Consider the following 114,993-nt stretch of genomic DNA (forward strand, 5'->3'; position numbering starts at 1 on the left):
AGGGATAGTCCACCTTTTCGACCCCGCTGCGCCGCCTCAGATAGGGGTGCACCATATCCCCCTCGATCGGTCCGGGGCGGACGATGGCGACCTGAATGGTGAGATCGTAGAGCGTGCGCGGTTTCAGGCGCGGCAGCATGTTGATCTGTGCCCGGCTTTCCACCTGAAACACGCCGATGCTGTCGCCCTTGCACAGCATGTCGTAAACGGCCGCGTCCTCGGTGGTGCCGTCCAGTTCGAGGTCATGATCGCCCAGATCATGCGCGCGCATCAGCTCGAAGGATTTGCGGATGCAGGTGAGCATGCCGAGCGCCAGCACATCCACCTTCATCAGGTTCAGCGCGTCGATATCGTCCTTGTCCCACTCGATAAAGGTGCGCTCCTCCATGGCGGCATTGTGGATCGGCACCGTCTCGTCCAGCCGGTCCTCCGTCAGCACGAAGCCGCCGACATGCTGGGAGAGGTGGCGCGGGAAGTGGATCAGCCGGTTCACCAGCTTCGCCAGCCGGGCGATTTCGGGATTTGCGGGGTCCACGCCTGCTTCGGCATAGCGTTTTTCCTCCATGCTCCCGGCAAAACTGCCCCACACCGTGGAGGACAGGCGGCTGGTTACATCCTCGGAAAAGCCCAGCACCTTGCCGACATCGCGGAGCGCACTGCGCGGGCGGTAATGGATGACGGTGGCGGCGATCCCGGCGCGTTCCCGGCCATAGCGGCGATAGACATATTGCATCACCTCCTCGCGCCGTTCGTGCTCGAAATCGACATCGATGTCGGGCGGCTCGGCGCGGTCTTCTGAGACGAAGCGCGAGAACAGCAGGTCGTATTTCTCGGGGTCAACCGAGGTGACGCCCAGCAGAAAGCAGACGATGGAATTGGCGGCGGAGCCTCGCCCCTGACAGAGAATGGGCGGCTCCTGCGCGCGGGCATAGCGCACCAGATCATGCACGGTGAGGAAGTAACAGGCATAGTTGCGGCGCTCGATCAGGTCGAACTCCTCAGCCAGCCGGGCCTGCACGCCTTTGGGCAGCACCGCGCCATAACGATCCCGCGCGGCATCCAGCACGAGATGTTTCAGCCAGCCGAGCGGCTCCCACCCCTGCGGTACCGGCTCGTGCGGATATTCATAGCTCAGCTGATCCAGTGAGAAGCGGATACGGGCGAAGAGGTTCAGGCTTTCCGCCACCGCTTCGGGGCAGGCGTGAAACAGCCGCGCCATTTCGACGGGAGATTTCAGATGCCGCTCGGCATTGGCCTCCAGCCGCCGCCCGGCGGTGTGGATCGTCACCTTTTCGCGGATGCAGGTGAGGACATCGTGCAGCGGCCGATCCTGTGGCACGGCATAGAGCGCGTCGTTGCTGGCGATCAGCGGGATCAACAACTCGCGCCCCAATTGCCGCAGCCGCTCCAGTCGGCGCAGATCGTCGCCCCGGCGGGGCATGGTGGCGGCCAGCCACAGGCGGCGGGGAAACACCTCCCGCAACCGCCGAAGCGCCGCGGCATCCGCTTCAGAGGCGAAGGCGATCAGCAGCAGCCCTTCGCCATGCGCCAGCAGGTCGTCAAGATAGAGGTCGCAGTCGCCCTTCGTTGCGCGGCGGTTGCCGGTGGAGAGCAACCGCGTCAGCTGCCCCCAGCCGTGCCGGTCCTGCGGGTAGGCGATAATGTCCGGCGTGCCATCGGTGAACACCAGTCGCGCCCCCACCACCAGCCGGAAGGGCGGCAATTCCAGCCCGTCCTCCACCGCTTTGTTGGTCGCCTCCCGCAGCGCCACATGCGCGCGCACCACGCCTGCCACCGTGTTGCGATCAGCAATGCCGATGCCCGCCATGCCCAGCGCCATCGCCTTCGCCACCATCTCGTGCGGATGGCTGGCCCCCCGCAGAAAGCTGTAGTTGGTTGCGGCGGCGAGTTCGGCGAAGCCGGTCATGCGAACAGGGCTGATCTTGTTTGGCCGTTCATGCGAACTGGCCGTGTATGAACCAGCTCGGATGCCCCGCCTCGCGTTCATGCAAACCCCGACGGAACAGCCAGAAGCGGCGCCCGGCCTCGTCCTCCACCCGGTAATAATCGCGCGTCGGTCGCCCCTCGCTCGCCTTCTGCCACCATGGCGCGGCGATCCGTTCCGGCCCCTCGGCACGGGTAACGATGTGCGACACGCCCCGCCAGCGGAACCGGCGCGGCGGCGCATCCGGCACTTCGGCCAGCACCTCGATCGGCTCTGGCGGATCGAGCAGGCAGATCGGGCGCAGCGGCGGTTCGCCGGGCGGGGGCAGCGGCCATGCCGCAGCCTGCCCATCGTCCAGCGCGGGGACCGAGCGAACCGCGCGCTCCGGCACATGGCTGTCCACCGGCAGCAGGCGGCGGATGCGCTCGCGCCCGTGCCGCACGCTCAGCCTGTCGATCAGCGCGGACAGCGCTTCCCCTTGCTTGCCCCGCGCTTGCAGATCGGCCTGCACACTTTCCAGCGGCTCCGTCGCCGCCACAGCAAAGCGGATCAGATCGAAGCCAAAGCCCGGGTCCAGCGGGTCGGACAGCGCCTCCACCCGCTCCCTCAGCAGGCGCTGGAGCAGGGCAGGGTCGCGCGTCGGCTGGCCGGTTTCGAGGGCCAGTTCGCGCATCTCGCCATCGCTGCGGCAGAGGCTGATGGCAAAGCTGCGCCCGCCCTGATGGCGCTGCTCCAGCACCCGCGCTGCCTTCATCGCCAGCCCGTCCACCGCGCCCAGCACGCTGTCGACATGCGCGATCGGCTCAGCAAAGCGCCGCGCGAATTGCAGCGCGGGCAAGGGCCGCCGGGGCGAAAGCCGATGGTCGGCGCGGCCCAGCAGCCTGTCGAGCGCAAGCGCTGCCTGCTTGCCGAAACGGGCCGACAAGGGGGCAGTCGGCCGGTCCGCCAGATCGCCTACAAGCTTCAGCCCCGCCCGGCGCAGGGCTGTTTCAGCCTCCGGGGGAAGGCCCAGCGCCGCCACCGGCAAGCAGCGGATGGCCTGTTCCTCGCTGGCAGCGGAAACCGGAAAGCGCGCCAGCGCATGGGCGGCCGAGGGCGTGGAGGCGATAGTGTGGCGCACCGACAGATGTCGGCCCAGCAGCGCCGTCGCATCGGCGGCAAGGGCATCCTCTCCGCCAAACAAATGCGTGCAACCGCTGATGTCGATCAGCAGCCCATCGGGCGGATCGGGCTGCACGATGGGGGACCAGCGCAGCGCCATATCGGAAAGCCGCAGCAACAGCCGCGTGTCTGCCGCCGGGTCGGCCTCATCCACGCAAAGCCCCGGCACGCGGGCCAGCGCATCGGCCGGCGTCATGCCAGGGGCGAGCCCCTGCTCGCGCGCCTGCGGGCAGGCCGCCGTCAGCCGCCGGGCGTTGCGCTCGGTTGCCACCAGCACCAGTGGCTCATCCGGCTTTGCGGATGGGCAGCACATCCGCCAGCGGTCGGTCGGCAGGAACGGAAACCACAACGCCAGAAAGCGCCGCGCGCTCGAGATCGCGGAAACTGGCGGACTCACGATCCCACTCCAGCCGCCAGCGTCCACGCCCGCCGCCCCGATGCTTCAGCAGCTCCAGTTCGAATGCCGGACGCCCCGGCGCATTGCCCTCCAGCGCACGCGAAGCAACGGATCGCACGGCCCAGCGCGTGGCGGCCGCACTGGCGGAAGGCTCGGCCTCCATCCGCAGCAGCAGCGCCGTCACGCCGGAGGCTTCCGTCGCCAGCTGGAAGCGGCGCGTGGCCGTCAGCCCAAGGTTGCGGGGATTGCGCCACAGCTCGATCACCGCCACGCCCACGTCAGGGCAGCGCAGCACATCGGCCCCTGCGCGCAGCACCGCATCGGCATCCGGCAGAACGCCCAGAAACAGCTTCGCCGGGTCCAGCCCGATGGCGGAAAGCCCCGGCCCGAACAGCTGCAACCGCCGCTCCGCCCGCGCCTCCCGCAGCCAGACGCAGGTGCCGCCCAGCCGCTGGCAGAGCATGGCCGCAAAACCCGCAGCTCCCGCCGGATCGTCGGCGCTTGCGGCGAACAGCTCGTGCAGCTGGCCCCGGCCAAGTCCGCCCCCCAGCGCCGCGTCCACATCCGCATGCCCGAACGCGACATGCCCGCCCGGAACGCGCGCGTCCGACCGCCCGGCAAGCCGGGCCAGCTGGCGAATCCGTTCGCATCTGTCATCAGTCTGGGGATGCATATGTTCACTATATGTTCTTATCCGAATTCGACTCATCAGCTGTCAACCCAGTTGCGCTTACCCGTGTTGGCTGTGACCAAGCGGGAACCTCTGTCTAGACGTAAGCGTCCGGTTTTCAGCGAGGCGTTTCTGCCTTCGAACGCGGCTCTGTTGGCGGAAACAGCTTAACGCATCTGTTCATATCGGAGCGATTGCTCGTCAGCGCACGGTCATCATAGCTGCAGAATAGGGTCTGATTAGTTGGCGTGCTCTGGGCCAGTCGCCGTGAAGCCAGAGGTCCCGTGCTTCGGGGTTGGCTGGAAGTATCGCCGGCATTGCGTCACGGCCCGCCATCTGCAGCACGTCATTTGGCGGGCAGGTCAACAGCGCAAAACTCGGAACCTCGCTGTCCTTCCACACACCTGCCAGGGCGAACAGAGGCTGGTCAGCGCAGCCGACCCAATGCCGCAGGCGACGACCATCCCGGTCTTTCCCCTTTCCCGGAACCAGGAACGCTGTGGCCGGTACCAGGCAGCGGAACTCGGCGTTGCGCAGGTTGCCAATCCAGAACGGGCTGTCGGCATTGCGCACGCTCAACACGCCGTAACCAGCTTCGGTCGAGAGTGGTCCCGGAGGGGGCACGCCCCACACACGCGGCACGATCCGCGCCGTCAGCAGCTTGCCGGCGGGGCGTGGGCCGGCAATGAAATCGCGCCCGGCGGTGACGACAGGCGCAAAACCGCCCGGCGCAATCTGGCCGCCCGCCCACGGATCCTCTCCGGCCCTGGCGTTGAAGGCTCGGGCAATATCGGCGGAGGTTGAATCGAGGCGATAGAGCGCGGTCATGAGTGGCATCGCCTATGTGCCGTCACCCGCTGACTGTCGAACATCGACTTTGCCTTGGCAAGCGGATGGCAGAACGGACGTGCTTCATTGTCGCCCGCAACCGTTCGTCACCTGTTCGTCTGGAGGAGAAGATAGCCGACACTGCAACGCGGCGTGAACGTAGAACTGCTTTCACGGGAGCCGTTGCAGGTTCGAACGACTGCTATGTCGGCGGCCACTGACGATAGAGCATCTCGTTTACACCGAGATGCCCTGTTTCTCATGGCTGGCCGGGCGGACCGGGCCTGATGCCCCGTTTGCCCCGCGCGATCTGCAAAGCCAAAATCCCAATTCGCTGCGGCTATCGGATAGCGGACCATTGCCCTCCTGTTTATCCCGGATGCGAGGGAAGTCGATGGTTGCGGGGGCGGTTTCCAGTCCAGAACCTGCTGACCGACACTCCATCGACTGTCAGAAACCGGGGGCAGAATTCATGCGTTCCATCAGACGACACACGCGGCTTTTTCTTGCAGTTGCCGCCCCGTTTGCCCTGTTTCCCTGCAGCGCTGCACTCGCGGCACCTTCTGCGGCAGTGGTTGCCGAGGCTGACAAGCGCATAACGGCCGACATCGCGCGGTTGACGGCGATGTACAAGGATATCCACCAGAACCCCGAACTCGCCTTTCATGAAACGCGCACCGCCGCGATCGTCGCCAAAGAGCTGAAGGCGCTGGGGTTCGACGTGAAAACCGGGATCGGCGGCACCGGTGTCGTCGGCATCCTGAAGAACGGCCCCGGCCCCGTGGTAATGTACCGCGCCGACATGGATGCGAACGCCGTCGCCGAGGAGAATGATCTTCCCTATCGCAGCAAGGTGAAGGCCATACGCGAAGACGGCTCGGAATCGCCGGTTGCGCATATGTGCGGGCATGACGCGCATGTGACGTGGATGCTGGGCATGGCGAAGGCGCTGGCCGGGATGAAGGGCCAGTGGGGCGGCACCGTGGTGCTGGTGGGCCAGCCCGCCGAAGAACCGATCACCGGTGCGAAGGCGATGGTGGACGCGGGCCTTTATGAGAAGTTCGGCGTGCCGAAGCCCGATTATTTCATCGGCATCCACACCGCGCCGCTGCCCACGGGCACGGTCGTGGCCGCGCCGGGGCCGCTGATGGCTGGCACCGATCAGGTGGATATCCTGATGAAGGGCGTGGGCGGCCATGGCTCCATGCCGCAGATGACGAAAGACCCGGTGGTGATGGCGGCGCTGGCCGTGGTGCAATATCAGGCCATCGTCAGCCGCACCGTCACACCGCAGGAAACCGCCGTGCTGACGGTGGGCTCCATTCAGGCCGGGGCTGACAACAATGTGATCCCGGCCACCGCGCTGCTGAAGGCCAATCTGCGCTGGTACAGCGAGGCGACGCGGCAGCAGATGCTGAAGGGCATCAAGGCCGTCAGCGAAGGCATCGCCCGCACCTATGGCATGCCCGAGGATCAAATGCCTGTCATCACGATGAAGGGCAGTTCGACGCCACTGGTGAACGACAAGGAATTGTCGGCCCGGCTGGGCAAGACGTTGCAGGGCGTGCTGGGGGAAAAGGCGGTGATCAGCGCCTTCCCGCCCGCCACCGGATCGGAGGATGTGCACCTGCTGCTGGGGCCTTACACCGACGTGCCCTTCAGCTTCCTTGTGGTGGGCGTGGCCGATCCGGACCTGTTCGCCAAGGCGCAGAAAGAGGGGAAACAATTCCCCTATGCGGCGCATAATCCGGGGTTCCTTGTCGATCTGAAGGCCATTCCAGAGGGCACGAAGGTGGCGACGGTCGCCATGCTTGATCTGCTGGGCAAGCCTGAGTAACGATTCCGCAACCGGCGGGGGCGGCGGTGGTGGCGTCTCCGCATTCAAAGGATGACGCATGACGCGCAAATTTCTGCTCGCACTGGCCGGGCTTTCGGCGTTGCAGTCTCCGGTTCTGGCGGCCGAAGACAATCTTCTCGACGTCACCTGCGGCCAATATCTGACGGCATTGTCGGTTGCCGCGCCAAAGGCTGGCGCAAGCAAGGCCGAGCAGCAACTGGCCGCTCAGGCACAGGATGATATTGCGCAAGGGCTGATGTGGATTCACGGCTATTTGTCCGGCCGGGACGCGGCGGCCGGCAAGCCGGCACCGATGTTGACGCGAAGCTGGCTGACGGCGCAGATCACGCCACTGGCGAAGGCTTGCCGGGAACGCAGCCCCGATGGCTCGATGCAACTGCTCGATATCGTGAAGGCCGGCCTGTGATCGGCTCCGGCGGCCGACAGCCCTTGTCGCGCGGGGCTTTGTTCGCAATCGCCACCGTTCTGGCTGCCTTGCCTCCGGTCACGGCGCATGCAGATGCGAAATCGAAGGACGAGAAGAACTGGGTGGAGCGAGTGGAAAATCGCCGCGATGCCCGACGCGCGGGGATCGTGGCGGGCGCAGTGACGGCACAGGTGGCAGGTGCCGCGAACCGCAGCCGGGCCGATCGCGACTATCAGCAGTGTCAGGACAATGTCGCCACCGCGCAAAGCGTGGCGCAGCAGGCAAATGGGCAGCCGGCCGATCCCAATGCGGATTATGCCGCGCAAAGGGCCGGCTATGATTGCGAGGTGCAGCGCTATGAGGATCGGGCCGATGGCCGCAGGGCCGCGAATCGCACCGCCGTCGTCGCCGGGATCGTCACGCGCGAAGTCGTGAAGGACTGACCCGCCCCGCCTCTGCCGGTGGCAATCCGCGCCGGGTTATGAGACACTCGGGCATCCGGGGGGGTGTTGCATGATGATCAGCGACGGCAGATCCCAGCCATTTCTGGCCCGCTCCGTTCGTTCCAACGATCTGGACGAATTCTCCGCCGTGATCCCCGGCGGCACCTTCGGGGCTGTGGCGTTGACGGACCAGCAGGCTTTTTCGGCAACCGTGCGGATCGTCGATTTCGGTCGCGGGCTTTACCTGCGCAGCGTGCAGACGCTGGGCGCGCTGGGCATCCGTTCCAGCTTCGAGAATGACGACGAGGAGACGATCACCTATCTGTTCCCGGCCTTCGGCAGCCCCGGCCTGACGGTGGACGGGCGGGAGGTCGGCCCGGGGCAGGTCATCACCCGCCAGCGCGGCGACACGCCCTATTTCCGCACCGCCGGGCCACAGGAATTGTCCGTGCTGATCGTCCGGCCGGACATTCTGCTCAAGACCCTCTCCGCCTTTGGCGGCAAGGATCGGCTGCGGCTGTTGCAGGCGCCTGCACGCTCAGGCGCGATCGAGCCCGGTCGGCTGGCCCGGCTGAAAAGCCGCCATCGGGAGCTCACTCGCCTGCAACAGGATTGGGGGCTGGCCGATATGCCCGCAACGGCAAGGGCGGTGGAGATCGTCCGGGGTGAGATCACCGCGCTCGTCGCCGACGCCTTGCTCAGCGGCGAGACGCGGGTGGACCATAAGGCGCGGCAGTTGCAGACCCGCTCCATGGCTCGGATCGAGCGCTTCATCGACGGGGCGCGCGGCAGCGCCGCCGGGCTGCAGGAAATGTGCGAGGCCACCGGACTTGCGCTGCGCACGGTGGAGGCGATCGCGCGGGATCGCACGGGCATGTCGGCACAGGCCTATTTCCGCTGCCGCCGTCTTGGCTTCGCACGTGAGGATTTGCTGAGGCCCACGCGGGCCACCAGTGTGACCGACGTCGCCCTGCACAACGGCTTCGCCCATTTCGGCCGCTTCGCCGCTTACTATCGCGAGGCCTATGGCGAAACGCCTTCGGAAACGCTGCGCCGCGCCAGCCGCTGAGGCCCGCCCTTGTGAGGCCTGCGGATCAGAGTTTCGCCAATTGCTGTTTCAGCGTGTCCAGCCCCAGCGGCCCCATCGCCAGCGCGTCTGCATGCCATTTGCGCCGGTTGAAGGCGGCCCCGGCCTTCGCCATCGCATCGGCCCGGCAATTCAGCCAGACCCGTTCGCCCAGCTTGTAGGCGCAGGCCTGCGCGGGCCAGCCATAATAGCGCTCCACCTCCATTGCGGCGGCGTCCCGCCCCAGCCCGGAGGCCCGGTCGATCAGAGGGATGGCGGTGGCGGCGGTCCATGGCTGGCCCGCGCCTTCCATGCCCGACGGGATCTTGCGGCCGGTGTGCAGGCCGATGTCCACGAACACGCGCGCCGCACGGAACGACTGCATGGAAAGAAACCCCAGCCGCTTTTGTGGCGTGTCGAACCAGCCCAGTTCGTCCATCAGCCGTTCGGCATAGAGCGCCCAGCCCTCCGCATGCCCGGCAGCACCCGCGACCCGCTGCAATCGCACCAGATCCAGCAGGCGGGAGCCGCCGATCTGGATATGATGGCCGGGCACGCTTTCATGATAGATGGTGCTGTTGGCGCTCCAAGTGGGAAGTTCAGTTTTGCCCAGCGTCGGCCAGACGACCGTCCCTGGCGTCGAAAAATCCTCTGACGGCGCGACATAGAAGGGCATTGCACCCGAACCGGCCTCCGTCATCTGCACTTTGCAGGTGCGCAGCTGCGGCGGGATGTCGAATTCGCTTTCGCCAAGCTTCGCGATGGCGCGATCCACTTCCGCCTGCGCCCAGTCCCGGAAGGGGGCGACCGCCAGCGACTGTTTCGGATCGCCGTCCAGTTGCGTGCGGATATCCTCGAAACTGGCGCCTGCGCGGATGCGGCCGCTTTCCTTTGTTTTCTCGGCCTCCAGCCGGTGGAACTCCTCCACCGCCCAACCATAGGCTTCATCCAGATCGAGCGTGCGCAGGCCCAGCCACAGATCGGTGTAGAGCAGGTAGCGCTCGCTGCCGATCCCGTCTTCCGGGCTGGCCTTGGGCGCATAGCTTTGCGCCAGCCACTGCCCCAGTTCGCCATAGGTGCGATCCGCTTTTGCGGCAGCGGCGGCCAGCGGCCCGGCCAGCGCGCCGCCCGGATAGCGCGCCGCGAACTTCGCGAACCAGCCTTGCGAGGCCCAGCCGCTGCACTGTTTCGCGACAGCCAGCGTCATTGAACGCGGCGCTGGAAGGTTGCGCACCAGCCCCAGTTCAAGGCTCTGCCGATAGCCGGCCATCGCCGTCGGCACGGCCTCGAGCCGATGCAGGATGTTCGCCCAGTCCCGGTCGCGTGCATCCGCCGAGACCGGCACATCCCCACTTTGCCCCTGCGACATCTGTTCGAACGAGGTGAGCAGCAGCGCCGGCGGGCCGATAAAGATATGGGTGCTCATTTTCCGGTAAGGCTCACCCGCCTCGATCCCGGCGAGAATGGCGCGGGCGGTATCCTCCAGAAACGCCGCACCCAGTTCCTCCTTGCGGTTCAGCGGCGGTGTGTCCGCCAGCTCCGCAAGCGTCGCGCGCATCAGCGCGGCGGCCTTCTCCGCCCCGGCGGGCGACCAGTCGCTGATGGCGCTACTGTTGCGCTCCAGTCCGAACACCTTGCCCACCAGTGTCGGGTTGATGCGAACATAGGCGTCCAGAAAATCGTCGCATATCTGCGTAACCGTGCGGCCCGCGCGAGCGAATGCCGGATTGAAGCCCGTCAACCCTGCCATAGTGCCGAACCCGGCAGCGTAGAGAAAATGCCGCCGCTTCATCCTGCCCCCCTCGCAATCCGTAAACCGCCCGGCAGTGGACAGCCGGCACGATCCTATCTCACCCCGCGATTGCGGCTATCCGATATCCGCCGCGAAGTTCATTTTGCTGTTGTCCGGAAGGCTCTCTGCCACACCACTGCGCTGGAATTGGGATAGACTACCGGCAACGCCAATGTGAGCGAATGGCTGATACTGAAGGGGCGGGTTAAGGCCACCGACTTACGAGCCATATTTCGTCACCGCGCAGACCTATTGCGTGGCGGCATAAGCAGCTGTTTTTATTTGGAAAATATGGTGGACGCACTAGGGCTCGAACCTAGGACCCGCTGATTAAGAGTCAGCTGCTCTACCAACTGAGCTATGCGTCCGGAACCATTTGCCGGGGGCTTGCCCCGTGGCCCGCTTCGGGGTTGTGCACCCCGTGGGAGGCGGGCGTTTACAAAGCGAAGGCCAGCTTGTCCAGCCGATTCTCGCATCCTTGCTCAGATATGTTCCAGCTCCCGCTGCCGGTACACGCCCATCAGGATGCCCAGTGCGATCATCACTGTCAGCGCTGCGCTGCCGCCATAGCTGACCAGCGGGAAGGGAATGCCCACCACCGGGGCCAGCCCCATCACCATCATGCTGTTGATCAGCACATAGAAGAAAATCGTCATCGAAAGCCCGGCGGCCAGCATCCGCGCGAAGCGGGTTCGCGCCGACATCCCTGTGCGGATGCCCCAGTTCAGCACCAGCCCATAGGCGATCAGCAGCAGCGCGCCGCCCATCAGCCCCCATTCCTCGGCCATGGTGGCGAACACGAAATCGGTGTGCTGTTCCGGCAGATATTGCAGATGGCTTTGCGAGCCTTCCATGAAGCCCTTGCCGAAAATCCCGCCGGATCCGATGGCGATCTTCGATTGGGTGATGTGATAGCCCGCCCCCAGCGGATCGGCGGAGGGATCGAGGAAGATCAGCACGCGCCGCTTCTGGTAATCGTGCAGCATATTATAGAGCAAGGGCAGCGAAGCCAGCCCCGCCACGCCCGGAATGATGAACCATTTCAGCGGCAGCCCGCCCAGGAACATCATCGTCATGCCGCCCGCCACGATCATCAGCGCGGTGCCCAGATCGGGCTGCAGCATCACCAGCGCCGCCGGCACGCCGATCATTGCCAGCGGCGGCCAGATTCCCGCCAGCTTCGCCGGATAGCCGCGCGGCAGGAAATGATAGAAACGCGCCAGCGCCAGCACCACGGCGATCTTCATGAACTCCGAAGGCTGCAACCGGATAAAGCCCAGATCCAGCCAGCGCTGCGAGCCGCCGGCGATGCCACCCACCACCTCCACGCCGATCAGCGCCACCAATATCACGGCATACAGCGGATAGGCGATCTTCAGCCACAGCCCCAGCGGCACCTGCGCCAGCACGATCGCCAGCCCCATGAACAGGCTGAGCCGCACCGCATGGTTCAGCGCCCATGGCTGCATGCTGCCGCCCGCCGCCGAATAGAGCACGACAACCGCGAAGGTGCCAATCGCCCCCACAAGGAAGATGATCCGCCAGGGCAGTTGCAGCGCCCGTTGCGGCCAGCGCGAATTCAGCAGATTCTGGATCATCGCGCCGGCCCTCCCGCGGCTGGGGCAGGTATGGCTCCGGCCGGGTTGGCCGCCGCTATCCGCGCCGCGAGAGCGTCCGCTTCAGCCTTAGCGGCGGCTGCTTCCGCTGCCCGCCGCGCCCGATCGCGCGCCTCCAGCACACCCGCCAGCTGCTTCTCGGCGGCCTCCCGGTCATAGATGTAAGTCAGCACGTCGCGCGCGATGGGGGCCGCCGCCCGCGATCCGCCGATGCCATGTTCCACCACCACGCTGATGGCATAGCGCGGATTGTCCACCGGCGCGAAGCCGATGAACAGCGCATGGTCGCGGAACTTCCACGGCACATTCGCGCCGCCCCGCGAGCTGCCGGATATCCGCCGCACCTGCGCCGTCCCCGTCTTGCCGCCCATCGCCACGCCGGGCACGCGCAGCATCGATCCGCGCGCGGTGCCGCCGGGGCCGTTCACCACATCGTTCATGCCGCCGCGCACCACGTCCAGATACTCGGCTGGGATGGGCAGGGCCGCGAACGGCTTCGGCTCCGGTCCCACCAGCATGCGCGGCTCCACCATGCGTCCTGTGGCGATCCGCGCCGTCATCACCGCCAGTTGCAGCGGGTTCACCACCACATAGCCCTGGCCGATCGCCATGTTCAGCGTGTCGCCCACCGTCCATTCCTTGCCGAACCGCTCCTTCTTCCAAGCCGGATCGGGGATTTCGCCCGCACGCTGCACCGGCATCGGAATGTCGAACTTATGATCCAGCCCCAGCGTGCGTGCCATGTCTGCCACGGCCTGCGCTCCCACCCGCCGTGCCATGGTGTAGAAATAGACGTTGCAGCTTTTGGCGATGCCGGATCGCATCGCCACAGTGCCATGGCCGGATCGCTTGTGGCAGTGCCACACCGCCTTGCCATATCGATAACTGCCGCCGCAGAACACCGGGTCCGTCGGCAGCACGCCATGGGCCAGCGCCGCCAGCGCGGTGACGGGCTTGAAGGTGGAGCCGGGCACATAAAGGCCCTGCAACGTCTTGTTCAGCAGGGGCTTTTTCTCGTCCGCCTGCAAATCCTTCCACAGCTGCGCCGGGATGCGGTTGGAAAACACATTGGGATCGAACGCCGGCATGGAGAGCAGGCATTTGATGTCGCCCGTCACCACGTCGATCACCGTGACGGAGCAGCTTTCATTGCCCACCCGCGCGGCGGTGAAGGCCTGCAAGCCCCGGTCGATCGTCAGGTGCACGGTGCTGCCCGGCGTGTCGGGCCGTGTGTCCAGCTCGGCGACGATGCGCCCGCGCGCATTCACTTCCACCCGCCGCGCGCCGGGCTTGCCGCGCAGCTCGGCATCCTTCGAACGCTCCACCCCGTCCTTGCCGATGCGGAAGCCCGGCAGCATGTAGAGCGGGTCTTTGGTTTCCCGATATTGCTCCGCCGTGGGGCGGCCGACATAGCCGGTCACATGGGCGAAGGCCTCGCCATCCGGGTAATGGCGCACATAGGTGCGCAGCGGCTGCAACCCCGGCATATCCGCCAACTCAAGGTTCAGCGCGGCAAAGGCGTCCCAGCCGATGTCGTTGGCGATGATCAGCGCGGCAGACGGCGGCAGATCCTTCGCATCGTCGCGGATACGGGCCAGATCGGCGGGGGCCAGCGGCACGATGGTGGAAATCCGCGCCAGCGCCGCTTCGAAATCCCCGGCCAGAGAGGGGATCAGTTCCACCGCATAGGCGGGGCGGTTGGTGGCGATGGCCGCACCGGCCGCATCGACGATCCAGCCACGCCGGGGCGGGATCAGGTGCAGCGCCACCCGGTTTTCTTCGGCGGCGACCTTGTATTTGTCGGCCTGCGCGATGGAGAGCTGCGCCATCCGCCCGATCAGCAGGGCGCCTGCACCCACCTGCACCGATCCAAGGAAGAAGGCGCGGCGATCGAACTGGCGTCCGGCTTCCCCGTCGTCCGCCATCGGATCAGCCGCCCAGATCGGTCAGGCGGCGCTGGGTCCGCGCGCCCAGCGTCGCGGCAAGGGGATAGGCGATCAGCGTCACCGCGCCCTGCACAAGGAAGGGCAGCAGCGGCGCGGACGAGCCCAGAAAGCTGTTCAGCTGCCACGCCAGCAGCTGCGCCAGCATCACCAGCAGGGCGGCAAAGGCCCAGTCCACGGCAAGGCTGTGGCCCTCCACCCGTTCTTCCGCCACGCGCACTACGCCCACGGCCAGCGGGAAGATCAGCGCCCAGATGCCGATTCGGCCGCCGAACAGCAGGTCTGCGAACAGGCCCAGCAGGAAGCCCGCCCACACCGGCATCAGCCGCGGCTGGATGCTGGCCCACAGGATCACGAACAGCAGCGCCAGATTGGGCATCACGCCCCACGCCAGCGGCAGCGGCAGCGCCATCACCAGCAAAGACAGCAGAACGGTTCCGGCGGGCAGCAGGCGGCGGGCGATTTCCCCCGGCGTGATGCGTTCGCGGTTGAGGTTGCTCATCGCGCGGGCGCTGGCCGGGGCGGCTGTGCGGGGGGCGTCGAGGCGGCAGGCGGCGTTGTGGCCCCGGCCGCAGGCGGCGTTGAGGTTTGCGCCGCAGGCGGCTTGGCAGCGGGTGTTGCAGCGGCAGGCGCGGTTCCGGGCACCGCCGCAGGCACCACCTTGTCCGCCTCAGGCGCGGCGGGTGGCGCGGCCACGAAGCTCGGTGGCGGCAGCCAGGGCGCCTCGATCATCACCGTGCCAAGGCCGGTGGGGTTGGCCAGCGGCCGCGCGCGCGGCGGGTTCGCCTCCGCGTCGATGATCACGGCCACGGGAATGCCGGGCGGGAACAGCCCGCCGTCGCCCGATGTCACCAGCCGGTCGCCCACGCGAATCTTGTCAGAGCCCGACGCGATGTCGAACTGGAAATCCAGCAGCGTGCCGCCGGTGCCCACGGCCAGCCCGGTCCAGCCGGTGCGCAGCACCTTCACCGGAATGCGGCTGTCGGCATCCGTCAGCAACATCATCCGCGACGCGCCTTGCCCCACGTCGGTCACCCGGCCCGCCAGCCCGCCCGATGCGATCACCGGCATGCGCGGCTTCACCCCGTCAGACAGGCCTGCCGACAGGATCGCCTGCCGCTGCCCCGCCTCGGCAGATACGGCGGAGGCCACGGCGGATGCCACCAGCCGCCGCTCGGGCCGCCGCAGCGCCAGCAGCGCCTCCATCCGGTCCAGCTCGGCGGCCAGCCGCTCCGTTTCTGCCGCGCGGCGCTGCGCCGCCTTCAGATCGGCGGCCAGTTCGCGGTTCTTGTCCACCACATTCATATGGTCGCCGATCAGCGCGCCCAGCCGCCGCACCCCTTCCACAGGCGCCATGGCGACGGAAATGATCGGAGACAGCGCATCGGCCGTCGCGCCGCGCATGCGGGTGCCCAGATCGGGGTTCACCCGCTGCAGCAACAGCATCAGCAGCGCGAAGGCGATCACCACGCCCGCGAACAGCGCGCCCAGCAGGGCAAGGTTGCTGTCGCGCCGGGCGAAGCTGGTGCGGCGCGCGGGGCGCAGGCGGTTTGGGGGCGGAAGGCGGCTCATCGGGGACCGGTCAGGCCCCCATCAGCACGCCGCGATAGACCGGGTCTTCCAGCGCCCGGCCGGTTCCCAGCGCCACGCAGGACAGCGGGTCTTCGGCAACCGTCACCGGCAGGCCGGTCGCCTGCCGCAGCGCTTCGTCCAGCCCGCCCAGCAGCGCGCCGCCGCCCGTCAACACGATGCCCTGATCGACGATGTCGGCCGCCAGTTCCGGCTGGGTGTTTTCCAGCGCCAGCCGCACCGATTCCACGATCTGCGACACCGGTTCAGACAGGGCATCCGCCACCTGCCCCTGATTGATGGTGATTTCCTTCGGCACCCCGTTCACAAGATCGCGGCCCTTGATTTCCACCGTCTGGCCAATGCCGTCGGCCGGGGGCAGGGCGGTGCCGATTTCCTTCTTGATCCGCTCCGCCGTGGCGTCGCCGATCAGCAGATTGTGGTTCCGGCGAACATAGTTGACGATGGCTTCGTCCATCTTGTCCCCGCCGACGCGCACGCTGGTGGTGTAAGCAAGCCCCCGCAGCGAAAGCACCGCGACTTCCGTGGTGCCGCCACCGATATCCACCACCATGGAACCGATCGGCTCCGTCACCGGCATGCCCGCGCCGATCGCGGCGGCCATCGGCTCCAGAATCAGGTGCACCTGCGAGGCGCCCGCGTTGTTCGCGGCATCGCGGATGGCGCGCCGTTCCACCGGGGTGGAGCCGGAGGGGATGCAGACCACGATTTCCGGCCCGCGCGGCACCCAGCTGGATTTGCCGTGCACCTTGTCGATGAAATATTTGATCATGTCCTCGGCCACCTCGATGTCCGCGATCACGCCGTCGCGCATCGGCCGGATGGCCTGAACATTGTCGGGCGTCTTGCCCATCATCAGCTTGGCGTCATTGCCCACCGCCTTCACCTGGCGGCGGCCGTTCACCGTTTCCAGCGCCACGACGGACGGTTCGTTGAGGACGATTCCGCGTCCGCGGACATAGACGAGCGTGTTGGCGGTTCCAAGGTCGATGGCCATGTCCTGGCTCAGGAAACCGAAAATGCGGCTGAAGAAGTTCACGGGTCTTACAGGCCTTTTGTCAGGCGGCTTTGGTGCCGGGGATCGCGAATCGGGGAAGCTGGGCCGCTTCATGCGCCTGTCGCAGACACTGTTGCGGATTGTCACGTCGAATAGGCGGTCCTCCGCGCCCACGCAAGGCACTCTGTGGGGCGCTGAACGGCGGCAAGCGATCGCTTGGGCGCTGCAAGTCGGCACTTGAGCGCAGCCGCTTCGCACGGCAACAGCAGTATCGTGAGCATAGCCGCCCCCATCCGCCGCCTGCCCAGCCATCTGGTGGACCGCATCGCCGCCGGAGAGGTGGTGGAGCGCCCCGCCAGCGTGGTGAAGGAACTGGTGGAAAACAGCCTGGACGCAGGCGCCAGCCGAATCGAAGTGCAGGTCGGCGGAGACGGCACCCAGCGCTTGCTCGTCACGGATGACGGCCATGGCATGACACCAGACAGCATGCGCCTCGCCATCGAGCGTCACGCCACCTCCAAGCTGCCTGGCGAAGATCTGCTCACCATCCACAGCTTCGGCTTTCGCGGCGAAGCGCTTCCGGCCATCGCCTCGGTCGCCCGCTTCACGCTGGAAAGCCGCCCGCCCGGCACCGAGAGCGGCTGGCGGCTGCAACTGGACGGCGGAGAGCTGCTGTTCGACGGCCCCGCGGGCCTCGCACCCGGCACCCGCATCGCCGTGGAGGGGCTGTTCGCCCGCATCCCCGCCCGCGCCAAATTCCTGAAAAGCCCACGCACGGAAATCTCGGCCATCCACGACACGCTGCGCCGCCTCGCCATGGCGCACCCCAACACCGCCTTCCGGCTGCTGCACGAAGGCCGCCGCCTGCTGGATGTCGCCGCCGAAGCGGAACCGGGCGTTTCCGGCCTTGCGCGCAGGGTGCAGGCGCTGCTGGCAGACGGCGCGGATATGGTGCCGGTGGATTTCCTCCGCCCCGATTTACAGATCGGCGGCCTCGCCGGGCTGCCCGCCGCCTCCCGCGCGACATCCGAGCATCAATATCTGTTCGTGAACGGCCGCCCGGTGAAGGATCGGCTGCTGGTGGGCGCGCTGCGCGGGGCCTATGCCGAGCGCCTGCCCGCCGGCCGCCACGCCGCCGCGGCGCTGTTCATCACCCTGCCGACAGACGAAGTGGATGTGAACGTCCACCCGGCCAAAACCGAAGTGCGCTTCCGCGATCCGGCGCGCATCCGCGCCAGCCTGATCTCCGCCGTGCGCGCGGCGCTGGAAGCGGCGGGCATCCGCCCGGTGCAGGCGGCAGGGCAGGCGCTGGCGGCCGCCTTCGCCGCGCCGGTTCCGAACGAGGAGCAGTTCAGTCTGGAAGCCGTCGCCACGCAGCGCTTCCTCACCGACATCGGCTATCCTAAACAGGTTTCGGAGGCATCCCGCGACTGGGTTCGTCCGCAAGGCCGCTCGCCTGAAACCCTCGCCTCCGCGAACCTCGCCCAGCCATGGCCCGTCGCCGAATCCCCGCCCGCTTATCCGCTGGGCCTCGCGCGGGGGCAGGTGGCCAATGCCTATATCGTCGCCGAAAGCGCCGATTCGCTGGTGCTGGTGGATCAGCACGCCGCGCATGAACGGCTGGTGTTGGAAGCGATGCGCGGCCGGGCAGGCGGCGCGCCGCTCGCTCAGCCGCTGCTGGTGCCCGAAACCGTGCAGCTGGATGATCATGCCGCCGCCGCGCTGGAAGCCGCCGCGCCGCAATTGATGGAACTGGGCCTCGAACTGGAACGCTTCGGGCCGGAGACTATCCTCGTCCGCGCGCTGCCTGCCGCGCTGGGGCAGCCGCCGCTGAAGCCGCTCCTCACCGATCTGGCGGATGAACTGGCCGCGGGGGACGGCCCCGCCGCACTGACGGCCCGGCTGGATCATATCGCCGCCACCATCGCCTGCCACGGCAGCGTCCGCGCGGGTCGGGCGCTGTCTCTTGCGGAAATGAATGCGCTGCTGCGGCAGATGGAGGCGGTGCCCGCCAGCGGCACCTGCAACCATGGCCGCCCCACATTCCTTCGCCTGACGAAGAGCGACCTCGAAAAACTGTTCCACCGCAGATAATTGGTCAGATAATTGATGGGCCGCAATCCGTTCGTCGCAAAGTTCTGCCACTGGCTTGACGCAGATATCCAGCCGGGCAATTCCTGCGCCACTAGTTGAGAGTTCAGGTGGGAGTGGAAATGATGATGAAATTCATGTTGCCGTTGCTGGCAGGCGCGACTGTGCTTGCCGCCTGTTCCACCCCCTCCACGCCGTCCATGCGCCCGGCTCCGGTGTTCGCGGTGAACTATCGCTGCGCCAATGGCGAAGCCGTCACCATCCGCTATTTCGATGAACAGGGCACGGCCGTGCTGGTGCGCGGCGGGCAGACCACCGAACTGAACCGCGTCTCGTCCACGCCGCTCACCTATCAGGGCGGGCAGACGACTGTGATCGCCGACGCGGGCCGCATGGGCATCAATCTCACCGTCGGCGCGATGGCCACCACATCCTGCCAGGCCACCAGTGCCAGCGGCCGCCCGCCCGCGCCGCCGACAGCGCCCCCCATCTCACCCACGCCGCCGGTGGCCCCGCCGCCGCCGACTGCCCCCACCCCGCCCGCCGAAATGCGCGTCAGCTACAATTGCTCGAATGGTGAACAGATCAGCGTGCGCTACTTCCCGCAGCAGGGCGTCGCCTCGCTCAGCCGGGGCGGGCAGAACACCGAACTGCAACAGCAGGTCACGCCGCCCGGCTTCACCTACACCGGCCCCAGTACGGTGCTGCGCGTGGCGGATGATCGCATGCGGCTGACGATGACGGTGGGCATGATGTCCGGCACCAACTGTACGGCAGCTTAAGCTGGGGAGGGCCGTTATGAACCGCTTTCTGTTGCTCGCGCCCGTGCTGATTCTGGCAGCCTGCGCGCCCAAATCCGCCCCCAACTCTCTGGACGGACGGATGATGGGCACGTTCAACTGGATGTGCAGCGGCAATGTGCCAGCCACCGTGGTGTTCCACGAAGACCAGAAGCTGGCCGACCTCAGCATCAAGGGCGAAACCATCCAGTTGCACCGCCAGCCCACCACGCGGGGCTGGATCTACCAGTTCGGCTCCACCCAGATCAGCGGCAGCGAGAATCGCATGCAGATCAGCAGCCAGCAGTTCGGCAATCACGATTGCCGGGCCAATTGAGGAGAATGACGATGACGAAACCGATCCTGTTCGCGGGCCTTGCCGCCGCCGCCCTGCTGGCGGGCTGCAACAAGCCTGCCGCCGCGCCGGAAGCCCCCGCCCCCGAAGCCACCGCAGTTGCCCCCGAAGCGGTGCCCGCCCCGGAAGCGGCGGCCCCGGCAGCCCCCGCCGAACTGCCCACCGATCACACCACCCCCGCGCAGAAAGCGGAAGTGGAAAAGGCCGCTGCCGACGCAGGCGTACCCGCCACCAAGCAGAGCCGCACCACCTTCGTGTGCGACAATGAGGAAACCATCGAAGTCCGCTTCTTCCCGGATCAGGGCATCGCCGTTCTGGTGCGCGGCGGGCAGAATGTGGAGCTGAATCAGGAACCCACCGCGTCCGGCTTCAAATATTCGAACGGCCAGACGACGATTCAGGGCAAGGGCGACGAGCTGATGCTGAACGTCGGGATGATGGCGACTGCCAAGTGTAAGGCCAAAGGCGCCTGAAGCCTGGAGCCGGATTGCAAGGCAATCCGGCGAAGGCCTTCAGAGTCGCCGAAGGCCCGGCCAGCACGAAAAAGGGCGGGGATCACCCCGCCCTTTTTTTGCGTGACTGACGGCGCGGCTTTGCCGCGCTCTTTTCTTTCCTTTGTGTCTCTTCAGGCGGACTCGGCAGCTTGGCTGCCGACCGCACGCTCAGGCCCCTTTCCACCCGCTCAGGCTGAGCTTGTCGAAGCCCATGGGGCAGGCCCCCGGCCCTGCCGTTGTGCTTTCACGTCCGGGGCTTCGACAAGCTCAGCCTGAGCGGGTGGAAAGGAGATGCTTGTTTGGGGCCATTGCTCGTTTGCAGTGGCCGCCACCTGCCCTCAGGCCGCCAGAGCGCTGCGCCCCCGCTTCACCACCAGCTTGTTCAGCGCGTTCACATAAGCCCGTGCGCTGGCCACCAGCGTGTCGTTGTGCGCGCCCACGCCGCGCACGGTGCGGCCGTTTTCCGCCAGCACTACGCTCACTTCGGCTTGTGCGTCCGCGCCAGCCGTCACCGCCGACACTTCATACAGCTGCAGAGTCGCCTCATCATGCGGTACCAGCTTTTTCACGGCGTTGAACAGCGCGTCCACCGGGCCGTTGCCCTTGGTGGCCGCCGTCACTTCCTCGCCATCGATGGACAGCGTCAGGATCGCCCGTTGCGGACCCGTCGAGCCGCAATAGACTTCCACTTCCGTCACCTGAATGCGATCGTGCCCGCGCAGCACTTCATCGTCCACCAGCGCGACGATATCCTCGTCGAACACCTGCTTCTTGGCATCGGCCAGTGCCTTGAAGCGCTGGAAGGCATCCTGAAACTCATTGTCGGACAATTGATAGCCAAGGCTTTCCAGCTTGTCCTTGAAGGCGGCGCGGCCCGAATGCTTGCCCAGCACGAGGGAGGAGTGCGATTGCCCCACGCTTTCCGGCGTCATGATCTCGTAGGTGCTGCTGTCCTTCAGCATGCCGTCCTGATGGATGCCGCTTTCATGCGCGAAGGCATTGGCCCCCACGATCGCCTTGTTGGGCTGCACATGCATCCCCGTCACGGCGGAAATCAGCCGCGAGGCGCGGGTGATCTCGGTGGAAACGATGCCGGTGCGCCAGGGCAGAACATCGTGCCGCACCTTCAGCGCCATGGCGATTTCCTCCACCGCCGCGTTCCCGGCGCGCTCGCCGATGCCGTTGATGGTGGATTCCACCTGCCGCGCACCCGCTGCCACCGCCGCCAGCGTGTTGGCCACGCCCAGCCCCAGATCATTGTGGCAATGGGTGGAAAAGATGGCGAGATCGGCGTTGGACACGCGGGCGATCATGTCGCGGAACATCGCGCCATAGGTTTCCGGCGTCGCATAGCCCACGGTATCGGGCAGGTTGATGGTGCGTGCCCCCGCACGAATCGCGGTTTCGATGGCGCGTGCCAGAAACTCCGGCTCGGATCGGGTGGCGTCCTCGGCGGACCATTCCACATCGTCCACCAGATTGCGCGCGAGGCTCACGGATTCGCGGATCGATTCCAGCACCTGCTCGGGCGATTTGTTCAGCTTCACCTTCATGTGCAGCGGCGATGTCGCGATGAAGGTGTGGATGCGCGGCCGTTTCGCCACTTTCAGCGCGGCGGCGGCGCGTTCGATATCGGCCCGGGCTGCGCGCGCAAGGCTCGCCACCACGGCGCGCTGGCACTGCTGCGCCACGGCCTGCACCGCTTCGAAATCGCCGTCCGAGGCGATGGCGAATCCGGCTTCGATGATATCCACCCCCAGCGCTTCCAGCTGGGCGGCCACGCGCAGCTTTTCCTCCAGGTTCATGGAACAGCCGGGCGATTGCTCGCCGTCACGCAAAGTGGTGTCGAAAATCAGGATCTGGTCGGTCATGTCTGCCTCGAAAAAGCGAAATCTGGTCTGGGCCTGCTGGTCAACCCTTAGACGCATGCTCGCAGGGAGGCCGCCCACGGCCACCGGCACCGCGCCTAAGGGCGCGTAAGTCGAAGCAGGTTAAGGGCGGTGGCCGCTTTCATGACGAAGGGGCGCATAACATCGCCTGCTCCCCCCTGTAAAGCAGGGCTTTCACCGACACAAAGTTGTCAAGCCGCGCCCCCGCTCCTAAAGGCGCTGCAACGACAGAGAAGCCGAAGGCAGAAGCAGACCCCGACATGGCGACGATTGTGATGAAGTTCGGCGGCACCTCCATGGCCGGGATCGAGCGGATCCGTGGCGTGGCGGCCCGCGTCAAACGCGAGGTGGAGGCCGGCAATCAGGTCGCCATCGTCGTCTCCGCCATGGCAGGCGAAACGGACCGGCTCGTGAATTTTTGCCGCGAAGCCTCGCCGCTGGCCGATCCGGCCGAATATGATGTGGTGGTGGCGTCGGGCGAACAGATCACCTCCGGCCTGCTCGCCATCGTGCTGCAATCGCTGGGGCTGAAGGCCCGCAGCTGGCTCGGCTGGCAGTTGCCCGTCCACACGTCAGACGCGCACGGCAAGGCCCGCATCGCCGATGTGGGCACTGAAGCCCTGCGCGCGGCGATGGCGGCGGGCGAAGTCGCGGTGATTCCGGGCTTTCAGGGCCTGACAGACGACAACCGCATCACCACGCTGGGCCGTGGCGGCTCCGACACGTCGGCTGTCGCCGTCGCGGCCGCGCTGAAGGCGGACCGCTGCGACATCTATACCGATGTGGAAGGGGTGTTCACCACCGATCCGCGCATCGTCCCGCGTGCGCGCAAGCTGGCGAAGATCACGTACGAGGAAATGCTGGAACTGGCCTCCGTCGGCGCGAAAGTGCTGCAGACGCGCTCGGTCGAACTGGCGATGAAGGAAAAGGTCCGCGTGCAGGTGCTGTCCAGCTTTTCGGACGCGCCCGGCACGATGGTGGTGGATGAGGATGAAGTCGTGGAACAGGAACTGATCGCGGGCGTCGCTTATGACCGCAACGAAGCCAAGGTGACGATCGGCGCGGTGCCGGATCGCCCCGGCATCGTCGCGGCCATCTTCGGCCCGCTGGCGGATGCGAACATCAATGTCGACATGATAGTGCAGAACATCGCCAACGACGCGACGACAGACGTCACCTTCACCGTGCCGCGCACCGAACTGGCCCGCGCGCGCAGCGTGCTGGAAGCCAATGCGGACGCCATCGGCTATGCCCGCCTCATCACAGACGATACCGTGGTGAAAATCTCCGTGGTGGGCGTGGGCATGCGCAGCCATGCGGGCGTCGCCGTCACCATGTTCAAGGCGCTGGCCGATCGCGGCATCAACGTGCTCGCCATTACCACCTCGGAAATCAAGGTCTCTGTGCTGATCAAGGAAGAGTATCTGGAACTCGCCGTGCGCGTGTTGCACACGGCCTATGGGTTGGATGCGGCTGCGTGACGGATACACCGCATCTTGACGCATTGACGGCAAAGGGCCGCGCCTTCCTCGGCACCCGCCACGCGATCCTCGCGGGCGCAATGTCGTGGGTGTCGGAGCGCAACCTCGTCTCCGCCATCTCCAACGCAGGCGGCTTCGGCGTGATCGCCTGCGGGGCGATGACGCCTGCGCTGCTGGAAGCGGAGATCGCCGCCACGCAGGCGCTGACGGATAAGCCCTTCGGCGTGAACCTCATCACCATGCACCCGCAGCTGATGGACCTCATCGGCGTGTGCAAGGCGGCGGGTGTTAGTCATGTCGTGCTGGCAGGCGGCATCCCGCCCGGCCCGGCAGTGGCGGCCATCACCGATTTCGCCAGGCTGATCGCCTTCGCCCCCAATTACGCGTTGGCCCGCAAGCTGCTGCGTTCCGGCACGGACGCGCTGGTGATCGAAGGCTCAGAGGCGGGCGGCCATATCGGCCCGGTCAGCCTCGCCGTGCTGGCGCAGGAAATCCTGCCCGCGCTGCCGGAGGCCACCATCTTCGCAGCCGGCGGCATCGGCCGGGGCGCGGCGGTTGCGGCGCTGGTGGAAATGGGCGCGGCGGGCGTGCAACTGGGCACCCGCTTCGCGGCATCCGCCGAATCCATCGCCCACCCGAATTTCAAGAAGGCCTTCATTCGCGGGGCCGCGCGCGACGCGGTCGCCTCCGTGCAGTTCGATCCGCGCCTGCCCGTCATCCCGGTTCGGGCGCTGAAGAATGCGGGTACCGAGGCCTTCATGGACAAGCAGCGCGAAGTCTCCGTGCAACTGGCGCGCGGAGAGATCGAGCTGCCCGCTGCCCAGCTGGAAATCGAACATTATTGGGCCGGCGCGCTGCGCCGCGCGGTGATCGACGGCGACGTGGAAAATGGCTCGGTGATGGCGGGCCAGTCGGTCGGCATGGTCACCGCCGAAGAGCCCGTCGCCGCCATCATCGACAGCCTCGTGACAGAGGCGGAAGCGGCGCTGGCCGCCCGGAGCCTGAGGGCCTGATGGCTGCGACAGGCAGCGCCCGCGAATTGCTGCGCCGCCTGCACGATGTGATGGCGGCGCGGCAAAGCACGCAATCCAAGCTCGATCAGGTTTCCGTGCTGATCGCGGGCGCGCTCGAATCCGAAGTCGCCTCCATCTACCTGCTACGCGACGGCATGCTGGAACTGTTCGCCACGCGCGGGCTGAAGCAACAGGCCGTGCACGTCACCCGGCTGGCCTTCGGGCAGGGCCTTGTCGGCACGATCGCCGAAACCCGCGAGCCGCTGAACCTGGCGCAGGCCAGCCAGCACCCGCGCTTCGCCTACCGCCCGGAAACGGGGGAGGAACGCTTCCACAGCTTCGCGGGCGTGCCGATCATCCGCCGCGAACAATGTGTGGGCGTGCTGGCGGTGCAGCATGTGCAGCCGCGCGACTATGACGAGATCGAGATCGAGGCGCTGCAGACGGTCGCCATGGTGCTGGCCGAGCTGATCGCCGCCGCGGGCCTCGTCGATGCAGAAGCCAGCGCGCCGAAGCCGCCCAGAGACAACAGCCCGTTGCGCGTGGCCGGGCTGAAGCTGGTGGATGGCATGGCGCGCGGGCAGGCGGTGTTCCACCAGCCGCGCATCATCATCACCAACACCGTGGCGGACGATGCGGAGACCGAGCGCGAGCGGCTGAAAGACGCCTTCGCCCGCATGCGCGAGGAAATCGACCAGATGGTCTCTCGCGCGGATTTTGCCGGGCCGGGCGACCATGACGACATCCTTGAAACCTACAAGATGTTCGCGCTGGACGAAGGCTGGGCGCGCCGCATCAACGACGGCATCGATGGCGGCCTCACGGCGGAAGCGGCGGTGGAAGCCGTCGCACAGGCGCAGCGCATCCGCCTCGGCTCCGCGTCTGACCCCTATCTGCGGGAGCGGCTGCACGATCTGGAGGATCTCTCCAACCGGCTGATCCGCATCGTCTCCGGCCAGTCGGACACGGCGGCCAAGCGCGGGCTGCAGGAGGATTCGATCCTGATCGCCCGCAACCTCGGCCCGGCAGAGCTGCTGGAATATGATCGCCGCTTCCTGAAGGGCGTGGCGCTGGAGGAAGGGTCTCTCACGGCGCATGTCACCATATTGGCCCGCGCCATGGGGATTCCCGTGCTGGGCCGGGTGAAGGGCCTGCGCGAAGCTGTGGCCGAAGGCGATCCGCTGCTGCTGGACAGCAGCAGCGCCGCGCTGTTCGTGCGGCCCGCGCAAGCCGTGCTCGCCAGCTTCGAGGAGCGCACGGCGCTGCGCCTCGCCAAGCAGGCCGAGTTCGAGCAGCTGAAAGACCTGCCCGCCGAAAGCCTCGATGGCGTCCGCGTGCGGCTGATGATGAACGCGGGCCTGCGGTCAGACCTGCCCGCGCTGGATATCACCAACGCAGACGGCATCGGCCTGTTCCGCACCGAATTCCAGTTTCTCGTCTCCGCCACCTTGCCGCGCAAGGGCCGTCAGGTCGCGCTCTACAAGGATGTGCTGGAAGCCGCCGCAGACCGGCCGGTGATCTTCCGCACGGTGGACATCGGCGGCGACAAGGCGGTGCCCTATGTCGATTCCGAGGGCGACCGGGAGGAAAATCCGGCGATGGGCTGGCGCGCCATCCGCCTCGCGCTCGCCCGGTCCGGCCTGCTCGCGGCGCAGGCCAGCGCCCTGCTGGAAGCAGCGGCTGGCCGCACGCTCTACCTGATGTTCCCCATGGTGACGGAGCCTTGGGAGTATGAACAGGCGCGCGCCATCGTGGAAAAGCGCCGCCGCCGCCTTGCCGCCGCCGGGCTGCCGCATGCGGCGGAGGTGAAGTTCGGGGCGATGCTGGAAGTGCCCTCGCTGGCGATGGTGCTGGACGAACTGCTGCCGCGCCTCGATTTCCTGTCGATCGGCACCAACGATCTCACCCAGTTCCTGCTGGCCGCCGACCGCGGCAACCCGCGGCTGGCGGACCGGTATGACTGGCTGTCGCGCGGACTGCTGCGCTTCCTGAAGCTGGTGGTGGATCAGGCGCATCCGGCGGGCGTGCCCGTCAGCATCTGCGGCGAAATGGGCGGCCGCCCGCTGGAGGCACTGGCGCTGATGGCAATCGGCGTGGAGCGGCTGTCCATCACCCCCGCCGCCATCGGCCCGGTGAAGGCCATGATCCGCTCGGCCCGGCTGGAGCCGCTGAAGGCGAAAATGGCGGAGTGGCTGGCAACGCCCGGCGCGGATATCCGCGCGCTGCTGACGGCGGAGGCCGACGCGCAGGGGATTCGGCTGGACTGAGGGGGGGGGTAAGCCCCTCTCAACTTCCCCATCCGCTAACCTTTCCCCTTCCAACCTCTCCACCCGCTCAGCCTGAGCTTGTCGAAGGCCCCCGAGTAAACCCACCAACATCCCCACACCCACAACCGTCACCCCGGACTTGATCCGGGGGCCAGCTTCCCACTCCAGCGTCGCCGAAGAACAGCTCGACCCCGGATCAAGTTCGGAGTGACAGTTGCGTTTGGGAGGAGAGTTGGAGGGGACGTGGAGGCGCGCCACTCGCGTAGATTCTCCAACAAATCCAACAGCTCCTACCCGCAAGCCGTTGAGATCGCAGTGTTGGACGATGTTCCACGTGGAACAACCGATTTGGTTAGTTGGTGTATGGCGCGCTTGGGTTGCGGGCGTGGAGGGCGCGAGGCCGGGCGGAAGAGGCAGAGGCGCGGCCGCTGGCGAAGCCAGCGAGTCCGCTCACAGCGAATCCCGGTGCGCTGCGTGGCGTGTGTGAGCATGCCCAAGCCAAATTGCGGAAACTCAGGCGAAGCGTCCGGCGTTTGGGGGGCTAAGAAAAAGTCCGGCAAAGCCGGACTCGTCGGACTGGCCGGCGAGCGAGATCGCCGACTCAGCCGGCCGGGCGGGGACCGCGAGTCTGTGAGTTAAGGCTTCACCTTAATCACAGCCGCTCCGTCGCCTAGAAGGCGACGGCCCCGCCGAGCATCACCGCCCGATCATCCTTGTCCGGATCCAGCGGAGTCGGATGCTCCGGCGCCAGACGATAGCGCAGCGAACCGCCCACCGACACGCGCGGAGACAGCGCCAGCGCGCCCGAAGCTTCCACCGAGTAGCGCGGATCGGGTGTTGCCGTGCGCGGAATCAGCTGGTTCGAATCGCGTTCTGCGCTGGCCTGAATGGCCGCCTGCCAGTTGCGCGCGCCATAGCCCACGCCCACGTCCATGCCCTGCCGCGAACGGCCGCCGATGCCGCCATCCACCCGGCTCATCCCGCCGGAGAGCTGAACGCCGCGATAGCCGACAGACAGGTCGAAATTATACCCGGCCGGAGACAGGCCCGCATCGCCGCTGCGATCCGCCGCCGCCGTCTGCACGGAACGAACGCTGCCGCCCACGGACACGCCCTTGGGATTGCCGGACGGCGTGAAGCTGAAGCTGCGCTCCACCGTCTGTACCTTGGAAGAGGCCACCCGGCCCGGTGCAGTGAAAGCGAATTTGCTGACATCCAGATTGATCGGCTGCAGCACCAGCGCCTGCGACCGGGTGCGGAACCCGGCCGTGGAATTCTCCGTCGTCACTTCCGGCACCAGCCGCGTCTTGGCGGTGGCCGCCAGCGCGGAACTTGCAAGGCCGCCGAATCCAGCCGAAACGCACAGCAGAGCCGCCCCCGCGAAGGAGGCCACAAGCCGCTTCACCCCCCTTGCGGGAGACATTGACCCCCCTGCGGGAGCCACTTGCGCAGCAAAAGACTCGGCACCTTTGTGCATAACCGTAAAACGCTACCTCATCCGGCGGCGGAATCCCACGCCTTGTCGCAGATTTTAACCCCGTTTTTTCATTGGCCCCGGCAATTGCCGGTGGCTGTGGCTTTTGGCCCACAATTGGTTACAGCGGGATGAATATTCGCTCAACCGTTCAGCCTGTGTTTCGGCTTGCGGCCGCAGGGGCGAATCCCGGGGCTGCCTGTTGCGCGAACGGCGGTCGGCCCTGTATGGCCGCCATCGGCCCTTTCAAAGCGCCCAAAGCACACGGAGCCTTCATTGACCGACGGAACCACCCAGCCCGCAACCATTCGCCCCTTTGCGACGGCCGTTCTTCTGGCCTCGGCGCTCGCGCTTGCGGCGTGCGGCGGCAAGAAAGGCCCCGAAGCCGTCACCCAGCAGACGGCTGTCACCACCATCGGCGTGAACTCCTATCTGTGGCGCGCCAGCCTTGAAACGCTGCAATTCATGCCGCTGTCTCAGGTGGATTCCGCCGGCGGCGTGATCGTGGGCGAATGGTATCAGAACCCGAACATCCCGAACGAGCGGGTAAAGGTGACGGTTGCGATCCTCGATGGCGCGCTGCGCGCCGACGCGGTGCAGGTGTCTGCCCAGCGCGAAGTGATGCAGGATGGCCGCTGGGTCGCAGCGCCGGTGCGCGCGGGCACGGTGCAGAAGCTGGAGGAAATCATCCTCGAACGCGCCCGCACGCTCCGCCAGGCCTCGCTCGCCCGGTAACGGATCGGCCCCCCGCAATGAGCACCGACCAGACCGGCGACGCCGAATCCGTCCGTTTCGATCCGCGCGCAGCGGATTCGCGCTGGCAAAAACGCTGGGAGGCGGCGGACACCTTCCGCGCCGACAGCAGCAGCACCAAGCCGAAAACCATGGTGCTGGAAATGTTCCCCTATCCGTCGGGGCGCATCCACATGGGCCATGTGCGCAACTATGCCATGGGCGATGTGCTGGCGCGTGCGCGGCGGATGCAGGGCCATGCCGTTCTGCACCCGATGGGCTGGGATGCCTTTGGGATGCCTGCGGAAAATGCCGCGATGGAACGCGGCGTGCACCCCGGCAGCTGGACGCGGCAGAACATCGCGGCGATGCGCGCGCAGCTGAAGCGCCTCGGCCTCGCCATCGACTGGAGCCGGGAATTCGCCACCTGCGACCCCGAATATTACGGCCATGAACAGGCGCTGTTCCTCGATCTGCTGAAGGCGGGCCTTGTGGATCGGCGCGATGCGTGGGTGAACTGGGATCCGGTCGACAACACCGTGCTCGCCAATGAGCAGGTGATCGACGGGCGCGGCTGGCGCTCCGGCGCGGCGGTGGAACGGCGCAAGCTGACGCAATGGTTCCTGAAAATCACCGAATTCGCCGACGAACTGGCGGCGGACTTGGCCACGCTGGAGCAATGGCCGGAAAAGGTCCGGCTGATGCAGGAAAACTGGATCGGCAAATCCAAGGGCTTGCGCTTCCGCTTTGACGTGGAGGCGGCACCTGAGGGTGTGCCCGCCAGCTTCGACGTGTTCACCACCCGGCCCGATACGCTGTTCGGCGCGAGCTTCGCCGCCGTTGCCATTGATCATCCGATTGCGGCTGCTGTCGCGGCCGGCAGCGAGGCGGCGCAAGCCTTCATCGCCGACGCCCGCGCCACCGGGACTGCCGCCGAAGAGATTGAAACGGCAGAGAAAAAGGGCTTCGACACCGGGCTTTCCGTGGTGCATCCGCTGGATGCCACGCGTCGCCTGCCGCTGTTCATCGCCAACTTCGTGCTGATGGACTATGGCACCGGGGCCATCTTCGGCTGCCCTGCGCATGATCAGCGTGATCTGGATTTCGCCCGCAAATATATGCTCCCCGTGCCGCGCGTGGTGGCGCTGCCGGGCGAGGAAGATGTGCCCATTGGCGACGAGGCCTATACCGGCCCCGGCAAGCTCATCAATTCCGGTTTCCTGACCGGGCTGGACGTGGAAACCGCGAAGATGGCGGTGATCGCCCGCGCCGAGGCCGAGGGCTGGGGGCAGGGCACCACCGTGTTCCGTCTGCGCGATTGGGGGGTTTCCCGCCAGCGTTACTGGGGCACGCCGATCCCGATCATCCATTGCGAAGCCTGCGGCACCGTGCCCGTCCCCAAGGCGGACCTGCCCGTGGTGCTGCCGGACGATGTGACGTTCGACCGCCCCGGCAACCCGCTGGACCGCCACCCGACATGGCGCAACGTGCCTTGCCCGCAATGCGGCAAGCCCGCCCGGCGGGAGACGGACACGCTGGACACCTTCGTCGATTCCAGCTGGTATTTCATCCGCTTCGCCTCCCAACCGGCGGACAAGCCGTTTGACCGGGCGGAGGCGGAAAGCTGGCTGCCGGTGGCGCAATATATCGGCGGCATCGAGCATGCGATTCTGCACCTGCTCTACAGCCGTTTCTTCACCCGCGCGCTGGCCTCGATCGGCCAGATCGGCATCACCGAACCCTTCCGCGGCCTGTTCACGCAGGGGATGGTGACGCACGAGACTTACCGCGCGACCGCATGGGTGGGTGATGGAATTGCGCCTTCGTCGGAGTTCTACTGGGTAGCCCCAGACGAACTTGAAACCGTTGACGGCAAGCTGCGTGAGAAATCAACGGGACGTTCCATCGCTATCGGCCGCACCGAGAAGATGTCGAAATCCAAGAAGAATGTCGTCGATCCGGACGCCATATTGGATCGATACGGCGCGGATGCCGCGCGCTGGTTCATGCTGTCTGACAGCCCGCCGGAACGCGATCTCGCATGGTCTCTGGCCGGGATCGAAGGGGCGTCGCGCTTCGTGCAGCGGCTGTGGCGCATTGCCAATCTGGCGAAAGATGCGCCCGATGGCGGCAATGAGGAACTGACGCGGCTGACGCACAAGACCATCGACGGCATCACACACGATATCGACCGCTTGCAGTTCAACAAGGCCGTCGCCCGCGCCTATGAACTGGCCAACGCCATCGAAAAGGCGAAGCCCTCCATCGCCCGCACCGAAGCGGCGGTGACACTGCTGCGGCTGGTTGCGCCGATGGTGCCGCACGTCGCCGAGGAAGCCTGGGCGCTGCTGGGAGAGCAGGGGCTGATCGCCGATGCGCCATGGCCCGTCGCCGAACCGGCCCTGCTGGTGGAGACGCAGGCGACCTACGCCGTGCAGGTGAACGGCAAGCTGCGTGAGACGGTGGAACTGGCCAAGGGTCTGCCGCGCGCCGAGGTGGAAGCCGCCGTGCTGGCGCTGCCGAAGGTCGCGGCGCATGTGGCGGGCGCGACGCCGAAGAAGGTGATTGTCGTGCCCGACCGGCTGGTGAATATCGTCCTGTGAAGTGGCTGATCCCCCTTTTGCTGCCATTGGCTCTGGCGGGTTGCCAACTGGCCCCGGTCTATTCCGGCGGCAGTTCGGGGGAGGCGCAGACGCTGCTCTCCGGCGTGGAGATCATGCCCATCGCCGACAAGTCCGGCTTCATGGTGCGGGATCGGCTGGTAGAGCGGATGAACCCGTCGGGCAACGCAACGCTGCGGCTTGAGGTGGCGCTGGACGACGACATCATCGGCTTCGGGGTGCGCGGCGACAACTCGATCATCCGAGAGCGGCGGACGCTGCGCGCGCGCTATCGCCTGATCGAGATCGCGACGGGTGCGGTGTTGCTGGACACCACCGCCAGCGCCGACGCCGGGATCGACGTGGTGAGTTCCGAATATGCCGTGGTGGCAGCGGAAGCCACTGCGCTGGAACGGCTTTCCCGCGACATTGCGGACCAGATCGTCGCCCGGCTGGCACTGCTGGCGCGCACGCAGAAGACCGCACAGGCACCACAGTGAGGGGCGGATGACGGCGATCCGGCGCGCCGATCTCTTGCGCCGCTTCGGCAGTTGGGAGCCTTCGATCCGCCTGATCCTGCTGGCCGGGCCGGACGAATCCTCCAGCCGTGAACTGGCGCAACTGGCGGCGAAAGCGCTGGCCGATCCGGCCGATCCGATGGCCATCACGGATATTGCCGCTGACGAGCTGAAATCCGATCCGGGCAAGCTCGCCGACGAGGCGGCCTCCGTTTCGATGTTCGGCGGCGCGCGGCTGATCCGGGTGGCGGGCGCGGGCGAATCGACGCAGGAAGCCGTGCGGCTGTTGCTGGCTGCCCCCGTGGCGGGCGATCCGGTGGTGATGCTGGCGGGCGACCTCGCCAAATCCTCGGCCTTGCGCAAACTGGCGGAGGACAGCCCGCTGGCGCTGGCGCTGATATCCTATCCGCTGGAGGGGCGAGATCTGGCCAACTGGCTGCAATCCCATGCGAAAGAGCTGGGGCTGCGGCTGGAATCCGGCATTGCCGAGCGGCTGATGGCGAGTTCCGATGGCGACACCGGCGTGCTTGCCTCTGAACTGGCGAAATATGCGCTGTTCCTCGATTCCAGCCCCGAAACACCGAAAACGCTGGAGCGCGCGCATGTCGCCGCGTTGGGCGCGGACAGCGCGGAAGATGATATGAACCTGCTGGTGGCGGCCATCGTTTCGGGCAATGCCGCCGCCGCCGAGCGGCAATATCGGCTGCTGGCCGGGAGCAGCGCCATCCCCGCGCTGCGCGCCATCGCCCGCCGCCTGCTGCAACTGGCCGAAGCGCGCGCCGCCGTGGATGGCGGTGCGCAGCCGCTCGCCGCCGTGAAGGCGCTGCGGCCGCCGATCTTCTGGAAAGAGCAGGACTCGACCGCCGCTGCTCTCAGAGACTGGCCGCAGCCGCGCATCCGCCGCGCGCTGGCGGCGATGCTGGCGGGCGAGCAGGCGATCAAGCAGCCGAACGGCCCCGGCGACACGGCGGGGTGGCACGCCATCCTTGCCCTTGGAATGGGCCGGGAAAAACCCTAGGTTCCACAAGATGCCAGCGACCGCGCGCGCTCCCAAGGGCTTTTTCGCCGACAAGAATCGGGCTTTCTGGACGCTCCAGATCGCCGGATGGGCGGGCTATTTCCTGCTGCGCTCGCTCGGCGGGCTGGCGAACCGGATGGGCATCAGCTTCATCCTGCCCACCATCCTTGTGACCGTAACCGGCTTTTCCATCACCCTGTTGATGGCTTGGGCCTATCGCGCCGTCATTCGCATGAAGCCGGTGTGGGTGTGGAGCTTGTCGCTGCTGATCCTGATCGTGGCGGCCACGCTGTTTTCCGCCATTGAGGTGTGGGCGCACGCCACCTTCTATGAGCCGGGCTGGCGGCCGGAGGGGATCGAATTCTTCGGCGCGATCCTGCTGACGCTGGCGGTGCTGGGGGCGTGGACGGCGCTCTATTACGGCATCAATTACTTCCTGATGCTGGACGAGCAGGCCGAGCGGTTCGAGCGGATGGCGGCGCAGGCCAATTCGGCGCAGCTGGAAATGCTGCGCTACCAGATCAACCCGCACTTCCTGTTCAACACGCTGAATTCCATCAGCACGCTGGTGCTTCTGACCGAAACGGAAAAGGCCAACACCATGTTGTCGCGGCTGTCCTCGTTCCTGCGCTACAGCCTTGTGGGGGAGCGCGAGGGGCAGGCGACGGTGGCGCAGGAAATGCAGGCGCTGAAGCTGTATCTGGAGATCGAGCGCACCCGCTTCGAGAACCGGTTGCGCACCCGCTTCGATATCGCGCCCGAAGTGCTGACGGCGCGAATCCCCTCGCTGCTGCTGCAGCCGCTGGTGGAAAACGCCATCAAATATGCCGTGACCCCGCTGGAGGAAGGTGCCGACATCTGGGTGACGGCCCGGCGCGTGGGGGACAGGCTGGAGCTGACGGTGGCCGATACCGGGCCGGGAATCGGCGAGCATCGGCCCAACATCGTGGGCACCGGGGTCGGCCTCGGCAACATCCGCGACCGGCTGCAACAGGCCTATGGCGACGACCAGCGCTTCGAGATTTTGTCGAACAGCAGTTCACCGCTGGTTCAAACCGGAACGGCCAATGGCCCAGGCGTACTTGCTATGATTGAAATCCCCCTCCAGCTGGTTTCGCCCGCGGAAATCGCCCGCGCGGAACGGCTCTCGGGGCCCGCCCAAGAGGTTGCCCAATGACCATCCGTACCCTCCTCGTCGACGACGAACCGCTCGCCGTTCAGGGCCTGGAACTTCGCCTCCAGCCGTTTCAGGATATCGAAATTGTCGGCCGCGCGTTGAACGGCCGCGAAGCCATTCGCGCCATCCGCACGGAAAAGCCCGACCTCGTGTTCCTCGACGTGCAGATGCCGGGCTTTGACGGCTTCTCCGTCGTCTCTGCGCTGGCCGATATCACCCCGCCCTTGTTCGTGTTCGTGACAGCCTATTCCGATCACGCCATCCGCGCCTTCGAAGCGCAGGCAGTGGATTATCTGATGAAGCCGGTGGAAACCGAGCGGCTGGCGCAGACCATCGAACGCGTTCGCGTGCGGCTGCAGGAAAAGCGCATGTGCGACGAAGCCGAACGGCTCGCCGCCAAGCTGGCCGAGGTAGACCCGGATTCGGTTTCCACCCTGCAACCGGCCGCCGAACCCGCGTCTGATCGGTTCGAGCGAATCATCAACGTGAAGGATCAGGGCCAGATCTTCCGCGTGGACGTGGATTCCATCGAGAAAATCGACGCCGCCGGGGACTATATGTGCCTGACCACCGCCGACCAGACGCTGATCCTGCGCGAAACCATGAAGGATCTGGAACGCCGGCTGGACCCGCGCAAGTTCCAGCGCGTGCACCGCTCCACCATCGTGAACCTTGAAAATGTGCGGCAAGTGAAGCCGCACACCAACGGCGAATGCTTCCTGACACTGGCGTCGGGCGCGACCGTGAAGGTGAGCCGGTCTTACCGAGACGTGGTGGCACGGTTTTTGTAAACGGCTGGGGTTTGCCTCCGGCGGGCAGGGCTTTGCCCTGCACCCAGCAGGGACATGATGTCCCTGCACCCTCTAAATTGGCGTTGCGCCAACCTCCAGCGCCGTTCGTGTGATCCACTTTAACTGCCTGCGGCGCTACGGAGCGCTCTCCCCCTGTAAGGGGGAGAGATGGAGAGGGGGTGTCACCGCCGGGCCTGATCCACAACACCCCAACACCCACAACAAAAAGCGCCGCAGGACATAACCCCGGCCATCACCGCAGCCCAACCGAATAACCTACAAATGTGGGTGCAGGGAGCACAGCTCCCTGCCGGGTGGCGGGCAGAGCCCGCCGCGCCGGAGGCAAACTCCTTAATAGCCGGTATACCGCCCCGGCCGGTGCCACATCCACAGCACGCCTGCCATGAACACCACGCTGAGCAGGGACCAGGCGAATTGCACCGCGCTCATCTTCACCAGCGAGAGCAGCAGCACGAAGCCGTCCAGCGCCATCTGGGTGCGGCCTGCGTTCCAGCCGCGTTCGCGGTAGAGCCACAGGATGATGGCGCCGGTGCCGCCTGCGCCCGCGCCGTGGCGGGCCAGCGCCAATGCCCCCATGCCGACGATGCTGCCGCCGACGATGGCCGCGAAGGCCGGATCGATGCTGGTGATGCGGATGGCGCGAGGGGCCAGCAGCGTGAACAGCAGGATTCCCAGCACCACAAGACTGGTCTTGACGACGAAGCCGCGCCCCATGGCGCGCGCCGTCAAAGCCAGCATGGGCAATGTGAGGGCGACGAAGAACAGGCCAACCGGCCAGCCCGTGATATAGGCCGCGAGCAGCGCCAGCCCGGCCACGCCGCCGGTAACGATCCCGGCCCCTTGCAGCAGCACCAGCCCCAGCGAAACGAGGATCGTGCCCACGAACAGCGCGTAAAGATCCTCGATGCGGCCGTGGCGCAGCGGGTCTGTGCGGGCCATCGGTTCGGCGAGCGGGCCGTCGAGATTCAGCAGCTTTGTCGAGTCAGGGTCCATTGCGTTCATGATGCACTGCAGCATTGGCTGCGTCCACTGCTGCGATGCAGCGAGAGCGAATTTGGCTGCAGTTGCGCACTGCTCTCTGGCCAAGCCGCGTGGCTGGTGGCAATGCGCGCGCCATGACGGAAAAGCTTCACGCCGGGGTGCGCCACGCGCCCGACCCCGCCCTTCTCGCCAAGACCGAGGTGCTGGTGGAGGCGCTGCCCTATCTGCAGCGCTATGCCGGGCAGACCTTCGTGGTGAAATATGGCGGCCATGCCATGGGCGACCCGGAACTGGCGCGGGACTTTGCCGAGGATATCGTGCTGCTGAAGCAGGTGGGCATCCGCCCGGTGGTGGTGCATGGCGGCGGGCCGCAGATCGGCGCGATGCTGAAGCGGCTGGGGGTGGAAAGCCGCTTTGTGGATGGCCTGCGCGTGACGGATGCGCAGACGGCGGAAGTCGCCGAGATGGTGCTGGGCGCGATCAACAAGGAACTGGTCCGCTGGATCAGCGAGGCGGGCGGTAAGGCCGTGGGCATCAGCGGCAAGGACGCCGGGCTGATTACCGCGGAAAAGGTGAACCGCACCAGCCGCGATCCCGGCTCCGCCATCGAACAGGCGGTGGATCTGGGCTTCGTGGGCGAACCCGCGCATGTGGACCGCAAGGTGATCGACGTGCTGACGGCAGCCGATTTCGTGCCGATCGTCGCGCCGATCGGCATGGGGGCGGACGGCCACACCTATAACATCAACGCCGACACCTGCGCCGGGGCCATTGCCGCTGCGCTGGGGGCAGCGCGCTTCTTCCTGCTGACGGACGTGCCCGGCGTGCTGGCGAAGGACGGCACGCTGCTGTCTGACCTGACGCCCGAGGATGTGAAGCGGCTGGAGGCCGACGGCACCATTTCCGGCGGCATGATCCCCAAGGTTGAAACCTGCGTGGCTGCGGTGAACGGCGGCGTGGACGCTGCCGTGATCCTTGACGGACGGATTCCACATGCCATGCTGCTGGAAATATTCACCCGGCGCGGCGCCGGGACACTGGTTCGGAGGCTGGCATGAAAACATTGATCGCTCTGGTCGCACTCGTGGCGGCCATTCCTGCCGCTGCTGCTGTCAGCGGCAATCAGGGCCGTCTGGGCGAGACCTGGGTGTGGCCCGCCATGTTCGAGCAGACGCTGGCCCCGTTGGCGCCTATGGCGCAGAACGCGATCAGATCCGGGCAATGCCCCACGCTCGCCGGGAAGGCTGGCGTCGCCCACACCTTCGAATATGACGCGAAGATGAAAACGCGCGGCACCGGCGAAAACAAGCGTTGGGAAGTGGCCGAGTTGAAGCTGCTGACCCCCAGCGGCTGCGACGTGCTGGACGCGCAGGTGACGAGCTATATGCAGACCGCCATCCCGAAATTCGCCGAACCCTGGCGCGATCTGGACAAGAATGGCTGGACGCGGATTCCGCCGGTGCAGGTGAAGCTGGACTGACTGGGGCGTTTGCCGGCGTTTGTGGTGGCGTTGGCTGTTGAGGCCTCCGGCGGCCCGGGCTCTGCCCGGGACCCGGCAGGGGCGTGACGCCGCTCGCACCCCCTTCATTTTTAGTCGCTCCTCCTTTGGGGGGGGTGGGGTGGGGGCCATCCGCTTGGTGCGAGGTTGGGGGGTATAGCCTGCGGCGCTTTATGTTGGGGCGTATCCCACCCACGTCTCCCCACGTCACCCCGGACTTGATCCGGGGTCCAGTTTCCACCCACAACGTCGCCGAAGAACAGCTGGACCCCGGATCAAGTCCGGGGTGACGGTTGTGGTTGGTGGGGAGTTTGAGGGGGCAAAGCCCCCTCAACCCTGCCCTAAACGCCTTAACGCAGCGCCGCCTTCAGCGCCTCGGCAAGGTCCGTCTTTTCCCAGCTGAAGCCACCGTCTGCGTCGGGTGTGCGGCCGAAGTGGCCGTAGGCGGCGGTGCGTTGGTAGATCGGCCGGTTCAGGCCGAGGTGGGTGCGGATGCCTTTGGGCGTCAGCCGCACCAGCTTGGGCAGGGCGGCTTCGATACGGGCTTCGTCCACCGTGCCGGTGCCGTGCGTGTCCACCAGAATCGACAGCGGCTCGGCCACGCCGATGGCGTAGGAGAGCTGGATGGTGGCGCGGCGGGCGAGGCCTGCGGCGACGATGTTCTTGGCGAGGTAGCGCGAGATATAGGCGGCGGAGCGGTCCACCTTGGTGGGATCCTTGCCGCTGAAGGCGCCGCCGCCGTGCGGGGCAGCGCCGCCATAGGTGTCGACGATGATCTTGCGGCCGGTGAGGCCGGCGTCGCCATCCGGGCCGCCGATTTCGAACAGGCCGGTGGGGTTCACATAGATGGTGTCCTGCCCCGGCAGCCAGCCCTTGGGCAGCACTTCTTCGAACACCGTCATCACATAGTCGCGCAGGCGCTTCTGCCCGGCGTCGTTGGAGAGGGCGCGCGTGTGCTGGGTGGAGACGACGAGCGCGGTGGCCTTCACCGGCACTTCGTTTTCGTAGGCGAGCGTCACCTGGCTCTTGGCGTCCGGCTCGAGGAAATCCACCACTTTGTTGTGGCGATCCTGCGCGAGCCGTTCGAGGATGCGGTGGGAGTAATAGAGGGTAGCCGGCATGAGGTCCGGCGTTTCATCGGTGGCATAGCCGAACATGATGCCCTGATCGCCCGCGCCTTCGTCCTTGTTGCCGCTTTCATCCACGCCCATGGCGATGTGCTGCGACTGGCCGTGCAGGTGGTTTTCGAAGCTGGCCGTCTGCCAGTGGAAGCCGTCCTGTTCATAGCCGATGTTGCGGATGGTGCCGCGCACACGCTGCTCGATCTCGTCGCGCACGCCGGGGGCCCAGCCTTCGGTATCGGGGTGGGTTTCCAGATCGAACACGCCGCGGCAGCGGATTTCACCGGCCAGGAAGATGCGCTGAGTCGTCACCAGCGTTTCGCAGGCGATGCGCGCTTCCGGGTCTTTTGCGAGCATGAAATCGACGACGGTGTCGGAAATCTGATCCGCAACCTTGTCCGGATGACCTTCGGAGACGGATTCCGAGGTGAAGATGAAGCTGCTGCGCGGCATGAAAAACTCCTTTGGAACCTGCCTGCCGCTACCCTCTGGGGACAGTGATGGCAAGGGACATAAAGAGATATTTAAGTCTTTCTGCGATTCAGAAAAAACCCGCTTGCCAGCAAAAACAGGGCAAACAGCGCGGGGGACAACAGCCCCAGGCGCGCAAATGGGGTGGGCGGCAGCGGCGCTGGAACGGCCACCACCGCATGGGCGGCAACGCCGCGCGGCAGCGTTTCCACCAGCCCGCCGCGCGGGTCGATCAGGCCGGTGATGCCGGTGGGCGTTGCGCGCAGAACGGGCAGCCCTTCCTCGATGGCACGCAGCCGCGCCTGCGCGTGATGCTGCGGCGGGCCGGAGGGGCCGAACCATGCGTCGTTGGAAATGGTGACGATCATCTCCGGCCGGTCTGCCCGGTTCACGATCGCGGCCGGAAAGATGATTTCATAGCAGATGTTCGGGGCGATCGCGGGCAGCGGCGGGAAGCGCCACGTCACGGGGCCGTCGCCGGGCTTGAAATCGAGGCTGCCGGGCACCAGTCGCGCCAGCCCCAGCGGTTCGGCGATGGCGCGCAGCGGCAGATATTCGCCGCCCGGCACCAGATGCGATTTGTCATAACGGGCAAGGATTTCGCCTGTGCTATCCAGCAGATAGGCGCTGTTGGCCGCCGCCGTGATGGTGCCGCCGGCATCGCGCCAGATGGCGACCCCGCCCGTCAGCAGCTTCGCACCCGCCGGGAAGCCCGCCACCAGTTCGCGGCGCAGATCGGGCATCTCCTCCAGCGGGAACTCCACCGTGGCTTCCGGCCAGATCACCAGATCGGGCTTCAGCCCGGAGGCCAGCGCCAGCCGGGTGCGGGCGAGCGCCGCCTCCACATTGCGCGCCAGCCCGCCCTCCTGATGCTTGTCTGCAATGCCCACGCCTGTTTGCACCAGCAGCGCCTTGGTTTCGGTGGGCGAGGCCAGCGGCTTCTGGATCTTCGGCACGCCCAGCCCGATCAGCAGCAGCAACGGGAACAGCAGCACCAGCCCCAGCCGCCCGCGTTCCCCGCGCGCCGCCAGCAGCGCCGCCAGACTGCCGCCCGCCAGCACCGCCAGCGCCGAAAGTCCGTTCGCCCCCACCAGCGACGCCAGCTGCGCCACGCCCGGCAGTTGCAGCCAGCCCGCGCCGAGCGGATTCCACGCAAAACCGGAAAACAGCAGCCCGCGCGCGATTTCGCCCAAGGTGAACGCGCCCGCGAACAGCAAGGTCAGCGGCACCAGCCGATCCGCGAACCGCCGCGCCAGCCACGCCGCCAGCCCCGGGTAGAGCGCCAGAAACAGCGACAGCCCCGCCACCGCCACCCAGCCCATCCACACCGGCATCGCCGCCTGAAAGGTGAAGGCCGTGGCGATCCATGTAAGGCCCAGCAGGAACTGGCCGAAGCCGAACCCCAGCCCCAGCCCGAACGCCCGCCCGCGCGGCTGCGCCGCCAGTAGCACCAGCAACAACGCCGCGCCCGCCACCGGCCCGGCGATGCTGCCCACAGGCTCAAACCCCAAAGCCGCCACAGCCCCGGCAGCCACGGCCAGCAGAAACGCGGGAAGCCACGGCAAAGCGGCAAGGCGGACGACGAACGGATGCTGGGCTGACATGTGGGCGCGCATAGCGGTTGAAGGGGCGGGGAGCCAGATGGGGGCGTTGCTTTGGGTCTGCTGTTGGGCCCGGGTTTTGGGGTTTTTTGCCTCCGGCGGGCAGGGCTTTGCCCTGCACCCAGCAGGGAAATGATTTCCCTGCACCCTCAAAATTCACGTCACGCCCCAAATCCCACGTCGTGCGCGTGATCCGCATCGATTGCCTGCGGCGCGACGTGGCTCTCTCTCCCCGCCGGGGAGAGAGGGGAGCAACGCCGGGCCTGATCCACCAACCTCATCACCACCCACAACCGTCACCCCGGACTTGATCCGGGGTCCAGCTTGTTCTTCGGCAACGTTTGGGCAAGAAAGCTGGACCCCGGATCAAGTCCGGGGTGACGTGTGAAGAGGTGGGCGGGTAAGGCCCAAAGCGCCGCAGGCACTAAACACGCAACCTCGCGCCAAGCGGATGGCCCCCACCCCAACCCCTCCCCTAAAGAGGAGGGGCTAAAAACTCAGGGGGTGCAGGGGCGTCACGCCCCTGCCGGGTCCCGGGCAGAGCCCGGGCCGCCGGAGGCATCGACCGTTCCGCGCCAGCCACCGCATCTCCGAACCAGTCTCGACCGCGCCGCGCCAGCTTCTGCGGCTCTGCGCCCACCTTCGCTGCTCCACACCGGCCCCGCATCCGCGAAATCCCCGCTCGGGACTCGACGCGAAGGCCGGGCTGGTGCATCGGCCCCCGCCATGACGGCGCCTGCAATCATTCTCGTCCGCCCGCAGCTGGGTATGAACATCGGCATGGCGGCTCGGGCCATGGGCAATTTCGCGCTGGATCAGTTGCGGCTGGTGTCGCCGCGCGATGGCTGGCCCAATCCGGAGGCCGGGCCGCCGGCTGCCGGGGCGGATCATGTGCTGGAGGCGACGACCGTGCATGAGAGTGTGGCGGAGGCGCTGGCGGATTGCGCCTTGACCTTTGCGACGACGGTGCGGCCGCGCGATATGCCGAAGCCGGTGGTGACCCCGCGGGAGGCGGCGGCGATGATCCGGGCGGCGGCGGCGCGCGGGCAGAAGGCGGGGATATTGTTCGGGCCGGAGCGGTCCGGGCTGACGGCGGATGATCTGGCACCGATTTCCACCATCGTGACCTGCCCGATCAACCCGGGGCATGGGTCGCTGAATCTGGCGCAGGCGGTGTTGCTGCTGGGCTATGAATGGTTTCAAGCCGGGGATCCGGAGACTCCTCAGCCGTTGCAGCATGAGCCTGCGCCGCATGGCGAGGTGGCGGGGCTGATTGCGCATCTGGATTCCGCGCTGGAGGAGGCGGGCTATTATCATGTGCCGGATCGCACGCCTGCCACTCGGCGGACTCTGGCGCAGTTGCTGACGCGGCCGCAGTTTTCGGCAGAGGAAGTGCGCACGTTGCGTGGCATGATTCGTGCGCTGGCGGAGGGGCGGCGCAAAAAGCGGGCCTGACACGCGGACGCGCATCAGGCCCTTAAGGCTTCCAACCCGGTATGCCGGGATAACTGTCGAGCAAAGGGTGCCGGGCTGCCCGCACGGGCGGGCAGCCGGCCAGAGGGGGGTGTGATCAGGCCTCGTTGGCGATGGTGTAGCCGCGGCCCCACACTGTCTCCACCACCGGCGGCGCGCCGGCTTCGGAGAGTTTGCGGCGGAGCTTGCAGATGAAGACGTCGATGATCTTCATCTCCGGCTCGTCCTGCCCGCCATAAAGGTGGGCGAGGAACATTTCCTTCGTCACCGTCATGCCCCGGCGCGTGGCCAGAAATTCCAGGCAGGCATATTCCTTGCCCGTGAGCGGCACCTGAATGCCGCTGACAGCAGCGCGGTGAGCGACGAGATCCAGCGCCAGCGGGCCGAATACCACTTCCTGCGGCGCAGCCGCCCGCGCCCGGCGCAGCACCGCATGGATGCGGGCCAGCAGCTCGTCGCGGTGGAAGGGCTTGGTGATATAATCGTCCGCGCCTTCCAGGAAATTCTCGATCTTGCTTTCCAGCCCGCTTTCGCCGGACAGGATGATGACGGGCGTATCCGGGCGCATCTGGTGCAGCTGTTGCAGCACCTGCGTTCCGGCGACATCCGGCAGGGTGAGATCCAGCACCACCACATCGAAGCGGTAGGCGCGGGCGAGATCCAGCGCATCTTCGCCGAAGCCGGTGACATAGACGGTGAAGCCCGCCATCTCCAGCATGCGGGAAAGCGCGTCGGACAGCAGCCGGTCATCCTCCACCAGCAGCAGCCGGGTGGTGCCTTGCGGCGCCTGAAAGCGCGAGCGGGCGGGGCCTGCGGAGGGGTTCACCGCTGTGCCCATCTGCGGCTCCAGCGTGTCTGCCTCGCGGCGGCCCGTTACGCGGATGGCGTCGATGCCGCTGAGCGGATCGTGGCTGCCCTGCCCCGGACGGGATGGTTCGATCATGGACATGTCAGAAAATCCTTCTCAGATCAGATCGACCAGGGTCGGCTGAGATCGCGGTGCGCCGGTTCCGTCCGTTCCACCCTGGGGGCGGCGGGCTTCAGCGGATAATCGCGATAAAGCTGGATGCGGGTGACGCGCAGGCCGGGGACACCGGCGCGGTCGATCGATTCCTGCCACAGCTCCAGCTCTTCCGGGCTGAGGCGGTAACGGGCGCAGGCTTCGGCTGCCGTCAGCAGGCCGCCGCGGATCGCGGCGATCACTTCGGCCTTCCGCCGCACCACCCAGCGCCGCGTATCGGGCGGGGGAAGCGATTCCAGCGTGATCGGGCGGCCCAGCGGACCGGGCACCTCTGTGGGGCGTTCATCGTCGCCGCGCGCACCATTCGCATGGGCGGGCAGCCGACGGGTTTCGGGGGATCCAGCGACGGAGTGCGCGCCGGCCTTGTTTGGTTCGGCCTGTTTTTGTTCGTTCATTTTCAACCCTTTGCTCTTCCGACGAAGCAGTTGCACGCTTACTCGGTCGCGGTCGGGGCCAATCCCGCTGCCGGTCCTGCTTTCGGCACGCCCCGGACAGCCTCACCTGTCCGCGCCGCTGCCCGAGCGCTTCCGGCTTTCGAAGCCCGCTGCCTGCAAGGGCCAGTCATGCCCTTGTGCTTTCCACCCGCCCGGCCCATCTGGGCACCGCGCAGGCGAAAGCGCGACTTTGCGCTTCAGCCTCTGTCGTCGGCCTTCTGCTTGCCTTCTCCCAAGCAACGGCAGGTCTGCGCCCGCCTTGAGACCAACGATGATTGCAGGTAACCCGAAACGTGGCCGAAGTGGTGCAAAGCATTGTTACGGGTGATGTCCCGGGGGCCGCAGAGGCGATTCAGGAAGCACTTCGTCACATTTCGGCGCGTTTACCGGCCCCCGGCACCCGTGTGGTGGTTGCCATGTCGGGCGGCGTGGACTCGTCCGTGGTCGCGGCCATCGCCCATTGGCACGGCTGCGAGACCATCGGCGTCACCCTGCGCCTCTCTGATTCCGAAGCCGCGCCTGCCCGCGCCGGAGCCTGTTGCGCCGGGTCTGACATCGCAGACGCCCGTGCCGTCGCCGATGCGCAGGGCTTCGCCCATTATGTGCTGGATTACGCCTCTGCCTTCAAAAGCGAGGTGATGGAGGCCTTTGCCGACAGCTATCTGGAGGGCCGCACCCCCGTGCCCTGCATCAGCTGCAACCAGACGGTGAAGTTCCGCGACCTGCTGGGCGTGGCGCAGGATCTGGGCGCAGAGGCGCTGCTGACCGGCCATTATGTGCAGCGGCTGGACGGCCCCGCCGGCCCGGAACTGCACCGCGCGGCGGACCCTTCCAAAGACCAGAGCTATTTCCTGTTCGCCACTACCGCCCCGCAACTGGCGCGGCTGGGCTTCCCGCTGGGCGGGCTGGACAAGCCGACGGTGCGGCTGCTCGCCGAACATTTCGGCCTGCGCGTGGCCAACAAGCCGGACAGTCAGGACATCTGCTTCGTGCCGAACGGCGATTATCGCGCCGTGGTGCTGAAGCTGCGCCCCGGCGCGGACCGGCCCGGCGATATCGTGGACATGGACGGCCATGTGCTGGGCCGCCATGGGGGACTGATCGGCTTCACCGTGGGCCAGCGCCGGGGTATCGAGATCGGCGGGCAGGCCGAGCCGCTCTACGTGATCCGGCTGGAGTCTGAAGCGAACCGGCTGGTGGTTGGCCCGCGCGCGGCACTCGCCGTGCAGACGGTGGAGCTGGACCCGCTGAACTGGCTGGCTGGCCCTATCCCGCCCGAGGGGTTGGAGGTGGCGGTGAAACTGCGCTCCATGGCCCCGCTGGCCCGGGCGCTGCTGCTGGGCGGGGTGACGCCCCGGCTGATCTTCCCGGACCCGCAGTTTGGCGTTTCACCCGGGCAGGCGGCGGTGTGTTACGAAGGTGAGCGGGTGCTGGGCGGGGCGTTTATCCGGGCGGCGGTTTAGCGCGCGGGGCGCGGCTGCGCGCTCCGGTTCCTCTGCCGATCAGTTCTTCAGAAATTCCGCGATCCGGGCTGCCAGCGCGCGGGCCACGTCGTCTTTCGGGCCTTCCGGCAGGCTTTCCACCCCGGCGGCGGAGACCAGATGCACAAGGTTCCGCTCCCCGCCCATCACGTCGCCTGACACATCGTTGGCGACGATCAGGTCGCAGCCCTTTTTCGCCAGCTTGGCCTGTGCGTGGGCGATCACATCATTGGTTTCGGCGGCGAAGCCCACCACCAGCGCCGGGCGCTTCGCATGGCGGGACAGGGTGGCGAGGATGTCCGGATTTTCCCGCAGCGCCAGTTGCGGCGGGCCACCTTCGCCCTTTTTGATCTTTTGCCCGGTCGGCTCCACGCCCCAGTCCGCCACCGCCGCCACCATCACTGCCGCGTCGGCGGGCAAGGCGGCCTCCACCGCGTCGGCCATCTGCCGGGCCGTTTCCACATCCACGCGGGCAACACCCGGCGGAGTGGCAAGCGCCACCGGCCCGGAAATCAGCGTGACGCGCGCGCCCAGCGCCGCCAGCGCCCCGGCCAGCGCATAGCCCTGCTTGCCCGACGAGCGGTTGGCGATATAGCGCACCGGGTCAATCGGCTCGTGCGTCGGCCCCGCCGTCACCAGCAGATGCCGTCCATTCAGCGGGCCGTCGCCCAGCACGGCGGCAATCGCCGCCATGATCCGCGGCAGCTCCGGCAACCGACCGGGGCCGAATTCGCCGCAGGCCATCGGCCCCACATCCGGCTCCAGCACCGTCACCCCGCGTTCGCGCAGCGTGGCGACATTGCGCGCCGTGGCGGCATGGCCCCACATCCGCACATTCATTGCAGGGGCCACCAGCACCGGCGTGTCCGTCGCCAGCAACAAGGTGGTCGCCAGATCGTCCGCGTGGCCCCCCGCCATCTTCGCGATCAAATCCGCCGTGCCGGGGCAAACCAGCAGCAGATCCGCCGAGCGGGACAGCTGGATATGCCCCATCTCCGCCTCGTCCGTGAGATCGAACAAGTCCGTATAAGCCTTCGCCTCCGCCAGCGCGGCGGCCGACAACGGCGTCACAAACTGCTGCCCGCCCTTCGTCAGCACCGGAGTCACACTGCCCCCGGCGCGCCGAATCTCGCGGATCAGCTCCAGCGACTTGAACGCAGCAATGCCGCCGCCAATGATCAGAAGGATGCGCTTCCCTGCCAGCATGACGCGTGACTAGCCGTTCAGAGACGGTTTGGGAATTGCCCGCGCTTTGTCTGCCGGTCGGCGCGGGGTGTTTGCCTGCGGCGCGAAGGGCTCCGCCCTTCACCCGGCAGGGGTCTTTAGACCCCTGCACCCCGGTTGTTTGGGGTCGGGTTTGCGCGAAAGGTCATGAAAGTCATGCCCGCGCAGGCTTGCATGGGTTGCCGGGGCCGGCTGTTGGGGGGATGAAAGGTGCAAAGAACGTGGGGACGCTGGCACAATCGGGCTGTGTAGGACAGGTTGCCGATTGCGAGCAAAGTGGCACCATCGGATGCCTGCTCTCGACGTTCATATGGGCGAGGAGAAAGGGAAATGTGTACTGTGCCCCCTGATTTGGAAATATGCACACTTCCTGCAGAAATCAGAAATTCGATCACTGATGTCAGAAGTATGCGAATTTGCGAGATGGTGCATGAAAAGAATTATCAAAATCTCACTATTTAATATCGAAACTCACATAGAAGAATTTATTTTACCTAGAAAATTCGACGCAATATTAGAATCTATTAATATTACAGAATCTGAATCTGGAATGATGATTTCTACATTTAAGATGACTGATCTTCCAAATAACAGCACGTTCCATCTATGCAAATTTCTAACTTTCAGAAATAATTTTGATCCATTTTCTGGAGGGAAGTATTTTGGGGAGATTAGGTTAAATTTTCTAGATCATGTTGATAAAAAATACAAATTTGTGACAATAGCGCACTGTCGGTCAAGCAAGATCGAAGTTGCTATGATTGAATGACTTATTGTATTGTAAAACACAGAATTCGAGGTACACTATACCTAATCCCTAAATTCAGCACGACGCCATCGGCTGCAATGGCAATAGAGTTTTCGCGCGCACTCCCCCAATTAACGGGGTGAAGGGGTTAAAGACCCCTTCCCGCCGGAGGCCCCCTTACCCTTCCCCCTTAATCCTTCTTCCCACCATAACGGCTTTCCAGAAACCGCCCTTCGGTTTCCAGTGCGCGCAGGCGTTCGGTTGCCAGTTCCTTGGCCAGCCGGTCCATTTCGCCGCCCACTACGCGGAGGCCGTCGCGGAAATGGGCTTGGGCTTCCGGGGTGGCGCGGTGGCTGGCGGGGACTTCGGCGTAGCTTTTGACCAGCCTTGGGAGGTGGTCGCTGAGCAGTTTTCGGGCGTCGTCGGCTTGCGGGGTGGCTGGGTCCAGCTGCTTCAGTTCGGGGGCGAGGCGGTCCAGCTGGGCCATCACCATGTCGATTTCGCGGGCGGCCGGGGCCGGGAGGGCCGGGCGTTGGGCTTCCAGCCAGCCTTCCACTTGCGCGGGGAGGGTGCCGAGCGGCGCGGCGGGGAGTTTTTCCAGTTTGGGCGCGCGGGCGCGGGGCCAACTGGCGAACAGCAGCATGGCGCAGAGCACGGCGACCACTGTGACCATCACGCCGAGGAAGCCCAGCGGGGCCACCAGATTTCCGTAGAAGAAGGCGCCCAGCAGCACGGCGAGCACGGCGAAGGCCATGTTGCGCATGCGGCGGCCGACGTTGCGCGCGCCGCGTTCCACGCGTTTCGCCTGCCGCGCGACGCTGTCTGTCGCGCGGGTGGTGCGTTCCAGCCATGCGTCGTAGCGCGCCAGTGCGTCGCGCGTTTCGGGCTGCATGCTCATGCCGTTCAACCCGAGACGGGGAGCAGCGGATCAGCCGAGGCTGCGCCCTTCCCCTCGATCTGCGCCATGCCTTCAGCGCGGGCGATATAGCCCTTCGACTTTTCCACTTCGGACGACAGGGTGTTCACCGTCGTCTTCATCGATTCCAGCGCTTGCTGCTTGAAGACGTCGATGGAATCCATCGTTTGATAGATGTTTTCGAACGCGCGCTTCAGCGTTTCCACGGGGATGGTGGAGCTGGCGGCCTGCTTGTGGATTTCCGCCGTTTGCGTGCGCAGCATGGTGCCGGTGGCGTCGATCACATTGGCGGTGGTGGTGTTCAGCGCGGTGATCTGATCCAGCACCAGCTTCTGCCCCGTCAGCGCCTGCGCCACCGTGACGGCCGTGCGCAGTGCGGAGACGGTGGTGGTGGAGGCGCGATCCACGCCCTTCAGCAGCTCGATATTGTTTTTCTTCACAAGGTCTAGCGCGAGATAGCCCTGCACGCTGACGGCCATTTGCGTCAGCAGATCGGTGCTGCGCTGGCGGGTGTAGAACAGCGCGGTTTCGCGGATGGCCTTGGCCTTGGCGGGATCGCTGCTGTCCAGCTCGATTGCCGCCGTTTCCAGCTTGGTATCCAGCAGCTTGGACATGTGGATCATCTGTTCCAGCTTGCCCATGGCCTGCCACAGCGCCTTGCGCTCCGTATCGATGGCGGCATTGTCGCGCAGCAGCTCGTCCTTGCCGTTGGCGAGGCTTTTCAGGATCGTGCTGATGTGGCCCTGCGCGCTTTTGTAACTGTCAAAATAATCGCGCGCCTTGTCGCCGAAGGGGATGATTCCGAACAGTTTTTTGCGCGTCATCAGGTCTCCGCGCTTGGACGGGTCCAGATCCTCCACCGTGCGGCGAAGCTGGGACAGGTCCGCGCCGATGCCATTGTCCTTGTCCATCGCCCGCACCGGGCGATCGAGAAAGCGGTTGGATTGCCCGGCGGCCTCGGCGATCTGCGCCTGACCCAGATTGGCGAGGCGATCCACCTCCTTGCCGAATTCGGGGCTGTTGGCATCCTTCGCCACGAGGGTGGCGATGAAGCCGTCCACGCGCTTTTCCAGTTCGGTCGTCTCAGCGGTTGAGAGAGGGACGAGCCCTGCGGCGGCCTCGGGCTCCACGATGGCCACGGCCTCCGGGGCGTCCAGCTTCAGCTTCGTTTCGGTTGCCATTTGCACCTTCGCAACAATAGGGGTCACTCTCTCGCAACGGAAAATGGCCCTGCCTGCGCGGAATCGCAAGTGTTGCAACCCGCCTGATCCCGGTGCAAGCGAGCGGATATGGAATTCCACAGCTTCGACGGCACCCGCCTGCATGTCACGGAACTGGGCGAAGGCCCGCCCGTGCTGCTGTTGCACGGGCTGTTTTCCAGCGCGGAGACGAACTGGATCCGCTATGGCACGGCGAAGCGGCTGGCCGAGGGCGGATACCGGCTGATCATGCCGGATTTCCGTGGCCATGGGCAAAGCGACGCGCCGGAGGGGGCGGACTATTGGCCTGCGGATGTGCTGGCGCGGGATATCGAGGCGCTGGTGGCGCATCTGGGGCTTGGCGGCGATTTCGTTCTGGGCGGCTATTCGCTGGGCGCGCGCACGGTGGCGCGGCTGCTGGCGCGGGGGATGCAGCCGCGTGCTGCCATCTTCGCAGGTATGGGCCTGCGCGGGCTGGTGAAGGGCGGGGATCGTGCCGGTTTCTTCGTGCGGATGATCGAGGGGCGCGGCACATGGGCGCGCGGCACGCCGGAATTCACCGCCGAAGCCTTTATGAAAAGCAGCACGAAGAACCCGGATTGCATCGTCCACCTGCTGAACGGCCAGCAGAGCACGTCGGACGATGTGATCGCCGGCTTTGCGCTGCCCAGCCTTGTGGTGTGCGGGGCGCAGGATCAGGACAATGGCTCTGCCCCCGATCTCGCCGCGCTGTTGCCGGATGGGCGCTACGCCGAGATTCCGGGGACGCATATGGGCAGCGTCACCCGCCCCGAACTGGGCGCGGCGATGCTGGATTTCCTGAAAGGGCTTTGAGCGATGCTGAGGGGGCTTTTTCTTCTCAGCCTCCTGCTGCTTGCGGCGTGTCGCCCGTCTGAACCGGCGGCACCGCCGCGCGCCACCGGGGCCGCGGAGATTCCCGTCTCCACCTCCCGCGTGACGGTGCCGATCAGCGCCAGCCTGTCCGACCTGGAGGCGATGCTGAACGCCGAAGTGCCGGAAGTGCTGCAGCGGATCGACCAGCAGGAACAGGCCTGTATTCCGGCGCAGCATGTGAACCTGTGCCTGAAGCATGTCCGCCCGTGCAAAGGGGAGGAATGCCGCAACGTGCCCTGCAAGCTGGGCACGAAATCGGCGAAAATCTCCCCCAGCATCTCGTGCCGGATCGTCGGCGAAATCCGCAGGGGCCGCATCCACCTGTCCGGCGAGGGGGAGCGTATTCACCTGCGGATGCCCGTTTCCGCCGAGATCAGCGCCAACGACGTGGGGCATATCCTGTCTGAAACCGCCACCGCCAAGGCCGAGGCGCGCGCCAACATCAGGCTGGATATGACGCCCCAGTGGCGGCCGATTGCCAAGGTGGACATCGATTACAGCTGGACGGAAAAGCCCGGAATCGAACTGCTGGGCCAGCGTGTGACCTTCGCCAGCCGGGCGGACCCGCATCTGAAAAAGATCATCGCTGACCTTGAACGCTCGCTGCCCGCCAAGCTGGAGCGGTTGCAGCCTCGCGCCCGACTGGAAGATGTGTGGAAGGCGGGCTTCACCACGCTGGAACTGAACGCGCGCAACCCCGAAGTGTGGATGCGCGTGACGCCGAGGCGGCTGGATTTCGGCGGCTACCAGATTGTGAACGGTCGGCTGCTGCTGAAGGCGGAACTGGAAGCGGGGGCGGAAACCTTTGTGGGCAGCCGCCCCGAAGCGCCCCGGCCCACCCCGCTGCCCAATTCCGGCCGCGTCGCCGCCGCGCATGGCTTCCTGATCACCGCGCCGGTGATCGCGGATTATGCCGTGCTGGAGCCGGTGCTGTGGAAAGCCCTGAACAAGCTGGCGAAAAAGCCGATCGAGGTGCCGGGCATCGGCCCGGTAAACGCCAGCTTCGGCCCGCCCACCATCTATGCCATCGAGGGCGGGCAGATTGCGCTGGGCCTGACCATCAAGGCCGCGCGGCCGAACGGATCCATGGCCACAGACGGCAAGGTCTGGTTGACCGGCACGCCCTATAACGAGCCCAACTCCCCCATCGTAAAGGTGCGAAACCTGAAAATCGCCGGTGAGTCAGACAGGATTGCCGGAAACCTTGTGTTCCTGATCGCCCAGTCAGAAGCCGTCACCACCGCGCTCAGCGAAGCGCTGGCACAGAATTTCAGCAACGATATCGCCAAGCTGAAAGTGAAGATCGACAAGGCCCTGACAGAGAAGAAAGTCGGCGATTTCGTGCTGGACGTGCAGATGCAGCCCATGCGCTTCGGCGTGGTGCAGGCTTTGCCGCAGGGGGCTTATTTGCCGGTGGAGGTTTCCGGGACCGGGTCTGTGCATTGGTACCCGCACGTTTCGCGTTGAGGGAGGGCTGGTTTGAAATGAAGGGGCTCTGCCCCTTCACCCCGGCAGGGGCGTGACGCCCCTGCACCCCGGGACTTTCTGTAGCCCCTCCTCCTTTAGGGGAGGGGTTGGGCTATCGGCTGGGCGTGAGGTTCGGGATTTATAGCCTGCGGCGCTTTGTGGAAGTGGCCAGCCGGCTTCTCCACCCGTCACCCCGGACTTGATCCGGGGTCCAGCTTTCACCTCCAACGTTGCCGAAGAACAGCTGGACCCCGGATCAAGTCCGGGGTGACGGTTGTGGTTGTGGGGAGGTTGGTGGGTTTGATCGGGGGCCTTCGACAGGCTCAGGCTGAGCGGGTTGGGAGGTGTGGGGGGCGGGGAGGTTGGTGGATCAGGTCCAGCGTTGCTCCCCTCTCTCCAGTTCTCTCCCCGGCGGGGAGAGAGGGCCTTCGTAGCGCCGCAGGCAATCAAAGTGGATCACGCGCACAACGCTGGATCTGGGCCGCGACGCCAATGTTGAGGGTGCAGGGAAATCATTTCCCTGCTGGGTTCCAAGGGCAAAGCCCTTGGCCGCCGGAGGCAAGAAAGCGCCGCCCCAACGCAGCAAGCGCAACACCCCGCCCGCCTACAAATGCGTCCCGAACCATCCCAGCGTTTCGGCCCATGCGATCCGCGCCGAGGCGTCGTGGAAGCTGGGGCGGTAATCGGCGAGGAAGCCATGGTCTGCTTCGGCGAAGCGGATGATTTTGCTGCTGCTGTTCGCGGCTTTCAGCGCGGCCTGCATTTTCTCGACGTCGGCGATGGGGATGCCTTTATCGAGGTCACCATAGAGGCCCAGCACCGGGGCGTTCAGTTGCGCGGCGATATCGATAGGGTGTTTCGGCTGCAAATCCGTGGGCTGCCCCACCAGCCGCCCATACCATGCGACCCCGGCCCTCAGCCCCGGATTGTGCGCGGCATACAGCCATGTGATTCGCCCGCCCCAGCAGAAGCCCGTCACCCCCAGCCGCTTGGCATTGCCGCCATCCTTGCCCGCGAAGGCCGCTGCCGCGTCCAGATCGGCCATCACCTGCGCGTCCGGCACTTTGGAGACGATGGTTTTGAACAGCGTCTGGATATCGGGGGCCGTCGTCGGATCGCCCTCGCGTTGATACAGGTCTGGCGCGATGGCGTAATAACCTGCGGCGGCGAAGCGGCGGGTGATATCCTTGATCCATTCGTGCAGGCCGAAAATCTCCTGCACCACCAGCACCACGGGGGCGTTGGCCTTGCCCTTTGGCTTGGCGCGATAGGCGTTCATGGTGAAGCCGTTCGCGGCCTTGAACGTCAGCATCCCGGCGTCCAGCCCGTCTGTGGGCGTGACGATGGCGTCCGCGCGCACCGGCTGCGCCGCCAGCGCATAGCCCAGCGCCGCCGCGCCGCCGCCCAGCGCCGCGCGGCGGCTGACGCCGCTCATCCGCACCCAGTTCTCGGTTTCGGGCAGGCGATCCGTCATGGCTTTCTCCCTTTGGACTCTGTGGTTACCATGCAGCATGCTCCTGATCCTTGGACAAGGCTATTCCGGCACATTCATCGCGCGTGCGGCCCATGCCGCCGGGCAACAGGTGCTGGGCGTGCGGCGGCAAGGCGGCGAAGGGCTGATCGCCTTCGACGATCCGGCGCTGCCAGATGCCATTGCGTCGGCCAGCCACATCCTCTCCTCCATCCCGCCGGACAGCTCCGGCGCGGACCCGGTGCTGACCCGCTTTCACGGCCTGCTGGCGCATCATGGCGGCTGGCTCGCCTATCTGTCGTCCACCGGCGTTTATGGCGATGCGGGCGGGGCGTGGGTGGATGAAGCCACCCCCATCGGCAGCGGGCGGCGCGAGGCGCGCACCGAAGCAGACCTCGGCTGGCAGGCGCTGGGGGCCACCATCTTCCGCCTGCCCGGCATCTATGGCCCCGGCCGCAGCGCGCTGGATCAGGTGCGGGCGGGCACCGCCCGCCGGATCGACCGCCCCGGCCACCGCTTCAGCCGCATCCATGTCGCGGATATCGCAGGCGCAGTGCTGGCAGCAATGCAGCAACGCGCGCAGGGCATCTTCAACATCACAGACGATCTGCCCGCCGAACCGCGCCATGTCACCGAATTCGCCTGCCGTCTGCTGGGCGCGCCACTGCCGCCGCTGCTGCCGCTGGACGACGCCACGCTGCCGCCGATGGCCCGCGCCTTCTGGACAGAACGGCGCTGCGTTTCAGGCCGTAAACTGGCGCGCGAAACCGGCTATCGCCTGCGCCACCCGGACTATAAGGCAGGGCTGTTGGCGATCCTGAAGGGTATAGAATGACAAACCGCTGGCTGCTGAAATCCGAACCCGACGTCTACAGCTACGACGATCTGGTGAAAGATGGCGAAACCCTGTGGACCGGCGTCCGCAACAACACAGCCGCCCTCAACATGAAGAAAATGCAGGTCGGCGACGAAGGCTTCTTCTACCACTCCAACATCGGCAAGGAAGTGGTCGCCATCTGCCGAATCTCCAAACTCGCCGCCCCGGACCCAACCGACGAAACCGGCCGCTGGGTCGCCGTGACCATCGAACCCGTGCGCAAACTCCCCCGCCCCGTCACGCTGGCCGAAATGAAAGCCGAACCCAAGCTGGAAGGCTTCGAACTCATCCGCCAGTCCCGCCTGAGCGTGGTGCCAGTGCGCGATGCGGAATGGGCGCAGATTCTGGCGATGGCGGGCTGATCGGGGATCTTTCGTTCCAAGGTTCCTTTGCCTCCGGCGGGCAGGGCCTCGCCCTGCACCCAGCAGGGAAATGATTTCCCTGCACCCTCTATGTTGGAGAATTGCCGGTTAGCTTTGGGGAAGCAAGGCGGTTTGATTGCTTGCGGCGCTTGGCGCCAACATAGCGGCCGTTCCTTGTGACGACCAACGCCATCGAAACTTGCCGTTCATTCACAGGTAATTCGGCGGTCACGATCGACCATCTTTTGAGGACGATCTTCTACATGCAGGCAGGCCGTCCGAGCTCGACTATACCGACAATGCGGTAGCGAGTGCGGACGCAGCCCGGCTGATCCGCCGCATCGTCGAGAGTGCATCCAATGCGCGCGGCGAAGCTGCGGCGGAATTCCTGCTCGCTATGGCGATGCGCAGGTTGCGCCTCGCGCAGCGGGATATCCCGAATGTTTTGCACAACCTGCCGAAACAGACACCGATCGTCGATCAACTCGCTGAAATCTGTCGTGATCGCCTACTGACGTAGGAGGCTTCGCTCGACGGTCAGCCGCTCTCTTGGCAACCGACTGCGGAGCCTGCCGGAGGCGATGACACGCCTGATCATCATAATGGCCAACAGCCGCGGCTCAGCCCTGAAACAAGGATATGATATTATTCCTCCCAAAGGTGCAGAGAAGTTAGAGGAAAGACGCCGGTTTCAAGCTTCGTTTTCTCGAACCACTGACACCACGCCGCCGACTCAGGCCTGCCAGAACGAGTGCCAATTTGATCAATAGTCATGATTGGTCCGCCCGATTTGAGTTGGACAGTGTCCCCTGGTTTGAAATCAGTCATTTTTTCTCCTATTCTATTGATTAACGAGCCTTAGTTTATCGTGTATTCTTGCCACGCAATTGCGCGAAGTGGCACGGAAGACATGAACCGTGCTATATCATGACGGCCATAATAGGTCGGCCGACCCCACCGATCCTGCGCCATCAGAACGACTGGCACGCCGAACGCTGGTGCGAAATTGAGGATGGTATCTGCCGCCAGGCTGCTGTTCCGCACCACGTGCGGTTTGACGATTACGACCGCAAAGGTTTGGCCTTGCTCACGGATCACCGCTCCCTGAACACGCATAGTCTCTTCTCCTCGCCCGGTGGCAGAAGAGCGGGGCTCACCCGGCTCTTCGTTACTTCTTGCGATTGGGCCGTTGCGTCAGCGCAGAAGCTGCCGCCGTCTTGGCTGCCGGGCTCGACTTGGGGTTGCTGAGAACCTTCGCCGCTGCCGACGCCGCCTTTGCGCTAGTCACTTCCTTGTTGCCTGCCATTTCAATCGCCCTTTCCGGGACCAGCCGATCGGGAATCGATGGGCCGTGCGCGCATTATCCGCAACGCGCGCTTGATATGTCAAGCAATATCAAGCACGCTTGCGATACCAAGCAGAGAAATGCTAGAATTTCTCTATGATCACTTCCGTCTTGGATTGACCGTGCCTGACAGCAAAAAGCAGGCTTTGACGCTCGGCGGCTATTTAGCTGCAGTGCGATCCGATCGGGGACTCTCTCTGCGGCAGGTTGAGGAGATGACCCGAAAAGAGGTTTCCAACGCCTATCTTAGTCAGCTTGAGAATGACAAAGTAAAACAGCCCTCACCGAACGTACTACATTCATTGTCGTCGACGTATGAAATTGACTACATTGGCCTCATGGAACGCGCTGGGTATTTGACACCACAACAATCGGCGGCAGCGCCCAAACGTCATGGAAGAGTCGCGACCTTTGCTGAAATCGATTTGACTTCTGACGAGGAAGCTGAATTACTTCGGTTTCTTAAATTTATGAGAAGCGAAAAGAAATAAGAATTGCGTAGAGACGACAGCTCGTTGAGTCATGCCGAGCGGGCATTCGTCGAGAGTCGCGCAAAGATTCTACTTGAGCGCGCCGACGCTTGGGGCGTTGTACCCGTCCCAATTGACGATCTACTTGCCGCCGCTAAGCTCAGAGTTGCGCCCACCAGCATGTTCGACCCGCGCGCCATTGCAGCATATGCCGTGGCTCAGGGTAAAAAGGCGGCGGATGTCGTCAAGCGTGCGTTGGGGAAGGTACTTGGCATCCTCGATGCATATGAGGAGGTCATCCATATCGACGATTCCGTGCTGGAAACTCGTCAGCGCTTTCTGAAGTTGCACGAAACCGGCCATTTTGAACTGCCGCATCAACGCAAAATTTTCCGGTTTTTCGAGGACAGTGAGGAAGAACTGAACCCTTCGATCGTCGATAAGTTCGAACGAGAGGCAAACAATTTCGCAAGATATGCAATCTTCAACGGCAATGCATATGCCGAGCGCGCTGCCGATTTTCCCTTGGCCTTTTCTTCTGTCAAAAAGATGAAAAGCGTCTTTAATGTGTCTCTCTACGCTGGGTTGCGAGAATATGCGCGTACGCACCGGCACGTCTGCATTGCGATGGCAGTGGAGAAGCCTGCCCTATGCCCACAAAACGGCTGGAGCGCCGAAATCCGCCGGGTCGAAACGTCGCTCGAATTCGAGCGGCAATTTGGGCGACCGCAGCTTTCCGTTATCACGACCAATCACCCATTCTGGCGTCTAGTGCCGTTTGGAAAAGCAACCAAGCCCACGAAGGTGTGGCTCACCAACCTCAATGGCGAACAGCAAGAGTTTGTCGGAGAGGCGCTAGACACGACATACAATATCCTAATTTTCGCCTGTCCCACTGCTCTGTTCAAAAGCTAATTTCAGCGGAAATCTTTAGCTATGCTGAGATCGCCGCAATCCTAAATGAACGGCAGTTTGCCGCTAATGTCGATTATAGCCGGACATTCGGGACCGTCCAAAAGAAGCCAACCTTCGAGCATGACGGCCCACCCCAAATCCACCCAAAAACAGACAAGCGCCGCAGGCGATCATTCCCCCACCTGCCCGCAGCATGACGATAAAGCCCAAATTTCGAGGGTGCAGGGACATCATGTCCCTGCCGGGTCCGGGCAGAGCCCGGCCGCCGGAGGCAAACTTCACGAAGGTCGGCTCAAAATCCACGCCGCGCACAGGGTCATCGCCGCTGCCACCCCGGCTGCCAACGCAAACCCCGGTTTTGCGGAGAGCAGGAACAGCGCATAGCCCAGCGTGATTCCGCCTGCGGCGAACGCCTTGCCCCGGCGGGAGATTGCGCCGCGATCCCGCCAGTCTCGCACGGCGGGGCCGAAGCGGGGGTGCGCCAAAATCCGCGCCTCCAGCTTGGGGGAGGAGCGGGCGAAGCAGCCTGCTGCGAGGATCAGGAAGATGGTGGTGGGCATCAGCGGCAGGATTGCGCCGATGATGCCCAGCCCCACGAAGCCGAACCCTGCCGCCAGCCACAGCGGCCGCGCCGCGCCGGGGGCGCGAGGCTGGTCAACGCCGGGCTGGCGCGGCGGTTCCGGCTGAGCCGGATCGGGCAGGGGTGGCTCTGCCGTCAGTGGCTGTGCTGCCCGGCGTTGGTCCAGCCTGTTGCGCCGGATTCGCCATGGGCACCCACCCACCAATGGGCGGCGCGTTTCACCTTCTCGGGCGCGATTTCGTCCATCGTTGCCGCATCATAGAGCCTGCCGCCCAGCATCACCTGCGCGACCTTTTCCGAATTTCGGATGTCCGCGCTCGGGTCGGCGTCCAGCACGATCAGGTCGGCGAGTTTGCCCGGCTCCGAGAGCCGATGTCCTTCGCCATGCCCAGCGATTGCGCGGGGACGATGGTGCCGGCGCGCAGCGCCTCCACGGGGGTGAAGCCGCCCTTCACATAGCTCCAAAGCTCCCAATGGGCGGCGATGCCGGGTTGCTGCCCGTGCGCGCCGATGGAGACCAGCCGCCCCAGCGCCGCGACCCGTTTGGCCTCGCGCGCGGTGATGCCGTCAAAATATTGATCTTCCGGGGCGATGGGGCGGCGGATGCTTTCCGCCAGCACGCCGGGCGGGGTGTGCGCCTTCAGCAGCGGTTGTTCGAAGATGTTGGTGTGGGCGCGCCAATAGGGGTCTGCCCCCAGCCCGCCGAAGCTGACGACCAGCGTGGGGGTGTAGTTCACGTTCGTGCCCGCCCACAGCTGCAGCACATCGTCATAGAAATATTCCAGCGGCAGATTGTGCTCGAAGGTGGAATTGCCATCGACGATGTGGGTGATGCCCAGCCCGAACAGGGAGCCGCCTTCGGCCACCACCTGCATGCCTTCGCGCCGCCCGGCTTCGATCACCTGCTGGCGCTGCTCGCGCCGGGGCTGGTTGTAATTCTTGATCGAGAGCGCGCCGATCGCCTTCAGCCGCCGCACATGGTTCAGCGCGTCATCCAGACTGTTCACTTCCGCGAACACCCGCGCCGATTTCGCGCCATAGACGATTTCCCCGGTGGAAAAGACGCGCGGGGACAGGAATTTGCCGGTTTGCTGATATTCCTTGGCGGCGAAAATCTCGCTGCCCCGGTTGGAGGGATCGTGGATGGTGGTGGTGCCCAGCGCCAGCGCCTGCACCTGCACCCAATTCTGCTGCGGCACCAGATCGCCGGTGCCCATCGGCCCGTGCGCGTGGGCGTCGATCAGGCCGGGCATGATCGTCTTGCCTGCGGCGTCGATGCGCGTTGCGCCCGCCGGAATTTCGGTGGATGCGCGCGACCCCACGGCGACGATCCGGTCTCCGCGGATCACCACCACGCCGTCGTCCACCACGCCTGCGCCGTCGCCTGTCATCGTCAGCAGCTTCGCGCCGACCAGCGCGATGGTGCCGCCGGGTTTGTCGGCCGCCACCTCCATCGCCATCGAAACCCCGCTTGTGGGGGCCGCGAACTTCGGCGCGTCTTTCGCCAGCGGCGCGCTGGCGAACATGGCGGCGCGGTCCGCGCGGAAGAAGGTTGGCCCGTCGCTCCATGTGAGCGTGCGGCCATCGGCGGACCAGCCGATATAATCCGCCCCGCCGACGCTGGCGCGAACCACCGGCATCGCGGTGGCGCGCGCGTCCGCCGGGACTTCCTGCGGCCCCGGCAGCAACGGCATCACATGCGCTTCGTAATTCTGCCGGAAGGCCAGCGCCCGGCCATCGGGGGAGACGCGGAAATCGCTCGCCATCTCGCCGCTGGCGTGCGTGCGCCGGGCCTCGCCGTTCAGGTCCATCGACACCAGAGATTGTTTGCCGCCGCCCGATCCGTTGGCGAAAATCCGGTCATTGGCGGCCCCGAAGTGCGGCGCGCTGAAGCCGCCTGCCACCTTCACCGCGTCGCCGCCGCCAACGCCGACGCGCCACACCCCGGCGTCGCTGACGCCCCAGCCGGGCAGCAGCCCGCCGCCGTCGCGCACTTCGAACGCCAGCGTGCGCCCGTCCGGCGAGAAGGCCAGCCGCCCGTAATGGCCGGGTGCCGCCACCAGATCGCGGCCCGCGCCTCCCCCTGCCGCCGTCAGCCGGATGGTGCCCAGCCCCTCGTCCGTCCAGCGCACGAAGGCGATCTGCTTCCCGTCGCGAGACCACGCCGGGAACAGCTCCCTCGCGGCGTCATTGCCCGGTGTCAGCCGCCGCGCCGCGCCGCCCGCCGCTGGCTTCAGCCACAGCTTGCCAAGGCTTTCGAACAGCAAGGTCCGCCCATCCGGGGAGAGGCTGGCGAAGCGCACCATCTTCGTGGAAAAGCGATCCGGTGCCACCTCCACCACGGGATGCACCGCCGGGATCACCTGCCGGCTGTCCGTCACGCGGAAGGGGATGTTTTGCACCGCGCCGCCGTTCGCCGACACGCGGTTGATCCGCCCCTTCGCCCAGAAGATCAGCGAGCCGCTGTCCGGCGTCCAGGCGATGTTCGGATACACTCCCGTCACCGCCCAGGTTTCCTGCATGTCCTTGTCGAAGCCGGAGGCCAGCCGCGTTTCGCGCCCGGTTTTCAGATCGCGCACGAACAGGCTGGAGGCCGTGTTCTCGCGCCGGATGAAGGCGATGCGCGTGCCGTCGGGCGAGGGCGTCGGCCGCACCGCGCCGCCGGGCGCGGAGATCGCGTTGGACACCTCGCCCGTCGCCACGTTCAGCTTGTCGATCACGAACAGCTCTGTGTTGCTGTCCTGCGCATATTCGAAGATCGGCCCCGGCGAGGCGTTGCGGGTGAAATAGATGCTCTTGCCGTCGGGCGCGAAGATCGGCTCGCCGATCTCCTTCTGGAACTGCTCGCTCGGCCGCTTCACCAGCTGCTGCCCCGCGCCGCCGCTGATATGCCACAGCCAGATTTCACCGGTGCCCAGCGACCGCTGCGTGGAAAAATGCTTCTTCCCCACGATGAACTGCCCGTCCGGCGACCAGCCCGGTTGATAGACGAGGCGGAACTCCTCCTTCGTCACCTGCCGTTTGTCGCTGCCGTCGGCGTTCATCACCCAGATATTGTCACCGCCGCCGCGATCCGACGTGAAGGCAATCCGTTTCCCATCCGGCGAGAATCGCGGCTGCACTTCCCACGCCATCCCTTCGGCGATCCGGGACGCCGTGCCGCCGCCGATCGGCAGGGTGTAAATATCCCCCAAAAGGGAAAAGGCGATCGTCCGCCCATCCGGCGACACATCGACATCGAGCCAGCTGCCCTGCGTCACATCAATCCGCACATCCTTCAGCTGCGCGCCGCCGCCCGTGTTCACGTCCCACTTAGGCTTTTCCGCCGCCTGCGCCCACAACGGGCTGGAAATCCCCAGAAGCAGCGCGCCCAGCAATTTTTTCATCAACCACTCCCGAGTCCGGTTTCGTATACGAATCTGCAACAAACCCTAGAAGCAGGGGCGGCAAGGTGCAATCGGTTGGCATCATGACCGGTGCCGCCGGGCAGATATCGCAGGCGACCGGCCTGAACCGGAAGTGGATCAGGGCGTTTGCACGTTGCGGGCCGCCCACCTATCACAGTCCCGCCATTGTGGCCCGGACGGAGCAGCCATCAATCCATGACACAGCATTCACCCGAGATTGAGCTTCGGATTGTCGACGAGCGGCTGCGCCAGTGGGGCCTGCCGAAATATGAGACGGAGATGGCGGCGGGCGTCGATGTGAGGGCCTGTCTGGATGGGCCGTTGATTCTGCAGCCTCAGGCACCGCCGGTTCTGATCCCCACGGGGTTCGCGGTTCTGATGAACAATCCGAACATGGTGGCCTTTCTGCTGGCGCGTTCGGGGCTGGGGCATAAAAAGGGGCTTGTGCTGAGCCAGGCCGTCGGGACCATCGACGCCGATTACAGCGACCAGATTTTTGTGAGCGCATGGCTGCGGACGGCGGTGGGCAGCGAGCCTTATACCATCATGCCGGGCGACCGCATCGCGCAGCTGGTGTTTCTGCCCATCGTTCGGCCGAGCTTCGCCGTGGTCGACACATTTTCAGCGACCACGACGCGCGGAACCGGGGGTTTTGGTTCGACGGGAGTCTCTTAAGTGCGGCGCAGGGGTGAAGCCTTCCGCAAGCTCAATGGCTGCCACTGATGTTCGATGATGCGGAACTGGAGCGCTATCAGCGGCATATCGTTCTGAAAGAGGTGGGCGGCGAAGGGCAGCGGCGGTTCAGGGCGGCGTCTGTCGTGGTGGTGGGCGCGGGCGGGCTGGGCAACCCCTGCCTGCAATATCTGGCGGCGGCCGGGGTGGGGCGGATTCGCATTATCGACGATGATGTGGTGAGCCTATCCAACCTGCAGCGGCAGACCTTGTTTTCCACCGCCGACATTGGCCGCCCCAAGGTGGAGGCGGCGGCGGAGCGGTTGCTGGCGTTGAACCCGCATGTGGTGATCGAGCCGGTGCAGGCACGCTTGTCTGCCGAGGGGGCCGGAGCGTTGTTGGGCGGCTGTGACGTGATCGCCGATGGCTGCGACAATTTCCGCACCCGCAGCGAGGTGAACCGCGCCGCCGTGGCGCTGGGCCTGCCGCTGGTCTCGGCCGCACTCGGCCCGTTCGAGGGGCAGCTGGGGGTGTTTGCCGGGCATCTGCCCGATCAGCCCTGCTATGCCTGTTTCGCCGGGCTGCCGCAGGATGTGCCGGGCACCAGTTGCGCCGACATCGGCGTGCTGGGGGCCGTCGCCGGGCTGATGGGCGCGGCGCAGGCGCTGGAGGTGCTGCGGCTGATCGCCGGTTTCGGCGATAGCCGGATCGGCCAGCTGTGGCTGTATGAGGGGCTGAGCATGGAAAGCCGCAGCATCCGGGTGCGCAAGGATCACGCCTGCCCCGTGTGCGCCGAAGGGGCTTAGGTTTCCACCGCGCTTTTCCGCAGCAGCGGGTTTGTCCACGCATAGACCGCCAGCGCCAGCAGGCCCAGCGCGCTCAGCCAATAGGGCAGTTCCGGCTTCAGTTCATACAGGCCGATGCCGACGGCGGGCGCGAGGATGAAGCAGGCCCCGTTCACGGCGGTGACGGCACCCGCCACGCCCCCCTGTTCGTGGCGGGACACCGCCAGCGACGAGCCGGCGGTGAAGCCGGGCCGGGCGAAGCCGAAGCCTGCCGAGGCGACGGCGAAGGCCAGCACCAGCGCGTGGAAATCCGGCGCGAAGGCGATGCCCGCAACGCCCGCCGCGCCCAGCAGGCTACCCCAGCGCATCAGTTGCGAGGGGCTGAGGTTCAGCAGGCGGATGATGCCCCATTGCGCCAGCAGCGTCGCCCCGGCGCCCGCCATGAAAGCGATGGAGATCAGCTGTGTGGCGTGCAGGCCGGTGTTGCCGACACGGTCCATGATGAAAAAGCCGATGGCCTGCCCCGTGGCGGCCTGCAAAGAGCCTGCGGCGAAGCCGAAGATCATGAACGGCTTGATGCGCGGGTCCGTTACCTGCATCCGTTCCCGGCGGCCGGTGGAGGTAGTTTCCTCTGCCGCCATCGCCGTGGCCCCGGTGGGCATACCGCCGATGGAGGGCATGGTCGCCTCTGCGCCGCCGCCCTTCAGCGCCTGTTCGGGGCTGTCATCCGGCAGGCCCAGTTGCAGCCAGATCACCACGGCCAGCGCGATCAGCGCGAAGGCGAACATCGGGCCGGACAGATCGACATACGGCAGGATGAAGATCGGCGCGATGGCTGGCCCCAATATGGTGCCCAGCCCGAAGGCGGAGGCGAGAATGGCGAGCGACGCGGTGCGCTCTGCCGGAAGGGTGCGGCCGGCCACATAGGCCTGCGCCGCCGGGTTGGCGGCCGAGCCGAAGATGCCGAACAACCCGCGCGCCAGGGTGAACAGCGCGAAGGTGACGAGCGGGGCGAGGACGCCCTTGATCCCCAGCAGGATCACCGTGGCGCACAGCAGCATCGAAACGCCGAACCCGGTGACCCCCAGCTGCATCAGCCGCCGCCTGCCGCGTTTATCTGACTGGCGCGCCCAATAGGGGGCGCTGAAAGTCCAGAACAAAGCCGAGAGCGAGAAGATCACGGCGATCGCCATATCGGGGATCTGGATTTCCCGCCCGATCACCGGCAGCACCGATTGCAGCGCCGTATTGCCCGCCGCGGTGACGAGAAGCGCGGCGAACACCACGACGAAATGGGCGTTGGGCAGTTTCTGGGGCACGGCGGACACAGGCCATTGCTAGGCCGGTTCGCGCAGGATTACACCTGTTTGGGCAGATAGATTCCTGTGGTCAGGCCGTTGTGTTCAGGCTGAAGTCGATCAGCCGCTCCAGCGCGGGGCCGCCGCGCAGCGGGTCTGCGGCGGGCAGGCCGTAACGGTCTTCGGTGCGGGCGATTTCGGCGGCGGCTGCGTCCTCGTCCAGCGCGGCGGTGTTCAGGCTGATGCCGCCGCAGCGGATGGCGCTGTTGGTGAGGCGGCCTGCCGCCAGATAGGCTTCGATCGCGGTGCCGAGATCGGGGATCGGGTAATCCGGGCGGCCCAGAATGTGGGTGCGGCCGGGCTGGTGGCACAGCAGGATCACGTCCGGCTGGCTGCCGTGCAGCAGCCCCAGCGTAACGGCCGCATAGCTGGGGTGGAACAGGGAGCCTTGCCCTTCCACCACGTCCCAATGATCGGGCGCGGCGGCGGGGCTGAGCAGTTCGGCGGCACCTGCGAGGAAATCCGACACGACGGCATCCATGGGGATTCCGCCGCCCGCGATCAGGATTCCGGTTTGCCCGGTGGCGCGGAAATCGGCAGCGATGCCGCGCGCCTGCATCGCGCGGGCGACGGCCAACGCGGTGTATTTCTTGCCCAGCGCGCAATCGGTGCCCACCGTCAGCAGCCGCTTGCCGCTACGCTTCGCGCCGGTGCCGATTGGGATGCCCGCAGGCGGCACCCGCACGTCGAACAGGGTGCGGCCGTGGCGGCGGGCGGCGTCCGCCAGCGCGGGATTGTCGCCCAGACGGCCGTGCATGCCGCTGGTGATATCCAGCCCGGCTTCCAGCGCGCCGACCAGCGGCGCGATCCAGCTTTCAGCCAGCGCGCCGCCGGGGTGGGCGACGCCGATCACCACGGCGCGCGCGCCGCGCGCCTTGCCGTCCGCCGCGCTGAGCCGGGGCAGGCCGGTGCTGAGGACGGAGCCGGAAAAGGCCAGTTCGCCCACGCAGCGCTCCGGCACCCACTGGTGCAGGCCGAAGGCGGTTTTCGCGAAGCCCGGCTCCGTCATGTCGCCCATGAACAGCAGATAGGGGGTGGGCAGCTCCGTGCGCGTCACCGGCTTGTCCGTCGCGGCGTTCAAGAGGCGGACGCCAGCGCGGCGCAGGCGCCCTTCAGCACCATGCCGGGGCGGGCCGCAGTGACCTTGCCGCCATCCACCACCAGTTGGCCGTTCACCAGCACATAATCGATCCCCACCGGAGAGATGGTGGGTTCCGCGAACGAGGCGCGATCATCCAGCCGGTCATAATCGAAGATGGTGATATCCGCACGAAGCCCCTCGCGCAGCACGCCGCGATCATCCAGCCCCATGCGCGCGGCGGGCCAGCTCGTCATCTTGCGCACGGCATCTTCCAGCGTCAGCACCGGGCGGCGCTTCACATATTCGGCGATGGTGCGCGCGGCATTGCCATAGGCGCGCGGGTGCGGCAGGCCGAGGCCGTCGATCTTGCCATAGACGGGGGCGGCCCCGGCGTCGCTGCCGATGGAGACCCATGGCTGCTTCAGCGCGGTTTCGATGTCGCGCTCGTCCATCATGAAATAGAGAGCGACGGCGCGCTTGGGCAGCGCCTCCAGCATGATATCCCATGCGACGTCGGCGGGATCGCGGCCGACGTCCTTGGCAATGGCGGCGATGGACTGGAAGCGGTATTTCTCCCACTTCGGGTTGTGCGGATTGGCAAGCACGACCCTGTCCCAGCCGCCTGCGGAATAGACCATGTTCGTCCAGCCCGGCTGCGGGCCTGCGGCCAGATCCTTCTTCATCCGTTCGCGCGCGGCCGGATCCTTCAGCAGAGCGACGGCGGCATCTAAGCCATTTTCATAAACCCATGTGGGGGCGGTGATTTCCAGCCCGGTGCCCGCGAAGGGGTACATGTACATGTCGGCCGCGACGTCGACGCCGCGCGCGCGGGCTTCGGCGATCAGCTTCACCGCTTCGGGCATCATCTGGCCGAAACGCGGCGCATAGGCGGCCTTCAGGTGGAAGATTTCCACCTTCACGCCCGCGCGCTCGCCGATTGCGATCGCCTCTTTGATTCCGTCCAGAAGCCCCGCGCTTTCGTCGCGCATATGGGTGGCGTAAATGCCCTGGCAGGGGGCGGAAGCCTTCACGATTTCCACCAGTTCGTCCGTGGTCTGGAAGCTGCCCGGCGGGTAGATCAGCGCGGTGGCAAGGCCCAGCGTGCCCGCGTTCATGGCGGTGCGCACCTTGGCGCGGATCGCCTCCAGCTCGGCGGGTGTCGGGGGCGCGGCCTTGTCGCCGATCACTTCTTCCCGCGCCTGCGTGGCGGAATAATAGGTGCCGAAGTTGACGGCGATGCCCTTGGTTTCCAGTTCCTTGAAGTAGGCGGTGATGTCGGCCGCCGGAACCGGCGTGCCGCCTTCCCCGGCGATCACCGTCGTCACGCCCATCAGCAGCTTGTTTTCCGCCCCGCCATTCTGGCGCAGCACCGCGCCGGACTGGTCCATCATGTCGATCCAGCCGGGGGTGACGTAGCGGCCCGCCGCGTCGATCTCGCGCTTGCCCTTGCCGCTGACCTTGCCGATGCTGGCGATGCGGCCATCCTTGATGGCGACATCCGCATGCACCCACGGGTTGCCCGCGCCATCCATGACCCGGCCGTTGCGGATCACGATATCATAGGAAGGAGCCTGTGCGGAGGCGGGTGCGGAAACGGGTGAGACGGCGAGGCTGGCGGCGGCGAGCGCCGAGAGCAGGGCGGTGCGCATGGGTTCCCCTTTTCTGCGGCGCGCGAGCGGTGCCTGCGCGCCGATTCGAAGGGAAGCCTATCGCGTGATTCTCTTGTCGGAAAGTATTTTCATCATATGAAATCTCTGGGCCAATCGTCGGGGCGCGCTGCGGCGGGGCAATGAGGGGTGCGCAATGCTGCCGCGGATTGCTGATTCTCGCCGATTTTCCCTTTGAATATCAGGGCAGTGCAGGGGAATTTCGGAAGGGGAAACCGCTGACGCCGTGGGTGGAGTGTGACATTCCGGTCCCATCAAAATTGCAAAAACGGAAAAATTTTCCAAAAACACTTGATTCTATTCTCTGGACCGAGAATTCTGCGACCAATCGTGGCGAAGTCTGCGGATGCCTGAGGGAGGCACAGTCCAGAATCAAAAAGGGGATAGTCCATGCAGACTCGTGCGTTCCGGATTCATGCGGCCCGTCGGAAGGCGTCAGCCCTTCTCGCCACCACCATCCTGACGGCAGCCTTCGCCCCCCATGCCGCGCTGGCACAGAGTTCCAGCACCACCAGCACCACCGACAATGAGGACATCATCGTCACCGGCTCGCAGATCGCGCGCTCCGGCTTTGAGACGCCCACGCCCGTCACCGTTGTGGGGATTGAGGATTTCCAGCGCGTGGCGACGCCCAACATTGCCGACGCGCTGAATCAGATGCCCGCGCTGAAGGCCAGCGCCACGCCGCAATCCTCCACCAACCTCTCGAAGATCGCCGGGGCCAACTATCTCGATCTTCGCGGCCTCACCTATCTGCGCACGCTGACGCTGGTGGATGGCAAGCGCTACATGCCTGTCTCGCCGGAAGGCGTGATCAACGTGAACAACATCCCGCAGGCGGTGATCGGCTCGGTCGAAGTCGTCACCGGCGGGGCCTCCGCTGTCTATGGGTCTGACGCTGTCGCCGGGGTGGTGAACTTCAAGCTGGACGACAAGCTGGACGGCGTGCGCAGCAACGCCCAGTTCGGCATCAGCAAATATGGCGACCGCGAGAACTGGCTGGGTTCGGTCGCGATGGGCAAGAGCTTCGGCGGGGGGCGCGGCCATATCCTGTTCGGCGCTGATTACGCCAAGAGTGAGGGCATCCCGCGTGTGGGCAGCCGCCCGTGGGGCAACCAGACGCTGATCAACAACCCCGCCTACACCGCCACGAACAATGAACCCGCCTATATTCTGGTGACAGACGGGCGCACCTCCAACTCCACCTATGGCGGCGTGATCAACAGCGCCACGGGCACCAATGGCACGGCGCTGCTGCGCGGCATCACCTTCCTGGGCAACGGGCAGGTGGGCACGTTCGATTATGGCACGCTGACGACCTCCACCACCCAGCAGGGCGGCAGCGGCATCAACAACACCGAGGATCTGGTGCTGGAACAGCCGTTCGAGCGCTGGTCCGCACTTGGCAAGATCACCTATGAAATCTCGCCGTCGTTCAACTTTTATGCCCGGGTCAGCTATTCCGGCTCGAAGATGGTGGGCGACAGCATCATCGGCAACGACCAGATCACCATCCAGCGCGACAACGTCTTCATTCCCGCAGCGGTCCGCACCATCCTGAACGCCAACCCCAGCATCACCAGCTTCACCATGGGCCGTTCGCTGGAAGATTATGCCCGGGGCTATTTCAAGCAGGATGTCTGGGCCTGGCAGGCCATCGGCGGGCTGACGGGCGAAATCAAGAATTCATGGAATTATGATTTCTCGTTCAGCTACGGCAAGAGCCGCAACAAGACGGTGTTCATGGATGCCCGCATCACCGCCGGCTGGCGCGAGGCGGTGGACGCGATCGACAATCCCGCGACTCCGGGTGTCGTCGATCCCATCTGCCGCTCCACCCTGACGAATCCGGCCAATGGCTGCATTCCGCTGAACCTGTTCGGCGTGATCGGCGATGGCGAGCAGGAAGCCGCCATCGCCAACATCCTCGGCCCCTCCATCCGTGACTGGCACCAGACGCAAAAGACGCTGGACTTCCTCGTGCGCGGCAATGTGGTGGAGCTGCCCGCAGGCCCGGTGGGCTTCGCCGGCGGTATCCACTGGCGCAACTTCCGCTCGGAAACGACGTCTGACCCGATCTCTGCCTCGCGGCCGGGCGGGGCGACCGTGTACCGGGTGGGCAACACCATTCCCTTCCAGGGCACGCAGGATGTGTGGGAAGCCTATGGGGAATTGCTGGTTCCAGTGCTGGCGGACCTGCCCTTCGCCGAGGCGCTGGACCTCAACCTTGCGGGCCGGATCACCGACTACAAGACCTCAGGTCAGGTGAAGACCTGGAAGGTGGGCGTAAATTACAAGATCAACGACATGCTGCGGCTGCGCGCCACCCGGTCGCGCGACATCCGTGCGCCGAACATTCAGGAGCTGTTCGCCGCGGGGCAGACTCTGGTTTTCAGCATCAACGACACCATCCGCAACGAAACCTATCTGGTTTCCACCACGCAGGGCGGAAACCCCTATCTGGTGCCGGAAAAGGCCGACACCTTCACGGCGGGTGTGGTGCTGTCTCCGGCGTCGCGGCTTCGCTTCTCGGTGGATTATTACGACATCAAGATCGACGGGGCGATTGCGGCGCTGTCGGCCGCGCAGATCGTCTCCTCGTGCATCGGCGGGGATGCGGCGCTCTGCCAGCTCGTCACGCGGGAAGCCAGCACAGAGGGCACCAGCCCGGGGCGGATCACCGGCATCCGTCTGGCGCCCGCCAACTTCCAGAGCATCCGCACCCGCGGCATCGATTTCGAAGCGGCGTATGACTTCGACCTGTGGAACGGCCGGGCCGATGCGCGGGTGCTGGCCAACTACCAGCTGAAGCACGAGATGGTGGGCGTCGGCGGCGTGGTGACAAACCTTGTCGGCAGCGTGGCCCAGCCCTTCATCGACGGCCTGAATGGCACGCCGCGCTGGCGCGGGCAGGCCATCCTGGGCTTCCGCAACGACATGTTCCGCGCCAACGTGACAGGGCGCTATGTGGGCGGCGGCGTGGTGACGCGCGATTATATCGCCACCAAGCCGGACGTGCCGATCACCGATCCGATCAAGGTGAACGGCCGCTTCTATGTCGATCTCTCCGGCGAAGTGGGGCTGTTCGACGTGGGCAGCGAGGGCAAGGTTTCGCTCTATGGCACCATCCTGAATGCGCTGAACAACCAGCCGCCGATCACCGGCTATGACGGTTATGGTGCGCCGCGCCACCTGTTCGACGTGGTTGGGCGGCAATACACCATCGGTGTCCGCTTCAACTATTGATCGCGGGCATACACAGGCAGGAAAGGCGAAGGAATGCGGATCAAAAATCTGGCGGTTGCAGCAGCGGCGCTGCTGACGGTTTCGGTTGCGGCACCGCCACTTGCCGCCCCCGCATTCGCGCAAAAGGCATCGTCGAAGGCGGCCATCCCGTCTGCGGCGTTGCTGGAAGCGCAGTTCGCCTACCTCGCCAAACAGACGGACGGCACCGTTGGCGTCGCCGTGCAGAAGGTCGGCTCCACCGAGGTGATGACGCTGAACAAGGGCGTCACCTTCCCGATGGCCAGCACCTTCAAGGTGGCGGTGGCGGCGCGCATCTTCGAGCGGATCGACAAGGGCGAGCTGAAGCTGGACCAGATCATCCCGGTGGATCCGAAAATCCTTGTCGGTTCCTATGGGCTGGCGGTGATGACGCCGCATGACGGCATCTCTCTGTCCGTGCACAATCTGCTGGAGCTGATGATCACCATCAGCGACAACACCTCCACCGACGTGCTGACGGCGCAGGCGGGCGGCCCCGCCGCTGTGACGGATTGGCTGACGCGCCACGGCATCAAGGGCCAGCGGGTGGACGCCGACACCGCGCATCTGATCTACCGCGCGCTGGACATCACGCCCGGCCCGGGCACCTTCAAGCAAAATGTAGAGGCCGCCTTCAAGGCCGATCCGGGCAAGCGCGAGCGCGATCAGAAACGGATTCCGAACGCGCCATTCAACGCCGACCCGCGCGACACTTCCACCCCGGAAGCGATGGTGGAGCTGCTGATGCAGATTCAAAGCGGCAAGGTGCTGAGCGAGGCCAGCACCAAGGAGTTGCTGGCGATCATGGGGCGCACCTCCACCGGCGACAAGCGGCTGAAGGGGCTGCTGCCCATCGGCACCCCGGTCGCGCACAAGACCGGCACGCTGATGAGCATCGCCAACGATGTCGGCTTCATCACCCTGCCCGATGGCAGCCAGTTCGCCATCGCCGTGTTCGTGAAGGGCGACACCAAGGGATCGGAAACGCAGGAGCGGGTGATCGCCGAAATGGCGCGCACGGCCTATGATTATTATGTGCTCGGCGGGCGCTGATGCGCGGCCTCTGCGTTGCGTTGCTGCTGGGGGGGGGTGCCGCACCGGCGCTTGCCGGGGCTGAGCCTCCGGCGGCGGCCGTTGCACCGGCCGCGCTGGCGCAGGCGATAGCCTCCATCGATGCGGCGGCGCGCGCGGAGTTGCAGGACAAGCAGGTGCCTTCGATCGCGATCGCCATCGTCGATCGCAATGGCCCGTTGTGGGCGGGCGCTTGGGGTGCGGCGGATGCGGCGGGGAAGCTGCCCGCGAGCGCCGACACGCTGTATCGGGCCGGGTCCGTCAGCAAGCTGTTCACCGATCTCGCCGTGATGCGGCTGGTGGAGCAGGGCAAGCTGGATCTCGACGCGCCGGTGACGACCTATCTGCCGGACTTCCGCCCGGCCAATCCCTATGGCGTGCCGATCACGCTGCGCCATTTGATGACGCACCGCAGCGGGCTGGTGCGCGAAGCGCCGCGCGGCCATTATTTCGACGATGCCGCCAAGGGGCAGGCCGATGCCGTTGCCAGCCTGAACGAGACGGCGCTGGTGGCGAAGCCGGGCACGGTGACGAAATATTCCAACGCCGGGATCGCCGTGGTGGGCGAAGTCGTGGCGCGGGTGACGGGCAAGCCCTTCGAGCAGGCGGTGCAAACGCTGGTGCTGGAGCCGCTGGGGATGCGCGCCAGCGGTTTCAGCCGCGCCGCGCTGGCCGGGCCGGTTGCCTATTCGCAGATGGCCTCGTTCGATGGCGGGCGCTGGGAAGCGCCGCCGCTGGAACTGGGCACGCCCGCCGCCGGGAGCCTTTACACCAGCGCCAATGATCTGGCGCGGCTGGCGACGGCGCTGCTGAACAAGGGCGCGTTGCCGAAAGGCCGCCTGCTGAATGAAGCCACATTGCAGGAAATGTGGCGCGAGCAATATGAACCCGCCGGCGGGCGCCGCTTTGGCCTTGGGTTTGCACTGGGCGACATCGAAGGCCAGCGCACCCTCGGCCATGGCGGCGCCGTTTACGGGCATGTCACGGATTTCCGGGTGATGCCGGACTCCGGGCTGGGCGTGGTGGTGCTGGCGACGGTGGATTCCAGTCCGGTGGCGCGGCGGCTGGGCAATCATGCGCTGGCCACGCTGCTCGCCGCGCAGCAGGGCAAGCCGGTTCCCGCTTGGCAGCGCAGCGTGGCGATTGCGCCAGTGGAGGCGGCGCGGCTGGCCGGGCGCTATGTGGATGGCACAGACAGCGTGAACCTCCGGCCGTTCGAGGGCGGGCTGGTGCTGGATTCGCCCGAACGAGCGGCCGAAGTGCGGCGGCTGGGCGCGGCCTATGTGCTGGACGATGCGCAGCTCTATGCCGAAGCGCTGTCCTTCGCGCCCGACGGCACGTCTCTCTCGCTGAACGGGCGCACCTTCACCCGCGTTGCGAACCCGCCGCGCCCCGCGCCGCCCGCGCCGGAACTGGCTGCGCTGATCGGCGAATATGGCTGGGATTACAATGTGCTGCGCATCTACGAACGCGACGGCAAGCCCTATGTCCGCATCGAATGGACGGATTGGCTGCCGCTGACCCGGCTGGGCGCGGATCATTATGCCTTTCCCACGGATCGCGGGCTGTATCCGCTGGAATCGCTGCGTTTCGAACGTGGCGCGGACGGGCAGGTGACGGCGGCGATGCTGGGGGCGATCCGCTTCCCCCGGCGCGATTTCGGCGCGGAGGCAGAGGCAGTGATCCGTGCGGCGATGGAAACCGGGATCGATGCCGCCCGCGCCTCCGCGCTGAAGGGCACACCGCCGGTGGAGAAGCCCTCGGCCAAGCCGTCTCAGCTAACGGCGATCACCTCGATCGACCCGTCGATCCGGCTGGACGTGCGCTATGCCGGGACCAACAATTTCATGGGCCAGCAGATTTACGAGCAATCCGGCGCTTTCCTGCAGAAACCGGCGGCCGAGGCGCTGGGGCGGGTGCAGAAGAAGCTGAATGCGCAAGGCTTCGGGCTGCTGATCCACGACGCCTACCGGCCCTGGTATGTGACGAAAATGTTCTGGGATGCCACCCCGCCGGCGAACCGGATGTTCGTGGCCGATCCGTCCAAAGGCTCCCGCCACAATCGGGGCGCGGCGGTGGACCTGACCATGCTGGATCTGAAAACGGGCAAGCCGATGATCACCACCGGCCGCTATGACGAATTTTCCAGCCGCTCCTACTCAAACTTCGGCGGCGGTTCGGATGAGCAGCGCTGGCTGCGGGAAGTGCTGCGCACGGCGATGGAAAGCGAAGGCTACACCGTTTATCCGCAGGAATGGTGGCACTTCGATCTGGTCGGCTGGCAGGATTATCCGATCGGCAACATCCGTTTCAGCGAGATTCGCTGACGCGCCGGGAAGGGGCAGGGGTGGCAGGATTCGCACGGAATCTGGCGTTGGGCCTGCTGTTGCTGGCGTCCGCGCCCTTGTCCGCGCGGCCCGCGCCCGTCGAAGTCTCCGAAGCCTCCATTTCCGATCTGCAGGCGGCGATGGCGGCCGGGCGGGTGACGTCGGCGCAATTGGTGCAGGCCTATCTGGATCGCATCGCCGCCTATGACCGGCGCGGCCCGGCGCTGAACAGCGTGCTGACGCTGAACCCGGCGGCGCTGGCGGACGCCGCCCGGCTGGACAAGGAACGCGCGAAAACCGGCGCGCGTGGGCCGCTGCACGGCATCCCCGTGCTCATCAAAGACAATTTCGCCGTGGCGGGGCTACCGGTGTCAGACGGCACACTGGCGCTCGCCACCTATATCGCGCCGGTAGATGCGTTTCAGGTGCGCCGCCTGCGCGAGGCAGGGGCCGTCATCCTCGGCAAGACGACGATGCACGAACTGGCGATGAGCGTGACCACCGTCTCCTCGCTGAGCGGGGAAACGCGCAACCCCTATGATCCGCGCCGCTCGCCCGGCGGCTCCAGCGGCGGAACCGGGGCCAGCATCGGCGCCAGCTTCGCCGCCGCCGGAATGGGCAGTGATACCTGCGGCTCCATTCGCATCCCCGCCGCCTACCAGAGCCTGTTCGGCCTGCGCGGCACCGCCGGGCTTTCCAGCCGCGCGGGCGTGATCCCGCTCTCGTCCACGCAAGATGAGGCAGGGCCGCTGGCGCGCTCCGTCACCGATCTCGCCATCATGCTGGACGCGACGGTGGGCGCGGACCCGGACGATCCCGTGACCGCCGCGATGGCCGGGCGCGCGCCGCCCGCTTACTTGCAGGGCCTGCGCCCCGGCGGCCTGAAGGGCGCGCGCATCGGCGTCATCCGCGCGCTGATGACGCCGGAGCTGATGGACGCGGCCATGCGCGACCGCACCACCGCCGCGCTGGACCGGATGAAAGCGGAAGGGGCGGAGATCGTCGACGTGGAGCTGCCGGGGCTGGACCCGGTGCTGAAGGCCGCCAGCGTAATCGCGCACGAGTTCAAGCCGGATTTCGCTGCCTTTCTCTCCCGGCATCCGGGCGCGCCCATTTCCGGGGCCGAGGATATCGCGGGCAAGGGGCTGGTGCACGAAGCCATCGACGCGCGGCTGAAGCAGCGGGTGTCGGCCGGGCCGCGCGACGAAGAGGCCTATGCCGAGGCGCTGTCCAAACGCGCCGAAGCCCGGCGCATGTTGCTGGAGGTGATGGAGAAGGCCCGGGTCGATGCGCTGGCCTATCCCGTTTCCTTGCAGCCGCCGCCGATGTGGGGCGCGGAGATGATGGGCATCGGCACCTGCCAGATGAGCGCGGTGACGGGGCTTCCGGCGCTGGCGATTCCGCTGGGGCTAAGCGCCAATGCGCTGCCGGTGGGGATGGACCTGCTGGGCCGCCCGTTCGACGAACAAAAGCTGCTGAATATCGCCTATGGCTGGGAACAGGCGGCGAAGCCGCGCACCGCCCCGTTCAGCACCCCGCCGCTGGCCAACCGCAAGGCACCGCCGCCGGTGCCGTTCAGAACCCGCACGGCGCAGCATGGCCCCGCCGCCGACATTGCCTTTCGCTTCGATCCGCTGACCGCCCGGCTCAGCTATGACGCCCGGCTGACCGGCCTGACCAACGACACCCCGGTGGCGCTGACCCTGCAACGCACGGACGAGGGGAAGCCCGGCCCGATCATCGCCACCCTGCTGAAGCCGGGCGAAACAAAGGCCCGCGCAGACCTGCAGCTGGACACCCGCGCCCGTGCCGATCTGGCGGCCGGGCGGCTGTATGTGCGGCTGTACACCCACGCGCACCCGCTGGGGCTGGACGGCGCGCCGCTGCCGCAGTTGTGAGCCGCCCTGCATTGACAGCGCCACGCCCGCGCTCCTAGCGTCTGAGCACAGGCTGCCGACAGATGCAGCCGGGCGATACAGGGGCCTTGGGTGCCGCACCACAGCAGCCACTTCACAGGGAGAGTTGCAGCCATGACTGCCGCCGTTTCGCGTCGCACCTTGTTCGGCATCGGCGGGGGTGCCGCCACCCTCGCGCTGGCCTCCGCCCCCGTCCGCGCCGCGGCAGCGACAAGCACATCCGCCAATCCCTTTCCACCGCCCGCCGAACTGGCCTTTCTGGCACGCAACGAGAACCCCTATGGCCCGTCCCCCAAGGCGCTGAAGGCGCTGGCGGACATGGGCAGCGCGGGCTGCTATTATTCCGGGCGCGGCGAGGAAAAGCTGATCGCGATGATCGCCGAGGCGCATGGGCTGACGCCGGATCATGTGTTGATGGGCAGCGGATCGTCCGAAGTGCTGAACTGCGCCACCATGGCGCTGTCCGGCGGCGGGCATATCCTGACGGCGGACCTCACCTTCGATCCGCCGGTGCGTTACGCAGAGGCGAAGGGCGCGGCGGTGAAGCGCGTGCCGCTGGCGGCCGATATGCAGATCGATCTGCCCGCGATGCAGGCAGCCGTGGGGCCGGACACGAAACTGGTGCATGTGTGCAACCCCAACAACCCCACGGGCCTGCTGCTGCCGAACGCCGCACTGCGCAGCTTCGCGGCCGCCGTGTCGCCCAAGGCCGTCGTGCTGATCGACGAGGCCTATAACGAGCTGACGAGCGACCCGGCGGCCTTCAGCCTGATCGACCGGGTGCGCGCCGGGGACAATGTGATCGTCGCGCGGACCTTCTCCAAAATCTACGGCCTCGCCGGGATGCGGGTGGGCTATGCGCTGGCCCGCCCGGATATCATCGCGAAGATGCGGCCATGGTCCATGAACGTGGGCGGGAACACCGGCGGTCTGGCGGCGGCCATCGCCACCTACCCGGACACTGCCTTCCTCGCCTATTCCAAGGCGAAAGTGGTGGAAGCGCGGGAAATGATCGAGGCGGCAGCCAAATCAGCCGGGCTGCCCGCGCTGAAATCTGCAGGCAATTTCGTGTTCGTGAAGGTGCCGGACGCCGAAGCAGTCCGGCAGCGGATGGAAGCCAAGGGCATCATCATCCGCGAACCCTACGGCAAATGGACGGAGTGGAGCCGGGTGTCCTGCGGGAAAATCGAGGATGTGGCGCGCTATACGGCGGCATTGCCGGAGGTGGTGCGGGCCTGAGGTTTGAGGGGTGATTGAAGGAGGAGGCCTCCGGCGGCCCGGGCTCTGCCCGGGACCCGGCAGGGGCGTGACGCCCCTGCACCCCCGATGTTTTTATTGCCCCTCCTCCTTTAGGGGAGGGGTTGGGGTGGGGGCCAACCGCTTGGCGTGAGGTTGGTGTTTATTGCCTGCGGCGCGTTGGGGCGTGTCCCACCCACCTCTCCACCCGTCGCCCCGGACTTGATCCGGGGCCCCGCTGCCTACTCCGACGTTGCCGAAGAGCAGCTGGACCCCGGATCAAGTCCGGGGTGACGTTGTGGGTGGTGGGGAGGTTGGTGGGTTTGGCCCGGCGTTGCTCCCCTCTCTCCAACTCTCTCCCCAGCGGGGGGAGAGAGCCTTCGTAGCGCCGCAGGCAATCGAATCTGATCACACGCACGGCGCTGGAGTTGGGGCGCAACGCAAAGTTTGAGGGTGCAGGGAAATCATTTCCCTGCCCGCCGGAGGCAAAAAAGCCCTGACCCCGCCCGCTCAGCCGACCAATCCCAACCATCCCTCTAGCGCCCGCTTCGCCCGCGCGGCGATCTTCGCCTTGCGCTCGCGGCCGCGTTCGGCGCCTTCGATTGCGGGGAACAGGCCGAAGTTGATGTTCATGGGCTGGAAGCTGTCTGCCACCGCTTCGCCGGTGATGTGGGCCAGCAGGGAGCCGAGGGCGGTGTCGCGTGGGGGGCGCACCGGTTCGTCGCCTTTTGCGCGGGCGGCGAGGAACAGGCCGGCCATCAGGCCGACGGCGGCGGATTCGACATAGCCTTCGCAGCCGGTGATCTGCCCGGCGAAGCTGATTTCGGTTGCCACTTTCAGCCGCAGCGTTTCGTCGAGCAGGATGGGGGAGCGGATGAAGCTGTTGCGGTGCAGGCCGCCCAGCCGGGCGAATTCGGCGTTTTCAAGTCCGGGAATGGTGCGGAACAGGCGGGTCTGTTCGCCATGCTTCAGCTTGGTCTGGAAGCCGACGATGTTCATCAGCGTGCCCGAGGCATTGTCTTGCCTGAGCTGCACGACGGCCCATGCGCCGCGCCCGGTGCGCGGATCGCGTAGCCCTACGGGTTTCATCGGCCCGAAGCGCAGCGTGTTGGGGCCGCGTTCGGCCATCACCTCGATGGGCATGCAGCCTTCGAAATAGGGGGTGTCGCGCTCCCATTCCTTGAAATCGGCCTTTTCGGCGGCGTTCAGCGCGGCGACGAATTCCAGATATTGCGCCTTGGAGAGCGGGCAGTTGATATAATCGCCTTCGCCCTGTGGCAGGATTTCGCCGTCTGGCCCCTTGTCGTAACGGGATTGCCGCCAGGCGATGCCCATGTCGATGCTGTCGGCGTGGACGATGGGGGCGATGGCGTCGAAGAAGGCGAGATGCTCTTCGCCGGTGAGGCCCTGAATGAAGGCGGCGAGGCCGGGGGAGGTGAGCGGGCCGGTGGCGATCAGCATGCGCTTCCACGACGGGTCCGGCGTGCCGACTTCGCCGCGCTCGATGCGGATCAGCGGATGCTGGCTGAGCGCGGCCGTCACCGCGTCGGCGAACATGTCGCGATCCACCGCCAGCGCCGAGCCTGCGGGCACTTTCGCGCCATCGGCCGCGCGCATGATCAGGCTGTTCAGCGCGCGCATTTCCGCGTGCAGCAATCCGACCGCGTTGTAATCGGCGTCGTCGGAGCGGAAGCTGTTGGAGCAGACGAGTTCGGCCAGTTGCTCTGTCTGGTGCGCGGGCGTCGTGCCGCCGCCGCCGCGCATTTCGTGCAGCACCACCGGCACGCCGCGCGTTGCGAGCTGCCAGGCCGCCTCCGATCCGGCGAGGCCGCCGCCGATCACATGCACCGTTTCCACCATTTGCGGGCGTTTGCCGCGTCTCAGCCCGCCCCGCAAGGAGGCTTCGCTGCAACAGATGTGACAATAATTATAGTTTCAGGACGGCTTTCGCCCCCGTGCCCCTTGTATCAGCGGCCGATTCAGCAGATATCGGCCACGCCCGGCCAGTCCGGGCTGAAAGCGACCCGACTGGCCGGCGAGCATTGCTCGCCGGCCCTTTTATTGGCCGAATTGCAGGCTATGGGATGCTTTGTGGATCTCTATCTTCCCATCGCCGAAATGTCCGTGAACGCGCTCGTCATCATCGGGCTGGGTGCGCTTGTGGGGTTTTTGTCCGGCATGTTCGGCGTGGGCGGCGGGTTCCTGACCACGCCGCTGCTGATCTTTTATGGTATTCCGCCAGCCGTCGCCGTCGCCTCCTCTGCCACGCAAGTTACGGGCACCAGCGTGTCCGGCGCCTACAGCTATTTCCGGCGCGGCCAGATCGACCTGAAGATGGGCGCGGTGCTGGTGGCGGGGGGGATGCTGGGATCGGTGCTGGGCTCGTTCCTGTTCCGCTGGCTGAAATCGCTGGGGCAGATCGATGTGACGATCGCCATCATCTATGTGCTGTTTCTGGGCACGGTGGGCACGCTGATGCTGAAGGAAGTGCTGACGACGATGAAGGCGCAGCGCAGCGGGCAGGCCCCGGCGCGGCGCGGGCGGCGGCACCATCCGCTGGTGGCGGCGCTGCCGCTGAAGATGCGCTTTCCGCGTTCGGGCGTGTATATTTCCGTGCTGGCCCCCTTCCTTGTGGGGGCAGGTGTGGGCGTGCTGACCGTCATCATGGGGGTGGGCGGCGGCTTCATCATGGTGCCCGCGATGCTCTATCTGCTGGGGATGGCGGCGGGCGTGGTGGTGGGCACCAGCCTGTTCCAGATCCTGTTCGTGACCGCCGTCGCCACGCTGCTGCACGCGACCCAATCGCAGACGGTGGACATATTGCTGGCGATCCTGCTGCTGCTGGGCGGCGTGGCAGGCGCGCAGCTGGGCGCACGCGCGGCGCAGCGGCTGCCGGCGGAGAAGCTGCGGCTGTTCCTCGCGCTGCTGGTGCTGGCGGTTGCGATCCGGCTGGCGATCGGGCTCACATGGACCCCGCGCGAGCTGTTCTCCATTCAGACGGCGCTGGCATGAGGGTGCTGCTCGCCCTGCTGATGCTGCTGGCCGGCGCGGCCGCCGCCGCGCAGCAACCGCGGCTGGTGACGGACCTGTCGCAGAGCCGGATCGACATTTCCTACCGCTTTGCCGGGGCCGAGTTGTTGATCTTCGGCGCGATCCAGTATCCGGGCGGCGTGGTGCCAGAGGAACCGCCCGGCATCGCCGTGGTGCTGCGCGGCCCCGTCGAGCCCGTCACCGTGCGCAAGAAGGCGCGCATCGCCGGAATCTGGGTGAATACGCAGGCGCTGCGCTTCGAATCCGCGCCGGGCTTTTACGCGGTCGCCACCACCAAGCCGGTGACGGACCTGCTGGATGAGCGCAACGCCGCCATCTACGAAATCGGCCTCAACCACCTGCAACTCTCCCCGGCGACGGCCGCCGGGCCGGAAACCACCGGCCGCTTCCAGCAGGGCATGGTGAAGCTGCGGGTGAACGAAGGGCTGTTCGTGGAACAACCCTATGGCGTGCAGGTGACGGACCGCATCCTCTACCGCGCGCGAATCCCCATCCCGTCGGCCGTGCCGGTGGGCAATTATCAGGCGGAAATCTACCTGATCGATGGCGGCCGGGTGCGCGCCCGCTCCACCTCCCCCGTGATCATAGACAAGACCGGCTTCGAACGCAGCATCTTCGTGTTCGCGCAAGATCACAGCTTCTTCTACGGGCTGTTCGCCGTGACACTGGCCGTGGCCATGGGCCTGTTGGCCGGGCGGATCGGGCGGCGGGGGTAGCGGGGCGAATTCTGCCAGCTGCCCGGCCCGCGGGATCAAGCCCGGGGTGACGAAGAGGTGACGTCATCCGCAAAGGCGCGCGCCCAAGACTTTAGTCGCACAACCCCTCTGTTTCCCTGCGCGAACCTTGCTCGCCCCGCCCTCGGGACGCACAAGCCCCGCGCACCATCAAAAGCAGGGACGCACCACGTGAGCAGGATCGCCAGCCAGTCGTTGAAATCGAAGGTGATGAGCGCCGAGGACGCCGCCGCCCTGATCTCCAACGGCACCACTGTCGGCATGAGCGGTTTCACCGGATCAGGCTATCCGAAGGCCGTGCCGCTCGCGCTCGCCGCCCGGATCGAGGCGGAGCATGCGGCCGGCAACCCGTTCCGGGTCAGCGTCTGGACGGGTGCCTCCACCGGCCCGGAACTGGATGGCGCGCTGGCCAAGGCGGATGGCATCGAATTCCGCCTGCCCTACAACAGCGATCCGATCGCCCGGGACAAGATCAACCGCGGCGAAATGAACTATTTCGACATGCACCTCAGCCACGTCTCGCCAATGGCATGGCAGGGCTTCCTCGGCCCGCTGGATACGGCGCTGGTCGAAGTGACGGGCATCACCGAGGATGGCGACCTGATTCCCTCCTCGTCGGTCGGCAACAACAAGGTCTGGCTGGACCGCGCCACCCGCATCATCCTTGAAGTGAACCGCTGGCAGAACCCGCTGCTGGAAGGCATGCACGACATCTATTACGGCACCCGCCTGCCGCCGGATCGCGTGCCCATCCCGCTGGTCCGCGCCGATCAGCGCATCGGTCAGCCGCTGTTCCGCTGCGATCCGGATCGCATCGCCGCCATCGTCGAGACCGACGTGCCGGATCGCAACCTGCCGTTCAGCGCACCGGACGAGTCCGCCATGCGCATCGCCGGGCATCTGCTGGAATTTCTGGAGCATGAAGTGAAGGTGGGCCGCATGCCCGCCGATCTGCTGCCGATCCAGTCCGGCGTGGGCAACATCGCCAACGCCGTGCTGACGGGCCTTGTGGACAGCCGCTTCGAAAACCTCACCGCCTACACAGAGGTGATTCAGGACGGCATGCTGGACCTGATCGACGCCGGAAAACTCCGCGTCGCCTCGGCCACGTCCTTCTCCCTCTCCCCCGAAGCCGCCGCCCGCGTGAACGCGGACATGGGCCGTTACCGGGACCGCATGATCCTGCGCCCGCAGGAAATCTCCAACCACCCCGAACTGATCCGCCGTCTGGGCTGCGTCGCCATGAACGGCCTGATCGAGGCGGACATCTACGGCAATGTGAACTCGACGCATGTGATGGGCTCGCGCATCCAGAACGGCATCGGCGGCTCCGGCGATTTCGCCCGCAACGCCTATGTCTCGATCTTCATGACGCCCTCCACCGCCAAGGGCGGCAGCATCTCGGCCATCGTCCCCTTCGCAAGCCATGTGGATCATATCTCGCAGGATGTGCAGGTGATCGTGACGGAACAGGGCCTCGCCGATCTGCGCGGCCTCGCCCCGAAACAGCGCGCGGCGCTGATCATCGAGAAATGCGCCCACCCGGTCTACAAGCCGATGCTGCAGGATTATGTCCGCCGCGCCAATGAACAGGCCTATGGCAAGCACACGCCGACGCTGCTGAACGAAGCGCTGTCGTGGCACCAGCGCTATGTCGAGACCGGCTCGATGCTGCCGAAATGAGGGTCAGCGGGCGGGGGCAGGCCCCCGCCCGCCGGGCCGTCAGTCGGCCATGTCCAGCACGATCCGGCCCTCGATCTGGCCTTTCTTCATCCGCTCGAACACATCGTTGATCTCCGCCAGCTTCGCGATGGCGATGGTGGCCTTCACCTTGCCGTCTGCGGCGAAATCCAGCGATTCCTGCAAATCCAGCCGGGTGCCGACGATGGAGCCGCGCACGGTGATCCCGTTCAGCACCATGCCGAAAATGTTCAGCGGGAAGTCGCCCGGCGGCAGCCCGTTCAGCGACACCGTGCCGCCGCGCGCCACCACGCTGATGGCCTGCTCGAACGCCTTCTCGCTCACCGCCGTCACCAGCACGCCGTTCACGCCGCCGCCGGTCTCGCGCCTGATCACGGTCGCCGGATCTTCGTTGCGGGCGTTCACCGTGATGGTCGCGCCCAGCCTGCGGGCGAGATCCAGCTTGGCGTCATCGATGTCGATGGCGGCCACGTTCAGGCCCATGGCCTTCGCATATTGCACAGCCATATGTCCCAGCCCGCCGATGCCGCTGATGGCGACAAAATCGCCGGGCTTGGTGTCCGTCATCTTCAGGCCCTTGTACACGGTCACGCCCGCGCACAGCACCGGGGCGATTTCCGCGAAGCCGATGTTGGCGGGCAGGTGCCCGACATAATTCGGGTCTGCCACCACATAATCCGCAAAGCCGCCGTTGATGGAATAGCCGGTGTTCAGCTGCTCCTCGCACAGCGTTTCCCAGCCGCCCAGACAATGCACGCAATGGCCGCAGGCGGTGTAGAGCCAGGGCACGCCCACCCGGTCTCCCTCTTTCACATGCTTCACGCCCGCGCCCACCTGGCTTACGAAGCCCACGCCTTCATGGCCGGGGATGAACGGCGGGTTCGGCTTCACCGGCCAGTCGCCTTGCGCCGCGTGCAGATCGGTGTGGCACACGCCGGATGCCATGATCTTCACCTGAATCTGCCCCGGCCCGGCCTGAGGGATCGGCACTTCGTCGATCGTGAGGGCTTTTCCGAATTCACGGACGACTGCGGCTTTCATCGTGCTGGCCATGCGACATCTCCTGCAGGCACCAAGGATTGCGCGCCGCCGGGGGCCGGCGGTGCGCCGGGGGAGGGGACTCGGGACCGGGGGCCGAGCCTGACCCTCCTATAGCCCAACTCTCCATGACAGGACTGAGGCAAAAGGCCCCGAAATCGCCGGGCCGCCCCCTTCCATCTTCCGGCCGTTGCGTTACCCATGGCACATGCGCACATTCCTGATCGCCGCCGCCGCTCTGGCCGTCGCCAGCCCCGCCGCTGCCCAGCTCTCCACCCGCTGGCCCGTCAGCGAAGGCGACGCCCGCTTCGCCAACTTCCGCTTCCATGGCGGAGAGACGCTGCCCGAACTGAAGATGCACTATCGCACGCTGGGCAGCCCCAAACGCGATTCGCAAGGCCGTATCAGCAATGCGGTGATGATCCTGCACGGCACCGGCGGCACCGGCGCGCAATTCCTCCGCCCGCAATTCGCCGACGAACTTTACGGCCCCGGCCAGCCGCTCGACATCACGAAATACTTCATCATCCTGCCAGACAGCATCGGCCATGGCGGCAGCTCCAAACCGTCCGACGGGCTGCGCATGGCCTTCCCGGCCTATGACTATGCCGACATGGTGGAGGCGCAGCGCCGCCTGCTGGTGGATCATCTGAAGGTCACGCAGCTGCGGCTGCTGGCGGGCACCTCCATGGGCTGCATGCACAGCTTCGTCTGGGGCACCACCCATCCGGGCTTCGCCAGGGCGCTGTTCCCCACCGCCTGTTTGCCGGTGGAGATCGCGGGCCGCAACCGCATGTGGCGCAAGATGTCCATCGACGCGATCAAGGCCGATCCGCTGTGGAACGGCGGCAATTATGTGGAGCAGCCGAAATCCGGCCTGCGCACGGCGGCCGCGCTGGGGCTGATCGCCGGCTCTGCCCCGCTGCGCATGCAGGCCGAGGCCCCTACGCGCGAGGCAGCGGAAAAGGCGCTGGAAGGCCGGGTGGAAGCGGGCATGACGGACGATGCCAATGATGTGATCTACCGCATCGACAGCAGCCGCACCTACAACCCCGCGCCGCTGCTGTCGCGGATCACCGTGCCCGTCACATGGATCAATTCGGCGGACGATTTCATCAACCCGCCCAATCTGCGCATCGCCGAGGCGGAAGTGGCGAAGATGCCGAACGCGAAGTTCATCCTGATCCCGGAAACCGCCGAAACGCGCGGCCATTCCACCCACACATGGGCGGTCTTCTGGAAGCAGGATCTGATTGATCTGTTGAAGCGCTCAGAATAATCCAAATGGATAAACTCTCCCAAAGCGCAGGATGGCAGGGCTGCCAAAAACCGCGACGATCCCGCCGGGAGGATTGAAACGAATGACAGCATCGAACGGCGCGATCGCACCGTCCGTCACACCGGGCTACCGCCGCTATGCGCTGTGGGTGCTGCTCGTCATCTATATCCTCAATTTCCTCGACCGGCAGATCGTCACCATTCTGGCCGAGCCGATCCGGCAGGAACTGGGCCTGACGGACTTGCAGCTCGGCATGATGACGGGGCTGGCCTTCGCCCTGTTCTACACCGTGCTGGGCATCCCGATCGCCCGTTATGCCGAACGCGGCAACCGCCCCTTCATCATCTCCGCCGCCGTCGCGGCGTGGAGCTTCTTCACCATCATGTGCGGCTTCGCGCAGAGTTTCTGGCAGCTGGTGCTGGCGCGCGTGGGCGTGGGCATCGGCGAGGCAGGCTGCACCCCGCCCGCCCACTCGCTGATCTCCGATTATGTGTCGCGCGAAAAGCGGGCTTCTGCACTGGCCTTTTATTCGTTGGGCACGCCCATCGGTGCCTTGCTGGGCATGGCGCTGGGCGGGCTGATCGCGGATGCATGGGGCTGGCGCATGGCCTTCTTCGTGGCGGGCGCGCCGGGCGTGCTGATGGCGATCGTCGCGGCCACCACCCTTGTGGAGCCGCGCAAGCGCCTCGACGCGGACCTTGTCGCCCGGCAAAAGGCCGGCCCCAGCCTCAAAGAGGCGCTGACCGAAATCCGCAGCAAGCGCACCTTCTGGCTGATCGCCTTCGGCGTCTCCATCAAGGCGTTCGTCAGCTATGGATCGGGCGTGTTTCTTGCGCCCTTCTTCTTCCGCAACCATGGCGCGGAACTCACCGAAATCGCCGCGGGCTTCGGCCTTGGCCTCGCGGGCTTCCTCGGCCTCTCGCTGGGTCTCGCCATCGGCCTTACCGGGGCGCTGGGCATCTGGATCGGCGGCCAGCTGGCGGATCGCTATGGTTCGAAGGATCTGCGCCATTATATGGGCATCCCGGCTGTTTCCACCCTGTTGGGGATTCCGATCTACCTCACCGGCCTCGCGGTGGAATCCGCAGTGCTCGCGCTGATCATCATGGCCATCCCGCCCATCCTCAACGGGCTGTGGTATGGCCCCGCCTATGCGGCCGTTCAGGGGCTCGTCCGCCCGGAAACCCGCGCCACCGCCACCGCCATCCTGCTGTTCATCGTCAACCTGATCGGCCTTGGCATGGGGCCGCTGGTGGTGGGCGCCGTCAGCGATCTGTTCAGCGGCCCGTTCGGCCTCGGCCCGGCGCAGGGGGTGCGCTGGTCGCTGGCTCTGTTCAACCTGTTCGGCATCGTCGCCTCCATCCTGTTCTGGCTGGCGCGCGGCAGCATCCGCGAGGAAATGGTCAGCTGATGGCGGCCGCCATCGCGCTACCCCGGACCTTGTGTCTCGGCGGCGGCGCGTCGCGCCAGCTGCCGGAGATTCTCGCCAGCCTCGGCCTCTCCCGTCCCTTCCTCGTCTCAGACGAATTCCTTGCAGGCAGCGGCCTCATTGACCCGATTCTCGCCGATCTCGCCGCCGCCGGGCTGGAGGCGCGGCTGTTCACCGGCACCGTCCCCGATCCCACCATCGCTTCCGTCGAAGCCGGGCTGCAGGCGCTGCAACAGGGCGCCCATGATTGCGTGATCGGCATCGGCGGCGGCTCCCCGCTGGATAGCGCCAAGGCCATCGCCGTGCTGGCCGTGCACGGCGGCCGCATGGCCGATTACAAGGTGCCGCACGTGCAGGATGCGCCCGGCCTGCCCGTCATCGCCATCCCCACCACCGCTGGCACCGGCTCCGAAGCCACCCGCGTCTGCGTCATCTCAGACGAGGAAACCGACGAGAAGATGCTCTGCGCGGGGCTGGCCTATCTGCCCGTCGCGGCGCTTGTCGATTACGAACTCACCCTCACGAAACCCCGCCGCCTCACCGCCGACACCGGCATCGACAGCCTCACCCACGCCATCGAAGCCTATGTCTCCCGCCGCGCCAACCCGTTCAGCGACGGCGCGGCGCTCTCCGCCATGCGCCTCATCGCCCCGAACCTCCGCCGTGTCTGGGCAGACCCGTCAGACCGGCCCGCGCGCGAAGCGATGATGGCCGGCGCGCTGCAAGGCGGCATCACCTTCTCCAACAGCTCCGTCGCCCTCGTCCACGGCATGAGCCGCCCCATCGGCGCGCACTTCCACGTGCCGCACGGCCTGTCCAACGCCATGCTGCTCCCGGCCGTCACGGCATGGTCCGCCCCCTTCGCCACCGCCCGCTACGCCGCCTGCGCCCGCGCCATGGGCATCGCCTCGGACGCCGAAGGAGACCAGTCCGCCGTCGTCCGCCTCGTCGAGGAACTCGCCGCCCTCAACCGCGACCTCGAAGTCCCAACCCCCGCCACCCACGGCATCGACGGCGACCGCTGGCACGCACTGATCCCCACCATGTGCGAGCAGGCACTCGCCTCAGGCTCCCCCGCAAACAACCCTCGCGTGCCCACAGGCGAGGAGATGGCGCGGCTGTATCGGCAGGTGTGGGGCGGGTAGGCGGCGGCGCGCGGACGGGGTTTCGGGGGTGGTTTTTTGCGCGCCGCGCGGCCAAGGGCTCTGCCCTTGGAACCCGGCAGGGAAATGATTTCCCTGCACCCTCGAAATTGGTGTTGTGCCCAAGCTTCAGCTTCGCACGAGTGATCCGCTTCGATTGCCTGCGGCGCCACGGAGCGCTCTCCCCCTGCAAGGGGGAGAGTTGGAGAGGGGGTGTCACCGCCGGGCCTGATCCGCTGACATCACAACACGCGCAACGAAATGCGCCGCAGGCAACAAACCCCAACCTTGCGCCAAGCGGACAGCCCCCACCCCAACCCCTCCCCTAAAGGAGGAGGGGCTAAAAAGTCGGGGGGGGCGAGCGGCGTCACGCCCCTGCCGGGTGGTGGGCACAGCCCGCCCCGCCGGAGGCAAAACCACCAACCGCCCCCGTCAAAGCACCATCTGCGTCTGCGTCACCAGCGCCACTTGCCGCCCGTCTGCCGTCTCGATCTGTGTCTGCCACACGGACAGCGTCCGGCCGATCTTCACGGGTGTCGCCTCGCCGCGCACCACGGCACCTTGCGGGGCTGCGCCCAGAAAGTTCGTCTTGCTCTCGATGGTGGTGGTGCCCTTGGCGTCTTCGGGCAGGGTCAGGAAGGCGCCGATCGCGCCCAGTGCGTCGGCGAAGGCCATGATTGCGCCGCCGTGCAGGATGCCGCCTGCTGTGCAGAGGTCTGCGCGGACGTGCAATGTGCCGGCGACCCGTTCGGCGCTGGCTTCCTGCACCTCCACGCCCATCAGCTTCGAAAAGGGCATGGCGTCGGCCGGGTTTCCCATTGTTACTCCTTTTTAGTGGTGCCTCGGCACTTTCACCGTCAGCAGCAGGGCGAATCCTGCCAGCAGCAGCGCCAGCACGGTTGCGAAGCCGCCCTGCTGGCTGCCGCTGGCGATGGTGCCCCATGCCACCAGCATCGGCCCCAGCCACATCGTCGCCGTGCCGGACAGGGCATAGAGGCCGAAGAAGGTGCCCGCGCGTTCCGGGCGCACCAGCACCGTCAACAGCGTGCGGGACGAGGCATAGGCCGCCGTGATCGAAATGGCAGAGACGCCTGCGAAGCCGATGAAGGCCAGTTCCGCCGGGGTGCGGAACATCGGCCCGTCGTGCAGTGGCAGGGTGGAAACCGGAATCCAGCCCGCCATATCCGGCCGCGTGCCCAGCAGGCACAACAGCGCCACCGCGGTGACGGCGATTTCCAGCAGCACCGCATTGCGCGGCCCAAGCCGCGAATCCAGCCGCCCCGCCAGCAGCCCGCCCGCCACCGCAAGGATGGAGAGGATGATGCCATAGGCCAGCATCTCCAGCGTCTTCCAGCCCATGGTCCCGGCCGCCAGCACCCCGCTGAACAGCAGAATCGCCGTCTTGCCATCCACATAGAGCATCCGCGCGGCGAGGAATTTCGCCGCCTCCCGCTCAGTCTTCAGTTCGCGCAGCATGGCGGTCAGGTCGGCGAAGCCCTTCTTCAGTGCCGAACCCAGCCGCTCCCCGGTGGCGGGCGCATCGGGCACGCCCCACAGGATCAGCGCCAGCCCGATGGCAAGGCTGACGGCGACGATCGGCCCCGTCAGCCGCGCCGGTTCATAGGCGGCCTGATCCACCCCGAACAGCGGCTGCGCGGGCACGAACGGCCAATCCACCTGCCCCGGCAGCGAAAAGGCCAGCAGCACGAACAGCAGGAAGGCGACAGAGGTGGCATTGCCCAGCGCCAGCCCCAGCCCGGAGGTGCGGGAAACCTGCCCATGCGCGGCGGGAACCAGCAGGGCGTTGTGCAGCACCTCGCTCCACGCGAACAGGATGGATTTGCCCACTATGATGGCCATCACCATCGCCGGAGTAACCGGCCCGCCCGGCGTCACGAACCACAAGGCCCAGAACAGCGGGATCATGCCGGCCACCACCAGCGTCAGCCCCGGTTTGCGCGGGCCGAGCCTGTCCACCACCATGCCCATCAACGGGGCCGTCAGCGCCACCGCCCAACCGGCGATCTGCCCCGCGCGCGCCACCAGCGCCTGCCCCTCCACCGGAGTGGCGGCCACCGCCTGCACATAATAGGGCATGAACACATAGATGGTGATCAGCACCACGCCGGGGTTGCGGAACCCCTCGAACGCCGCCCAGCACCAGGCCGAACGCGGCAAGGGAGGCGGCGGCACCGCGCCACGCGCTGCGGGCGCGGCCTGCACAAGGCTGCTCAAATTCTCTCTCCTCCCACCCGTGCCAAGGCTCTGCCACTCCCGCTCGCCCGGCAACCCCTCCATTGCAACGGGTCTGCGCCGACTGGTTCCCGTTCCACCCGGTTCAGGCTATAAGAAGGCCGCCGCACGAGGAGAAGCCATGTTCCGCCGCCTGTTCATCGATCATCCGTCCTCCGTGAACGAAAGCTATTTCGAACATATGGCGATGGCCGGCAGCTTCGGATGGGCACTGTTGAAGGCCAGCGGCGCCTGCTTCCTGCACGCACTGATCCCGGGCCTGTGCGAGCGCACCGGCAGCGGCATCATCACCCGCCTGCACAGCCGCATGGTGACGAACCGCGTGCAAACCCCCGCCGCTGAGGGCGAGGCGTTTATCTGGATGGCGGCGAATATCTGAGGTGGGTTTGGGGGGAGGCGTGGAGGCCTCCCGCGGCCCCGGGCTCTGCCCGGGACCCGGCAGGGGCGTGACGCCCCTGCACCCCCTGAGTTTTTGCCCCTCCCCTGCAGGGGAGGGGTTGGGGTGGGGCTATCCGCTCGGCGCAAGGTTTGGGGTTGTAGCCTGCGGCTTCGTTGCGCTTGTTGTGATGTCAGCGGGTCAGGCCAAATGTTGACACCCCCTCTCCATCTCTCCCCCTTGCAGGGGGAGAGGGCCTCGTAGCGCCGCAGGCAATCGAAGCGGATCACACGTGCGAAGCTGAAGCTTGGGCACAACACCAATGTTGAGGGTGCAGGGAAATCATTTCCCTGCCGGGTGCAGGGCAGAGCCCTGCCCGCGCGGCGCGCAAAAAACCAACCAGCCAGCGCGCAAAACCCCGCCCCCTCAATCCTTCTTCGTATAGCGCGCCAGTTCGTCGCCCACCACGCGCACCACGTGTAGCACGTTGGTCGAACCGGGCACGCCAAAGGGCACGCCGGCCATCACCACCAGCCGGTCGCCGGGTTCGGCGACTTTGTGGCGCAGCGCCATGCGCTTGGATTTGGCAACCATTTCCTCGAAGCTGCCGATATCCCGCGTGTGGACGGCGTGGACGCCCCATGTGAGGCCGAGGCGGCGGGCGGTGGCGAGTTTCGGTGTCATGACGAGGATGTTGGCGGGGATGCGTTCGCGTGCGATCCGCCGCGCGGTGGAGCCTGAGGTGGTGAAGCCCACCACGGCTTTCGCCCCAACGGTGACGGTGATGGAGTGGGCGGCCTGGCACAGTGCGTCGGCCGTGGTGGGTTCGGGGGCGGTTTCCACGAAGCCGATCTGCCCTTCATAGGCAGCGTCGGTTTCCACTTCGCGGGCGATGGAATCCATCATCGCGACGGCTTCCACCGGCCATTTCCCCGCCGCGCTTTCGGCTGACAGCATCACCGCGTCCACGCCGTCATAGATGGCGTTCGCCACGTCGGAGACTTCGGCACGGGTGGGGCTGGGGGAGACGATCATCGATTCCAGCATCTGCGTCGCCACCACCACCGGCTTGCCCGCGCGGCGGGCGGCCGCGATCAGCTGCTTCTGCACGCCGGGCACCTGCTGCGGTGGCAGTTCCACGCCCAGATCGCCGCGTGCCACCATGATGGCGTCGGCCAGTTCGATGATGGCGTCGATATCTTCCAGCGCGGCGGGCTTTTCGATCTTGGCCATCAGGCTGGCCTTGCCGCCGATCAGCTTCTTCGCCTCGGCCACGTCATCGGCGCGCTGCACGAAGCTCAGCGCGATCCAGTCCACGCCGGATTCCAGCGCGAGGGCCAGATCGCGCCGGTCTTTGGTGGTCAGCGCGGGCAGCGGCACCACCACGTCCGGCACGTTCACGCCCTTGTTGTTGGAGAGCATGCCGGGCACCAGCACTTCGGTTTCCACCCCGTCGTCCAGCCGCTTCACCACGCGCAGCACGATCTTGCCGTCATCCAGCAGCAGCCGGTGGCCGGGCTTCAGCACGGCGAGGATTTCCGGATGCGGCAGCCGCACGCGCTTGGCGTTGCCGGGGGCATCCTGCCCGTCCAGCACGAAGCGCTGCCCCGCGGTCAGGTCCACCCGGTCTTGCTCGAAGCGACCCACGCGCAGTTTTGGCCCCTGCAAGTCGGCAAGTATGGTCATTGGCCGCCCGATGTCCGTCTCCAGCGATCGCACGGTGGCAATCAGCGCTTGCTTGGAGGCGTCGTCGCCATGGCTCATGTTCACGCGGAAGGCGTCCGCGCCGGCTTCATACAGGGCGCGAATCTGTTCAGCAGTGGAGGATGCCGGCCCAAGGGTGGCCAGCACGCGCACATGGCGGGGCCGGGGCGGGCGCAAAGAAGAAGTTTGGGCTGACACGTTATTCCTGTCTGCTTTGGGGCTGGCAAGGCATCTGGCCTGCCCTTACTTCAGCACCGTTGCGACCGCCAGACAAAGGGACAGCCAGTATGACCGATTCCCCGCATCCCCAGCTGGAACAACTGGAAGCAGCGGCCTTCCGCCGCCTTCTGGAGCATTTGCGGCTTCGGCAGGATGTTGCCAATATCGAACTGATGGCGACGGCGGGTTTCTGCCGCAACTGCCTTGCGGACTGGCTGGCCGAAGCCTCGGTGGACACGCCGGTTCCGCTGACCCGCGAAGAAGCGCGCAACATCGTGTACGCAGAGCCTTATGCCGCCTTCAAGGCGCGCCAACTGGACGCTTCCCCTGAGCAGGAAGCGCGGATGAAGGCCAGCCTTGAGGAGAATGAGCGCGTCCGCAAGCTGGCGCGCAGCCGCGAACTGGACGAGGAGTTGGACGACAGCTTCCCCGCCTCCGATCCGCCGCAGATCACCCGGCCGCGCTGAAGCCGCCGCGATCCCGAACCCCGAACTCGTTAAGGAGCCTGTCTTGGCCAGCACCGATATCCTGTTCCAGCCCTTCCATTCGAAAAATCTGGATCTTGCCAACCGCATCGTCATGGCCCCGATGACGCGCAGCTTCTCGCCCGGCGGCGTGCCGGGGGCGAATGTGGCGGATTATTACGCCCGCCGCGCCGAGGGGCAGGTGGGCCTGATTATCACCGAGGGCACGGTGGTGAACCGTGCGGGGGCGGCCAATGATCCGTCCGTTCCGCACTTCCATGGCGAAGCTGCGCTGGAAGGCTGGGCGCGAGTGGTGGAGGCGGTGCACGCCAAGGGCGGCAAGATCGCCCCGCAGCTGTGGCATGTGGGTGCGGCGATCAATCCGGCACGCCGCGATGAAACCCATGCGGAAAGCCCGTCCGGCCTGTTCAAGGATGGCCGGCCATGGGGGCATGAAATGTCCGTCGCCGATATCGACGCCACCATTGCCGCCTTCGCGCAGGCCGCGGCAGATGCGAAGCGGATCGGCTTCGACGCCATCGAGCTGCACGGCGCGCATGGTTACCTGATCGATCAGTTCCAGTGGCAGGGCACCAACCACCGCCCGGATGTGTGGGGCACGGATCGCAGCCGGTTCGCCCGCGAAGTGGTGGCGGCGGTGCGCGCGGCGATCGGCCCGGATACCCCGCTGATCCTGCGCCTGTCGCAATGGAAGCAGCAGGATTATGAAACCAAACTGGCCGCGACGCCGCAGGCGCTGGCGGATTGGCTGAACCCGCTGGCGGAGGCCGGGGTGGATATCTTCCACTGCTCGCAGCGCCGCTTCTGGGAGCCTGAGTTCGAAGGCTCGAACCTGAATTTCGCGGGCTGGGCGAAGAAGCAGACGGGCAAGCCCACGATCACCGTCGGCTCGGTGGGGCTGTCGGGTGAGTTCATCGCCGGATTCGGCGGCGAAGCGTCCGAGCCCACCTCAATCGACGGGCTGGTGGATCGTCTGGCGGCGGATGAGTTCGATCTGGTTGCAGTGGGCCGCGCGTTGATCGTCGATCCGGACTGGGCGGTGAAGGTGCGCGAGGGGCGGCATGATTTCGCGCCCTTCCAGCGCGAGGCGCTGGGCACGCTCTATTGATGAACCAGGCCTTCGGGGCGCGCGCAACGCCCCCCGAAGGCCCGGATTGCAGCCGGATCGGATGCGGTCCGGCTGTCCCCGCGCGCAAGCCTTGCGCCATCCTGCCGTAAGCAGCCGTTCAATGGGCTGGATAAGCCGTTCAATGGGCTGGATAAAGGGCAGGGCCGGTGGAACAGACTCACGACTTCGCGGCGGATGCCACCATCAATCCGGCTATCAATACCGCCACCGAATCGCGGCGCACGCATGTGCTGGCGCGGCAGGTGCGGTGGCGCGCGCGGCTGGATGCGGCGCTGGTTCTGGCCTTCACGGCTGGCGGGGCATGGCTGGGGCAGGGACCGGGCGAAGCGCTGATGGGGGCCACAGCGGCGCTGGGCCTTGGCATCCTGTTCTATGTGATTCGCCGGGATCGCGATCTCAACCGCCTCGCCGCGCATGCGCGCTGGCGCGATCGGGCGGTGGAAGGAAAGGGCATTACGCTCTCGGAATGGAAGGGCGGGGCCAGGATGGACCCATGGCCGCGCAGGCAATCCGCGCCATCCGGTCGGCCTGAATAGGACCTGCGGCTGAACGCCCTATTTACACGTCAGAATCCGACTCGCGCGGCGGCTGTGGATAAGCTAAGGTAAAGGAGGTGCAGACCGGCCAGCCGGGATGTGCGGCTTCCGGATGGCCGGGGGTCAGGACTGCGGCACGGGTCCGGGGACAGCCCCCGGTTTCGCTTCGCAAATGGACGTGGTGGCGAACAAGGCCAGGTGCATCGGGTGGCTTTCAGTGGATGGCCCGGGGTTCATGGTTTGGGCGGTACGAGATTTTGAAAGACGGTTTTTCGAGATGAGTTACGACGACAAGCGGCGCGGCGGCGGCCGTGGGCGGGGAGACGACAAGCGCTCCCGCGGGTTTGAAGAAGGCGGGTTCGACTTTGATTCCGGCTTCGGTCGCGGCGGCGGTGGCGGCGGTGGTTACGGTCGCGGCGGCTTCGGCGGCGGTTCGGGCGGCGGCGGCTTCGGCGGCGGCGGCTTCGGTGGCGGCGGACCTCGCGGCGGCGGCTTCGGCGGCGGTGGTGGCGGCGGCTTCGGCGGCGGCCCGCGCGGCGGACCGGGCATGGTCATCGGCCAGGGTCGTGGCAAGGTGAAGTTCTTCAACGCCCAGAAGGGTTTCGGCTTCGTCGTCCGTGATGACGGCGGCGAGGATGTGTTCCTGCACATCTCCGCGCTGGAGCGCGCCGGCCTCACCAATGTGGCGGAAAACCAGGAAATCGATTTCACCCTCACGGAACGCAACGGCCGCATTTCCGCGACCGACGTCTCCATCGTGGGCGATCTGATCGAGCCGCAGGAACGCGCTCCGCGTCCGCCCCGCGAAGGCGGCGGCAGCTTCGAACGCGGCCCGCGCCCGGCCGGTGGTGGCTTCGGCAACCGTCCGCCCCCGGTGACGGATGGCACGCGTTACGAAGGCACGGTGAAGTTCTTCAACGGCCAGAAGGGCTTCGGCTTCATCGCCCGTGATGATGGCGGCGCGGATGCGTTCGTCCATATCTCTGCGGTGGAACGTGCGGGCCTGTCGGACCTGCCGGAAAACCAGCGCATCAGCTTCGAGCTGGAGCTGGACCGGCGCGGCAAGCAAGCGGCGGTGAACATCGAACTCATCTGAGTTCGCTTCCCACCGTTTCGCGCCAGCGAATCAGGAAGGGCGGGGGGAAACCTCCGCCCTTTCTTTTTGCCGCGTGCATCCTGTGCAAACAGGCATCGCCTGCGCGCCCCTCTCCGCCCGCTCAGGCTGAGCTTGTCGAAGCCCATGGAGCAGCCCGCTCCCGGCTCAGCCATTGCGCTTTCACGTCCGGGGCTTCGACAAGCTCAGCCTGAGCGGGCGGCAAGGGCCGAAAGGTCTGAGGGATTTGCAGGGGACAGGTCGCCCTTTCAGTCCCGCTGCTTGTCCGGCCTCAGCCCTTCGTCAGTTGCCAGGCGATCACGCCCGCCACGGCGGCTGGCACCGCGAACACGATCAGCAGGATCGGCGCTTCCTGCGCGACGCTGTAGCCCGCCTTTGTCACCCCCACCCACATGTTCAGCAGCGCGACGATCAGCCAGACGGGGATGAAGGCGCGCAGGCCCATGGCGATCCCTGCGCTGTCCGCGCCCCACAGTTTCCCGAACAGCGCGAACACCGCCAGCAACAGCAATCCGCCGCCGATCACCGATGCCATGTGCATAAGGCCAATCCCCCCATCAAAGCCCGTCGTGGGCATGCGGGGCGGATGCTATCCGGCCTTCGGGGCCACGGAAAGGCTCAATAGCCCAGTTCGGCAGGCGCGATGTCCAGCAGCTTCAGCAGCGCGTCATGCGCGGCATGGCATTGTCGCCACAACTCCGGCCCGGCGAGATCGGCAGGCGCGATCGCTTCGGGCCACTGCGCCTCCACCAGCCGCTCCAGCCGGTCCAGCTTCGCGTCATCCAGCAGGAAGCGCGGGTCCACCGCCGCCAGCGCTCCGGCAGACAGCGGCAGGCGCAGGCGCAGGCAGGCGGGGCCGCCGCCGTTGCGCATGCTCTCGCGCAGGTCCAGCACATGCAGATGGTTGATCGGGTTGGCGGCGTCCTGCTTCACCCGTTGCAGCCAGCGCCAGACGCTCTCCGTTTCCTCCGCCTCTTTCGGCAGGATCAGCGCCATCTCGCCACCCTCCACGCTCACCAGCGCGGCGTTGAACACATAGGAGGAAATCACATCGGCCAGCGGCACATCGGCTGCCGGCGCTTCCACAAGGCAGAAGCCCGGCACCTGCGCCTGCAACGCCGCCAGCGTCTGCCCACGATCCTGAAACGCCTGCTCATGCGCGAACAGCACAGGGCCGTTGGACACCGCGACCACATCATTGTGGAACGCGCCCGCCTGAATGGCGATGTCGGCCTGCTCGATAAACAGCGCCTGCTTCACCCCATGGCTGCGGGCGACCGCCTGAGACGCGCGCACATGCTGCCGCGCCGGGAACGCCCCGCCCCGATTGCGGCCATAGACGAACGCCTCCACCCCGGCCTCCTCATGGGCGGCGGAAAAGCGCATATGGTTGGCCGCGCCTTCGTCGCCGAAGCCCGGCGCGACGGGCCAGTGCACGGCGAAATGATCGGCATCGGCAAAGGCCAGCTTCAGCTGCGCCATGGTTTCCGGCCATTCCATCGAACGGTGCGGCATGGAGACGAGGTTGGAAACGGTGATGTGGGTCAGCCCGTCCGCCGTGTCTGCGGCCGGGCTGACGGTGGCGGCATTCGCCGTCCACATGGCGCTGGCGGAAAAGGCGGCGGCCAGCAGTTGCGGGTCGTCAGCCGCGCAATCGGCCAGCACGCGGGCGTCGTCGCCTTCGAAGCCCAGCCCGCGCAGAAAGCGCGTGTTGGGCCGCCGGTGCGGCAGCAACAGCCCCTGTGGCACCCCCAGAGAGAGCAGCAGGCGCATCTTCGAAAGGCCCTGCAAGGCCGCCCGGCGCGGCGCGCTGATGGCCCCGGCGTTGCGTTCGGCTGCAAGATTGCCAAGGCTGAGCCCGGCATAATTGTGGCTCGGCCCCACAAGGCCGTCGAGATTCAGTTCCGGCATCAGCGCACACCAATTGTCTTTGGCGCAGCCGCGCCGGGTGGTCTGGCAATGAACGGCACATCCGCTTCCACGCTGGCCACCGGCCATGCGCAATAATCGGCGGCATAATAAGCGCTGGGCCGGTGGTTGCCCGAAAGCCCAACGCCCCCGAATGGCGCATTGGAAGCCGCGCCGTTGGTGGGCCGGTTCCAGTTCACCACGCCCGCGCGGCTGCCCATCCAGAAGCGCTCATACAGTGCCCGGTCCCCGCCCAGCAGCGCGGCGGACAGGCCGAAGCGGGTGGCGTTGGCGGCGGCAATGGCTTCGTCGAAACTGCTCACCCGCACCAGTTGCAGGAAGGGGCCGAACAGCTCCTCGTCCGGCACGGAGAGGCCCGTCACGTCGACGATGCCGGGCGTCAGGAAGGGCAGCCCCTCGCGCAGTCGCAGCAGCGGGCGGATGGTTTTGCCGTGAATCGCGCCCGCGCGCGCCAGCAGCCCGTCGGCGGCCTGATTGGAGACGACGCAGCCCATGAACGGCTGCGGATCGGCGAACGGCTGGTCTATCAGCAGCCCATCCGCCAGCGCCAGCACGGCGTCCAGCAGCTTGTCATGCGCGCCATCCTGCACGATCAGCCGCCGCGCGCAGGTGCAGCGCTGCCCGGCGGAGAGGAAGGCGGATTGCGCCACGATCAGCGCCGCGGCCTCAAGATGAGCCTCATCCAGATCCCACACCACCAGCGGGTTGTTGCCGCCCATTTCCAGCGCCAGCATGCGATGCGGCGTTTCCGCGAATTGCCGCGCCAAGGCCGCGCCAGTGGGCGCTGAACCGGTGAACAGCAACCCGTCGGTCTCGGCAGCGGCCAGCGCCCGGCCGGTGTGGCCCGCGCCCTGCACCAGTTCCAGCACGCCCTGCGGCAGGCCCGCCTTCGCCCACAATCCGGCCATGAACGCGCCCACGGCGGGCGTCAGTTCCGAAGGCTTGAACAGCAGCGCATTGCCCGCGATCAGCGCCGGGACGATATGGCCGTTGGGCAGATGCGCGGGGAAATTATACGGCCCCAGCACTGCCAGCACACCATGCGGCTTGTGCCGCAGCGCCTGCGTCGCCCCGGCCGGATCGGCCTTGAACGGGGCTTCGCGGCTGCCGGTGCGCTCGGCATGCGCCTGCACCGAAATCTCCACCTTGGCCGCGACGGAGCCGACCTCCGTCTTCGCTTCCCACAGCGGCTTGCCGGTCTCCTCGGCGATCAGTCGCGCGAAACTGTCTGCCTCGGCCTCCACCGCTGCCTTGAAGGCGCGCACCACCGCCAGCCGCGCCTCCAGCCCGGCGGAGAACCAGCCCGGCTGCGCGGCGCGGGCGCGGGCCACGGCGGCCGCCACCTCGGCCTCGCTCGCGGCGGCGCCCTGCCACAGCAGCGTGCCGTCATAGGGGCGGATGCTCCTCAAGCTGTCAGAACCCGGCATGCAATACCTCGTCTCCTGCCGAAAACGGCGCGTCTTTTCCCAGCAGCAGCCCGGCGTCACTCTCCCGCGCGGGGATCGCGGCGCAGCGGAAATCCTTCAGTTGTCCGCCCGCCACCAGCCTTGTCTCGCCATCCGCTGCAACCCCTGCCACCCGCGCGGGCACCGCCTCGCGCACGGTGCGGATGTCGGCCAGCCGCGTGTCCATCGTCGGCCCGCCGTCGAAGATGTCGACATAGCCGTGAAAGCCGAACCCTTCCGCCTCCAGCAGGCGTTTCGCCGCCTGCCCATGATCGTGCGGATGCCCCAGCGCCTCCTGCGCTTCGGCGGGCAGCATCGCCACGTAAACGGGGTATTTCGGCATCAGGTCGGCGATGAACTGGTTGCCCTGCACGGCGTTGAAGGCGTCTGCCTCCTGAAAGCCCATACCGAAGAATTTCCCGGCCAACCCGTCCCAGAAGGGGGAACTGCCATCGTCACGCATCCGCCCGCGCAGTTCGGCCAGAACCCGGTCTCCGAACCGGGCGCGGTGCAGCCCCAGAAACAGGTAACGGCTGCGGGCCAGCAGCCGCCCCAGCCCGCCAGTGCGCAAATCGGGGTGCAGGAACAGCCCGCCCACCTCGCTCGCGCCTTCGAAATCATTCACCAGATGCAGCACGCCGGTGCGGAAGGTCCGCCCCAGTTCCGCCGATTGCATGGAGAGCGTGGTGAGCTTGTAAGAATAAAAGGGCCAGCGCACCCCCACCCGGCTGAACAGGCAGCAGGTGCCGCCGATCCGCCCGCTGGGCGCATGTTCCAGCACCAATATGTAATTCTCGTCCTTCGGCTCCGTCAGCCGAGCGGCATAGCTCGCGTCCGATCGGGCGATGCGTTCGGACAGCGCGTCGCGATCGTTCGGCAGGTTGGTGAAGCCGCCGCCCGTCAGCTCGGCGAGCGCCTTCAACCCATCCAGATCGCGCAGACCCGCGGGCCGCACGCACCAGTCCGAAAGCCTGAGTTCCGCCGAAGTCGCCATGCCCCTTCTTGCCCCAGTAGCCGGAAAGGGGGTAACGAAAGTCTGCGGTGGAAACCGCATGTTCTGCGGCGGAGACACAAGTGGACAGCATCGACCGGATTGACCGCAAGATTCTGGCTGTTTTGCAGCGCGACGGGCGAATCACCAACGCCGCGCTGGCAGAGGAAGTGGCGCTGTCGCCCAGCGCCTGCTTGGCCCGCGTGCGGCGGCTGGAAGAGGTGGGCATCATCACCGGCTATCGCGCCGATGTCGCGGTGGAACGGCTGCGCCCGGCGCTGATCATCTATGGCGAAGTCACGCTGAAACGGCATCTGCCGGAGGATTTCCGCGCGCTGGAATCGATGTTCGCAGCCGACGCGCGCGTGCTGGAAGCCGCCGAGATTTCCGGCAAAAGCGATTATCTGGTGAAGGTGCTGGTAACCGACATGGCCGAATGGCGCGACCTGACAGCCGAATGGACAGCCGGGCCATGGCAGATCGAGCGCGTCTCCAGCAGCGTCGCCATGCACCGGACCAAGGGATTCTCGGGCTATCCGCTTTAGGCTTTGGCGCTCCTGTTCTCTGCAAACCCGTCGGCCTTTACCGCCGCTGCGCTCCCACCCGCTCAGGCTGAGCTTGTCGAAGCCCATGGAGCATGCCCCCCCGGCTTAGCCGTTGCGCTTTCACGTTCCGGGCTTCGACAAGCTCAGCCTGAGCGGGCGGAGAGCAGCATGAGCAGGACGAAGACAGGCGAGCCACGCCAGTTTGCAAAGAATCCAATCGCCCTAGATTTTGCTGCGAAGGCAGCGGCTGACCGAGCCTGCGAATACGATGCCCGCGAACAGCGCGCCCGGCAGATAGGCGGCCAGCAGCGCGGGATCGAACCGCTGCCCGGAAAGGCCGGAGGCAAAGCCGCGCGACCACGCCTCTGGCAGCAGCGCGATGGTGGCGAGCATTGCAACAACCGCGCCTGCCATCGCCAGCACCGCCCGCCCGCCGGGTTTGCGCAATTGCCTCCGCTCCACCAGTAGGAAGGCCGCCAGAAGCAGGCCGCCCAGCAGCAGCTTCGCGGCTGGCCCCATCTCGTCTGCAACGGCCCATGTGGCGCCGGGCAGGGCAGACAGGCCGACAGCGGCGTTGCCCGGCGCAAGGCCGAAACCGGCGATCAGCGCGCTGGGCAGGAACACCGCCACCGCCCATGCGACAAGCCAGCTTCGCAGAATGCAACTTGTCATAAACTCTCCCGCAACCGGCCCATATTGCCTGCGAAGCCAGCGCGGGTTCAACCGCTGTTGCCGCCATCTTCACCGATCATGCTGCACCTGCTAAACGCAATCGGGCAGTCAAAAAAGGGGGGCTTATGGCCGAAAAGCAGTCGCGTCCGATCAACCTTGCGCTTCAGGGCGGCGGCGCGCACGGGGCCTTCACATGGGGTGTGCTGGACAGGTTGCTGGAGGAACCGACGCTGGAATTCACCGCCGTTTCCGGCACCTCTGCCGGGGCGATGAACGCGGTGGTGATGGCCGAGGGGCTGCTGGAAGGCGGCAATGAACAGGCCCGCCTGCAACTGGAACAATTCTGGCTGGGCATCGCCGACGCGGCAGACCGGATGAACCCTTTCCGCAACTGGCCGCTCTACAAGATGATGGAGCCGGTGATCTTTGAAGCCTCCATGGCGGCGAGCCGGATGTTCAGCCCCTATGACGTCTCCGCCACAGACAATAACCCGCTGCGCGCGGCGCTGCTGGAACTGATCGATTTCGAGAAAGTGCGCCGCCAGCGCCGCATCAAGCTGTTCATCAACACCACCCATGTGGCAACCGGCGGCCTGCGCTGCTGGCGCGAGCATGAGCTGACGGTGGAAATGGTGCTGGCGTCCGCCTGCCTGCCCTCTTTGTTCCAGACGCCGATGATCCATGGCGAAGGCTATTGGGACGGCGGTTATGTCGCCAACCCCGCCATCGAACCGATGACCCGCGCGACCGACACGGACGATGTGCTGATCGTGCAGCTGAACCCCATCGTCCGCACCGAACTGCCGAAAAAGGCCGCCGACATCCTCGACCGCCTCTCTGAAATCAGCTTCAACGCCAGCCTGATCACGGAACTGCGCTTCATCGCCGAGCGCAACCGGCTGATCAACGCGGGCGAACTCTCCCCGGAACGGCACCGCAAGACGCATATGCACATGATCCACGGCGACAAGGCGCTGGACGAACTGCCGCCCGCCTCAAAACTGCTGGCAGACCGGCACTTCCTGCTGAGCCTGCGCGACAAAGGCCGCGAAGCCGCCAGCGAATGGATCGAACGCCACCTGAGCAAGGTGGGGGAGCGCTCCAGCTTCAACTACAACCGGCTGGTGAACCAACTGACGCAGGAAAGCGACGAACAGCCCGATCCGCGCGTGCTGCGGGAGGATGGGTAGGGGGCGGACAGGGCCTCCGGCGGCCTAGGGTTTTGCGCTTGGAACCCAGCCTGTGGCCTTTTTGCCTCCGGCGGGCAGGGAAATGATTTCCCTGCACCCTCAAAATTCACGTCGTGCCTGAACTCCAGCGTCGTACGGGTGATCAGATTCGATTGCCTGCGGCGCTACGCGTCTGTCTCTCCCCGTTGGGGAGAGAGGTGTAGAGAGTGGGGCAACGCCGGGCCTGATCCAACAACCTCCCTTTCCACCCGCTCAGCCTGAGCTTGTCGAAGGCCCTTGAGAAAACCTACAGACCTCCCCAGACCCACAACCGTCACCCCGAACTTGATCCGGGGTGACGTGCGGAGAGATCGGTGGGTAAGCTGAGGGGCCTTCGACAAGCTCAGGCTGAGCGGGTGGAGAGGTCAGTGGATCAGGCCCAGCGGAGATCCCCCGCCCCAACCCCTCCCCTGAAGAGGAGGGGCGAAAAGTCCGGGGGTGCAGGGGCGTCACGCCCCTGCCGGGTCTCGGGCAGAGCCCGAGCCGCCGGAGGCAGCCCCGCCTACTTCCCGCCCGCCAGCGCCTTCGCCAGCCGGTAATAATGATCCAGCCCGGCGTTGAATTCGCTCAGGGGCACCCGCTCGTCGATGCCGTGGTAATTATAGTTGCCGCCTTCGGTTTCGATCAGCGGGCCGACGCCGACGGTGGGCACCCCGGCGCTGCGGAAATAGAGGCCGTCGGTGGCGCCGGCCTCGATATAGGGGGTGATGCGGGTGCCGGGTGGCAGTTGCTTCGCCAGCGCGGCGCGCACTTCGAGCGGCAGGTCTGACAGCGGGCTTTCCAGCGGGTTGCCCAGCGGTTTGATCTCCAGCTTCTCATCGGCGGCGACGCGGGCCAGCGTGGCGCGGGTTTCGGCCACCGTTTCGCCGGGTAAGATACGGCAGTTCACCGTGGCGGTGGCGTCATTGGCCAGCGCATTTTCCACGATTCCGCCGCGCAACATGGTGGCGACACAGGTGGTGCGCAGTTCCGGGAAGGCAGCCGGATCGATGGCGGCGATGGCGTCGGCGGTTTGTTGCGAGGGGGCGGCGATGAAGGCGGACACCGCCTCTTTCATCGGGCCTTGCAGGCTGGGCAGCTGCGCCTGCAACCCCTGCACGATCACGGGGTTCCAGTGCGCCGGGAAGCGATAGGTTTCCAGCCGGGTCAGCACACGGGCCAGCTCGTAAACGGCATTGTCAGGCCGGGGGCGGGAGGAATGGCCGCCCGGATTGCGCGTGGTCAGTTCGAAGCTGGCATAGGTTTTTTCGCCCGCCTGAATGGCGTAGCTGGTGGAGCCGTCCTTGCCGTGGGAGCCGCCGCCCGCATCCGAATTCAGCGCATAGGCCGCGCCTTTCAGCCGCTGCGCGAGCGCGCGGGCGGAAATGCCATCCACTTCCTCGTCACCGGAAAAGGCAAGGATCAGGTCGCGATCCGGCACAAAGCCTTCACGCTTCAGCCGGATGAAGGCCTGCGCCTGAGTCAGCAGCCCATATTTGTTGTCCACAGTGCCCCGGCCATAGAGCGCGCCGTCACGCTCGGTCAGCGTATAGGGGTCGCTCGTCCATTGCTCGCGCTTCGCGTCCACCACGTCCATGTGCGACAGGAACAGGATCGGCGGCTTTTTGCTTTTGCCGCGCAGGGTGACGATCAGGCCGGGGTGGCCATCGGCGTTGACGATCTCGATATCAGCGGGCGCGAACCCCGCCTTGCGGAACTCGCCCGCGAGATAGTCCGTCAGCTGCCCCACCGCAGGCGTGCCCGCGACGGAGGGGTAGGAAACGATCTTCGCAAACATCTCCCGCGCCTCGGCCTGCACCCCGGCAGCGGGCAGGGCGTGGGCAGGAAGGGCGGTGAGCAGCAGGGCGAGGGCGGCGAGCAAGGGTGTTTTCATGCGCGTGATGGTGGACGGTCAGTGGCCAGTGGGCAAGAGGGAGCGCGGACTATCCTCTACGGCTGGCTGACGAGATCCGCTGATACGCCAGCCCCGAAAAATACCCGCCGATCACAATCAGGAAGAGCAAATCCGGCGGATTTGACGGGCCGCCCATCATGGCGTCGAAATCCGGCGCGTCCATTGCAGCCAACATCATCGACTTTCCAGTTTCGAGCAGGATGATGGCACCGGCCAGCATCCCCAGGTGCAGCATCCACGGGAAGCGCACCTGCTTCGCCTTTCGCCAGCACCATAGGGCCACCAGCGGCGGTCCGAAGGTGGCAATCAGCCAGCCTGCGATGCCCATCATCAGGGACGCAGGTGTCAAAGTTTCCAAATAATATTGGAAGATGGGCACCATGCTTCCCGCGCAGAGAAGCGTGACCAGCATGACTGCCGCCAACGCGAATTTATCGAAGCGGTTCATCATCGGGCGGCCCACTCTCCAAGTGCCGAAGAATAGAACAGGGGCTGCGATGAGTCAGGTGAAAAAGCTCTGGCGATTTCATTGCTTGCAAACCGGCATTGCCTGCCTCTTCTCTATTCCGCTCAGGCTGAGCTTGTCGAAGCCCCGGACGTGAAAGCACAATGTCTGAGCCGGGGGGCGCATGCTCCATGGGGCTTCGACAAGCTCAGCCTGAGCGGGGGAAAGAGGCAATGGTAAAGGCCGAAAGGCCGACGGGTTTGCAAATAACAGGATGACCAAAGCGGTTGCGCGCAGGCTCAGCGCCGCTTGCTCTTGAACACTCCCGGAATCGCGGGCCGCTGCACCGGCGCGGGCTTCACCGGCTCCGGCTTCGCCTCCACGCTGCGCAGGGCGGCCTGCGCCAGCCCGCGCGCCAGTGCCACGGCACCGGCCAGCCGGGCTTCGCCATTGCCGAAATCGCGGGCGAGGAACAGCTTCTGATCCGGCCGCAGTTTCGCCTGCCCTTTCAGCCGGTTGATCCACTCCACCAGACCCGCCGGGTTGGGGAAGATATCGTCCACGAAGGTGATGAGCGCGCCTTTCGGCCCCACCTCGATCTTCTGCACATGCGCCTTTTTTGCGGCGTTCCTTGCCTCCACGATCTTCAGCAGGTTGGCGGCGCCTTCGGGCAGCGGGCCGAAGCGGTCGATCATTTCGGCGGCGAAGGCCTCGATCCCGCCCTTGTCCCGCAGGTCCGCCGCGCGGCGATACAGCGCCATGCGCAGCGCCAGATCGGGCACATAATCTTCCGGGATCATCACCGGCGCGTCGACGGAAATGGTCGGCGAGGTTGGGTCTTCCGGCGGCCGCAGCCCGCGTGCCTCGGCCTTGGCGGCGACGATCGCGTCTTCCAGCATCGATTGATACAGCTCGAAGCCCACCTCGCGGATATGGCCGGATTGCTCGTCGCCCAGCAGATTGCCCGCGCCGCGCTGATCCAGATCGTGGCTGGCCAGTTCGAAACCCGCCCCCAGCGAATCCAGCGAAGCCAGCACCTGCAGCCGCTTTTCCGCCGCCGCCGTCAGCGTGCCGTCCGCCGCCGTCGTCAGCAGCGCATAGGCGCGGCGCTTGGCGCGCCCCACCCGGCCGCGCAGCTGATACAGCTGCGCCAGCCCGAACATGTCCGCCCGGTGGACGATCAGCGTGTTGGCGTTGGGAATGTCGATCCCGGATTCGACGATGGTGGTGGAAACCAGCACATCGAACCGCTGATCGGTGAAGGCCGTCATCCGGTCTTCGATCTCGCCCGCTGCCATCTGCCCGTGCGCCGTCACATAACGCACTTCGGGCACCTCCTCGCGCAGGAAGGCCTCGATGTCGGGCAGGTCGGAAATGCGCGGCACCACCAGGAAGCTTTGCCCGCCGCGATAATGTTCGCGCAGCAGCGCCTCGCGCACCACCACCGGGTCCCATGGTGAAACCGTGGTGCGCACCGCCAGCCGATCCACCGGCGGCGTGGCGATCACGGACAGTTCGCGGATGCCGGACAGCGCCATCTGCAAGGTGCGCGGAATGGGCGTCGCCGTCAGCGTCAGCACATGCACGTCGTGGCGCAGCGCCTTCAGCCGCTCCTTGTGGGTCACGCCGAAGCGCTGTTCTTCGTCCACGATCACGAGGCCCAGCCGCTTGAACTCCACCCCCTTGGCCAGAATGGCGTGGGTGCCCACCACGATATCGACGCTGCCGTCGGCCAGCCCTTCGCGCGTGGCCTTGGCCTCGGCGGCGGGCACGAGGCGGGAGAGCGCGCCCACCTTCAGCCCCGTTTCGGCGAAGCGGTCGCGGAAGGTCGCGGCATGCTGGCGCGCCAGCAGTGTGGTGGGGCACACCACCGCCACCTGCGATCCGTTGGAGGCCGCGACATAGGCCGCGCGCAGCGCCACCTCCGTCTTGCCGAAGCCAACGTCGCCGCAGATCAGCCGGTCCATCGGGCGGCCCCCGCCGAGGTCTTCGATCACGTCGGCTGTCGCCTTCAGCTGATCGTCCGTTTCGGCCCATGGGAATTTGTCGAGGAAGGCGGCATAGCCCTGCGCGTCCAGCTCGAAGGCGTCGGCTTCGCGGGTGGCGCGCAGCGCGGCGGTTTTCAGCAGCTCGTGCGCGATCTCGCGGATGCGCTCCTTCATGCGCGCCTTGCGCTGCTGCCAGCCTGTCCCGCCCAGCCTGTCGAGCGTCACACCCTCATTCTCGCTGCCATAGCGGGAGAGCACGTCGAGATTCTCGACCGGCACATAGAGCTTGTCGCCGCCGGCATATTCCAGCGCCACGGTATCGTGCGCGGCCCCGGACACGGTGATCGGCACCAGCCCCAGATAGCGGCCGATGCCATGATCCTGATGGACCACCAGCTCGCCCGCCTCCAGCGTCTGCAGGTCTTTCAGGAAAGCATCGGCTTTCCGCGCGGAGCGGCGGCGCACCAGCCGGTCACCCAGCATGTCCTGCTCGGTCCAGATTTCCGCGTCTGCGTGGCGGAAGCCGCTGTCCAGCCCCAGCACCACCATCGGCACCGCGCCGTTGGCGGCAGCGCCCAGCGCGGCCTGCCAGCCCGCCGCCGGGAGCAGCGATTGCGCCCCCTGTTCCTTCAGCAAGCCGCCCAGCCGTTCGCGCGAGCCTTCGGAGTAAGCCGCAAGGATCGGCCTGCGCCCCTCGGCCGCCACGGCACCCAGCCGCTCGGCGATCGCCTTGTACACCGGCACGCCACCGGCCGCCGCCGCCACCCGCGCGGGTGCGAAATCCACCGGCGGCAGCCCGCCCAGATCCAGCCCGTCTTCGCCGGGCAGCGCGCTCGTCTGATGCGCGGCGGCGATATGCGCGGCCCATTCGTCGCGGCCCAGATACAAGGCCTCGGGCGGTAGCGGCCGATACAGCGCCGCGCCCAGCTTCGTCTTGCCTTTCAGCGGCGTTTTCAGCGCCTCCACCCGGTTCTGGTGGTAATCGGCGATGGCTTCGAAGCGCGCGTCGGCAGCGGCCGCCAGCCCGCTGTCGGCCACGATGATGTCGCCCTCGGCCAACCAGTCCCACAGGGTCACCAGCCCCGGCTCGAACAGCGGCAGGAAATGATCGAGGCCCGCCGCTCGCCGCCCCTCGCTCGCCGCCTGATACAGCGGATCGGAGGTCGCCGCCGCGCCGAACCGTTCCAGCCAGCCCGCGCGGAAGGCCTTGATGCGCGCGTCGTCCAGCAACAGTTCGGAAACCGGCAACAGGGTGAAGCCCGGCGATTTGCCGGTGGTCAGCTGGGTCAGCGGATCGATCAGCCGGATCGCGTCCACTTCGTCGCCGAAGAAATCCAGCCGCACGCCACTGCCGAGGCCGGGCGGCACGATATCCACCAAGCCACCGCGCACCGCGAAATCGCCCGCGTCGGCCACGCTGTCCACCCGCGTATAGCCCGCGCGCAGCAGCGTCTGCACCAGCGCATCCCGGCCGATGCGCGTGCCCTGCTCGATCCGCAGCGTCGCGCCCGCGATCACCTCTTTGGGCAGCAGCCGCTGGCTCGCGGCGCTCACCGTCGTTACCAGCAGTTCCGGCCCGGTGGGCGCATTCGCCAGCGCGGCCAGCCCCGCCAGCCGCTCCGCCAGATTGCGCTGGCCGGGGCTGGCGCGATCATAGGGCAGGCAATCCCAGCCCGGCAGCCAGATCGGCGTCACATCGGGCGCGAAAAAGGGCGCGGCCTCCACCACGGCGCGGCCCGCCGCTTCGTCGGCGGCGATCAGCACGGCACGACGTCCATCCAGCCCGGCTGCGCGCGCGAGGCCCGCCATTAACAGCGGCAGCAGCCCGGCGGGTGTGCCCGTCAGCCTGAGCGGCCGCGAACTGCCCGCGATCTGCTCGATGGGCAGCATCAGCGCGGCACCAGCTTCAGATAATCCTTGGCCATCAGCCGCTGCATCCACGGCCCGGCCAGATGCGCAGGCACCTCGGCCGCGCCGAAGGCCCATGCCAAAATGTCCACATCCTGCTCTTCCAGCAGCGCTTCCAGCCACACGCGCCCGTCCGCGTCCATCTCGTCCACCCAGCGTTCGGCGAAGCCGCCCACCAACATGTCGGCTTCCTTGATGCCGCGATGAGTCGCCCGCCACAGGGTGCGCTTGCGCCAGGCTTCTGCATCCATCGCCGTCTCCAATGCCGAAATGGCAGCCTCGCAGATTTGCGGGCCGCCTGAAGGGTTGCTACCCGCCTAACGATGCGCCCGGATCGGCTCAACCCCCTGTTTGCCGAGACGGCCTCGCTGCCCGGCGTTGGCCCCGCCGCCGTGCGCGCGTTGGAACGGCTGGAGATCCGCCGCACGCGCGACCTGCTGTTCCACTTCCCCGTCGGCTGGCGGGAGACCCGATTCGCCCCCAGCCTCGCCGGCGTGACAGAGGGGGAGCGAATCAGCATCGCCGTCCGCATCCTCTCGCACGAGCCGTCGCGCGGGCGCGGCCCGTTGCGCATCATCGCCGATGACGCCTCGGGAATCGGCCTGCTGCTGGCCTTCTTCGGCCCCAAATCGCACGGCCTCGCCGCCCGATTCCCCATCGGCGCGGAGCTGACGGTGGCCGGGCGGCTGGAGCTTTGGAACGGCCGCTTCCAGATCATCCACCCGGAACTCCGCAAGGCCGACACGCCGGACACCGAACCCGTTTATGCCCTGACGGAGGGGATGACCTCGCGGCGGATCGCCGGGCTGGTGCAGGCCGCGCTGCCGAAAATCCCGCAGCTGGACGAATGGATCGAGCCGGGCCTGCTGAGCAAACGCGGCTGGCCCGGCTTTGCAGCGGCGCTGACACAGGTGCACAGCACGCCGGGAAGCGAGGGCGCGCGGGACAGGCTGGCCTATGACGAACTGCTCGCCACCCAACTGGCATGGGCGCTGGTGCGCGCCCGCCGCCGCCGCCAGCGCGGTCAGCCGCTGCAAGGCAACGGGCGGCTGACGGAGGCGCTGCTGGCGCAGCTGCCATGGGCGCTGACGGGCGCACAGCGCCACGCCGTGTCCGAAATCGCAGGCGACATGGCCACGCCTCACGCCATGCTGCGGCTGCTGCAAGGCGATGTCGGCTCGGGCAAAACGCTGGTGGCGCTGCTGGCGCTGCTGATCGCGGTGGAGGCAGGCGCGCAGGGCGCGTTCCTTGCCCCCACGGATCTGCTGGCGCGCCAGCATCACGCCACGCTGCAAAAGCTGCTGGGCAACCTGCCCGTCCGCCTCGGATTCCTCTCCGGCCGGGAAAAGGGCAAGGCGCGCGAGGCCGTGCTGGCGGCGCTGGCGGCGGGCGAGATCGACATCCTCGTCGGCACCCACGCCATTTTCTCCGGCAGCGTGCAATATCACCGGCTCGGCCTTGCGGTGGTGGATGAACAGCATCGCTTCGGCGTGGCGCAGCGGCTGATGCTGGCGGAAAAGGCCGATGTGCCGCCACATCTGGTGGTCATGACGGCCACACCCATCCCGCGCACGCTGGCGCTGGCGCAATTCGGCGAAATGGACGTGTCGAAGCTGGATGAGCGCCCCCCCGGCCGCCAGCCGGTGGAAACCCGCATCATGTCGCTGCCCCGGCTGGATGAAGTGCTGGACGGCCTCGCCCGCCACATTGCCACCGGCGCGCAGGCTTATTGGGTCTGCCCGTTGCTGGATGCCGGCGCAGACGAGGAAACCGTTGCCGATCCGGACGCAGCCGCCCCGGCCGTCGCCCGCGCCGCAGCGCTCCGCCAGCGCTTCGGCGACAAGGTGGCGCTGGTGCACGGCAAGCTGCAAGGTGCCGCGCGGGACAGGGAAATGGCTCGCTTTCAGCAGGGCGAAGCCGCCATCCTCGTCGCCACCACGGTGATCGAAGTGGGGGTGGACGTGCCCAACGCCAGCCTGATGGTGATCGAGGGCGCGGAACGCTTCGGCCTCGCCCAGTTGCACCAGCTGCGCGGCCGGGTGGGGCGCGGCACCGCCCGCTCCGTCTGCCTGCTGCTGCGCGGCGACAATCTGTCCGAAACCGCGAAGGAACGGCTGCGGATGATGCGCAGCACGGATGACGGCTTCGCCATCGCCGAAGCAGACCTCCGCCTGCGCGGCGCAGGCGAGCTGCTGGGCACCCGCCAGTCCGGCGAACAGGGCTTCGGCATCGCCACCCCCGAACAGGTCGCCCGCCTGCTGCAAACCGCGCACGACGACGCCCGGCTGCTGATCGAACGCGACGGCGGCCTCACCGGGCCACGCGGCGAAGCGGCGCGAAACCTGCTCTACCTGTTCGAAAAAGACGCCGCCGTTGCGACATTGCGTGGCGGTTAAGCGACAGCGCGTCCTTGGAAATGTCACAGTGTTGCGTTAACTCGGCGGCATGACTGACAGGAAATCCCGGGCCGCCGTTGTTTTGGCCGGCCTGCTTGCCCTCTCCCCGATCATCCCGGCCAGCGCCGCGATGGGTCCGCCGCAACGCCCGGGGCAACCCGCGACGCAAGCGCTTGAGGACCTGCCCACCAACACCCTGCTCAGCCGGGGCGTGGCCGCCTTCAAAGCCGCCGATTACGCCACCGCACGCGACCATTTCCGCATCCTCGCCCAGCGCGAAAATCCCACGGCGGAAACCCTGCTGGGCACCATGACCGCCAAGGGACAAGGCGCAGCCAAAGACGACGCCATCGCCGCCGCATGGTATCTGCGCGCCGCCCGCCGCGGCTACGCCCCCGCCCAACTCGCACTGGCAGACGCCTTCGCCAGAGGCCGGGGCGTGCCGCAGGACACCGCCCGCGCCCACACACTGGCCAAAGCCGCAGCCTCCCAAGGCCTGCCCGGCGCCGCCCAACTCGCCAGCCGACTGGGGCCGGAACGCTACGCGATGCTGGCTGGCGGGCGACCCTGAGACGGTAGAGGCAGGGGCTCTGCCCCTGCACCCCGCAAGGGGCGTGACGCCCCTTGACCCCCGAAGTTTTGGGAAGAGGCCCCCATTGCAGGGCAGTGCAGCCCGCACGTCGCTGCTCGGGGGCCTCTTCCCAAAACTTATGGAGGTGCAGGAGGGTCACCCTCCTGCTGGGGGTGCAGGGGGCAAAGCCCCCTGCCTCCAACGCCTCCGCGTCACCCCGCCGTCAGCAGCGCGTGGCGTTTCTTGCCCAGGCTCAGCTTGGCGGGGGCGGTGATGGGTTGGGTTGGGTCGGTGGCGGGTTCGCCGTCGATGCGGACTGCGTTTTCGCCGATTTTGCGCCGGGCTTCGCCTTTGGATGCGGCGAGGCCGGTCAGCACCAGGGCGTCGATCAGCGGCGTGGGGTCGCTGATGGCGAAGCTGGGCAGGGCTTCGCCGGCACCACCTTCGGCGAAGGTGGCGCGCGCGGTGGCTTCCGCTGCGGCGGCGGCGTCCGCGCCGCGGCAGAGCGTGGTGGCGGCGTTGGCGAGCGCGATCTTGGCGTCGTTGATGTCCGCGCCTTGCAGCGATTCCAGCCGCGCGATCTCGTCGTCGGGCATGTCGGTGAACAGGCGCAGGAACTTGCCGACGTCGCGGTCATCGACGTTGCGCCAATATTGCCAATAGTCCCAATCGGGCAGCTGTTCGCGGTTCAGCCAGACGGCGCCGCCCGCTGTTTTGCCCATTTTGGAGCCGTCGGCGTTGGTGATGAGCGGGGTGGTGAGGCCGTACAGCTCCGCGCCGGAGACGCGGCGGCCGAGGTCGATCCCTTGGGTGATGTTTCCCCATTGGTCCGATCCACCCATCTGCATCACGCAGGCATAACGGCGGTTCAGCTCGACGAAGTCGTAGCTTTGCAGGACCATGTAGTTGAATTCGATGAAACTCAGCGGCTGATCGCGTTCCAGCCGCAGCCGCACCGAATCCATGGTCAGCATGCGGTTCACGCTGAAATGGCGGCCGTAATCGCGCAGGAAGTCGATGTAGTTCAGCTGTTCCAGCCACTCGGCATTGTCGGCCATGATCGCGTCGGAGGGGCCGTCGCCGAAGGTCAGGAAGCGTTCGAACACGCGTTTGATGCTGGCCTTGTTGGCGTCGATGGTGGCCTGATCCAGCATCTGCCGCTGGGTGTCCTTCCCGGAAGGATCGCCCACCTTGGTGGTGCCGCCGCCCATCAGCGCGATGGGCTTGCCGCCATGCTGCTGCAACCGGCGCAGCATCATGATCGACATCAGGTGGCCGATGTGCAGCGAAGGGCCGGTCAGATCGAAGCCGACATAGGCCGTCAGGCCGGGCTTTAGCGCGCGCGCGTCGATGGCGGCGGCGTCCGTCAACTGGTGGATGTAGCCCCGGCGCTCCAGGGTCTGCAGATATTCGCTCTTGTAGCTCATGGCAGTGCCGCTCTAGGCGCAAAGCATGGCGTCTGAAAAGCATATCGTCATCGGTTTGATGTCCGGCACTTCGGTGGACGCGGTCGACGCCGCCCTGATCGAGACCGACGGGGAAGGGCATGTGCGCGGGATTTCAGCGCATGACCGGCCCTACACGGATGCTGAGCGGGCGCTGATCCGCCGCGCCGCCGCCCGCGCGCTGGAGCTTCCTGCCCCGGCCGCAGACCCGCTGATCGCGGAAGCCGAACAACTGCTGACACAGGCCCATACCGAAGCCGTGCTGGCGCTGCCGGGGCAGGAACAGGCGACGCTGATCGGCTTCCACGGCCAGACGGTGGCGCACCGGCCGCCCAGTTCGGGTCATCCGAACCCCTTCACATGGCAGATCGGCGACGCCGCGTTGCTGGCGCGCCGCACCGGGCGGCCGGTGGTGCATGATTTCCGCAGCGCGGACGTGGCGGCGGGCGGGGAAGGCGCGCCGCTCGCACCGGGCTATCACCGGGCGCTGGCCTCCAACGTGGAGCGGCCGGTGGGAATATTGAACCTCGGCGGGGTGGGCAACCTCACATGGTTCGATGAGGCAGGCGGCTGGGGCGCGTTCGACACCGGCCCGGCCAACGGCCTGATCGACGATTGGGTTCAGCAGCACACAGGCGCGCGCTATGATGCGGGCGGGGCGCTGGCGGCCTCCGGCCGGGTAGATGAAATCGCGCTGGCCGCGCTTGCGGGCGGCATCGGCCCGGAGGGCAGCCCCCGCTCGTTCGACCGCGCCGATTTCTCCGTCGAAGCGGTCAGCGCGCTGTCGGCCGCAGACGGCGCGGCGACGCTGACGGCCTTCACGGCGGAGAGCATTGCCCGCACGCTCCGCCCGCTACCGGTGCGGATGAAGAAGTTGCTGGTAACGGGCGGCGGGCGGCACAACCCCACGCTGATGCGCATGATCGCCGCGCGCACCGGCATCCCCGCCGAACCGGTGGAAACGCAAGGCTGGCACGGCGACGCGCTGGAAGCACAGGCCTTCGGCTGGCTGGCGGTGCGGCATTTGAAGGGACTGCCGCTCAGCTGGCCGGAAACCACCGGAGTTCCAGCCCCCACGCCGGGCGGGCGGCTGGCCCGGCCCTGAGGCAGCGGCTCCGGGGGCGGTCTGCCCCCGGGCCACTGGCAACTCAGTTGCTGGCAAACGCCGCCTTGCGGGCGCGGCTCGACTGGATCGCGCTGGCGATCTGGGCGTCGAACTGGGCGGCGGTTTCGGCTTCGCAGCGCTCGCGCTCTGCGCGGACTGCGCTGGATTCCAGCGCCGGATTGGTGGCGCAGATGGATTTGGCGGCGCGGACAAGGCGGCGCTCCAGCTGGGCGCGGCCGTCGGCGCTTTCCAGATTCAGGTCGGAATAGCTCACGCTGCGCACGCCGGGCACGCCGCTCGAATCCGCCGCTGCGGCAGGGGCTGCCAGCGCGGCGGCCGCGACAAGTCCAAGGGTGGCGATCAGGCTGCTGTTGACGATCATGGCAAAAATTCTCCCTCGATATCCGTTCGGAAGGACTGTGCCGGGCCGTGCGCAACTGGCCGGACCGGCGTTTCCGATCGAGAGAAAAGCTATGCTCATGTCAGAAATGTGTCAACGCACTGTCATAAAACTTTAACTAAAATCGTTATACTTAATTCCCCAGATTCGAACTTGTCATTCGAGTTGAGCGCAACTCACTGAAACCAAAGAAAAAGGCCCCGGCTTTCGCCGAGGCCTTTGATCGTTCCGCCCGGTGGGCGATGTCATTTTCCAGACATCAGCCTGCGGTCCAGATAGGTTTCCACCGTCCCCATCATCTCGTCCATCTCGTGCGCGAAATGATGGTTGGCACCTTCGATCTTTTCGTAATCGATGGTGATGTGTTTCTGCGTCTTCAGCTTGTCCACCAGCTTTTGCACGGCGGGTTCCGTCACCACCTCGTCATGCGTGCCCGCCACGATCACGCCGGATGAGGGGCAGGGGGCCAGGAAGCCGAAATCATACAGGTTGGCGGGCGGCGCGATGGAGATAAAGCCCTTCACCTCCGGCCGCCGCATCAGCAATTGCATGCCGATCCACGCGCCGAAGCTGTACCCCGCAACCCATGTGCCCGAGGATTCCGGGTTGATCGCCTGCAGCCAGTCCAGCGCGGAGGCGGCGTCAGACAGTTCGCCCACGCCATTGTCGAACACGCCTTCCGAGCGGCCGACACCGCGGAAGTTGAAGCGCAGCGTCGCAAACCCGCGCTTCACGAACATCTGGTACAGCGCCAGCGTGATCGGGTTGTTCATGGTGCCGCCGGCCTGCGGGTGCGGGTGCAGCACGATCGCCACAGGCGGGCGGGGCTTTCCGGCAGGCTGGTAACGCCCCTGCAACCGGCCTTCCGGCCCTGGAAAAATCACTTCCGGCACATTTGTTCCTTGAAGATCTGGGCGTCGAGCATAGCTTCCGACAAAGGCGGGCTATAAGGAAGCGGGCAAGGAAAATGCAAGCTTCATGAACGAACCCGCCTATCTTGACTGGGCCGCCACTGCCCCGATGCGCGCCGAAGCCGCCGCCGCCATGGCCGATGCGGCGGCGCGGCTGATGAGCGGCGAGTGGGCGAACCCCTCC

The 114,993-nt window shown here is 66.3% G+C and carries 98 protein-coding genes and 1 tRNA gene (2 of these 99 cut by a window edge); 51 read left to right on the forward strand and 48 right to left on the reverse strand.

What is annotated here, in order from left to right:
• The 4 genes from FJQ54_RS10895 to FJQ54_RS10910 form a co-directional block, all read right to left on the reverse strand.
• Positions 1-1,927 carry the 5' portion of an error-prone DNA polymerase gene (locus FJQ54_RS10895; protein ID WP_140928440.1) on the reverse strand. The gene continues 1,295 nt to the left of window position 1, outside the view, so only the first 1,927 of its 3,222 coding nucleotides appear in the window; its start codon is at positions 1,925-1,927; its stop codon lies beyond the left edge, outside the window.
• 28 nt (positions 1,928-1,955) lie between these two features.
• On the reverse strand, positions 1,956-3,455 hold the full coding sequence (locus FJQ54_RS10900; RefSeq protein ID WP_328592174.1) for a DUF6504 family protein: 1,500 nt from the start codon (positions 3,453-3,455) through the stop codon (positions 1,956-1,958).
• Positions 3,391-4,176, reverse strand: a complete 786-nt coding sequence (locus tag FJQ54_RS10905) for an ImuA family protein (protein WP_140928441.1) — start codon at positions 4,174-4,176, stop codon at positions 3,391-3,393. The genes FJQ54_RS10900 and FJQ54_RS10905 overlap by 65 nt, the downstream gene beginning before the upstream one ends.
• A gap of 198 nt (positions 4,177-4,374) precedes the next feature.
• Positions 4,375-5,001, reverse strand: coding sequence for an SOS response-associated peptidase family protein (locus tag FJQ54_RS10910; RefSeq protein WP_140928442.1), 627 nt, complete (start codon positions 4,999-5,001; stop codon positions 4,375-4,377).
• A gap of 571 nt (positions 5,002-5,572) precedes the next feature.
• Between FJQ54_RS10910 and FJQ54_RS10915 the strand changes: the two genes are divergently transcribed.
• The 4 genes from FJQ54_RS10915 to FJQ54_RS18000 all read left to right on the forward strand — a co-directional run bounded on the left by FJQ54_RS10915 (position 5,573) and on the right by FJQ54_RS18000 (position 8,777).
• Positions 5,573-6,838 carry an amidohydrolase gene (locus FJQ54_RS10915; RefSeq protein WP_207790410.1) on the forward strand — a complete coding sequence of 422 codons (1,266 nt, stop codon included), beginning with the start codon at positions 5,573-5,575 and terminating at the stop codon, positions 6,836-6,838.
• Positions 6,839-6,896: 58 nt separating this feature from the next.
• The gene (locus tag FJQ54_RS10920) at positions 6,897-7,265 is read left to right on the forward strand and encodes a hypothetical protein (protein WP_140928444.1); all 369 of its coding nucleotides are present in this window, start codon (positions 6,897-6,899) and stop codon (positions 7,263-7,265) included.
• Positions 7,262-7,708 (forward strand): hypothetical protein, encoded by a 447-nt coding sequence (locus tag FJQ54_RS10925; RefSeq protein WP_140928445.1) that lies wholly within the window; start codon positions 7,262-7,264, stop codon positions 7,706-7,708. The genes FJQ54_RS10920 and FJQ54_RS10925 overlap by 4 nt, the downstream gene beginning before the upstream one ends.
• A gap of 70 nt (positions 7,709-7,778) precedes the next feature.
• Positions 7,779-8,777, forward strand: coding sequence for an AraC family transcriptional regulator (locus FJQ54_RS18000; protein WP_140928446.1), 999 nt, complete (start codon positions 7,779-7,781; stop codon positions 8,775-8,777).
• Between the two features lie 25 nt (positions 8,778-8,802).
• Here the strand turns inward: FJQ54_RS18000 and FJQ54_RS10935 are convergent, their stop codons facing one another.
• The 7 genes from FJQ54_RS10935 to FJQ54_RS10965 form a co-directional block, all read right to left on the reverse strand.
• Entirely contained in the window at positions 8,803-10,566 is a 1,764-nt protein-coding gene (locus tag FJQ54_RS10935) for a DUF885 domain-containing protein (protein WP_140928447.1), read from the reverse strand.
• A gap of 292 nt (positions 10,567-10,858) precedes the next feature.
• A tRNA-Lys gene (locus FJQ54_RS10940) sits at positions 10,859-10,934 on the reverse strand.
• A gap of 114 nt (positions 10,935-11,048) precedes the next feature.
• Complete coding sequence (rodA, locus tag FJQ54_RS10945) at positions 11,049-12,164, reverse strand: rod shape-determining protein RodA (protein WP_140928448.1); 1,116 nt, start codon at positions 12,162-12,164, stop codon at positions 11,049-11,051.
• Entirely contained in the window at positions 12,161-14,107 is a 1,947-nt protein-coding gene (gene mrdA / locus FJQ54_RS10950; protein WP_140928449.1) for a penicillin-binding protein 2, read from the reverse strand. The genes rodA and mrdA overlap by 4 nt, the downstream gene beginning before the upstream one ends.
• A gap of 4 nt (positions 14,108-14,111) precedes the next feature.
• Positions 14,112-14,627, reverse strand: a complete 516-nt coding sequence (mreD, locus tag FJQ54_RS10955) for a rod shape-determining protein MreD (RefSeq protein WP_140928450.1) — start codon at positions 14,625-14,627, stop codon at positions 14,112-14,114.
• Positions 14,624-15,697 (reverse strand): rod shape-determining protein MreC, encoded by a 1,074-nt coding sequence (gene mreC / locus FJQ54_RS10960; RefSeq protein ID WP_140928451.1) that lies wholly within the window; start codon positions 15,695-15,697, stop codon positions 14,624-14,626. The genes mreD and mreC overlap by 4 nt, the downstream gene beginning before the upstream one ends.
• A gap of 10 nt (positions 15,698-15,707) precedes the next feature.
• On the reverse strand, positions 15,708-16,754 hold the full coding sequence (locus FJQ54_RS10965; protein WP_140928452.1) for a rod shape-determining protein: 1,047 nt from the start codon (positions 16,752-16,754) through the stop codon (positions 15,708-15,710).
• Between the two features lie 231 nt (positions 16,755-16,985).
• Here FJQ54_RS10965 and mutL point away from each other — a divergent pair, with 231 nt between their 5' ends.
• The 4 genes from mutL to FJQ54_RS17510 all read left to right on the forward strand — a co-directional run bounded on the left by mutL (position 16,986) and on the right by FJQ54_RS17510 (position 20,410).
• Positions 16,986-18,806: a DNA mismatch repair endonuclease MutL gene (gene mutL / locus FJQ54_RS10970; RefSeq protein ID WP_235890407.1), complete on the forward strand. Its 1,821-nt coding sequence runs from the start codon at positions 16,986-16,988 to the stop codon at positions 18,804-18,806.
• 119 nt (positions 18,807-18,925) lie between these two features.
• A complete protein-coding gene (locus FJQ54_RS10975) occupies positions 18,926-19,585 on the forward strand; it encodes an MliC family protein (RefSeq protein WP_140928453.1) in 660 nt (219 codons plus the stop codon).
• Positions 19,586-19,601: 16 nt separating this feature from the next.
• A complete protein-coding gene (locus tag FJQ54_RS10980; RefSeq protein ID WP_140928454.1) occupies positions 19,602-19,919 on the forward strand; it encodes an MliC family protein in 318 nt (105 codons plus the stop codon).
• Positions 19,920-19,930: 11 nt separating this feature from the next.
• Positions 19,931-20,410 carry an MliC family protein gene (locus tag FJQ54_RS17510; protein WP_181160108.1) on the forward strand — a complete coding sequence of 160 codons (480 nt, stop codon included), beginning with the start codon at positions 19,931-19,933 and terminating at the stop codon, positions 20,408-20,410.
• Positions 20,411-20,769: 359 nt separating this feature from the next.
• On the opposite strand, the gene FJQ54_RS10990 is transcribed toward FJQ54_RS17510, so the two are convergent.
• Positions 20,770-22,302 (reverse strand): 2-isopropylmalate synthase, encoded by a 1,533-nt coding sequence (locus tag FJQ54_RS10990; protein ID WP_140928455.1) that lies wholly within the window; start codon positions 22,300-22,302, stop codon positions 20,770-20,772.
• A 278-nt stretch (positions 22,303-22,580) separates the two neighbouring features.
• Here FJQ54_RS10990 and FJQ54_RS10995 point away from each other — a divergent pair, with 278 nt between their 5' ends.
• From FJQ54_RS10995 to ptsP, 3 genes are read left to right on the forward strand one after another with little or no spacing between them, the layout of a single operon-like run.
• Positions 22,581-23,801, forward strand: coding sequence for an aspartate kinase (locus FJQ54_RS10995; RefSeq protein ID WP_140928456.1), 1,221 nt, complete (start codon positions 22,581-22,583; stop codon positions 23,799-23,801).
• The gene (locus tag FJQ54_RS11000; RefSeq protein WP_140928457.1) at positions 23,798-24,814 is read left to right on the forward strand and encodes an NAD(P)H-dependent flavin oxidoreductase; all 1,017 of its coding nucleotides are present in this window, start codon (positions 23,798-23,800) and stop codon (positions 24,812-24,814) included. Before FJQ54_RS10995 ends, FJQ54_RS11000 begins: the two co-directional genes overlap by 4 nt.
• Positions 24,814-27,081, forward strand: coding sequence for a phosphoenolpyruvate--protein phosphotransferase (gene ptsP, locus FJQ54_RS11005; RefSeq protein ID WP_140928458.1), 2,268 nt, complete (start codon positions 24,814-24,816; stop codon positions 27,079-27,081). Before FJQ54_RS11000 ends, ptsP begins: the two co-directional genes overlap by 1 nt.
• Before the next feature lie 670 nt (positions 27,082-27,751).
• On the opposite strand, the gene FJQ54_RS11010 is transcribed toward ptsP, so the two are convergent.
• A complete protein-coding gene (locus FJQ54_RS11010) occupies positions 27,752-28,504 on the reverse strand; it encodes a hypothetical protein (RefSeq protein WP_140928459.1) in 753 nt (250 codons plus the stop codon).
• 327 nt (positions 28,505-28,831) lie between these two features.
• Here FJQ54_RS11010 and FJQ54_RS11015 point away from each other — a divergent pair, with 327 nt between their 5' ends.
• From FJQ54_RS11015 to FJQ54_RS11040, 6 genes are read left to right on the forward strand one after another with little or no spacing between them, the layout of a single operon-like run.
• Entirely contained in the window at positions 28,832-29,290 is a 459-nt protein-coding gene (locus FJQ54_RS11015; RefSeq protein WP_235890408.1) for a DUF3576 domain-containing protein, read from the forward strand.
• Positions 29,291-29,307: 17 nt separating this feature from the next.
• A complete protein-coding gene (gene leuS / locus FJQ54_RS11020) occupies positions 29,308-31,890 on the forward strand; it encodes a leucine--tRNA ligase (protein ID WP_140928460.1) in 2,583 nt (860 codons plus the stop codon).
• Complete coding sequence (lptE, locus tag FJQ54_RS11025) at positions 31,887-32,387, forward strand: LPS assembly lipoprotein LptE (protein WP_140928461.1); 501 nt, start codon at positions 31,887-31,889, stop codon at positions 32,385-32,387. The genes leuS and lptE overlap by 4 nt, the downstream gene beginning before the upstream one ends.
• A 7-nt stretch (positions 32,388-32,394) precedes the next feature.
• Positions 32,395-33,423 carry a DNA polymerase III subunit delta gene (gene holA / locus FJQ54_RS11030; RefSeq protein WP_181160109.1) on the forward strand — a complete coding sequence of 343 codons (1,029 nt, stop codon included), beginning with the start codon at positions 32,395-32,397 and terminating at the stop codon, positions 33,421-33,423.
• A 10-nt stretch (positions 33,424-33,433) separates the two neighbouring features.
• Positions 33,434-34,600: a sensor histidine kinase gene (locus FJQ54_RS11035; RefSeq protein WP_140928463.1), complete on the forward strand. Its 1,167-nt coding sequence runs from the start codon at positions 33,434-33,436 to the stop codon at positions 34,598-34,600.
• Entirely contained in the window at positions 34,597-35,391 is a 795-nt protein-coding gene (locus FJQ54_RS11040; protein ID WP_140928464.1) for a LytR/AlgR family response regulator transcription factor, read from the forward strand. Before FJQ54_RS11035 ends, FJQ54_RS11040 begins: the two co-directional genes overlap by 4 nt.
• Before the next feature lie 351 nt (positions 35,392-35,742).
• Here FJQ54_RS11040 and FJQ54_RS11045 read toward each other — a convergent pair whose 3' ends face one another.
• On the reverse strand, positions 35,743-36,414 hold the full coding sequence (locus FJQ54_RS11045; RefSeq protein WP_181160110.1) for a YitT family protein: 672 nt from the start codon (positions 36,412-36,414) through the stop codon (positions 35,743-35,745).
• Positions 36,415-36,527: 113 nt separating this feature from the next.
• Here FJQ54_RS11045 and argB point away from each other — a divergent pair, with 113 nt between their 5' ends.
• Both argB and FJQ54_RS11055 read left to right on the forward strand, forming a co-directional pair.
• Positions 36,528-37,451 (forward strand): acetylglutamate kinase, encoded by a 924-nt coding sequence (argB, locus tag FJQ54_RS11050; protein WP_140928466.1) that lies wholly within the window; start codon positions 36,528-36,530, stop codon positions 37,449-37,451.
• A complete protein-coding gene (locus FJQ54_RS11055) occupies positions 37,448-37,873 on the forward strand; it encodes a hypothetical protein (protein WP_140928467.1) in 426 nt (141 codons plus the stop codon). The genes argB and FJQ54_RS11055 overlap by 4 nt, the downstream gene beginning before the upstream one ends.
• Positions 37,874-38,241: 368 nt before the next feature.
• Here FJQ54_RS11055 and metK read toward each other — a convergent pair whose 3' ends face one another.
• Positions 38,242-39,465: a methionine adenosyltransferase gene (gene metK / locus FJQ54_RS11060; RefSeq protein ID WP_140928468.1), complete on the reverse strand. Its 1,224-nt coding sequence runs from the start codon at positions 39,463-39,465 to the stop codon at positions 38,242-38,244.
• Positions 39,466-39,536: 71 nt separating this feature from the next.
• On the reverse strand, positions 39,537-41,087 hold the full coding sequence (gene lnt / locus FJQ54_RS11065) for an apolipoprotein N-acyltransferase (RefSeq protein ID WP_181160111.1): 1,551 nt from the start codon (positions 41,085-41,087) through the stop codon (positions 39,537-39,539).
• A gap of 723 nt (positions 41,088-41,810) precedes the next feature.
• Here lnt and FJQ54_RS11070 point away from each other — a divergent pair.
• Complete coding sequence (locus tag FJQ54_RS11070) at positions 41,811-42,539, forward strand: RNA methyltransferase (protein WP_140928470.1); 729 nt, start codon at positions 41,811-41,813, stop codon at positions 42,537-42,539.
• Positions 42,540-42,654: 115 nt separating this feature from the next.
• On the opposite strand, the gene FJQ54_RS11075 is transcribed toward FJQ54_RS11070, so the two are convergent.
• Positions 42,655-43,323 (reverse strand): response regulator transcription factor, encoded by a 669-nt coding sequence (locus FJQ54_RS11075; RefSeq protein ID WP_328592177.1) that lies wholly within the window; start codon positions 43,321-43,323, stop codon positions 42,655-42,657.
• 203 nt (positions 43,324-43,526) lie between these two features.
• Positions 43,527-43,898, reverse strand: a complete 372-nt coding sequence (gene sciP / locus FJQ54_RS11080) for a CtrA inhibitor SciP (RefSeq protein WP_235890426.1) — start codon at positions 43,896-43,898, stop codon at positions 43,527-43,529.
• A 485-nt stretch (positions 43,899-44,383) separates the two neighbouring features.
• On the opposite strand from sciP, the gene mnmA reads away from it, so the two are divergent.
• Complete coding sequence (gene mnmA / locus FJQ54_RS11085) at positions 44,384-45,475, forward strand: tRNA 2-thiouridine(34) synthase MnmA (protein WP_268920580.1); 1,092 nt, start codon at positions 44,384-44,386, stop codon at positions 45,473-45,475.
• A gap of 39 nt (positions 45,476-45,514) precedes the next feature.
• On the opposite strand, the gene coaBC is transcribed toward mnmA, so the two are convergent.
• The 3 genes from coaBC to FJQ54_RS11100 form a co-directional block, all read right to left on the reverse strand.
• A complete protein-coding gene (coaBC, locus tag FJQ54_RS11090) occupies positions 45,515-46,699 on the reverse strand; it encodes a bifunctional phosphopantothenoylcysteine decarboxylase/phosphopantothenate--cysteine ligase CoaBC (protein ID WP_181160112.1) in 1,185 nt (394 codons plus the stop codon).
• A 956-nt stretch (positions 46,700-47,655) separates the two neighbouring features.
• On the reverse strand, positions 47,656-48,363 hold the full coding sequence (locus tag FJQ54_RS11095) for a hypothetical protein (protein ID WP_140928472.1): 708 nt from the start codon (positions 48,361-48,363) through the stop codon (positions 47,656-47,658).
• Positions 48,364-48,368: 5 nt separating this feature from the next.
• Positions 48,369-49,562 carry a toxic anion resistance protein gene (locus tag FJQ54_RS11100; RefSeq protein WP_140928473.1) on the reverse strand — a complete coding sequence of 398 codons (1,194 nt, stop codon included), beginning with the start codon at positions 49,560-49,562 and terminating at the stop codon, positions 48,369-48,371.
• A gap of 108 nt (positions 49,563-49,670) precedes the next feature.
• On the opposite strand from FJQ54_RS11100, the gene FJQ54_RS11105 reads away from it, so the two are divergent.
• Positions 49,671-50,414, forward strand: a complete 744-nt coding sequence (locus FJQ54_RS11105) for an alpha/beta fold hydrolase (protein WP_140928474.1) — start codon at positions 49,671-49,673, stop codon at positions 50,412-50,414.
• Between the two features lie 3 nt (positions 50,415-50,417).
• Complete coding sequence (locus tag FJQ54_RS11110) at positions 50,418-51,941, forward strand: DUF4403 family protein (RefSeq protein ID WP_140928475.1); 1,524 nt, start codon at positions 50,418-50,420, stop codon at positions 51,939-51,941.
• A 604-nt stretch (positions 51,942-52,545) separates the two neighbouring features.
• Here the strand turns inward: FJQ54_RS11110 and FJQ54_RS11115 are convergent.
• On the reverse strand, positions 52,546-53,415 hold the full coding sequence (locus tag FJQ54_RS11115; protein ID WP_140928476.1) for a dienelactone hydrolase family protein: 870 nt from the start codon (positions 53,413-53,415) through the stop codon (positions 52,546-52,548).
• A 37-nt stretch (positions 53,416-53,452) separates the two neighbouring features.
• On the opposite strand from FJQ54_RS11115, the gene FJQ54_RS11120 reads away from it, so the two are divergent.
• Positions 53,453-54,247, forward strand: a complete 795-nt coding sequence (locus tag FJQ54_RS11120) for a Rossmann-fold NAD(P)-binding domain-containing protein (RefSeq protein ID WP_140928477.1) — start codon at positions 53,453-53,455, stop codon at positions 54,245-54,247.
• Positions 54,244-54,651: an EVE domain-containing protein gene (locus FJQ54_RS11125; RefSeq protein WP_140928478.1), complete on the forward strand. Its 408-nt coding sequence runs from the start codon at positions 54,244-54,246 to the stop codon at positions 54,649-54,651. Before FJQ54_RS11120 ends, FJQ54_RS11125 begins: the two co-directional genes overlap by 4 nt.
• A gap of 645 nt (positions 54,652-55,296) precedes the next feature.
• On the opposite strand, the gene FJQ54_RS11130 is transcribed toward FJQ54_RS11125, so the two are convergent.
• From FJQ54_RS11130 to FJQ54_RS17520, 3 genes are read right to left on the reverse strand one after another with little or no spacing between them, the layout of a single operon-like run.
• A complete protein-coding gene (locus tag FJQ54_RS11130; RefSeq protein ID WP_140928479.1) occupies positions 55,297-55,479 on the reverse strand; it encodes a YodC family protein in 183 nt (60 codons plus the stop codon).
• 30 nt (positions 55,480-55,509) lie between these two features.
• Positions 55,510-55,767, reverse strand: a complete 258-nt coding sequence (locus FJQ54_RS11135) for a hypothetical protein (RefSeq protein ID WP_140928480.1) — start codon at positions 55,765-55,767, stop codon at positions 55,510-55,512.
• Positions 55,768-55,819: 52 nt separating this feature from the next.
• Complete coding sequence (locus tag FJQ54_RS17520; protein WP_181160114.1) at positions 55,820-55,957, reverse strand: hypothetical protein; 138 nt, start codon at positions 55,955-55,957, stop codon at positions 55,820-55,822.
• 119 nt (positions 55,958-56,076) lie between these two features.
• On the opposite strand from FJQ54_RS17520, the gene FJQ54_RS11140 reads away from it, so the two are divergent.
• Both FJQ54_RS11140 and FJQ54_RS11145 read left to right on the forward strand, forming a co-directional pair.
• Positions 56,077-56,487, forward strand: coding sequence for a helix-turn-helix domain-containing protein (locus tag FJQ54_RS11140; protein WP_140928481.1), 411 nt, complete (start codon positions 56,077-56,079; stop codon positions 56,485-56,487).
• Between the two features lie 159 nt (positions 56,488-56,646).
• Entirely contained in the window at positions 56,647-57,381 is a 735-nt protein-coding gene (locus tag FJQ54_RS11145; RefSeq protein WP_140928482.1) for an ImmA/IrrE family metallo-endopeptidase, read from the forward strand.
• 278 nt (positions 57,382-57,659) lie between these two features.
• Here the strand turns inward: FJQ54_RS11145 and FJQ54_RS11150 are convergent, their stop codons facing one another.
• The 3 genes from FJQ54_RS11150 to FJQ54_RS11155 are packed head-to-tail and all read right to left on the reverse strand — an operon-like array spanning position 57,660 to position 61,347.
• Positions 57,660-58,163, reverse strand: coding sequence for a YbaN family protein (locus FJQ54_RS11150; RefSeq protein ID WP_235890428.1), 504 nt, complete (start codon positions 58,161-58,163; stop codon positions 57,660-57,662).
• Positions 58,097-58,297 (reverse strand): hypothetical protein, encoded by a 201-nt coding sequence (locus FJQ54_RS18005; protein WP_328592175.1) that lies wholly within the window; start codon positions 58,295-58,297, stop codon positions 58,097-58,099. The genes FJQ54_RS11150 and FJQ54_RS18005 overlap by 67 nt, the downstream gene beginning before the upstream one ends.
• Positions 58,298-58,299: 2 nt before the next feature.
• Positions 58,300-61,347 carry an amidohydrolase gene (locus tag FJQ54_RS11155; protein WP_328592176.1) on the reverse strand — a complete coding sequence of 1,016 codons (3,048 nt, stop codon included), beginning with the start codon at positions 61,345-61,347 and terminating at the stop codon, positions 58,300-58,302.
• Between the two features lie 216 nt (positions 61,348-61,563).
• Here FJQ54_RS11155 and dut point away from each other — a divergent pair, with 216 nt between their 5' ends.
• Together dut and FJQ54_RS11165 are read left to right on the forward strand one after the other, a co-directional pair.
• Positions 61,564-62,043, forward strand: a complete 480-nt coding sequence (gene dut / locus FJQ54_RS11160) for a dUTP diphosphatase (RefSeq protein ID WP_140928483.1) — start codon at positions 61,564-61,566, stop codon at positions 62,041-62,043.
• A 44-nt stretch (positions 62,044-62,087) separates the two neighbouring features.
• On the forward strand, positions 62,088-62,846 hold the full coding sequence (locus tag FJQ54_RS11165; protein WP_181160118.1) for a HesA/MoeB/ThiF family protein: 759 nt from the start codon (positions 62,088-62,090) through the stop codon (positions 62,844-62,846).
• Here FJQ54_RS11165 and FJQ54_RS11170 read toward each other — a convergent pair.
• The 3 genes from FJQ54_RS11170 to FJQ54_RS11180 all read right to left on the reverse strand — a co-directional run bounded on the left by FJQ54_RS11170 (position 62,843) and on the right by FJQ54_RS11180 (position 66,913).
• Positions 62,843-64,144 carry an MFS transporter gene (locus FJQ54_RS11170; RefSeq protein ID WP_235890409.1) on the reverse strand — a complete coding sequence of 434 codons (1,302 nt, stop codon included), beginning with the start codon at positions 64,142-64,144 and terminating at the stop codon, positions 62,843-62,845. The two genes, FJQ54_RS11165 and FJQ54_RS11170, sit on opposite strands and share 4 nt — an antisense overlap.
• A gap of 70 nt (positions 64,145-64,214) precedes the next feature.
• Positions 64,215-65,264: a DUF1611 domain-containing protein gene (locus FJQ54_RS11175; RefSeq protein ID WP_140928486.1), complete on the reverse strand. Its 1,050-nt coding sequence runs from the start codon at positions 65,262-65,264 to the stop codon at positions 64,215-64,217.
• Positions 65,261-66,913, reverse strand: a complete 1,653-nt coding sequence (locus tag FJQ54_RS11180; RefSeq protein ID WP_140928487.1) for an N-acyl-D-amino-acid deacylase family protein — start codon at positions 66,911-66,913, stop codon at positions 65,261-65,263. The genes FJQ54_RS11175 and FJQ54_RS11180 overlap by 4 nt, the downstream gene beginning before the upstream one ends.
• Before the next feature lie 408 nt (positions 66,914-67,321).
• On the opposite strand from FJQ54_RS11180, the gene FJQ54_RS11185 reads away from it, so the two are divergent.
• The 5 genes from FJQ54_RS11185 (at position 67,322) to FJQ54_RS11205 (ending at position 76,748) form a co-directional block, all read left to right on the forward strand.
• Entirely contained in the window at positions 67,322-70,177 is a 2,856-nt protein-coding gene (locus FJQ54_RS11185) for a TonB-dependent receptor plug domain-containing protein (protein ID WP_140928488.1), read from the forward strand.
• A 33-nt stretch (positions 70,178-70,210) separates the two neighbouring features.
• Complete coding sequence (gene bla / locus FJQ54_RS11190) at positions 70,211-71,248, forward strand: class A beta-lactamase (RefSeq protein ID WP_140928489.1); 1,038 nt, start codon at positions 70,211-70,213, stop codon at positions 71,246-71,248.
• Complete coding sequence (locus FJQ54_RS11195) at positions 71,248-73,593, forward strand: serine hydrolase (RefSeq protein ID WP_140928490.1); 2,346 nt, start codon at positions 71,248-71,250, stop codon at positions 73,591-73,593. Before bla ends, FJQ54_RS11195 begins: the two co-directional genes overlap by 1 nt.
• A 20-nt stretch (positions 73,594-73,613) precedes the next feature.
• The gene (locus FJQ54_RS11200; RefSeq protein WP_235890410.1) at positions 73,614-75,491 is read left to right on the forward strand and encodes an amidase; all 1,878 of its coding nucleotides are present in this window, start codon (positions 73,614-73,616) and stop codon (positions 75,489-75,491) included.
• Between the two features lie 132 nt (positions 75,492-75,623).
• Positions 75,624-76,748: a pyridoxal phosphate-dependent aminotransferase gene (locus FJQ54_RS11205; RefSeq protein ID WP_140928492.1), complete on the forward strand. Its 1,125-nt coding sequence runs from the start codon at positions 75,624-75,626 to the stop codon at positions 76,746-76,748.
• A gap of 507 nt (positions 76,749-77,255) precedes the next feature.
• On the opposite strand, the gene trmFO is transcribed toward FJQ54_RS11205, so the two are convergent.
• Entirely contained in the window at positions 77,256-78,605 is a 1,350-nt protein-coding gene (gene trmFO / locus FJQ54_RS11210; RefSeq protein WP_140928493.1) for a methylenetetrahydrofolate--tRNA-(uracil(54)-C(5))-methyltransferase (FADH(2)-oxidizing) TrmFO, read from the reverse strand.
• A gap of 231 nt (positions 78,606-78,836) precedes the next feature.
• Between trmFO and FJQ54_RS11215 the strand changes: the two genes are divergently transcribed.
• From FJQ54_RS11215 to FJQ54_RS11225, 3 genes are all read left to right on the forward strand, one after another.
• Positions 78,837-79,757 carry a sulfite exporter TauE/SafE family protein gene (locus FJQ54_RS11215; protein WP_140928560.1) on the forward strand — a complete coding sequence of 307 codons (921 nt, stop codon included), beginning with the start codon at positions 78,837-78,839 and terminating at the stop codon, positions 79,755-79,757.
• Complete coding sequence (locus FJQ54_RS11220) at positions 79,754-80,512, forward strand: TIGR02186 family protein (protein WP_140928494.1); 759 nt, start codon at positions 79,754-79,756, stop codon at positions 80,510-80,512. The genes FJQ54_RS11215 and FJQ54_RS11220 overlap by 4 nt, the downstream gene beginning before the upstream one ends.
• Positions 80,513-80,701: 189 nt before the next feature.
• The gene (locus FJQ54_RS11225; RefSeq protein ID WP_268920577.1) at positions 80,702-82,213 is read left to right on the forward strand and encodes an acetyl-CoA hydrolase/transferase family protein; all 1,512 of its coding nucleotides are present in this window, start codon (positions 80,702-80,704) and stop codon (positions 82,211-82,213) included.
• A 39-nt stretch (positions 82,214-82,252) separates the two neighbouring features.
• Here FJQ54_RS11225 and adhP read toward each other — a convergent pair whose 3' ends face one another.
• A complete protein-coding gene (adhP, locus tag FJQ54_RS11230; protein WP_140928495.1) occupies positions 82,253-83,284 on the reverse strand; it encodes an alcohol dehydrogenase AdhP in 1,032 nt (343 codons plus the stop codon).
• A 193-nt stretch (positions 83,285-83,477) separates the two neighbouring features.
• On the opposite strand from adhP, the gene FJQ54_RS11235 reads away from it, so the two are divergent.
• The 3 genes from FJQ54_RS11235 to FJQ54_RS11245 all read left to right on the forward strand — a co-directional run bounded on the left by FJQ54_RS11235 (position 83,478) and on the right by FJQ54_RS11245 (position 87,122).
• Positions 83,478-84,548, forward strand: coding sequence for an alpha/beta fold hydrolase (locus FJQ54_RS11235; protein WP_140928496.1), 1,071 nt, complete (start codon positions 83,478-83,480; stop codon positions 84,546-84,548).
• An 82-nt stretch (positions 84,549-84,630) separates the two neighbouring features.
• Complete coding sequence (locus tag FJQ54_RS11240) at positions 84,631-85,959, forward strand: spinster family MFS transporter (RefSeq protein ID WP_140928497.1); 1,329 nt, start codon at positions 84,631-84,633, stop codon at positions 85,957-85,959.
• Positions 85,959-87,122 (forward strand): iron-containing alcohol dehydrogenase, encoded by a 1,164-nt coding sequence (locus FJQ54_RS11245; RefSeq protein ID WP_140928498.1) that lies wholly within the window; start codon positions 85,959-85,961, stop codon positions 87,120-87,122. Before FJQ54_RS11240 ends, FJQ54_RS11245 begins: the two co-directional genes overlap by 1 nt.
• Positions 87,123-87,551: 429 nt before the next feature.
• Here FJQ54_RS11245 and FJQ54_RS11250 read toward each other — a convergent pair whose 3' ends face one another.
• Both FJQ54_RS11250 and FJQ54_RS11255 read right to left on the reverse strand, forming a co-directional pair.
• The gene (locus FJQ54_RS11250; protein ID WP_235890411.1) at positions 87,552-87,938 is read right to left on the reverse strand and encodes a PaaI family thioesterase; all 387 of its coding nucleotides are present in this window, start codon (positions 87,936-87,938) and stop codon (positions 87,552-87,554) included.
• A 12-nt stretch (positions 87,939-87,950) separates the two neighbouring features.
• Positions 87,951-89,354 carry an MFS transporter gene (locus FJQ54_RS11255; protein ID WP_235890412.1) on the reverse strand — a complete coding sequence of 468 codons (1,404 nt, stop codon included), beginning with the start codon at positions 89,352-89,354 and terminating at the stop codon, positions 87,951-87,953.
• Positions 89,355-89,493: 139 nt separating this feature from the next.
• Here FJQ54_RS11255 and FJQ54_RS11260 point away from each other — a divergent pair, with 139 nt between their 5' ends.
• The gene (locus tag FJQ54_RS11260; protein ID WP_140928500.1) at positions 89,494-89,751 is read left to right on the forward strand and encodes a DUF6356 family protein; all 258 of its coding nucleotides are present in this window, start codon (positions 89,494-89,496) and stop codon (positions 89,749-89,751) included.
• A 423-nt stretch (positions 89,752-90,174) separates the two neighbouring features.
• Here the strand turns inward: FJQ54_RS11260 and pyk are convergent, their stop codons facing one another.
• Positions 90,175-91,650 (reverse strand): pyruvate kinase, encoded by a 1,476-nt coding sequence (gene pyk, locus FJQ54_RS11265; protein WP_140928501.1) that lies wholly within the window; start codon positions 91,648-91,650, stop codon positions 90,175-90,177.
• Positions 91,651-91,739: 89 nt separating this feature from the next.
• On the opposite strand from pyk, the gene FJQ54_RS11270 reads away from it, so the two are divergent.
• The 4 genes from FJQ54_RS11270 to FJQ54_RS18010 all read left to right on the forward strand — a co-directional run bounded on the left by FJQ54_RS11270 (position 91,740) and on the right by FJQ54_RS18010 (position 94,917).
• The gene (locus tag FJQ54_RS11270; RefSeq protein ID WP_140928502.1) at positions 91,740-92,138 is read left to right on the forward strand and encodes a DUF1244 domain-containing protein; all 399 of its coding nucleotides are present in this window, start codon (positions 91,740-91,742) and stop codon (positions 92,136-92,138) included.
• Positions 92,139-92,181: 43 nt separating this feature from the next.
• Positions 92,182-93,264, forward strand: coding sequence for an NADH:flavin oxidoreductase (locus tag FJQ54_RS11275; RefSeq protein ID WP_235890414.1), 1,083 nt, complete (start codon positions 92,182-92,184; stop codon positions 93,262-93,264).
• A gap of 167 nt (positions 93,265-93,431) precedes the next feature.
• Entirely contained in the window at positions 93,432-93,821 is a 390-nt protein-coding gene (locus FJQ54_RS11280; RefSeq protein WP_140928504.1) for a hypothetical protein, read from the forward strand.
• Between the two features lie 277 nt (positions 93,822-94,098).
• A complete protein-coding gene (locus tag FJQ54_RS18010) occupies positions 94,099-94,917 on the forward strand; it encodes a cold-shock protein (RefSeq protein WP_140928505.1) in 819 nt (272 codons plus the stop codon).
• A gap of 289 nt (positions 94,918-95,206) precedes the next feature.
• Here FJQ54_RS18010 and FJQ54_RS11290 read toward each other — a convergent pair whose 3' ends face one another.
• From FJQ54_RS11290 to FJQ54_RS11305, 4 genes are all read right to left on the reverse strand, one after another.
• Entirely contained in the window at positions 95,207-95,476 is a 270-nt protein-coding gene (locus FJQ54_RS11290; RefSeq protein WP_140928506.1) for a hypothetical protein, read from the reverse strand.
• 77 nt (positions 95,477-95,553) lie between these two features.
• On the reverse strand, positions 95,554-96,846 hold the full coding sequence (locus FJQ54_RS11295; RefSeq protein WP_140928507.1) for an N-succinylarginine dihydrolase: 1,293 nt from the start codon (positions 96,844-96,846) through the stop codon (positions 95,554-95,556).
• A complete protein-coding gene (astD, locus tag FJQ54_RS11300) occupies positions 96,846-98,291 on the reverse strand; it encodes a succinylglutamate-semialdehyde dehydrogenase (protein WP_140928508.1) in 1,446 nt (481 codons plus the stop codon). Before astD ends, FJQ54_RS11295 begins: the two co-directional genes overlap by 1 nt.
• Positions 98,278-99,303, reverse strand: coding sequence for an arginine N-succinyltransferase (locus tag FJQ54_RS11305; protein ID WP_140928509.1), 1,026 nt, complete (start codon positions 99,301-99,303; stop codon positions 98,278-98,280). Before FJQ54_RS11305 ends, astD begins: the two co-directional genes overlap by 14 nt.
• An 80-nt stretch (positions 99,304-99,383) precedes the next feature.
• On the opposite strand from FJQ54_RS11305, the gene FJQ54_RS11310 reads away from it, so the two are divergent.
• A complete protein-coding gene (locus tag FJQ54_RS11310) occupies positions 99,384-99,845 on the forward strand; it encodes an Lrp/AsnC family transcriptional regulator (RefSeq protein WP_140928510.1) in 462 nt (153 codons plus the stop codon).
• Positions 99,846-100,067: 222 nt separating this feature from the next.
• Here the strand turns inward: FJQ54_RS11310 and FJQ54_RS11315 are convergent, their stop codons facing one another.
• A complete protein-coding gene (locus FJQ54_RS11315; protein WP_140928511.1) occupies positions 100,068-100,517 on the reverse strand; it encodes a hypothetical protein in 450 nt (149 codons plus the stop codon).
• Between the two features lie 125 nt (positions 100,518-100,642).
• Between FJQ54_RS11315 and FJQ54_RS11320 the strand changes: the two genes are divergently transcribed.
• Complete coding sequence (locus FJQ54_RS11320; protein WP_140928512.1) at positions 100,643-101,707, forward strand: patatin-like phospholipase family protein; 1,065 nt, start codon at positions 100,643-100,645, stop codon at positions 101,705-101,707.
• A gap of 541 nt (positions 101,708-102,248) precedes the next feature.
• Here the strand turns inward: FJQ54_RS11320 and FJQ54_RS11325 are convergent.
• From FJQ54_RS11325 to FJQ54_RS11340, 4 genes are all read right to left on the reverse strand, one after another.
• On the reverse strand, positions 102,249-103,619 hold the full coding sequence (locus FJQ54_RS11325; protein ID WP_140928513.1) for a M20/M25/M40 family metallo-hydrolase: 1,371 nt from the start codon (positions 103,617-103,619) through the stop codon (positions 102,249-102,251).
• 49 nt (positions 103,620-103,668) lie between these two features.
• Positions 103,669-104,091 (reverse strand): hypothetical protein, encoded by a 423-nt coding sequence (locus FJQ54_RS11330; RefSeq protein ID WP_140928514.1) that lies wholly within the window; start codon positions 104,089-104,091, stop codon positions 103,669-103,671.
• A 293-nt stretch (positions 104,092-104,384) separates the two neighbouring features.
• Positions 104,385-107,963: a transcription-repair coupling factor gene (gene mfd, locus FJQ54_RS11335; protein ID WP_140928515.1), complete on the reverse strand. Its 3,579-nt coding sequence runs from the start codon at positions 107,961-107,963 to the stop codon at positions 104,385-104,387.
• Positions 107,963-108,232: a succinate dehydrogenase assembly factor 2 gene (locus FJQ54_RS11340; RefSeq protein ID WP_140928516.1), complete on the reverse strand. Its 270-nt coding sequence runs from the start codon at positions 108,230-108,232 to the stop codon at positions 107,963-107,965. Before FJQ54_RS11340 ends, mfd begins: the two co-directional genes overlap by 1 nt.
• A gap of 72 nt (positions 108,233-108,304) precedes the next feature.
• Between FJQ54_RS11340 and recG the strand changes: the two genes are divergently transcribed.
• Positions 108,305-110,377, forward strand: coding sequence for an ATP-dependent DNA helicase RecG (recG, locus tag FJQ54_RS11345; protein WP_140928517.1), 2,073 nt, complete (start codon positions 108,305-108,307; stop codon positions 110,375-110,377).
• Between the two features lie 49 nt (positions 110,378-110,426).
• Complete coding sequence (locus FJQ54_RS11350) at positions 110,427-110,948, forward strand: tetratricopeptide repeat protein (protein ID WP_140928518.1); 522 nt, start codon at positions 110,427-110,429, stop codon at positions 110,946-110,948.
• A 212-nt stretch (positions 110,949-111,160) separates the two neighbouring features.
• Here FJQ54_RS11350 and tyrS read toward each other — a convergent pair whose 3' ends face one another.
• Positions 111,161-112,375, reverse strand: a complete 1,215-nt coding sequence (gene tyrS, locus FJQ54_RS11355; RefSeq protein ID WP_140928519.1) for a tyrosine--tRNA ligase — start codon at positions 112,373-112,375, stop codon at positions 111,161-111,163.
• A 25-nt stretch (positions 112,376-112,400) separates the two neighbouring features.
• Here tyrS and FJQ54_RS11360 point away from each other — a divergent pair, with 25 nt between their 5' ends.
• A complete protein-coding gene (locus FJQ54_RS11360) occupies positions 112,401-113,498 on the forward strand; it encodes an anhydro-N-acetylmuramic acid kinase (protein ID WP_140928520.1) in 1,098 nt (365 codons plus the stop codon).
• A gap of 43 nt (positions 113,499-113,541) precedes the next feature.
• Here FJQ54_RS11360 and FJQ54_RS11365 read toward each other — a convergent pair whose 3' ends face one another.
• Entirely contained in the window at positions 113,542-113,880 is a 339-nt protein-coding gene (locus FJQ54_RS11365; RefSeq protein WP_181160115.1) for a UrcA family protein, read from the reverse strand.
• Positions 113,881-114,143: 263 nt separating this feature from the next.
• Complete coding sequence (locus FJQ54_RS11370) at positions 114,144-114,791, reverse strand: alpha/beta hydrolase (protein ID WP_140928522.1); 648 nt, start codon at positions 114,789-114,791, stop codon at positions 114,144-114,146.
• 85 nt (positions 114,792-114,876) lie between these two features.
• Between FJQ54_RS11370 and FJQ54_RS11375 the strand changes: the two genes are divergently transcribed.
• Positions 114,877-114,993, forward strand: partial view of a cysteine desulfurase family protein gene (locus FJQ54_RS11375; protein WP_140928523.1) — the beginning only. It continues 957 nt past the right edge of the window; the window shows 117 of its 1,074 coding nt (coding positions 1-117); its start codon is at positions 114,877-114,879; its stop codon lies off the right edge, out of view.

Source organism: Sandaracinobacter neustonicus (genome assembly GCF_006385875.1).
Lineage (GTDB): Bacteria > Pseudomonadota > Alphaproteobacteria > Sphingomonadales > Sphingomonadaceae > Sandaracinobacteroides > Sandaracinobacteroides neustonicus.

Bases quoted from the DNA above. Each gene is read 5' to 3' on its own strand.
- FJQ54_RS10905 (WP_140928441.1), bottom strand. From the start codon at position 4,176: ATGCATCCCCAGACTGATGACAGATGCGAACGGATTCGCCAGCTGGCC.
- FJQ54_RS10910 (WP_140928442.1), bottom strand. From the start codon at position 5,001: ATGACCGCGCTCTATCGCCTCGATTCAACCTCCGCCGATATTGCCCGA.
- FJQ54_RS10920 (WP_140928444.1), top strand. From the start codon at position 6,897: ATGACGCGCAAATTTCTGCTCGCACTGGCCGGGCTTTCGGCGTTGCAG.
- FJQ54_RS18000 (WP_140928446.1), top strand. From the start codon at position 7,779: ATGATGATCAGCGACGGCAGATCCCAGCCATTTCTGGCCCGCTCCGTT.
- FJQ54_RS10935 (WP_140928447.1), bottom strand. From the start codon at position 10,566: ATGAAGCGGCGGCATTTTCTCTACGCTGCCGGGTTCGGCACTATGGCA.
- rodA (WP_140928448.1), bottom strand. From the start codon at position 12,164: ATGATCCAGAATCTGCTGAATTCGCGCTGGCCGCAACGGGCGCTGCAA.
- mrdA (WP_140928449.1), bottom strand. From the start codon at position 14,107: ATGGCGGACGACGGGGAAGCCGGACGCCAGTTCGATCGCCGCGCCTTC.
- mreD (WP_140928450.1), bottom strand. From the start codon at position 14,627: ATGAGCAACCTCAACCGCGAACGCATCACGCCGGGGGAAATCGCCCGC.
- mreC (WP_140928451.1), bottom strand. From the start codon at position 15,697: ATGAGCCGCCTTCCGCCCCCAAACCGCCTGCGCCCCGCGCGCCGCACC.
- FJQ54_RS10975 (WP_140928453.1), top strand. From the start codon at position 18,926: ATGATGATGAAATTCATGTTGCCGTTGCTGGCAGGCGCGACTGTGCTT.
- FJQ54_RS10980 (WP_140928454.1), top strand. From the start codon at position 19,602: ATGAACCGCTTTCTGTTGCTCGCGCCCGTGCTGATTCTGGCAGCCTGC.
- FJQ54_RS17510 (WP_181160108.1), top strand. From the start codon at position 19,931: ATGACGAAACCGATCCTGTTCGCGGGCCTTGCCGCCGCCGCCCTGCTG.
- FJQ54_RS10990 (WP_140928455.1), bottom strand. From the start codon at position 22,302: ATGACCGACCAGATCCTGATTTTCGACACCACTTTGCGTGACGGCGAG.
- FJQ54_RS10995 (WP_140928456.1), top strand. From the start codon at position 22,581: ATGGCGACGATTGTGATGAAGTTCGGCGGCACCTCCATGGCCGGGATC.
- ptsP (WP_140928458.1), top strand. From the start codon at position 24,814: ATGGCTGCGACAGGCAGCGCCCGCGAATTGCTGCGCCGCCTGCACGAT.
- FJQ54_RS11010 (WP_140928459.1), bottom strand. From the start codon at position 28,504: ATGTCTCCCGCAAGGGGGGTGAAGCGGCTTGTGGCCTCCTTCGCGGGG.
- leuS (WP_140928460.1), top strand. From the start codon at position 29,308: ATGAGCACCGACCAGACCGGCGACGCCGAATCCGTCCGTTTCGATCCG.
- holA (WP_181160109.1), top strand. From the start codon at position 32,395: ATGACGGCGATCCGGCGCGCCGATCTCTTGCGCCGCTTCGGCAGTTGG.
- FJQ54_RS11035 (WP_140928463.1), top strand. From the start codon at position 33,434: ATGCCAGCGACCGCGCGCGCTCCCAAGGGCTTTTTCGCCGACAAGAAT.
- FJQ54_RS11040 (WP_140928464.1), top strand. From the start codon at position 34,597: ATGACCATCCGTACCCTCCTCGTCGACGACGAACCGCTCGCCGTTCAG.
- FJQ54_RS11045 (WP_181160110.1), bottom strand. From the start codon at position 36,414: ATGAACGCAATGGACCCTGACTCGACAAAGCTGCTGAATCTCGACGGC.
- argB (WP_140928466.1), top strand. From the start codon at position 36,528: ATGACGGAAAAGCTTCACGCCGGGGTGCGCCACGCGCCCGACCCCGCC.
- FJQ54_RS11055 (WP_140928467.1), top strand. From the start codon at position 37,448: ATGAAAACATTGATCGCTCTGGTCGCACTCGTGGCGGCCATTCCTGCC.
- metK (WP_140928468.1), bottom strand. From the start codon at position 39,465: ATGCCGCGCAGCAGCTTCATCTTCACCTCGGAATCCGTCTCCGAAGGT.
- lnt (WP_181160111.1), bottom strand. From the start codon at position 41,087: ATGTCAGCCCAGCATCCGTTCGTCGTCCGCCTTGCCGCTTTGCCGTGG.
- FJQ54_RS11070 (WP_140928470.1), top strand. From the start codon at position 41,811: ATGACGGCGCCTGCAATCATTCTCGTCCGCCCGCAGCTGGGTATGAAC.
- coaBC (WP_181160112.1), bottom strand. From the start codon at position 46,699: ATGCTGGCAGGGAAGCGCATCCTTCTGATCATTGGCGGCGGCATTGCT.
- FJQ54_RS11095 (WP_140928472.1), bottom strand. From the start codon at position 48,363: ATGAGCATGCAGCCCGAAACGCGCGACGCACTGGCGCGCTACGACGCA.
- FJQ54_RS11100 (WP_140928473.1), bottom strand. From the start codon at position 49,562: ATGGCAACCGAAACGAAGCTGAAGCTGGACGCCCCGGAGGCCGTGGCC.
- FJQ54_RS11105 (WP_140928474.1), top strand. From the start codon at position 49,671: ATGGAATTCCACAGCTTCGACGGCACCCGCCTGCATGTCACGGAACTG.
- FJQ54_RS11110 (WP_140928475.1), top strand. From the start codon at position 50,418: ATGCTGAGGGGGCTTTTTCTTCTCAGCCTCCTGCTGCTTGCGGCGTGT.
- FJQ54_RS11115 (WP_140928476.1), bottom strand. From the start codon at position 53,415: ATGACGGATCGCCTGCCCGAAACCGAGAACTGGGTGCGGATGAGCGGC.
- FJQ54_RS11120 (WP_140928477.1), top strand. From the start codon at position 53,453: ATGCTCCTGATCCTTGGACAAGGCTATTCCGGCACATTCATCGCGCGT.
- FJQ54_RS11125 (WP_140928478.1), top strand. From the start codon at position 54,244: ATGACAAACCGCTGGCTGCTGAAATCCGAACCCGACGTCTACAGCTAC.
- FJQ54_RS11130 (WP_140928479.1), bottom strand. From the start codon at position 55,479: ATGACTGATTTCAAACCAGGGGACACTGTCCAACTCAAATCGGGCGGA.
- FJQ54_RS11135 (WP_140928480.1), bottom strand. From the start codon at position 55,767: ATGCGTGTTCAGGGAGCGGTGATCCGTGAGCAAGGCCAAACCTTTGCG.
- FJQ54_RS17520 (WP_181160114.1), bottom strand. From the start codon at position 55,957: ATGGCAGGCAACAAGGAAGTGACTAGCGCAAAGGCGGCGTCGGCAGCG.
- FJQ54_RS11140 (WP_140928481.1), top strand. From the start codon at position 56,077: ATGCTAGAATTTCTCTATGATCACTTCCGTCTTGGATTGACCGTGCCT.
- FJQ54_RS11145 (WP_140928482.1), top strand. From the start codon at position 56,647: ATGTTCGACCCGCGCGCCATTGCAGCATATGCCGTGGCTCAGGGTAAA.
- FJQ54_RS11155 (WP_328592176.1), bottom strand. From the start codon at position 61,347: ATGAAAAAATTGCTGGGCGCGCTGCTTCTGGGGATTTCCAGCCCGTTG.
- dut (WP_140928483.1), top strand. From the start codon at position 61,564: ATGACACAGCATTCACCCGAGATTGAGCTTCGGATTGTCGACGAGCGG.
- FJQ54_RS11180 (WP_140928487.1), bottom strand. From the start codon at position 66,913: ATGCGCACCGCCCTGCTCTCGGCGCTCGCCGCCGCCAGCCTCGCCGTC.
- FJQ54_RS11185 (WP_140928488.1), top strand. From the start codon at position 67,322: ATGCAGACTCGTGCGTTCCGGATTCATGCGGCCCGTCGGAAGGCGTCA.
- bla (WP_140928489.1), top strand. From the start codon at position 70,211: ATGCGGATCAAAAATCTGGCGGTTGCAGCAGCGGCGCTGCTGACGGTT.
- FJQ54_RS11195 (WP_140928490.1), top strand. From the start codon at position 71,248: ATGCGCGGCCTCTGCGTTGCGTTGCTGCTGGGGGGGGGTGCCGCACCG.
- FJQ54_RS11205 (WP_140928492.1), top strand. From the start codon at position 75,624: ATGACTGCCGCCGTTTCGCGTCGCACCTTGTTCGGCATCGGCGGGGGT.
- trmFO (WP_140928493.1), bottom strand. From the start codon at position 78,605: ATGGTGGAAACGGTGCATGTGATCGGCGGCGGCCTCGCCGGATCGGAG.
- FJQ54_RS11220 (WP_140928494.1), top strand. From the start codon at position 79,754: ATGAGGGTGCTGCTCGCCCTGCTGATGCTGCTGGCCGGCGCGGCCGCC.
- adhP (WP_140928495.1), bottom strand. From the start codon at position 83,284: ATGGCCAGCACGATGAAAGCCGCAGTCGTCCGTGAATTCGGAAAAGCC.
- FJQ54_RS11235 (WP_140928496.1), top strand. From the start codon at position 83,478: ATGCGCACATTCCTGATCGCCGCCGCCGCTCTGGCCGTCGCCAGCCCC.
- FJQ54_RS11240 (WP_140928497.1), top strand. From the start codon at position 84,631: ATGACAGCATCGAACGGCGCGATCGCACCGTCCGTCACACCGGGCTAC.
- FJQ54_RS11245 (WP_140928498.1), top strand. From the start codon at position 85,959: ATGGCGGCCGCCATCGCGCTACCCCGGACCTTGTGTCTCGGCGGCGGC.
- FJQ54_RS11250 (WP_235890411.1), bottom strand. From the start codon at position 87,938: ATGGGAAACCCGGCCGACGCCATGCCCTTTTCGAAGCTGATGGGCGTG.
- FJQ54_RS11260 (WP_140928500.1), top strand. From the start codon at position 89,494: ATGTTCCGCCGCCTGTTCATCGATCATCCGTCCTCCGTGAACGAAAGC.
- FJQ54_RS11270 (WP_140928502.1), top strand. From the start codon at position 91,740: ATGACCGATTCCCCGCATCCCCAGCTGGAACAACTGGAAGCAGCGGCC.
- FJQ54_RS18010 (WP_140928505.1), top strand. From the start codon at position 94,099: ATGAGTTACGACGACAAGCGGCGCGGCGGCGGCCGTGGGCGGGGAGAC.
- FJQ54_RS11290 (WP_140928506.1), bottom strand. From the start codon at position 95,476: ATGCACATGGCATCGGTGATCGGCGGCGGATTGCTGTTGCTGGCGGTG.
- FJQ54_RS11295 (WP_140928507.1), bottom strand. From the start codon at position 96,846: ATGCCGGAACTGAATCTCGACGGCCTTGTGGGGCCGAGCCACAATTAT.
- astD (WP_140928508.1), bottom strand. From the start codon at position 98,291: ATGCCGGGTTCTGACAGCTTGAGGAGCATCCGCCCCTATGACGGCACG.
- FJQ54_RS11305 (WP_140928509.1), bottom strand. From the start codon at position 99,303: ATGGCGACTTCGGCGGAACTCAGGCTTTCGGACTGGTGCGTGCGGCCC.
- FJQ54_RS11315 (WP_140928511.1), bottom strand. From the start codon at position 100,517: ATGACAAGTTGCATTCTGCGAAGCTGGCTTGTCGCATGGGCGGTGGCG.
- FJQ54_RS11320 (WP_140928512.1), top strand. From the start codon at position 100,643: ATGGCCGAAAAGCAGTCGCGTCCGATCAACCTTGCGCTTCAGGGCGGC.
- FJQ54_RS11325 (WP_140928513.1), bottom strand. From the start codon at position 103,619: ATGAAAACACCCTTGCTCGCCGCCCTCGCCCTGCTGCTCACCGCCCTT.
- FJQ54_RS11330 (WP_140928514.1), bottom strand. From the start codon at position 104,091: ATGATGAACCGCTTCGATAAATTCGCGTTGGCGGCAGTCATGCTGGTC.
- mfd (WP_140928515.1), bottom strand. From the start codon at position 107,963: ATGCTGCCCATCGAGCAGATCGCGGGCAGTTCGCGGCCGCTCAGGCTG.
- FJQ54_RS11340 (WP_140928516.1), bottom strand. From the start codon at position 108,232: ATGGATGCAGAAGCCTGGCGCAAGCGCACCCTGTGGCGGGCGACTCAT.
- recG (WP_140928517.1), top strand. From the start codon at position 108,305: ATGCGCCCGGATCGGCTCAACCCCCTGTTTGCCGAGACGGCCTCGCTG.
- FJQ54_RS11350 (WP_140928518.1), top strand. From the start codon at position 110,427: ATGACTGACAGGAAATCCCGGGCCGCCGTTGTTTTGGCCGGCCTGCTT.
- tyrS (WP_140928519.1), bottom strand. From the start codon at position 112,375: ATGAGCTACAAGAGCGAATATCTGCAGACCCTGGAGCGCCGGGGCTAC.
- FJQ54_RS11360 (WP_140928520.1), top strand. From the start codon at position 112,401: ATGGCGTCTGAAAAGCATATCGTCATCGGTTTGATGTCCGGCACTTCG.
- FJQ54_RS11365 (WP_181160115.1), bottom strand. From the start codon at position 113,880: ATGATCGTCAACAGCAGCCTGATCGCCACCCTTGGACTTGTCGCGGCC.